General features: G+C 57.9%; 109 protein-coding genes and 7 tRNA genes (1 of these 116 running past the window's edge). 52 read left to right on the plus strand and 64 right to left on the minus strand.

Annotated elements, in window-relative coordinates:
- Positions 1-248 precede the first annotated feature (248 nt).
- The 4 genes from GQF02_RS11260 to GQF02_RS11275 form a co-directional block, all read right to left on the minus strand.
- Positions 249-1259, minus strand: coding sequence for an ornithine carbamoyltransferase (locus tag GQF02_RS11260; protein WP_124735148.1), 1011 nt, complete (start codon positions 1257-1259; stop codon positions 249-251).
- Between the two features lie 126 nt (positions 1260-1385).
- Positions 1386-2618 carry an arginine deiminase gene (locus GQF02_RS11265; protein WP_124735149.1) on the minus strand — a complete coding sequence of 411 codons (1233 nt, stop codon included), beginning with the start codon at positions 2616-2618 and terminating at the stop codon, positions 1386-1388.
- A 116-nt stretch (positions 2619-2734) separates the two neighbouring features.
- Entirely contained in the window at positions 2735-4165 is a 1431-nt protein-coding gene (gene arcD / locus GQF02_RS11270) for an arginine-ornithine antiporter (protein WP_124735150.1), read from the minus strand.
- Positions 4166-4883: 718 nt separating this feature from the next.
- Positions 4884-5909, minus strand: coding sequence for a CDP-6-deoxy-delta-3,4-glucoseen reductase (locus tag GQF02_RS11275; protein ID WP_160797238.1), 1026 nt, complete (start codon positions 5907-5909; stop codon positions 4884-4886).
- A gap of 37 nt (positions 5910-5946) precedes the next feature.
- Here GQF02_RS11275 and GQF02_RS11280 point away from each other — a divergent pair, with 37 nt between their 5' ends.
- Together GQF02_RS11280 and trmB are read left to right on the plus strand one after the other, a co-directional pair.
- Positions 5947-6873 carry an SDR family oxidoreductase gene (locus tag GQF02_RS11280; RefSeq protein ID WP_160797240.1) on the plus strand — a complete coding sequence of 309 codons (927 nt, stop codon included), beginning with the start codon at positions 5947-5949 and terminating at the stop codon, positions 6871-6873.
- Positions 6874-6909: 36 nt separating this feature from the next.
- On the plus strand, positions 6910-7599 hold the full coding sequence (gene trmB, locus GQF02_RS11285) for a tRNA (guanosine(46)-N7)-methyltransferase TrmB (protein ID WP_124735153.1): 690 nt from the start codon (positions 6910-6912) through the stop codon (positions 7597-7599).
- A 71-nt stretch (positions 7600-7670) separates the two neighbouring features.
- On the opposite strand, the gene GQF02_RS11290 is transcribed toward trmB, so the two are convergent.
- A complete protein-coding gene (locus GQF02_RS11290) occupies positions 7671-8168 on the minus strand; it encodes a glutathione peroxidase (protein WP_124735154.1) in 498 nt (165 codons plus the stop codon).
- A 51-nt stretch (positions 8169-8219) separates the two neighbouring features.
- Here GQF02_RS11290 and GQF02_RS11295 point away from each other — a divergent pair, with 51 nt between their 5' ends.
- Complete coding sequence (locus GQF02_RS11295; RefSeq protein WP_124735155.1) at positions 8220-8696, plus strand: DUF1841 family protein; 477 nt, start codon at positions 8220-8222, stop codon at positions 8694-8696.
- Positions 8697-8743: 47 nt separating this feature from the next.
- Here GQF02_RS11295 and GQF02_RS11300 read toward each other — a convergent pair whose 3' ends face one another.
- Positions 8744-9694 (minus strand): D-2-hydroxyacid dehydrogenase, encoded by a 951-nt coding sequence (locus GQF02_RS11300; protein ID WP_160797242.1) that lies wholly within the window; start codon positions 9692-9694, stop codon positions 8744-8746.
- Positions 9695-10471: a DUF2189 domain-containing protein gene (locus GQF02_RS11305; RefSeq protein WP_160797405.1), complete on the minus strand. Its 777-nt coding sequence runs from the start codon at positions 10469-10471 to the stop codon at positions 9695-9697.
- A gap of 155 nt (positions 10472-10626) precedes the next feature.
- Between GQF02_RS11305 and GQF02_RS11310 the strand changes: the two genes are divergently transcribed.
- Positions 10627-10956, plus strand: a complete 330-nt coding sequence (locus GQF02_RS11310; protein ID WP_124735157.1) for an FKBP-type peptidyl-prolyl cis-trans isomerase — start codon at positions 10627-10629, stop codon at positions 10954-10956.
- Positions 10957-11025: 69 nt separating this feature from the next.
- Here GQF02_RS11310 and GQF02_RS11315 read toward each other — a convergent pair whose 3' ends face one another.
- Entirely contained in the window at positions 11026-11631 is a 606-nt protein-coding gene (locus tag GQF02_RS11315; protein ID WP_124735158.1) for a DedA family protein, read from the minus strand.
- A 116-nt stretch (positions 11632-11747) separates the two neighbouring features.
- Here GQF02_RS11315 and alr point away from each other — a divergent pair, with 116 nt between their 5' ends.
- On the plus strand, positions 11748-12824 hold the full coding sequence (alr, locus tag GQF02_RS11320) for an alanine racemase (RefSeq protein ID WP_160797244.1): 1077 nt from the start codon (positions 11748-11750) through the stop codon (positions 12822-12824).
- A 69-nt stretch (positions 12825-12893) separates the two neighbouring features.
- Here the strand turns inward: alr and glmM are convergent, their stop codons facing one another.
- The 4 genes from glmM to GQF02_RS11340 form a co-directional block, all read right to left on the minus strand.
- Positions 12894-14228, minus strand: a complete 1335-nt coding sequence (gene glmM / locus GQF02_RS11325; protein ID WP_160797246.1) for a phosphoglucosamine mutase — start codon at positions 14226-14228, stop codon at positions 12894-12896.
- A gap of 62 nt (positions 14229-14290) precedes the next feature.
- Positions 14291-15145 (minus strand): dihydropteroate synthase, encoded by an 855-nt coding sequence (gene folP, locus GQF02_RS11330; RefSeq protein ID WP_160797248.1) that lies wholly within the window; start codon positions 15143-15145, stop codon positions 14291-14293.
- Between the two features lie 80 nt (positions 15146-15225).
- Positions 15226-17136, minus strand: a complete 1911-nt coding sequence (gene ftsH, locus GQF02_RS11335) for an ATP-dependent zinc metalloprotease FtsH (RefSeq protein WP_124735162.1) — start codon at positions 17134-17136, stop codon at positions 15226-15228.
- Between the two features lie 75 nt (positions 17137-17211).
- Positions 17212-17829 (minus strand): RlmE family RNA methyltransferase, encoded by a 618-nt coding sequence (locus GQF02_RS11340; protein ID WP_124735163.1) that lies wholly within the window; start codon positions 17827-17829, stop codon positions 17212-17214.
- 147 nt (positions 17830-17976) lie between these two features.
- Here GQF02_RS11340 and GQF02_RS11345 point away from each other — a divergent pair, with 147 nt between their 5' ends.
- Positions 17977-18303 (plus strand): YhbY family RNA-binding protein, encoded by a 327-nt coding sequence (locus GQF02_RS11345; RefSeq protein WP_160797250.1) that lies wholly within the window; start codon positions 17977-17979, stop codon positions 18301-18303.
- Positions 18304-18376: 73 nt separating this feature from the next.
- Here the strand turns inward: GQF02_RS11345 and GQF02_RS11350 are convergent, their stop codons facing one another.
- From GQF02_RS11350 to GQF02_RS11430, 17 genes are all read right to left on the minus strand, one after another.
- A complete protein-coding gene (locus tag GQF02_RS11350; RefSeq protein ID WP_235930165.1) occupies positions 18377-18838 on the minus strand; it encodes a DUF4149 domain-containing protein in 462 nt (153 codons plus the stop codon).
- Between the two features lie 29 nt (positions 18839-18867).
- Positions 18868-19344, minus strand: a complete 477-nt coding sequence (greA, locus tag GQF02_RS11355; RefSeq protein WP_124735165.1) for a transcription elongation factor GreA — start codon at positions 19342-19344, stop codon at positions 18868-18870.
- 146 nt (positions 19345-19490) lie between these two features.
- Positions 19491-22697 carry a carbamoyl-phosphate synthase large subunit gene (gene carB, locus GQF02_RS11360; RefSeq protein WP_160797254.1) on the minus strand — a complete coding sequence of 1069 codons (3207 nt, stop codon included), beginning with the start codon at positions 22695-22697 and terminating at the stop codon, positions 19491-19493.
- A 23-nt stretch (positions 22698-22720) separates the two neighbouring features.
- Complete coding sequence (gene leuE / locus GQF02_RS11365; protein WP_124735167.1) at positions 22721-23374, minus strand: leucine efflux protein LeuE; 654 nt, start codon at positions 23372-23374, stop codon at positions 22721-22723.
- A gap of 22 nt (positions 23375-23396) precedes the next feature.
- Positions 23397-24524 carry a glutamine-hydrolyzing carbamoyl-phosphate synthase small subunit gene (carA, locus tag GQF02_RS11370; RefSeq protein ID WP_160797256.1) on the minus strand — a complete coding sequence of 376 codons (1128 nt, stop codon included), beginning with the start codon at positions 24522-24524 and terminating at the stop codon, positions 23397-23399.
- Positions 24525-24653: 129 nt separating this feature from the next.
- Positions 24654-25400, minus strand: a complete 747-nt coding sequence (locus GQF02_RS11375) for a type II secretion system protein N (RefSeq protein ID WP_160797258.1) — start codon at positions 25398-25400, stop codon at positions 24654-24656.
- Positions 25397-25900: a type II secretion system protein GspM gene (gene gspM / locus GQF02_RS11380; protein ID WP_160797260.1), complete on the minus strand. Its 504-nt coding sequence runs from the start codon at positions 25898-25900 to the stop codon at positions 25397-25399. The genes GQF02_RS11375 and gspM overlap by 4 nt, the downstream gene beginning before the upstream one ends.
- A 1-nt stretch (position 25901) precedes the next feature.
- Positions 25902-27059 carry a type II secretion system protein GspL gene (gspL, locus tag GQF02_RS11385; RefSeq protein ID WP_160797262.1) on the minus strand — a complete coding sequence of 386 codons (1158 nt, stop codon included), beginning with the start codon at positions 27057-27059 and terminating at the stop codon, positions 25902-25904.
- The gene (gspK, locus tag GQF02_RS11390) at positions 27056-28033 is read right to left on the minus strand and encodes a type II secretion system minor pseudopilin GspK (RefSeq protein WP_160797264.1); all 978 of its coding nucleotides are present in this window, start codon (positions 28031-28033) and stop codon (positions 27056-27058) included. Before gspK ends, gspL begins: the two co-directional genes overlap by 4 nt.
- Positions 28030-28593 carry a PulJ/GspJ family protein gene (locus GQF02_RS11395; protein ID WP_160797266.1) on the minus strand — a complete coding sequence of 188 codons (564 nt, stop codon included), beginning with the start codon at positions 28591-28593 and terminating at the stop codon, positions 28030-28032. The genes gspK and GQF02_RS11395 overlap by 4 nt, the downstream gene beginning before the upstream one ends.
- Positions 28593-28967, minus strand: coding sequence for a type II secretion system minor pseudopilin GspI (gene gspI / locus GQF02_RS11400; protein ID WP_160797268.1), 375 nt, complete (start codon positions 28965-28967; stop codon positions 28593-28595). Before gspI ends, GQF02_RS11395 begins: the two co-directional genes overlap by 1 nt.
- On the minus strand, positions 28964-29446 hold the full coding sequence (locus GQF02_RS16165) for a prepilin-type N-terminal cleavage/methylation domain-containing protein (RefSeq protein ID WP_328698613.1): 483 nt from the start codon (positions 29444-29446) through the stop codon (positions 28964-28966). The genes gspI and GQF02_RS16165 overlap by 4 nt, the downstream gene beginning before the upstream one ends.
- A gap of 9 nt (positions 29447-29455) precedes the next feature.
- Positions 29456-29884, minus strand: a complete 429-nt coding sequence (gene gspG / locus GQF02_RS11410) for a type II secretion system major pseudopilin GspG (protein ID WP_160797272.1) — start codon at positions 29882-29884, stop codon at positions 29456-29458.
- Between the two features lie 43 nt (positions 29885-29927).
- Complete coding sequence (gene gspF, locus GQF02_RS11415) at positions 29928-31124, minus strand: type II secretion system inner membrane protein GspF (RefSeq protein ID WP_160797274.1); 1197 nt, start codon at positions 31122-31124, stop codon at positions 29928-29930.
- A gap of 10 nt (positions 31125-31134) precedes the next feature.
- Complete coding sequence (gene gspE / locus GQF02_RS11420) at positions 31135-32589, minus strand: type II secretion system ATPase GspE (protein ID WP_160797276.1); 1455 nt, start codon at positions 32587-32589, stop codon at positions 31135-31137.
- Positions 32586-34688 (minus strand): type II secretion system secretin GspD, encoded by a 2103-nt coding sequence (gene gspD / locus GQF02_RS11425; RefSeq protein ID WP_160797278.1) that lies wholly within the window; start codon positions 34686-34688, stop codon positions 32586-32588. Before gspD ends, gspE begins: the two co-directional genes overlap by 4 nt.
- Before the next feature lie 9 nt (positions 34689-34697).
- The gene (locus GQF02_RS11430; RefSeq protein WP_160797280.1) at positions 34698-35357 is read right to left on the minus strand and encodes a type II secretion system protein N; all 660 of its coding nucleotides are present in this window, start codon (positions 35355-35357) and stop codon (positions 34698-34700) included.
- Positions 35358-35880: 523 nt separating this feature from the next.
- Here GQF02_RS11430 and GQF02_RS11435 point away from each other — a divergent pair.
- Positions 35881-37878, plus strand: a complete 1998-nt coding sequence (locus GQF02_RS11435; RefSeq protein WP_160797282.1) for a PhoX family protein — start codon at positions 35881-35883, stop codon at positions 37876-37878.
- A 67-nt stretch (positions 37879-37945) separates the two neighbouring features.
- On the opposite strand, the gene GQF02_RS11440 is transcribed toward GQF02_RS11435, so the two are convergent.
- The 3 genes from GQF02_RS11440 to GQF02_RS11450 form a co-directional block, all read right to left on the minus strand.
- Complete coding sequence (locus GQF02_RS11440) at positions 37946-39727, minus strand: acyl-CoA dehydrogenase C-terminal domain-containing protein (RefSeq protein ID WP_160797284.1); 1782 nt, start codon at positions 39725-39727, stop codon at positions 37946-37948.
- Positions 39728-39894: 167 nt separating this feature from the next.
- Positions 39895-40830: an electron transfer flavoprotein subunit alpha/FixB family protein gene (locus GQF02_RS11445; protein WP_160797286.1), complete on the minus strand. Its 936-nt coding sequence runs from the start codon at positions 40828-40830 to the stop codon at positions 39895-39897.
- A gap of 3 nt (positions 40831-40833) precedes the next feature.
- Complete coding sequence (locus tag GQF02_RS11450; RefSeq protein ID WP_124735185.1) at positions 40834-41583, minus strand: electron transfer flavoprotein subunit beta/FixA family protein; 750 nt, start codon at positions 41581-41583, stop codon at positions 40834-40836.
- A gap of 236 nt (positions 41584-41819) precedes the next feature.
- Between GQF02_RS11450 and GQF02_RS11455 the strand changes: the two genes are divergently transcribed.
- Both GQF02_RS11455 and GQF02_RS11460 read left to right on the plus strand, forming a co-directional pair.
- On the plus strand, positions 41820-42239 hold the full coding sequence (locus tag GQF02_RS11455; protein ID WP_160797288.1) for a MaoC family dehydratase: 420 nt from the start codon (positions 41820-41822) through the stop codon (positions 42237-42239).
- Entirely contained in the window at positions 42239-42703 is a 465-nt protein-coding gene (locus GQF02_RS11460) for a GNAT family N-acetyltransferase (RefSeq protein WP_160797290.1), read from the plus strand. The genes GQF02_RS11455 and GQF02_RS11460 overlap by 1 nt, the downstream gene beginning before the upstream one ends.
- 57 nt (positions 42704-42760) lie before the next feature.
- Here GQF02_RS11460 and queG read toward each other — a convergent pair whose 3' ends face one another.
- The gene (gene queG / locus GQF02_RS11465; RefSeq protein WP_235930167.1) at positions 42761-43840 is read right to left on the minus strand and encodes a tRNA epoxyqueuosine(34) reductase QueG; all 1080 of its coding nucleotides are present in this window, start codon (positions 43838-43840) and stop codon (positions 42761-42763) included.
- 19 nt (positions 43841-43859) lie between these two features.
- Between queG and tsaE the strand changes: the two genes are divergently transcribed.
- Both tsaE and GQF02_RS11475 read left to right on the plus strand, forming a co-directional pair.
- On the plus strand, positions 43860-44330 hold the full coding sequence (gene tsaE / locus GQF02_RS11470) for a tRNA (adenosine(37)-N6)-threonylcarbamoyltransferase complex ATPase subunit type 1 TsaE (RefSeq protein WP_220789447.1): 471 nt from the start codon (positions 43860-43862) through the stop codon (positions 44328-44330).
- A complete protein-coding gene (locus GQF02_RS11475; RefSeq protein ID WP_160797296.1) occupies positions 44306-45544 on the plus strand; it encodes an N-acetylmuramoyl-L-alanine amidase in 1239 nt (412 codons plus the stop codon). The genes tsaE and GQF02_RS11475 overlap by 25 nt, the downstream gene beginning before the upstream one ends.
- Before the next feature lie 96 nt (positions 45545-45640).
- Here the strand turns inward: GQF02_RS11475 and yacG are convergent, their stop codons facing one another.
- From yacG to GQF02_RS11515, 8 genes are all read right to left on the minus strand, one after another.
- On the minus strand, positions 45641-45829 hold the full coding sequence (yacG, locus tag GQF02_RS11480; protein ID WP_124735190.1) for a DNA gyrase inhibitor YacG: 189 nt from the start codon (positions 45827-45829) through the stop codon (positions 45641-45643).
- A gap of 2 nt (positions 45830-45831) precedes the next feature.
- On the minus strand, positions 45832-46590 hold the full coding sequence (gene zapD / locus GQF02_RS11485) for a cell division protein ZapD (RefSeq protein ID WP_160797298.1): 759 nt from the start codon (positions 46588-46590) through the stop codon (positions 45832-45834).
- Entirely contained in the window at positions 46583-47242 is a 660-nt protein-coding gene (coaE, locus tag GQF02_RS11490) for a dephospho-CoA kinase (protein WP_160797407.1), read from the minus strand. Before coaE ends, zapD begins: the two co-directional genes overlap by 8 nt.
- Positions 47232-48095 (minus strand): prepilin peptidase, encoded by an 864-nt coding sequence (locus GQF02_RS11495; protein WP_160797300.1) that lies wholly within the window; start codon positions 48093-48095, stop codon positions 47232-47234. Before GQF02_RS11495 ends, coaE begins: the two co-directional genes overlap by 11 nt.
- Positions 48095-49318 carry a type II secretion system F family protein gene (locus GQF02_RS11500; RefSeq protein WP_160797302.1) on the minus strand — a complete coding sequence of 408 codons (1224 nt, stop codon included), beginning with the start codon at positions 49316-49318 and terminating at the stop codon, positions 48095-48097. Before GQF02_RS11500 ends, GQF02_RS11495 begins: the two co-directional genes overlap by 1 nt.
- Positions 49319-49373: 55 nt before the next feature.
- Positions 49374-51080, minus strand: coding sequence for a type IV-A pilus assembly ATPase PilB (pilB, locus tag GQF02_RS11505; protein ID WP_160797304.1), 1707 nt, complete (start codon positions 51078-51080; stop codon positions 49374-49376).
- Between the two features lie 60 nt (positions 51081-51140).
- On the minus strand, positions 51141-52394 hold the full coding sequence (locus tag GQF02_RS11510) for an HlyC/CorC family transporter (protein ID WP_160797306.1): 1254 nt from the start codon (positions 52392-52394) through the stop codon (positions 51141-51143).
- 146 nt (positions 52395-52540) lie between these two features.
- Positions 52541-53563 carry a porin gene (locus GQF02_RS11515; RefSeq protein WP_160797308.1) on the minus strand — a complete coding sequence of 341 codons (1023 nt, stop codon included), beginning with the start codon at positions 53561-53563 and terminating at the stop codon, positions 52541-52543.
- A gap of 278 nt (positions 53564-53841) precedes the next feature.
- On the opposite strand from GQF02_RS11515, the gene GQF02_RS11520 reads away from it, so the two are divergent.
- Positions 53842-55257, plus strand: a complete 1416-nt coding sequence (locus tag GQF02_RS11520) for a cryptochrome/photolyase family protein (protein ID WP_160797310.1) — start codon at positions 53842-53844, stop codon at positions 55255-55257.
- Positions 55258-55273: 16 nt separating this feature from the next.
- On the opposite strand, the gene GQF02_RS11525 is transcribed toward GQF02_RS11520, so the two are convergent.
- A complete protein-coding gene (locus GQF02_RS11525; protein WP_235930169.1) occupies positions 55274-56119 on the minus strand; it encodes a cytochrome C assembly family protein in 846 nt (281 codons plus the stop codon).
- An 83-nt stretch (positions 56120-56202) separates the two neighbouring features.
- Between GQF02_RS11525 and ffh the strand changes: the two genes are divergently transcribed.
- The 4 genes from ffh to GQF02_RS11545 all read left to right on the plus strand — a co-directional run bounded on the left by ffh (position 56203) and on the right by GQF02_RS11545 (position 61482).
- The gene (gene ffh, locus GQF02_RS11530) at positions 56203-57555 is read left to right on the plus strand and encodes a signal recognition particle protein (RefSeq protein WP_124735198.1); all 1353 of its coding nucleotides are present in this window, start codon (positions 56203-56205) and stop codon (positions 57553-57555) included.
- Between the two features lie 203 nt (positions 57556-57758).
- Entirely contained in the window at positions 57759-59129 is a 1371-nt protein-coding gene (gene purB / locus GQF02_RS11535) for an adenylosuccinate lyase (protein WP_160797312.1), read from the plus strand.
- A 267-nt stretch (positions 59130-59396) separates the two neighbouring features.
- Positions 59397-60548: an aromatic ring-hydroxylating oxygenase subunit alpha gene (locus GQF02_RS11540; RefSeq protein WP_160797314.1), complete on the plus strand. Its 1152-nt coding sequence runs from the start codon at positions 59397-59399 to the stop codon at positions 60546-60548.
- Positions 60535-61482: a PDR/VanB family oxidoreductase gene (locus GQF02_RS11545; RefSeq protein WP_160797316.1), complete on the plus strand. Its 948-nt coding sequence runs from the start codon at positions 60535-60537 to the stop codon at positions 61480-61482. The genes GQF02_RS11540 and GQF02_RS11545 overlap by 14 nt, the downstream gene beginning before the upstream one ends.
- A 6-nt stretch (positions 61483-61488) precedes the next feature.
- On the opposite strand, the gene GQF02_RS11550 is transcribed toward GQF02_RS11545, so the two are convergent.
- Positions 61489-62925 (minus strand): sigma-54 interaction domain-containing protein, encoded by a 1437-nt coding sequence (locus GQF02_RS11550; RefSeq protein WP_160797318.1) that lies wholly within the window; start codon positions 62923-62925, stop codon positions 61489-61491.
- 287 nt (positions 62926-63212) lie between these two features.
- On the opposite strand from GQF02_RS11550, the gene GQF02_RS11555 reads away from it, so the two are divergent.
- The 6 genes from GQF02_RS11555 (at position 63213) to GQF02_RS11580 (ending at position 69176) form a co-directional block, all read left to right on the plus strand.
- Positions 63213-64010, plus strand: a complete 798-nt coding sequence (locus GQF02_RS11555; protein WP_220789449.1) for an ABC transporter ATP-binding protein — start codon at positions 63213-63215, stop codon at positions 64008-64010.
- Between the two features lie 75 nt (positions 64011-64085).
- Entirely contained in the window at positions 64086-64862 is a 777-nt protein-coding gene (locus GQF02_RS11560; RefSeq protein ID WP_160797322.1) for a transporter substrate-binding domain-containing protein, read from the plus strand.
- Positions 64863-64925: 63 nt separating this feature from the next.
- On the plus strand, positions 64926-65636 hold the full coding sequence (locus tag GQF02_RS11565) for an ABC transporter permease (protein WP_160797324.1): 711 nt from the start codon (positions 64926-64928) through the stop codon (positions 65634-65636).
- Between the two features lie 19 nt (positions 65637-65655).
- Complete coding sequence (locus tag GQF02_RS11570) at positions 65656-66351, plus strand: ABC transporter permease (RefSeq protein ID WP_160797326.1); 696 nt, start codon at positions 65656-65658, stop codon at positions 66349-66351.
- Between the two features lie 24 nt (positions 66352-66375).
- Positions 66376-67584, plus strand: coding sequence for a pyridoxal phosphate-dependent aminotransferase (locus GQF02_RS11575; protein WP_160797329.1), 1209 nt, complete (start codon positions 66376-66378; stop codon positions 67582-67584).
- On the plus strand, positions 67581-69176 hold the full coding sequence (locus GQF02_RS11580; RefSeq protein WP_160797331.1) for a 5-guanidino-2-oxopentanoate decarboxylase: 1596 nt from the start codon (positions 67581-67583) through the stop codon (positions 69174-69176). The genes GQF02_RS11575 and GQF02_RS11580 overlap by 4 nt, the downstream gene beginning before the upstream one ends.
- A 63-nt stretch (positions 69177-69239) precedes the next feature.
- Here GQF02_RS11580 and GQF02_RS11585 read toward each other — a convergent pair.
- The 12 genes from GQF02_RS11585 to GQF02_RS11640 form a co-directional block, all read right to left on the minus strand.
- Positions 69240-69316, minus strand: a tRNA-Met gene (locus tag GQF02_RS11585).
- A gap of 47 nt (positions 69317-69363) precedes the next feature.
- Positions 69364-69440, minus strand: a tRNA-Met gene (locus GQF02_RS11590).
- A 45-nt stretch (positions 69441-69485) separates the two neighbouring features.
- Positions 69486-69562, minus strand: a tRNA-Met gene (locus GQF02_RS11595).
- Positions 69563-69607: 45 nt separating this feature from the next.
- Positions 69608-69684: transfer RNA gene (locus GQF02_RS11600), tRNA-Met, on the minus strand.
- A gap of 42 nt (positions 69685-69726) precedes the next feature.
- Positions 69727-69803: transfer RNA gene (locus tag GQF02_RS11605), tRNA-Met, on the minus strand.
- 45 nt (positions 69804-69848) lie between these two features.
- A tRNA-Met gene (locus GQF02_RS11610) sits at positions 69849-69922 on the minus strand.
- Positions 69923-69964: 42 nt separating this feature from the next.
- A tRNA-Met gene (locus tag GQF02_RS11615) sits at positions 69965-70041 on the minus strand.
- An 80-nt stretch (positions 70042-70121) separates the two neighbouring features.
- Positions 70122-70952: an undecaprenyl-diphosphate phosphatase gene (locus GQF02_RS11620; protein WP_124735200.1), complete on the minus strand. Its 831-nt coding sequence runs from the start codon at positions 70950-70952 to the stop codon at positions 70122-70124.
- A gap of 84 nt (positions 70953-71036) precedes the next feature.
- On the minus strand, positions 71037-71645 hold the full coding sequence (locus GQF02_RS11625) for a thiol:disulfide interchange protein DsbA/DsbL (RefSeq protein WP_160797333.1): 609 nt from the start codon (positions 71643-71645) through the stop codon (positions 71037-71039).
- A 31-nt stretch (positions 71646-71676) separates the two neighbouring features.
- Complete coding sequence (locus tag GQF02_RS11630) at positions 71677-72369, minus strand: SPOR domain-containing protein (RefSeq protein WP_160797335.1); 693 nt, start codon at positions 72367-72369, stop codon at positions 71677-71679.
- Positions 72370-72405: 36 nt separating this feature from the next.
- Positions 72406-73911: a YifB family Mg chelatase-like AAA ATPase gene (locus tag GQF02_RS11635; protein WP_160797337.1), complete on the minus strand. Its 1506-nt coding sequence runs from the start codon at positions 73909-73911 to the stop codon at positions 72406-72408.
- A gap of 4 nt (positions 73912-73915) precedes the next feature.
- Positions 73916-74197, minus strand: a complete 282-nt coding sequence (locus GQF02_RS11640; protein ID WP_124735204.1) for an accessory factor UbiK family protein — start codon at positions 74195-74197, stop codon at positions 73916-73918.
- Positions 74198-74476: 279 nt separating this feature from the next.
- Between GQF02_RS11640 and glnK the strand changes: the two genes are divergently transcribed.
- Together glnK and GQF02_RS11650 are read left to right on the plus strand one after the other, a co-directional pair.
- Positions 74477-74815, plus strand: a complete 339-nt coding sequence (glnK, locus tag GQF02_RS11645) for a P-II family nitrogen regulator (RefSeq protein ID WP_124735205.1) — start codon at positions 74477-74479, stop codon at positions 74813-74815.
- Positions 74816-74846: 31 nt separating this feature from the next.
- The gene (locus GQF02_RS11650; protein WP_124735206.1) at positions 74847-76148 is read left to right on the plus strand and encodes an ammonium transporter; all 1302 of its coding nucleotides are present in this window, start codon (positions 74847-74849) and stop codon (positions 76146-76148) included.
- 132 nt (positions 76149-76280) lie between these two features.
- On the opposite strand, the gene GQF02_RS11655 is transcribed toward GQF02_RS11650, so the two are convergent.
- The 8 genes from GQF02_RS11655 to groES form a co-directional block, all read right to left on the minus strand.
- Positions 76281-76712 (minus strand): ClpXP protease specificity-enhancing factor, encoded by a 432-nt coding sequence (locus GQF02_RS11655; protein ID WP_160797339.1) that lies wholly within the window; start codon positions 76710-76712, stop codon positions 76281-76283.
- Positions 76713-76722: 10 nt separating this feature from the next.
- Positions 76723-77325, minus strand: coding sequence for a glutathione S-transferase N-terminal domain-containing protein (locus GQF02_RS11660; protein WP_124735208.1), 603 nt, complete (start codon positions 77323-77325; stop codon positions 76723-76725).
- Positions 77326-77478: 153 nt separating this feature from the next.
- Positions 77479-78237 carry a cytochrome c1 gene (locus GQF02_RS11665; RefSeq protein ID WP_160797341.1) on the minus strand — a complete coding sequence of 253 codons (759 nt, stop codon included), beginning with the start codon at positions 78235-78237 and terminating at the stop codon, positions 77479-77481.
- Between the two features lie 14 nt (positions 78238-78251).
- On the minus strand, positions 78252-79571 hold the full coding sequence (locus GQF02_RS11670; protein WP_124735210.1) for a cytochrome b: 1320 nt from the start codon (positions 79569-79571) through the stop codon (positions 78252-78254).
- Positions 79572-79588: 17 nt separating this feature from the next.
- On the minus strand, positions 79589-80173 hold the full coding sequence (petA, locus tag GQF02_RS11675) for a ubiquinol-cytochrome c reductase iron-sulfur subunit (RefSeq protein ID WP_124735211.1): 585 nt from the start codon (positions 80171-80173) through the stop codon (positions 79589-79591).
- Positions 80174-80290: 117 nt separating this feature from the next.
- Complete coding sequence (locus GQF02_RS11680; RefSeq protein WP_160797343.1) at positions 80291-81037, minus strand: Nif3-like dinuclear metal center hexameric protein; 747 nt, start codon at positions 81035-81037, stop codon at positions 80291-80293.
- Positions 81038-81225: 188 nt separating this feature from the next.
- A complete protein-coding gene (groL, locus tag GQF02_RS11685; RefSeq protein ID WP_124735213.1) occupies positions 81226-82869 on the minus strand; it encodes a chaperonin GroEL in 1644 nt (547 codons plus the stop codon).
- Positions 82870-82929: 60 nt separating this feature from the next.
- Positions 82930-83217 carry a co-chaperone GroES gene (groES, locus tag GQF02_RS11690; RefSeq protein ID WP_160797346.1) on the minus strand — a complete coding sequence of 96 codons (288 nt, stop codon included), beginning with the start codon at positions 83215-83217 and terminating at the stop codon, positions 82930-82932.
- A gap of 460 nt (positions 83218-83677) precedes the next feature.
- On the opposite strand from groES, the gene GQF02_RS11695 reads away from it, so the two are divergent.
- The 27 genes from GQF02_RS11695 to galU all read left to right on the plus strand — a co-directional run bounded on the left by GQF02_RS11695 (position 83678) and on the right by galU (position 113602).
- Positions 83678-83944, plus strand: a complete 267-nt coding sequence (locus GQF02_RS11695) for a hypothetical protein (RefSeq protein WP_160797348.1) — start codon at positions 83678-83680, stop codon at positions 83942-83944.
- A 78-nt stretch (positions 83945-84022) separates the two neighbouring features.
- Positions 84023-86848, plus strand: coding sequence for a YjbH domain-containing protein (locus tag GQF02_RS11700; RefSeq protein WP_328698614.1), 2826 nt, complete (start codon positions 84023-84025; stop codon positions 86846-86848).
- An 85-nt stretch (positions 86849-86933) separates the two neighbouring features.
- Positions 86934-89420 (plus strand): SLBB domain-containing protein, encoded by a 2487-nt coding sequence (locus GQF02_RS11705; protein WP_160797350.1) that lies wholly within the window; start codon positions 86934-86936, stop codon positions 89418-89420.
- On the plus strand, positions 89417-90418 hold the full coding sequence (locus tag GQF02_RS11710; RefSeq protein WP_220789450.1) for a Wzz/FepE/Etk N-terminal domain-containing protein: 1002 nt from the start codon (positions 89417-89419) through the stop codon (positions 90416-90418). Before GQF02_RS11705 ends, GQF02_RS11710 begins: the two co-directional genes overlap by 4 nt.
- A gap of 116 nt (positions 90419-90534) precedes the next feature.
- Entirely contained in the window at positions 90535-91647 is a 1113-nt protein-coding gene (locus tag GQF02_RS11715; protein WP_160797352.1) for an LPS O-antigen chain length determinant protein WzzB, read from the plus strand.
- A 62-nt stretch (positions 91648-91709) separates the two neighbouring features.
- Entirely contained in the window at positions 91710-92714 is a 1005-nt protein-coding gene (galE, locus tag GQF02_RS11720) for a UDP-glucose 4-epimerase GalE (RefSeq protein WP_160797354.1), read from the plus strand.
- Positions 92715-93126: 412 nt separating this feature from the next.
- A complete protein-coding gene (gene rfbB, locus GQF02_RS11725; RefSeq protein ID WP_160797356.1) occupies positions 93127-94254 on the plus strand; it encodes a dTDP-glucose 4,6-dehydratase in 1128 nt (375 codons plus the stop codon).
- Between the two features lie 76 nt (positions 94255-94330).
- The gene (gene rfaH / locus GQF02_RS11730; protein ID WP_160797358.1) at positions 94331-94846 is read left to right on the plus strand and encodes a transcription/translation regulatory transformer protein RfaH; all 516 of its coding nucleotides are present in this window, start codon (positions 94331-94333) and stop codon (positions 94844-94846) included.
- A gap of 221 nt (positions 94847-95067) precedes the next feature.
- Positions 95068-95427 (plus strand): MarR family EPS-associated transcriptional regulator, encoded by a 360-nt coding sequence (locus GQF02_RS11735; RefSeq protein WP_160797360.1) that lies wholly within the window; start codon positions 95068-95070, stop codon positions 95425-95427.
- A gap of 184 nt (positions 95428-95611) precedes the next feature.
- The gene (gene rfbA / locus GQF02_RS11740; RefSeq protein ID WP_160797362.1) at positions 95612-96493 is read left to right on the plus strand and encodes a glucose-1-phosphate thymidylyltransferase RfbA; all 882 of its coding nucleotides are present in this window, start codon (positions 95612-95614) and stop codon (positions 96491-96493) included.
- A 22-nt stretch (positions 96494-96515) separates the two neighbouring features.
- Positions 96516-97451: a dTDP-4-dehydrorhamnose reductase gene (gene rfbD, locus GQF02_RS11745; RefSeq protein WP_160797364.1), complete on the plus strand. Its 936-nt coding sequence runs from the start codon at positions 96516-96518 to the stop codon at positions 97449-97451.
- 150 nt (positions 97452-97601) lie between these two features.
- Positions 97602-98144 (plus strand): dTDP-4-dehydrorhamnose 3,5-epimerase, encoded by a 543-nt coding sequence (gene rfbC, locus GQF02_RS11750; RefSeq protein ID WP_160797365.1) that lies wholly within the window; start codon positions 97602-97604, stop codon positions 98142-98144.
- 110 nt (positions 98145-98254) lie between these two features.
- Positions 98255-99250, plus strand: coding sequence for an FAD-binding oxidoreductase (locus GQF02_RS11755; protein WP_160797366.1), 996 nt, complete (start codon positions 98255-98257; stop codon positions 99248-99250).
- A gap of 19 nt (positions 99251-99269) precedes the next feature.
- Entirely contained in the window at positions 99270-100043 is a 774-nt protein-coding gene (gene rfbF, locus GQF02_RS11760) for a glucose-1-phosphate cytidylyltransferase (RefSeq protein ID WP_160797367.1), read from the plus strand.
- Between the two features lie 2 nt (positions 100044-100045).
- Positions 100046-101122: a CDP-glucose 4,6-dehydratase gene (gene rfbG, locus GQF02_RS11765; RefSeq protein WP_220789451.1), complete on the plus strand. Its 1077-nt coding sequence runs from the start codon at positions 100046-100048 to the stop codon at positions 101120-101122.
- Positions 101119-102447, plus strand: a complete 1329-nt coding sequence (rfbH, locus tag GQF02_RS11770) for a lipopolysaccharide biosynthesis protein RfbH (protein ID WP_160797369.1) — start codon at positions 101119-101121, stop codon at positions 102445-102447. Before rfbG ends, rfbH begins: the two co-directional genes overlap by 4 nt.
- Positions 102447-103295 (plus strand): transketolase, encoded by an 849-nt coding sequence (locus tag GQF02_RS11775; RefSeq protein ID WP_160797370.1) that lies wholly within the window; start codon positions 102447-102449, stop codon positions 103293-103295. Before rfbH ends, GQF02_RS11775 begins: the two co-directional genes overlap by 1 nt.
- Positions 103292-104200: a transketolase family protein gene (locus GQF02_RS11780; RefSeq protein WP_160797371.1), complete on the plus strand. Its 909-nt coding sequence runs from the start codon at positions 103292-103294 to the stop codon at positions 104198-104200. Before GQF02_RS11775 ends, GQF02_RS11780 begins: the two co-directional genes overlap by 4 nt.
- Positions 104184-105290 (plus strand): NAD-dependent epimerase/dehydratase family protein, encoded by a 1107-nt coding sequence (locus GQF02_RS11785; RefSeq protein WP_160797372.1) that lies wholly within the window; start codon positions 104184-104186, stop codon positions 105288-105290. The genes GQF02_RS11780 and GQF02_RS11785 overlap by 17 nt, the downstream gene beginning before the upstream one ends.
- On the plus strand, positions 105287-106672 hold the full coding sequence (locus GQF02_RS11790; RefSeq protein WP_160797373.1) for a polysaccharide biosynthesis protein: 1386 nt from the start codon (positions 105287-105289) through the stop codon (positions 106670-106672). Before GQF02_RS11785 ends, GQF02_RS11790 begins: the two co-directional genes overlap by 4 nt.
- Complete coding sequence (locus GQF02_RS11795) at positions 106669-107646, plus strand: glycosyltransferase family 2 protein (protein ID WP_160797374.1); 978 nt, start codon at positions 106669-106671, stop codon at positions 107644-107646. Before GQF02_RS11790 ends, GQF02_RS11795 begins: the two co-directional genes overlap by 4 nt.
- A 2-nt stretch (positions 107647-107648) precedes the next feature.
- Positions 107649-108782, plus strand: a complete 1134-nt coding sequence (wecB, locus tag GQF02_RS11800) for a non-hydrolyzing UDP-N-acetylglucosamine 2-epimerase (RefSeq protein WP_160797375.1) — start codon at positions 107649-107651, stop codon at positions 108780-108782.
- A 424-nt stretch (positions 108783-109206) separates the two neighbouring features.
- On the plus strand, positions 109207-109917 hold the full coding sequence (locus tag GQF02_RS11805; protein ID WP_160797376.1) for a glycosyltransferase family protein: 711 nt from the start codon (positions 109207-109209) through the stop codon (positions 109915-109917).
- Complete coding sequence (locus GQF02_RS11810) at positions 109914-110936, plus strand: hypothetical protein (RefSeq protein ID WP_160797377.1); 1023 nt, start codon at positions 109914-109916, stop codon at positions 110934-110936. Before GQF02_RS11805 ends, GQF02_RS11810 begins: the two co-directional genes overlap by 4 nt.
- 14 nt (positions 110937-110950) lie before the next feature.
- A complete protein-coding gene (locus GQF02_RS11815) occupies positions 110951-111886 on the plus strand; it encodes a glycosyltransferase family 2 protein (RefSeq protein WP_160797378.1) in 936 nt (311 codons plus the stop codon).
- Positions 111887-111915: 29 nt separating this feature from the next.
- A complete protein-coding gene (locus GQF02_RS11820; RefSeq protein ID WP_160797379.1) occupies positions 111916-112740 on the plus strand; it encodes a glycosyltransferase in 825 nt (274 codons plus the stop codon).
- The gene (galU, locus tag GQF02_RS11825; RefSeq protein WP_160797380.1) at positions 112718-113602 is read left to right on the plus strand and encodes a UTP--glucose-1-phosphate uridylyltransferase GalU; all 885 of its coding nucleotides are present in this window, start codon (positions 112718-112720) and stop codon (positions 113600-113602) included. The genes GQF02_RS11820 and galU overlap by 23 nt, the downstream gene beginning before the upstream one ends.
- Before the next feature lie 190 nt (positions 113603-113792).
- Here galU and GQF02_RS11830 read toward each other — a convergent pair whose 3' ends face one another.
- Positions 113793-114947 (minus strand): MraY family glycosyltransferase, encoded by a 1155-nt coding sequence (locus GQF02_RS11830; protein WP_160797381.1) that lies wholly within the window; start codon positions 114945-114947, stop codon positions 113793-113795.
- Positions 114948-115075: 128 nt separating this feature from the next.
- Between GQF02_RS11830 and GQF02_RS11835 the strand changes: the two genes are divergently transcribed.
- Positions 115076-115343: the start of a polysaccharide biosynthesis protein gene (locus GQF02_RS11835; RefSeq protein ID WP_235930170.1), read on the plus strand. 1649 nt of this gene lie beyond the right edge of the window; 268 of the gene's 1917 nt are visible here — the first part of the coding sequence; the start codon lies at positions 115076-115078; its stop codon lies beyond the right edge, outside the window.

Here is a 115343-nt window from a genome sequence, read left to right on the forward strand (position 1 = left end):
TCGGCGGTCATGGCTTCGCCACGCTTTTGCAGGGCGTTACCGCCCAGAGCTACTACTACGCGCATTTTCTATCCTTTAGCCACACAGCCCGACGGGCAATGCAGCGGAATTATCAGCAAGAGCGGCGTTAACCGCTTCACAAGGAACAATGGCCGACCACACCTGCAAGGTGCTGCCGGCCATTTCACGGCGCGACCATGTCGCGCCGGCTCAAGTATCCGGCACAAGCCGGATATCAGGCTTCAAGCTTACTGGTTGCCCAGGGTCGAAACCATGATGGCCTTGATGGTGTGCATGCGGTTTTCCGCCTGCTCGAAGGCTACGTTAGCGTGGCTTTCGAACACATCTTCGGTCACTTCGATACCGTTGGCGAACTGTGGGTACACAGCAGCCACTTCAGCGCCTACAACAGTTTCGCTGTTGTGGAAAGCTGGCAGGCAATGCAGGAACTTAACAGCCGGGTTCTTGGCAGCAGCCATCAGTTCGGCGTTCACCTGGAATGGGGACAGCAGGGCAATACGCTCGGCCCAAACTTCTTTTGGCTCGCCCATGGAAACCCAAACGTCGGTGTGGATGAAGTCAACGCCTTCAACCGCAGCCTTAGGATCATCGGTCAGCACCAGACGCGCGCCGGTTTGAGCGGCAATTTTCTTGCACTCTTCAACCAGGGACTCTTCTGGCCACAGATCCTTAGGACCACCGATGCGAACTTCCATACCCAGTTTGCAACCAACAACCATCAGGGAGTTACCCATGTTGTTGCGTGCATCACCAACGTAAGCGTAAGAGATCTGGGACAGCGGCTTTTCGCTGTTTTCGATCATGGTCAGCACGTCAGCCAGCATCTGGGTTGGGTGCCATTCGTCGGTCAGACCGTTGTAAACCGGTACACCGGCGTTGTCGGCCAGTTCCTGAACCACGTCCTGCTTGAAACCACGGTATTCAATCGCATCGTACATGCGACCCAGTACACGGGCGGTGTCTTTCATCGACTCTTTGTAGCCGATCTGCGAGCCGGACGGCCCGAGGTAGGTCACGTGTGCGCCCTGGTCGTAAGCAGCCACTTCAAACGCGCAACGGGTACGGGTCGATGCTTTTTCAAAAATCAGCGCGATGTTTTTGCCAACCAGACGCTGCTCTTCGTTACCGGCGTACTTGGCACGCTTCAGGTCACGGGACAGGTCCAGCAGGTAACGGATTTCGCGTGGAGTAAAGTCCAGCAGACGCAGGTAATTACGGTTCTTCAGGTTGAAAGCCATGATGATTCCCTTATCAATTATTTAGCAGATAACCGTTTTATTATATTTAACGGCTAAACTGAAATACTTACTCGGCAGGCCGATCGAAAACCGATCAGCCTGCTACTTGCTTAAGCGATCAGCCGATTAGATTTTAACTTCGTCACGGATGATTGGGCAGGTCATGCAGTGACCACCACCACGGCCACGGCCGAGTTCGGATGCTGGGATCTCGATCACTTCCACGCCAGCGTCACGCATCAGCTTGTTGGTGTAGGTGTTACGGTCGTAAGCAACAACGACACGGCGATCCAGGGCAACGACGTTATTACCATCATCCCACTGCTCACGTTCACGCTGGAATGCATCACCACCGGTGGTGATAACCTGGATGTCTTTCAGACCCAGCGCTTCTTTAACCACGTCAACCAGATGTACGCCATCGTGACGTTCGAAGCGGACTTCACCTTCTTTGTCGCCAGCGTAGATGCTGGTGCAAATGATTTCGTCCACAACGTCCGGGAAGGACGACAGCAGGTCGATATCGAGGAAGGAGAATACGGTATCCAGGTGCATCGCAGCGCGCGACTTAGGCATCTGGCAAGCGATAACGCGTGTAGCGCCACCTTCTTTGCCCAGCACAGCCTTGGCAGTCTGAACAACAGCTTGCGGGCTGGTGCGCTCGCCCATACCGATCAGGACAACGCCGTTACCGATTGGCATTACGTCGCCACCTTCCAGCGTAGCTGGGCCGTGGTCTTTGTCGCTGTCACCCCACCATACATTTACCTTGCCGGCGAAGTATGGGTGGAACTGATAGATCGATTGCAGAATCAGGGTTTCCTGACGACGTGCTGGCCAGTACATTGGGTTCAGCGTCACGCCTTCATAGATCCAGCAAGATGGGTCGCGCTGGAACAGGCTGTTCGGGATCGGAGGCAGGACGAAATCGGAGCTGTCCAGGTAGCCGCCAAACAGGCCTTTAGGATCGAATGGCAGATCCAGCTTGGCGATACCGCCAATCAGGTGGTCAGCCAGTTGAGCCGATGGCATTTCATCCAGCCAGCTGCGCAGATCGCCCAGCATGCCGATACCGACGTTGTCAGCCTTAACCTTGCGGTCCAGAATCCAGCTACGGGCAGCCTTGTCATCCAGCACGGTACCCAGCGCTTCGTGCGCTTCGAGTACGTGGATGTTGCGGGCGCGCATTTGCTCAACCATGTAGTCGTGGTCTTTTTGAGCACGCTCAACCCAGATTACATCATCAAACAGCAAGCCGTGGCAGTTGTCCGGCGTCAGGCGCTTGTGCGCGAGACCTGGACGGCAAACCATAACACTGTGCAGCTTACCGCACTCGGAATGAACACCAAACTTCGACATCTTGAACTCCTTAAGAGCAATCAGTAGGTTTGTTGCAACCCCCACCCGAGGGTCACATAGGTAAAACGGTTTACTAGCGGTGACTGCTGCAAAGCAGCCACCTCAGAAAAATCTTGTTACAGCGACAGGGTGCCGACAGACAGACCGTAAGCGGCGTAGATGCCCAGTACCACGATCAGTGCAGCCAAGATGGTTTCGCCACCATTGAAAGGCTTCTGTCCCTGCTCTTTGCGAGCCCATACATAGAACAGCAGACCCGGTGCATACAGAACCATGGACAGCAGCAGGTACTGCAGGCCAGCTGCGTACAGCAGCCATACGCCGTAGACCGAAGCGATCACTGCAACAACCAGATCCTTGGCGGCAGATTCGCCAGCCTTGTAGCCTTCACCGCGCTGGGCAACCATCAGCGAGTAGATGGCGCAGAACAGGTAAGGCAGCAGGATCATGGACGTGGCCAGGTAAACCAGGCTCAGGTACACGGAACCGTTGAAGTAGGTGATGATCAGGAACAGCTGGATCATGCTATTGGTCAGCCACAGCGATGCAGCAGGCGAACCGTTGGCATTGGTCTTGCCGAATACCTTAGGCATCATGCCGTCCTGGGCAGCCAGGTACGGGGTTTCACCGGACAGCAGGGTCCAGGCCAGCAACGCACCACCTACCGAGATCACCAGACCGGCGTTCATGATGTTGGCGCCCATGGTACCGATAGCGGCTTCCAGCACATAAGCGGTAGACGGGTTCTTCAGTGCAGCCAGTTCAGGCTGAGTCAGCACGCCCAGCGACAGTACCGATACGGCGATCAAGAGTGCGATGGTCAGCAGGAAGCCGATCACGGTTGCCTTGCCCACATCGGACATATTCTGTGCACGGCCGGAGAACATCGATGCGCCTTCGATACCGATGAACACCCAGACGGTTACCAGCATGGTGCTCTTGACCTGGTCAACGATGGAACCCAGATCGGCAGAACCCCAGAAGTCCAGATTGAAAGTGTCAATCTTGAACGAGAACAGCACGATAGCGATAAACAGTGCCAGCGGAACCAGCTTGGCGATGGTGGTGATGGTGTTGATCATCGCCGCACCATGCACGCCACGCAGCACCAGGAAGTGCAGAGCCCACAGCAAAGCGGAAGCGCAAACAATTGCCAGGCCGGTATTGCCTTCACCGAAAGCAGGGAACCAGAAAGACAGCGCGGAGAACATCACCACGAAGTAGGCAACGTTACCGATCCAGGCCGAGATCCAGTAGCCCCAGGCCGAGTTGAAGCCTACATAGTCACCAAAAGCGGCGCGGGCATAGCCGTACACACCACCGGTCACTTCAGGCTTGCGGTTAGCCAGTTGCTGGAATGCAAAAGCCAGCGCCAGCATGCCGACAAAAGTAATTGCCCAACCAATAATGATGGCACCGGCACCCGCGCCGGAAGCCATATTCTGTGGCAGCGAGAAAATACCGCCACCAATCATGGAACCTACAACCAGGGCAGTCAGAGCACCAAGCTTGAGCTTGGGTGTGCTGCTTTCAGTTTCCGCAGACATGTTTGTTCTCCGTGATTTTGTTAAATAGTAAAGAAACTAAAACTGTTGTTATATTATTAAATTCTGATGCCTCACATCATAACGCCGTCCTGATCGAAGCGTCCAGACCGGACAAACCGTTTGTTTGACCTAGATCATTCCCCGCCAAAATCACATTTTTTTCCGTGTAGACGACTAAATTTTAATCACCGCATTCATTTAAAAAAACAAACTAGCTCCACATACAAATGCCACAACAAAAGATAAATTCCCATTAATAATCAGCCATCTACACAACCCAAAACCATTACCTCAAGCGCATCTATATGCGTACGGAAAACATGGCTACCAGGCACACATGCATACAAGACAAGCACGATAGTGATAAAAAAATTGACGTCACAACATAAAATTCAACAAAAAAACACAAAATAACGTCGCATAAATGTAATAAAAATATCGAAAATTCAATCCATACACTCGCAAAAAATAGGAATTTATTAGCCCCACTCACTGCCGATCGTGACAGCATGCCATGCTACGCAGCCAAACCGCACAGCACCCACACATGCCGAGGCAATGAATTCATAAAACAAGCATCAGCTTGCTTAAACAGAACCATGCAATCACCTGCACCCCATATCGCCAACATCACGGCTTAGTTGGCACATAAAAAATGCCATGTCCCGTCATTAGGGCACATGGCATCATAAATAGGTAAATACAGCTGACGTAATTACTAAGACTTGGCACTATCCTTGGACAGGAAAAACGCATCGGAGAAAAATGCGTCCTCTGGCAAGCTGCGCATATGGGTAAAGCCGGTATGCGCAGCCTCGACCATCACCGGTGCACCACAGGCGTAGACCTGGTAGCCCGAGAGATTGGCAAAATCGTCCAGCACGGCCTGATGCACCAGGCCCGTCCTCCCCTGCCAGTTATCGCTGGCCAAAGCCTCGGATAAAACCGGTATAAAGGTGAAGTTGGGGTGGCGGGTCTGCCAGGAACCGGCAAGCTCGGCCATATACAGATCGGCCAACGTACGCGCCCCCCAGTAAAACACCATCGGGCGCAGACTGCCGTGATGCAAGGCATGCTCGACCATACCCTTGATCGGGGCAAAGCCGGTACCGCTGGCAAGTAAGATGATAGGTTTGTCCGAGTCTTCGCGCAGAAAGAAAGAACCCAGCGGCCCCTTGAAGCGCATGATTTCACGCTCCTTCATCTGATTGAATACATAGTCGGAAAAACTGCCGCCAACCTGATGGCGCACATGCAGTTCGATAAAGGCGTCGTCGTGCGGCGCATTGGCAATAGAGAAGCTGCGCTTCTTGCCGTCCTTCATCAGGATATCGATATACTGGCCGGCCTTGAACTGCAGGCGCTCGGCGGCTGGCAGCTTCAACTTCAACACGGCCACATCGTGGATTTTTTCTATGCTGTCCACGCGACAAGGCAGCGTCTTGATCTGGACATCCCCTGCCCCGACCACCTCGCGCACCTCGATACTGATATCGCCCTTAGGGCGGGCACAACAAAACAGCGCCATCCCCTGCTCGCGTTCGCTCGCAGGCAAAGCCTTATCCTGATAGCCGCCCTGCTCTACTTCGCCAGAGACGACCTTACCCTTGCAGGCACCACAAGCACCATCGCGGCAGCCGTAAGGCAGAGCCACGCCCTCGCGCAAAGCGCCTTCGAGTATGGTTTCATGTGCTTCAACATTAAAGGTATGTCCGGACGACATCACCTTGACCCGATTTGTCATTTCTTTCCTCGACTTCAATCCAGCTACAATATGCGCTATGCAAACCCTGCTTATCATCGGCTTTGGCGACATCGCCCGCCGCGCAAGCCTTACCCTCCCCAAACACTGGCGCATACTGGCCATGGTCAGAAGCCAGGAGGGTGTCGATGCGGCACACAACTTGGGGATCACGCCAGTGATGGCGGATCTGGATGACCGCGACTCGCTGACACGGCTTGCCGCGCTGGCGGACAAGGTACTTTATTGCGCACCACCAGCCAGCGAGGGGCATACCGATCAGCGCATGCGCCGCTTTTTATCCGTACTAAATCAGACCAAAAGCATAACACAGCACCTGGTCTATATCAGCACCAGCGGCGTTTACGGAGATGCAGGTGGCGATTGGCTGGACGAAACCCGCCCCCCGGCACCAGGCTCTGATCGCAGCCGGCGGCGGCTGGATGCCGAGCAACAGTTACGCTGCTTTGCTACCAGCCAAGGTGCCAGCCTTACCATCTTGCGCGCACCGGGTATTTACGCGGCAGAGCGCCTGCCGCTGGCGCGCATTATCAATGCTACGCCCGCCATCACCCGCGAACAGGATAGCTGGAGCAACCACATTCATGCAGATGATCTGGCCATGCTGTGTGTAGCCGCATTAAAGCGCCCGCACGGGATACGCGTCTACAATGCCTGTGATAAGCAGCCGACACGCATGGGGGACTGGTTTGACCTGGTAGCCGATGCGCATGGCTTGGCCCGCGTGCCGCGTTTGCCACGCACCGAAGTCAGGCAGCACGTTTCGCCTGTAATGTGGTCTTTTCTGGCCGAGTCACGCCGTCTGCACAACCAGCGCATCCTGCGTGAACTGGGGGTTACCTTACAGTGGCCGGATGTCCAGCACTGGATCGCACACTACCGCGTGGCGCAGGATCAGGCCAGCAACAGGCAAGCCGGCCTCGCCATCCCCGGCCGCTTTCGGTAACATCGCGTTTTTTCGCAGTTTTTGGCTCTGAGAATCATGGAAAATCCGGCTTACCAGCGACACATCCGCAGCTTTGTCCTGCGTCAGGGGCATTTGACCCAAGCGCAACAACGCGCCATGGACGAAGGCATGCCCAAGTGGGGCATCGACTACCAGAACGCCATTCTCGATCTGGACCAAGCATTCGGCCGCAGCGCCCCGAAAATTCTCGAAATCGGTTTCGGCATGGGCACTGCCACGGCAGAGATCGCTGCCGGCAACCCTGACAAAGACTACCTGGCGGTGGAAGTACACTCGCCCGGCGTGGGCAATCTGCTCAAGCTGATCGATGAGCAGAATCTCACCAACCTGCGCATCATCCGCCACGATGCAGTCGAAGTGATAGACCATATGCTGGCCGATGCCAGTCTTGACGGCATCCACATTTTCTTCCCCGATCCATGGCACAAAAAGCGCCATAACAAGCGCCGCCTGATTCAGAGCCCGCTGATTGCCAAGCTGGTTAAAAAGCTCAAGCCGGGCGGCTATCTGCACGCGGCCACCGACTGGGAAGACTACGCACTCCAGATCATGGAAGTATTCAGCGCGGAGCACGAACTGGAAAACACGGCGGAAGCCTACGCACCGCGCCCCGACTACCGCCCGCTGACCAAGTTCGAAGCGCGCGGCATCCGTCTGGGGCATGGCGTGTGGGATGTAATCTTCCGACGTAAAGCCACAAGCTAAACACGCAGACGATCAGGCATGGAATAAAAGGCTGCTCCGGATAAGGTGCAGCCTTTTTTTCGCAAACCGGATCAGCTAGCCGATAAAGGGCGCGCCGCCAGCAAAGCCTCGATATCCGGCAACAACTCGTGCGGCGCCACCGCCGGCTCGAAACGCATCACCACCCTGCCCTGCCTGTCCAACAGGAACTTGGTGAAATTCCATTTCACCGGATGCGGGTGCGAAGTATCGGCCTGGGTGAGCCAGCGCCACAAAGGATGGGCATCCGGCCCGTTGACATCGATCTTGGCAAACAGCGGAAAGCTGACGCCATAGCGGCTCTGGCAAAATGCCGCGATCACCGCCTCGGCATCCGGCTCCTGAGCACCGAACTGATTGCAGGGAAAGCCCAGCACCACCAAGCCCTGTTCAGCAAAATGGCGATAGAGCTCTTCCAGCCCTTCATATTGGCGGGTATAGCCGCACTCGCTGGCGGTATTGACCACCAATACTACCTTGCCGGCCAGATCGGACAGACAAAGCTCACGCCCATCAATCAGTCGCGCAGAGAAGTCTTTCAAGCTATGCATGGCGCTTACTCCTTCACGTATAATTTTCTGTCTACCACTGTGGACCACATCATGTTCAACCCTAGCCGTCAGGACGCCCGCCGCTTTTTTTTCGAGACCTGGGCCAAGCATAAAACCGCCCTTGCGCTCTCCGATCTGGAGAAAATCGCCCTCGCCACCTTGCTGGCCCATCCCGAATACCATCACATCGTAGACAATCCGCAAGACTATCTGGAGCAGGAATGGACCCCCGAAATGGGGGAAAGCAATCCTTTCATGCATCTGGGCCTGCATATGGCGATAGAAGAACAGCGTACGATAGACCAGCCCTTCGGCATCCGCGCACTCTATGCCCAGCTTGCCCTGCGCCATGGCGACGAACACCGTGCCCAGCATGACATGATGGAATGCCTGGGCGAAATGGTCTGGCATGCCCAGCGCTATGGCGGCGGCCCCGATGTCAACCGCTACATCAGCTGCGTGCGCGGCAAGCTGGGCATGGGCGAAGAAGAAGCGCCACGGCTAAACCCCAACGAGATCAAGCCCTAGCGCCCAAATCAGACATGCGGCCCTTTCTCAGGGCTGCGGCAAATCAATCAAACCACCCGGTTCTGCCTCTCCCCTGCCACAAACGAAGCCATATTGGCAACCAGCTGGCTAGCCAGACGGCTCATCGCCTCGTGACTGGCCCAGCCTATATGCGGCGTCACAATCAGGTTGGGCAAGCGTGCACGCAGCAGCGGATTATCGCTGCGTCCGGGTTCCTCGCTTAACACATCAAAACCCGCCCCGCCCAATTGGCCATACTTGAGTGCAGCCACCACCGAGGCCTCATCCACCAGGCCGCCACGCGCGGTATTGATCAAAATGGCGCCCGGTTTGACCCGCATCAGCTCGGCCTCGCCCAGCATGCCGCGCGTGTCATCCGTCAAAGGGCAATGCAGCGACAAGACATCCGATGTCGTCAGCACCGTATCGAAATCGGTATAGCCTTCACGCACGGTAGCCGCACCACGACGCTCGGCGAAGACCACCTCCATGCCGAAAGCACGGGCGCGCATGGCCATTGCCTGCCCGATACCGCCATGGCCGAACAATCCCAGCCGTGCGCCGGCCACATCGCGGACAGGCGAGCCGAACAGGCAAAAACTGGCAGACTTTTCCCACAAGCCGGCCGCCACATCACGCTGATAGGCCGGCAGATTGCGCCGCAGAGCCAGCATCAGCATAAAGGCGTGCTCGGCCACCGCGTCATCACCATAGTGGCGGATATTGGCGACCGCCACCCCTTGCGCCTGGCAGGCCGCAAGATCGATATGGTTGACCCCGGTCGCCGCCACGGCAATCATCTTGAGCCGGGGCAAAGACAGCAGTGTCGCCGCATCAAAGGGAACCTTGTTACTGATCACGATATCGGCGCCAGAGGCGGCAGACTGCAACTCGGAAGGAGAACAGGAAGGAAATTCTTGCCAGGTATGCGGGAAATCGGGCTTAGGCACCGGGACAGGCAGGCTGTCCCGGTCAAGAAAAACAATGTGAGGAATCATTCAGCGCTCATAGGTAATGATAGAGCGATAGGCATGCCAGGTAGACAGGCCGATCAGCGGAATCAATACCATCAGGCCGACGAAGTAGGTGGCAAAGCCTATCGCAGTCAGAAGCACGATAATAGCGGCCCAGCACACCATCGTCATCAGGTTCTTATGCACGGCTTGTACACTGATCGCCATGGCGGAGATGGTGTCGATTTCCTTGTCCAGCATCATCGGGATGGCAATGACGCTGACGGAAAACACGACAACGGCGAAGATCAGCCCTGCACCAAAATAGGCAATCAGGAAGGCCAGATGTTCGGGAGACCACGCCTCCGAAACCAGTAGCGCCAGCGTAGGTGCCGAGGTATCGTAAAACAACGCGAACATCAATAGCGACACGCGAAACCAGCCAAACACCAGTACCGCCAGCAAGGCGGCATACAGGGTAAAGCTGGGAATATTGGCACGCCAGGCCAGCATGCTGTGCACCAGATTGACACGCGTTCCCTTGAAGATCTCCAATTGGCGGGCAATATCATAAAGGCCGATCGCCAGAAACGGCCCGGCCAGCAAAAACAGCGCCGCCAGCGTAATCACGACTTCGGGGGCATCCTTGAAATAGAACACCAGCAGATAGCCCATGATGACAAAAACGGCACCGTAAAATACGGCATCGGCCGGCGCTTTTTTCAGATCGCGCCAGCCGAGTTTGAGCCAGTTGAAAGTATCGGCAGGCGATACATGGTGCACGACCGGATGATCGCGCGACGGCAGGTGGGTGATGTCCATCATGAGTCCCCTTTTTCAAGGCGTGGGTGAAGCGTCTAGCTTCGTTATATGCAAGGAAACTCAGACTGTCGGCATTTTTCTTTCCCCCTTCCCACAAGCGCTCAAGCTTGTGTGTAAAATCCGGTTTTTGAGCGATGCAAGAGGAAGGAAAGATCATGAGCCAGGAACTGATCATTGAAGACGTGGTACTGGGTGAAGGTGCGGAAGCCGTTGCCGGCCAGGATGTGACCGTGCACTACAGCGGCTACCTGACCGATGGCAGCAAATTCGACTCCAGCCGCGACCGCTACCAGCCTTTCTCCTTCCCGCTGGGCGCAGGCCACGTGATCAAGGGCTGGGATCTGGGCGTACAGGGCATGAAGGTTGGCGGCCAGCGCAAGCTGACCATCCCTGCCGAACTTGGCTATGGCGCACGCGGTGCCGGTGGTGTCATTCCGCCCAATGCGACCTTGGTGTTTGACGTAGAACTGCTATCTGTAGGCTGATACGCCTGGCCGGACAAACAAAAAGCCATCACGCAATCGTGATGGCTTTTTTACATTTTAAAAAACGGCTCAGGCTTTACGCTTGCGCCAATACCAGAGACCACCAAGCACCAGGCCAAGCACCGCCAGAACAGCCAGAATGCCGTATTGGCCACGATGCACCCATACCATCAGCTGATCGATATTGGAAGCGCCAAAGTGCCCCAGATAAACCCACACCGGCACCGAAATCAACGCGGCAAAACCATCCAGCAGCAGGAAGCGCCAATACGGAATACGCCGGGTCATGCCGGCAGTCAGAAAGATGGGAGAGCGCAAGCCCGGCAAAAAGCGCGCGACAAACAGCACCCAGTTGCCGTATTTGGAAAACTTCTCCTGCACTGCCTCAAAGCGTTCCTTGGTCAGGATACGGGCAATAGGCCGGAATTGCAGCACGCGGTCGCCGAACACCCGCCCTATGGTGAACATGATGCCATCTCCGATCAGCACCCCGGCCATACCGACGGCAAACATAGTATGCACATCGGTGTAACCAAGACCGGAAATGATGCCGCCTGCGACCAGCGTCACATCCTCGGGGATAGGCAGGCCGAAACCGCACAATAGCAGCACCAGAAAAACGGCCAGATAGCCGTACGATGCAAATAGATCGAGTAAGACCTGAAGGATGTCCATGTCAGTAAAGTGCGCTCATGCCGTTAGCCGGAAGCATAAATGGGGTGCACAGCCACCTTGCCCCCATCCATAAACAGCGGCTTATAATATCACACCTCCTCCGATGAAAAACCGACATGACACGCCCGATCCGGCTAGAGATCGATCTCGCAGCGATCCGCCACAACTATCAGCACTCCAGACAACAAGCACCTGGCGCACGCGCCTACGCCGTCATCAAGGCTGACGCCTATGGCCATGGTGCACTCGAGGTCGCGCAAGCTCTCGCCGACATCGCTGACGGCTTTGCCCTGTTAAACCTTGAGGACGCATTGCGCCTGCGCCGCGCCGGCATCCAGCAGCCAATGACGCTGCTGGAGGGCGCTTTCGATCTGGAAGACACGGTACGCATGGCGGAAAACCGCATAGCCGGCGCCGTACATAGCCCGCACCAGATCGCCTGGCTGGAACAACTGCAGTCCGATCTGCCATTCGAGGCCTGGCTAAAAGTGAATAGCGGCATGAACCGTCTGGGTTTCCAGCCGGAGGCCGCACCAGCCGCCATGGACAGGCTGCGTGCCCATCCTGCAGTCAAACTCAGCACCATCATGACCCACTTCGCCACAGCAGACGATGCACGTGGCGTGGCCGGGCAATGGGAAAAGTTTGAGCCGCTCGCCCGTGCGTCAGGCCTGGCCATCAGCGCAGCCAACTCGGCCGCAACCTTCCGCCATGCGCACACGCACGGCGATGCCGTCCGTCCTGGCATCACGCTTTATGGCTGCTCGCCGTTTGACGACGTCAACGGGCCAGAACTGGGACTCAAGCCCGGCATGACGCTCTCGGCCGACATCATTGCCGTGCAGCACATTCAGCCCGGCGAAATCGTTGGCTATGGCGCGACATTCCAGGCCGAACGCCCCATGCGCATCGGTATCGTGGCCTGCGGCTATGCCGACGGCTATCCGCGCGTAGTGCCCAGCGGCACGCCGGTACTGGTCGACGGCAAGCTCTCCGGCACGGTCGGCCGCGTGTCCATGGATATGCTGGTCGTCGATTTGAGCGCCCTGCCCGAGGCGGGCATAGGCAGCCACGTGACATTGTGGGGCCAGGGCCTGCCGATAGAAACCATCGCCCGTGCGGCAGGCACGCTGGGGTATGAGCTGATGTGCGCGATCTCGACCCGCGTACCGCGCCACTATCTGCCAGCCTGAACCCTCAGGTAGCAGCCATAAAAAATCCCGCGATAATGTCGCGGGATTTTTTATGTGAAGCCGTCGCTCTCAAGCCGCCGCTTCTATCGCCTCGGCAATCCGTTTGGCGCAACGTTCTGCCAGACCCAGCTCATCCGCCTCAACCATCACCCTGACTACAGGCTCGGTACCGGACGGGCGCAAGACCACACGCCCACGACCGGACAGTTCGGTCTCGGCTTCGGCCAGTGCTACGGCCGAAGCCTGCTGCCAGTCCTGACCTTGCAAGCGCACATTGATCATTTTTTGCGGGAAAGGCTGCCAGTCGCGGCAAATATCCAACAGATCCTTATCCAGCTGCGTCAGGCTGGCAAACACTTGCAGACAGGAAATAATGCCGTCGCCGGTTGTATGTTTGTCCAGACACAGAACATGGCCGGAAGCCTCGCCGCCCAGCTGCCAGCCATTGGCGTGCAGCAGCTCCAGCACATAGCGGTCACCGACCTTGGCACGGGCAAACTCGATACCGCGCTCTTTTAGTGCCAGCTCCATGCCCATATTGGTCATCACGGTGCCGACGACGCCACCCTTCAGTTCACCACGTGCGGCACGCGCCCGGGCAATCACATAGATCAGCTGGTCGCCGTCATACACCTGGCCATGGCGGTCAACCATGATCAGGCGGTCGCCGTCGCCATCCAGCGCCACGCCATAATCGGCCTCATGCTGCAGCACCGCAGCCTGCAAGGTTTTGGGATAAGTGGCACCGACCTTGTCATTGATGTTCATCCCGTCCGGATCACAGCCCAGCGTGATGACTTCGGCCCCCAGCTCATGGAAGACATTCGGTGCAATGTGATAGGTCGCGCCATGGGCGCAATCTACGACCAGCTTCATTCCCTTGAGGTCCAGCTCGTTGGGAAAGCTGCTCTTGCAAAACTCGATATAACGCTCGGCGGCACCATCGATACGGCGTGCACGCCCCAATTCGCGCGAAGGCTTGGTCTCCAGCGGCTGATCCAGCATGGCCTCGATTTCCAGCTCAAGCGCATCATCCAGCTTATTGCCGCCCTCGGCAAAGAACTTGATCCCGTTATCCTGGAAGGGATTATGCGAAGCCGAAATCACCACCCCGGCTTCCAGACGCAGAGCGCGGGTGAGATAGGCGATACCCGGTGTCGGCAAAGGGCCAGTCAACAGCACATTGACGCCTGCGGCGGTAAAGCCGGCCTGCAGCGCAGCTTCCAGCATATAGCCCGAGATGCGCGTGTCCTTGCCTATCAGCACCGAAGGACGATGACTACCATCATGGTTCACCAAAACACGACCGGCAGCATAGCCCAGCTTCATCACAAATTCGGGCGTAATCGGCGCCTTGCCGACTTCCCCGCGTACGCCATCCGTCCCAAAATATTTGCGGCTCATTCTCTTGCCCTTCGCTTGCTAAGCCGGCATCAGCCCGGCTGGATAAATGATGGTTTATTTTCTCACGACACGGCTGATGACGTCATGCTCTCCAGCACCGCCCATAACTGCAAAGCCTGATGTGTGGCCTTCACATCGTGTACGCGGATGATTTTGGCGCCACGCCGCGCAGCCTCCATCGCGGCCGCCACACTAGCCCCCAGGCGCAGGGCAGGCTCTGCTTCGCCGGTGATGGCGCCTAACATGGATTTGCGCGACAGGCCGACCAATAAAGGCACACCGGCACGCCGCTCGATTTCCGCCAGATTAGCCAGCAAGGACAGGTTGTGCGCCAGCGTCTTGCCAAAACCGAAACCCGGATCGACCAGAATGCGCCCGCGTGCCACGCCTGCCTGCAAACACAGTGCCACACGCCCGGCCAGGTACGATCCCACTTCGGCTACCACATCTTCGTATTCGGGCTTTTGCTGCATGGTGCCGGGATTGCCCTGCTTGTGCATCAGGCAAATGCCCACCTGTGCCTTGGCGACCAGGGGCAGCGCACCTTCGTCTTCCAGCGCAGAGACATCGTTGATCAGGTCAACCAGACCCGCATTCAGCGCCGCCCGCATCACAGCGGCGCGCCGGGTGTCGAGCGAGATGGGCACGCCCAGTTCGCGCACGGCCTCCAGCACAGGGGCTACCCTCGCCCACTCGTCTTCGGGCGACACATAAGGTGCGCCGGGTCGGGTCGATTCGCCACCAATATCGAGAATGCCGGCACCTTCGGCCACCAGTTGCCGGGCATGCAGCAAGGCGGCATCGCACCTATCAAAGCGGCCGCCATCGGAAAACGAGTCCGGCGTGACATTCAGGATGCCCATGATCAAGGGATGGGAAAGATCCAGGGCAAAACGCCCGCACTGGAAAGTAGTCATAAAATGCTCAAGCGGAAGACTCAAATAAGAAAAGGCGGCAGTTTTCACTGCCGCCTTGACCAGAACGGGACAAGCGTACCTTACAGCCCCTGTGCCGGCATCACGCTAGGTGCAGGTGTCGGATCACTGGGCTTGTCATCCGGCTTAGGCGTAAAGCTGGAGCCGGGCTTGGGTGGACGCGGCGTCTTGCCATCCATGATGTCGTTGATCTGGTTGGCATCGATAGTTTCCCACTCCAAGAGCGCAGCCGTCATCGCCTCGACCTTGTCGCGGTTGTCTTCCAGCAGCTTGCGCGCCAACGCGTACTGCTCGTCAATGATACGGCGAATCTCGGCATCCACCTGGCGCATGGTCTCTTCCGACATATTCTTGTGCGTGGTCACCGAACGGCCGAGGAAGACTTCACCCTCGTTTTCGCCGTAGACCATAGGACCCAGGCGATCCGACATACCGTAGCGCGTCACCATATCACGCGCCATTTGCGTGGCACGCTCGAAGTCGTTGGAAGCACCGGTCGTCATCTGGTTCATGAACAGTTCTTCCGCGATGCGGCCGCCAAACAGGATGGCGATCCTGTCCATCAGATAACCGCGATCATAGGAGAAGCGATCCTGTTCCGGCAGCTGCATGGTCACGCCCAGCGCACGACCGCGCGGGATGATGGTGACCTTGTGCACCGGATCGGACTTGGGCAGCAACTTGGCCACCACCGCATGACCCGACTCGTGGTAAGCAGTGTTCTTCTTCTCTTCCTCGGTCATCACCATGGAGCGGCGCTCTGCACCCATCATGATTTTGTCCTTGGCCGACTCGAGGTCTTCCATATCCACCAGACGCTTGTTGCGGCGTGCGGCAAACAGAGCGGCTTCATTGATCAGGTTGGCAAGGTCGGCACCGGAGAAACCCGGTGTACCACGTGCAATCACTTCAGCATTCACATCGGCAGCGATCGGCACTTTGCGCATATGCACGCTCAGGATCTGCTCGCGGCCACGAATATCCGGCAAAGGCACCACCACCTGACGGTCGAAACGGCCCGGACGCAATAGCGCAGGGTCAAGCACGTCCGGACGGTTGGTCGCGGCGACCACAATCACGGTGGAGTTGGTTTCAAAGCCGTCCATCTCGACCAGCAACTGGTTCAGCGTCTGTTCGCGTTCGTCATTGCCGCCACCGACACCCGCGCCACGCTGGCGACCGACGGCATCGATTTCATCGATAAAAATGATGCATGGCGAGTTTTTCTTGGCCTGCTCGAACATGTCGCGCACACGCGCCGCACCCACGCCGACAAACATCTCGACAAAGTCGGAGCCGGAAATGCTGAAAAACGGCACTTTGGCTTCACCGGCAATGGCCTTGGCCAGCAGGGTCTTACCGGTACCCGGCGAGCCCGCCAGCAGGATGCCGCGAGGAATGCGGCCACCCAGGCTCTGATAGCGAGTCGGATCCTTCAGGTAATCGACAACCTCTTTCACTTCTTCCTTGGCTTCGTCGCAACCGGCCACGTCCACAAAAGTGATGGTATTGGTTTCCTGATCCAGCATGCGCGCCTTGCTCTTGCCGAACGAAAAGGCTCCACCCTTGCCGCCGCCGCCCTGCATCTGGCGCATAAAGAAGATCCACACACCGATCAGCAACAACATAGGGAACCAGCTGACAAAGATGCTCATCAGCATCGATGGCTGCTCTTCCGGCTTGGCACCGAAGCGCACATTGTTTTTGACCAGATCATCGACCAGGCGATAGTCAAACGGCGCAAACGTGCTGAAGGCGGTACCGTCGGTACGCTTGCCCTTGAGCCATTGTCCGCGCAGCGGATCGCCTTCTATCGTCAGTGACTGCACCTTGCCCGACTCGACATCGCTGACGAACTGCGAATACTCGATCTGGTTCTGGGTTTCCTGACGCTTATTGAACTGGTTGAACACAGTCATCAGCACCAAACCGATGATGACCCAGATGGCGATATTCTTGCCTATGTTGTTCACGCGAGCCGACTCCTTTGTGCCCTGACGGTTATGCCTGAATAGCTGTTTTGATTGTAATCTGACCAGACGCCGATGTCAGCGCCGGCCTTTACCTAAAAGGTAAATTTCGGTAGATCTGTCACGCGATGCCTTGGGCTTGCGCGATACCACTTCACTGAAAACTTCCCGCATCGCCTTGAGATAGGGCTGGAATTCGCTGCCCTGAAACACTTTGACCAGAAAATTACCGCCAGGCCGCAATTGTTCGCGGGCAAACTCCAAGGCCAGCTCACACAGATGGAAGCTTCTGGCCTGATCCATGACGCTCATGCCGGAGATATTGGGGGCCATATCCGAAATTACAAGATCCAATGCACGCCCATCCAGCAAGTCAATGAATTGATCCAGAACCTCGTCTTCCCGAAAATCACCCTGAATGAATGATACGTCGGCAATGGCATCCATAGGCAGGATATCCAGCGCGAACACCTTGCCCTTGTCGCCGACGATACGGGAGGCCACCTGCGACCAGCTACCCGGTGCTGAACCCAGATCGGCCAGTACCGTGCCGGGGCGGATCAGTTTGTCCTTGTCGTTTATCTCGATCAGCTTGTAGGCTGCACGGGCGCGATAGCCATCCTGCTTGGCCTGGTGTACCCAGTGATCATTGACATGTTCGGACAGCCATTGGTTACTACTCGTACTTCTCTTCATTTTTCAAACCTGTCATTACAAGCGGCGGTCACGGTAAAAAGCGATCTGAAACGGCCAAGTGACTGTTTATCTGCCATTTTCAGCGTATTGTTCGGGCAAAAAGTGGAAGTTTTTAGTAGAATCCCGTTTTGCTTCGGAAGCACTACCATGAAAATCGAACTTTCCACCTTCGAGCGCACCTACCTTAAGGGTCTGGCGCACCAAATTTCTCCTGTTGTCATGATAGGCAACAGCGGGCTGACCGAGTCGGTCATGCGCGAAATCGCTATCAGTCTGGACGCCCACGAACTGATCAAGATCCGGGTACAGGGCGATGACCGCAATGCGCGCGTTGCACTGTACGAACAGATCTGCAATGACCTGGATGCTGCACCGGTACAACATATCGGCAAGTTGCTGGTTCTGTGGCGCCCGTCGGATAAACAGCGCATTGTCTTGCCCAAGAGCAAAAAAGCGCTCAAGGCCATGCCTTGATTATTGCTCTGGCTCAAGGCTAAAGAAAAAAGCGGTGACTTGCCACCGCTTTTTCTATGGCCGGTACATCGGCCTAGCTATCGCGCCTGAGCACATAGACCAGTGCCAGCAGGCTTTGTACCAGATAGATCAGGCTTGAAATGGCATGCCAAGTAGCAAAACCGCCACCAAACAACCCTTCGGCTGCCTGATTCACCGAAAGTTTCAAGTCGGCAATAATTGGCGACACAGCAAAATGGTTGATCACGGTGCACAAGAGCATGCCGAACAGCAGCCAGAACGTGCCCGCTTTCACGCCACGCGCACCGATACGCCACACATAGTCGGCCAGCAAAAAAACGCCGCACACCAAGCCCACCCAGGCGAGATGACTAAACAGTTTGCCGGCCACCATGCCGGCCGTCACCTTGTCCAGAACGGAAAACAGCACTGGCGTGACCAGCAGGCCCAGTATCCATATCCCGCCGACCCAGAACGTCTTTGTTACCGCGCGCAAGCCATCCATGCCCACCCCTTTATCCAGAATCGACAGCAAAACGCGCCCCAAAGGGCGCGCCGGTTTTTTTAGATATATTTGACGTCGAGTATCTCGTACTCGCGTATGCCGCCAGGCGCCATCACCTCGGCCACATCACCGGCTTCCTTGCCGATCAGCGCGCGGGCGATAGGCGAATTGACCGAGACCTTGCCGACCTTGATATCCGCTTCATCGTCACCCACGATCTGGTAGGTCACTTCGTCTTCGCTCTCCAGATCCATCAGCTCGACGGTCGCGGCAAACACCACACGGCCTTCGGCATCCAGTTCCTGCGGATTGATAATCTGGGCATTGGAGAGTTTACCCTCCAGCTCGGCAATACGGCCTTCGACAAAAGCCTGGCGCTCCTTGGCGGCATCGTATTCGGCGTTTTCCGACAGGTCACCGTGCGAACGTGCTTCGGCGATGGCCGCAATCACATCCGGACGCTCCACGCTTTTCAGGCGCTGCAGCTCTTCTTTCAGCAGCTCCGCACCGTACACAGTCAACGGGACTTTGATCATTCTTTTCTCCACTGGCGGCCCTGCCGCCCTCAACAAAAACACAAGCCGCCGTCCTGAGGACGGCGGCTTTGCGGATAGATTTTTCCGGATTGTACCGGCAAAACGCATACACAACCAAGCATTGCACGCGTTTTGCCGGCGGAAAATCAGCGTTTGATGCGAGCGTGCAATTCCTGCAGGCTGTAAATACCGAAATCATCCAGCTGCAGGCCGACACACAAGGCTTGGGCACCAGCCAGCGTGGTCGATTGCGGGATACGCGCCTGCAAGGCCGAACGGCGGATGGAGTGGCTATCCTGAATCGCCTGACGCTTTTCATCCACGGTATTGATCACCAATGCGATTTCACCATTCTTGATCAAGTCGACGATATGCGGGCGCCCTTCGGCCACCTTGTTCACCACCTGCACGATCAGGCCTGCATCCGACAAGACCTTGGCCGTACCGCGTGTGGCGCAAACACCAAAACCCAGTCTTTGCAGCTCGCGCGCCACCTCGACACAGCCGTTCTTGTCACCGGCACGCACCGACATAAACACCTTGCCGGTACGCGGCAGCTTGTCGCCGGCAGCCAGCTGGCTCTTGACGAAGGCTTCGGCAAAGCTGTTACCCACCCCCATCACTTCGCCGGTCGACTTCATTTCCGGCCCGAGAATGGTGTCCACGCCCGGGAACTTGATGAATGGGAATACGGCTTCTTTAACCGCGTAATAAGGCGGAATCACCTCGGCGGTAAAGCCCTGCTCCACCAGCGAGATGCCGGCCATGGCGCGCGCGGCGATCTTGGCCAGCGGCGCGCTGGTCACTTTGGACACGAAAGGCACGGTACGGCTGGCGCGCGGGTTCACTTCCAGCACATAAATGGTATCGCCCTGAATGGCGAACTGCACATTCATCAGACCGACCACATTCAAGGCACGCGCCATGGCTATGGTCTGGCGACGGATCTCGTCCTGTACCGCTGGGAACAGGCTGTAAGGCGGCAAGGAGCACGCCGAGTCGCCAGAGTGAACCCCCGCCTGCTCGATATGCTGCATGATGCCGCCGATGACCACATTCACGCCGTCGGACACACAGTCCACATCGACTTCGATGGCATCGTTCAGGAAGCGGTCGAGCAAGACCGGGCTGTCATTGGAAACCTTGACCGCCTCGCGCATATAGCGCTCAAGATCTGCCGGCTCGTGCACGATTTCCATCGCACGCCCCCCCAGCACATAAGACGGGCGTACCACCAGCGGATAGCCGATCTCTTCGGCCAGACGCATGGCGTCGGCCGGCGTGCGCGCGGTACGGTTAGGCGGCTGCTTAAGTGCCAGTTCCTGCAACAGCTTCTGGAAACGTTCGCGGTCTTCGGCCGCATCAATCATGTCGGGGCTGGTGCCGATAATCGGCACACCGGCCGCTTCCAGCGCGCGCGCCAGTTTCAGCGGCGTCTGGCCGCCATATTGCACAATCACGCCGAACGGCTTTTCGACATGGCAGACTTCCAGCACGTCTTCCAGCGTCAAGGGCTCGAAATACAGACGATCCGAGGTGTCGTAATCGGTAGACACGGTTTCCGGGTTGCAGTTGACCATGATGGTCTCAAAACCGGACTCGCGCAGAGCCAGCGCCGCATGCACGCAGCAGTAGTCGAACTCGATACCCTGACCGATGCGGTTAGGTCCGCCGCCCAGCACCATAATCTTTTTATTATTGGTCGGACGCGACTCGCACTCTTCCTCATAGGTCGAGTACATATAAGCGGTATTGGTCGCGAACTCGGCCGCGCAGGTATCCACGCGCTTGTATACCGGACGGATATCCAGCGCCCAGCGCTTGGCACGCACCCCCGCCTGATCGGTATCCAGCAGCAGCGCCAGACGCCGGTCGGAGAAACCCTTGCGCTTGAGACGGAACATCTCGCCATGCGCCAGATCCTCGATACGGCGGCCACGCAGTGCCTGCTCTTCGCCTACCAGATCTTCGATCTGGGCCAGGAACCACGGATCGATCTTGCTGATGGCAAACACATCGTCGCGGCTCAGACCGATACGGAAGGCATCGGCCACATAGAGAATGCGGTCCGGGCCTGGCGTACCCAGCTCGTGACGTATGGTTTCTTCGCTGGTCGTTTGTTCGTCAAAACCCGACAGACCGGTCTCCAGACCGCGCAGCGCCTTTTGCAGCGATTCCTGCAAGGAACGGCCCATGGCCATCACCTCGCCCACCGACTTCATCTGCGTCGTCAGTCTGTCGTCGGCCAGCGGAAACTTCTCGAAGGTAAAGCGCGGGATCTTGGTCACGACGTAATCGATAGACGGCTCGAACGATGCCGGGGTCGCACCGCCGGTAATGTCGTTTTTCAGCTCGTCCAGCGTGTAGCCGACCGCCAGCTTAGCGGCGATCTTGGCGATCGGGAAGCCGGTCGCCTTGGACGCCAGCGCCGACGAACGCGACACACGCGGGTTCATCTCGATCACGATCATTTCGCCGTTGTCCGGATTGATCGCGAACTGCACATTGGAGCCGCCGGTATCCACCCCGATCTCGCGCAATACCGCGATCGAGGCGTTACGCATGATCTGGTATTCCTTGTCGGTCAGCGTCTGCGCCGGCGCGACGGTGATGGAGTCGCCGGTATGCACGCCCATCGGGTCGAAGTTCTCGATCGAGCAGATAATGATGCAGTTGTCGGCACGGTCGCGCACCACCTCCATCTCGTACTCTTTCCAGCCCAGCACCGATTGTTCGATCAGCAATTCATTGGTCGGGGACGCCTCGAAACCGCGCTCGCAGATGGCGAGGAATTCTTCACGGTTGTAGGCAATGCCCCCGCCCGAACCGCCCATAGTAAAGGATGGACGGATCAGCGTCGGATAGCCGACCTTGGCTTGCGCCTCCAGCGACTCTTCCAGCGTGTGGCAGATAAAGGACAGCGGGCAGGACAGGCCGATCTTGGCCATGGCTTCTTTAAAGCGGCCGCGGTCTTCGGCCTTGTCGATCGCATCTTCCGATGCACCGATCAGCTCGACCTGGTATTTCTCCAGCACGCCGTGACGCGACAGATCCAGTGCGCAATTCAGCGCAGTCTGCCCGCCCATGGTCGGCAAAATGGCATCGGGGCGCTCGCGCGCAATAATTTTCTCCACCACCTGCCACGAGATCGGCTCGATATAGGTGACGTCGGCCATCTCCGGATCGGTCATGATGGTGGCCGGGTTGGAGTTGACCAGAATGACTTTGTAGCCCTCTTCGCGCAGCGCCTTGCAGGCCTGTGCGCCGGAATAGTCGAATTCGCACGCCTGCCCGATGACGATGGGGCCGGCGCCTATGATAAGAATGCTTTTAATGTCGTTACGCTTGGGCATGATGTTCTCTAATTTTCAGGTATTCAGTTGAGTCCCGCGCTAGCCAGCTTGGCGCCAAAACCCAGAAACATGAGCCCTACGCCACCGCTGGCGGCACTGGCCAGCCGGCGCCGGGCTCGAAATGCCGCCGCCAGATGGTTGCCGGCCATAATCAGTACGGCCAGATAGCTCATGCTGCACACTTGCAGGATCGCGCCCAGTGCGGCAAAGGTCAGCACCGGATAGGCATAACCCGGGTCGACGAACTGCACGAAAAACGACAGGAAAAACAGGATGGCCTTAGGGTTCATCAGACTGATGCTCAGTGCGCGTTTGAACGGATTTTTCGCGTCCGCCAGCACCACGGCCGGCGCAGCCTCAGGCGCAAGCGCGGGTTTGCGCCAGCCTTGCCACGCCCCCTTGAGCATATTGAGCCCTATCCACGCCAAATAGGCGCCGCCGCTGTACTTGAGCAGCACAAACAGCATGGGGTTGGCCTTAAGCAAGCTGGCAGCCCCGGTTGCTGCCGCCAGCATCAGGATCGCATCACCGACAAAGACCCCCAATGCGCCCTGAAAGCCGGCACGCACCCCGCGCTGACCTGCCACCGACAACACATACAGCGAGTTGGGCCCCGGCAACAGGATGATGAAAATCGTCCCGATAAGGTAGGTCAGCGGATCGGTAATGCCCAGCATCTCGGCCTCCTGTCTCTGTCGCTTAGTCTTGTGCGTCCATCGCCGCGGTAAAGCGGTCGAACAGATAGGCCACGTCGTTCGGCCCCGGGCTCGCTTCCGGGTGTCCCTGGAACGAGAAGGCCGGACGGTCGGTCAAGGCAATGCCCTGTACCGTGCCATCGAACAGCGAACGGTGGGTCACGCGCACATTGGCCGGCAAGCTGGTTTCATCCACCTGGAAGCCGTGGTTCTGACTGGTAATCATGACGCGGCCGGAGTCGAGATCCTGTACCGGATGGTTGGCACCATGGTGACCGAACTTCATCTTGCTGGTCTTGCCGCCGGCGGCCAGACCCAGGAGCTGATGCCCAAGGCAAATGCCGAACACCGGCGTGCGCGTGGCCAGAATGTCGCGGATGGCAGTAATCGCGTAATCACAAGGCTCCGGATCGCCCGGACCATTCGAGAGGAACACGCCATGCGGGTTCAGTGCCAGCACTTCGGCTGCCGGGGTTTTGGCCGGCACCACGGTCAGGCGGCAGCCGCGCTCGGCCAGCATCCTCAGGATGTTGTGCTTGACGCCGAAATCGTAAGCCACCACGTGATAGCGCGCTTCGCCCTGCTCGGTATAGCCCTCGCCCAGACGCCATTCGCGCGTCGTCCATTTATAAGGTGCATCACAGCTGACCACTTGCGCCAGATCCTGCCCGGCCATGGAGCCGAAACCGCGCGCCAGTTCAATGGCGCGTGCTTCATCGATTTCGCCAGCCATGATGCAGCCGGCCTGTGCCCCGCCTTCACGCAGGATACGGGTCAGGCGGCGGGTGTCGATGTCGGCGATGGCGACGGTATGGTTGGCCTTGAGGTAATCCGACAGGGAGGCCTCGGCGCGGAAATTGCTGTGCAGCAAGGGCAGATCGCGAATGATCAGGCCGGATGCAAAAACGGCGCCGGATTCGGTATCTTCCGAATTGGCGCCGACATTGCCGATATGCGGGTAAGTCAGGGTGACGATTTGTTTGGTGTAGGACGGGTCGGTCAGAATTTCCTGATAACCGGTCATGGCGGTATTGAATACCACTTCGCCGACGGTATGACCGACAGCACCGATAGCTGTACCCTTGAAGACGGTGCCGTCAGCGAGGGCAAGAATGGCGGGTACGGTAGACACAGGCTAGCTCCTGAATGATTGTTGCAGATTCTTTATCGTTTTTATGTAGTGAACGGGACGCAGCCTTAAGCTTGTCCCGTTTGGTTAAACCCGCCCATCATACCTATATTGCATTGCAATATGCAAGTATCAAACGCCTGTTTGAACTTTCCAGCTGACGCGATCCGGCCCGGAAGGCTGGCCCAGCATCAGCATCAGCGGACGCAAAGCCAGGTAGGCATCGGGACTGCTACTGGCCGACCCGCCAAAATCAGGCAGCTTGCCCGACTGCCATTGCCCCTGCCCCTCAATCTGCAAGGGGCCGGATAAAGTCTGCAGCGCCAGCCCCAAAGCCGGTCCTTGCCCGCTCACCTGCAACTGGTAACTACCAAAGGGACGGATACGCGTCAAAGGCGATGCTGCGCCCAGCCAGCTGATGCGCGCACCGCCGCTAAAACCATCGCGCCCATGACCCAGACTCTGCAACTCCAGCTTAAGCAAGCCCCCCAGACGCGCAGCACGCCAAGTGTCCGACAAACCGGCAACAGCGGCCACCGGTAGCGAGAAGCTGATATTGTCCAGCTGCCAGCTGTTTGGCGTCAGGCGTAGCGCCCCCGTGCCGGCATCCGTTTGCAAGCGCCAGCCCAATGCCCCTTTGAATAAGGCGCCCGGCTCGAGCTGCCAGACAAGCCGGCTCATCGCCAGCACAGAGCCATCCTCGGCGATAAATACCGGCCGCCCCTGCCCCGACCATAGCGTGCCTTGCACCTCGCTCAGTTGCCAGCGCGACTGGGTAAGATCGCTTAGCGGCACGGACAGCCAGGTAGCCGGCAGTGCAGCAAGCGCGCCAAACAGCAAGACCGGCACCGTCAGCAGCCACAACCAGCGCCGCTTCATGCGCGTCCACCGCCATGCACCAGCACCGCATCCAGCTTAACCATGCCGGGCGCCGTCGATGCCGCCGTTTTCATGCGCAGCACGCGCACCTGCTGCAAAGCCAGTTGACCGGCAAAACCCAGCCAGGCATCAAAGGGCAACTCCCCGCTCATGCGCACGCCCTGATCACCCTCGGCCGCCAGCGCCCAGGTACCGGGCAAAGACTGCGCTTTGGCACTGCGTTCGATCAGCGTCTGCAAATCGGCCGCATTCAGCGTAGCAACCAGAGGCTGGCGTTTTAACGCATTGGCTTCGGCAATCAGCTTGCGGTCAAATACCAGCTCGGCCTCCATGCGCACAACCTGGGTACGGGTTTTCGCCACATAACGGCTGGCCGGCTCCCATAACAGCAGATAAGCCATGGCCAGCAGCACCACCGCACTCATTACGCCCAGCATGCGCTGCTCGCGCAATGTCAGCTGGCGCCAACGGGCAAGCAGCGTTTTTTTCCACCCACTCATTTTATGGCTCCCTCGTCAAAATCCACTCGCGCACACCACCTTCGCTGCGTCGGACATTCAACAGCACGCCGCTGCCGGCTAACTGCTGGCGATAGCGCTCGAACGCCTCGTCCGGCAAGGCTGGAGCGCGTAGCTGTACACGCCCGCCCTCCGTTTCCAGCGCACTCAGATTGAGCGTATTTCCGGCGACTTCACCCAGCCTGGCCATCAGATAAAGCGCATCATCGCGCACCGCCTGACCTCGCTCGGCGCGCAGATTATCCACTACGCGCATCAGCGGCAAAGCCGTCGCACCAGGTAAAGCCTGCGCCCCAAGCAAAGGCTGGGTCAGGCTGCGAATCTCGCTTGTCAGGCTGTGCTTGCGCCAGGCCAGCCAGCCAGCCTCCCCCAGGAGCAGAGCCAGTTGGCCGGCAAACAGCACAGCCAGAATGATGCCGCTTGTTTTCAATGCCGGCGCCCACGCCCGCCACAGGCGATTGGAGGCCAGCTCTCCCATGGCAAAATCATAGGGCGAAGCCATACGCCCCTGCTGCCAGCCGGCGGCCGCTTCGCGCACTAACGCCACCCCGGGCAAGGCTTCCACATCACCGCACAGATGCTGCACTTCGGGTGCGCCCTCGCCAAGCAGACGTGCCGCCAGCGCATCACCCACGACGCCCTGCGGCAATACGCAAGCCTGGGTATGCGAGCGGCGCACGATACGCCCGCTGGCACAGTTCGCCAGCAGCCACTGCCCCGGCAACGGCTCGGGCAGACACATTTCCTCGGGAATGATGCGGTCAGGCGCACGCCCCAGCTGCTTGAGCATGGCCACCGCCCGGCGCAGGACAAACGCCTCGACGACCGCCACCGCACTCAGCCCTTCTTCCATGCCACCCAAGGCATAGAGATTGGCTGCCGGATCGCTGGCTAACTGCTCTTCCAGCGCAAAACCTGCGGCGGCAAGCTGGCGCTCGCGACTCGCCTGCGGCAGCTTGACCCGGGTAAACAGGGTCAGGCTGGCCGGCAGGATCAATTCGGTACTATTGCTTGCAGGCCAGTGCGCGGGCGAGTCATCCCCCGTACCAAGGCATTCACCACTGGCTGCAATCAGCGCCCAGGCAAGGCCGGGCTCGCTATCCGGCCAGCTCGGGCGCAACATCAGTCTAAGAACAGTCATCGGGTTTCTGTCTGTGAAGGGGGTCTGCCGTCCAGAGTGCGCGAGCCGGCAAGCAGCCGGCCATCCTCGCGCCACACCAGCCGGGTGGTAAATTCGTCACGCAAAATCAGCGCTGCCACGCTTAAACGCACGGCAGCCTGACGCACCTCGCTTTGCAGCAGGAAATAACGACTGCGCGTCGCCAGTGCAATACCTTCCGGCAACTGGGCCCGCGCCGGCAAACGGGCGCGAAAATCCGCCTCGTCGATAAAATGGTTGTCTATGCGCTGGTTGATCAGGCCCTGCAGCTCGCCGGCGTTCACACCCTGTACCAGCGCACGCATCAGCTCGGGGCTGGCGGTGTTGACATTGATGGCCGTCGCCATGTTTTCCGGCAGTGCCACCACATGCGGGCTCAAGCGTGCCAGCACCTCGGGGCGATAGCCTTGCACCCAGGCCAGCTGCCCCGCACGTGCAAGCGGCGCATTCAGCGAGCGATAAGGCGGGCGCAGCGCCAGATAGTCACCCGACTCGGCACCGCCCGCGCGCTTGTCGTCGTCCGCATCCACATAATCGGCCAGACTGTCGGCAAGCTCAGGGGGTAGCCTGAGTTCGGCGAGCAGACGCCGGTATAGCGCCAGCTGCGGCGCTGAAACCACGCCGCCCTGCACCAGATTATTCAGATTGAAGCGACCCTGCGCATCAGCCAGCGTGCCGCGTACATCGACCCCTTGCGCATCGGTCTTGGGCAGAGGCTGGGCCCATAGTTCGGACAAGCTATCCACCGACGAGGTTTCCCCGTCGTAATGCAGGATTTCCATCGCCCAGCCCAGGCCGCCATCGGCCACCAGCCGGGTTTGCGCGCGTGCGCGGTCATTATCGACCTGGCGCAGCCACAAGCCCTGCTGCCACAACACCAGTGCCGAAACGGTGGTTGCCAGCGCCACAATCAATAACGCCATCACCACCGCCATACCAGCCTCGCGCTGCCTCATGGCAAACTCCAGACGCGGCGCACGCGCTGGCCACCGGCCAGTGTCACCGACATCACCAGCGCCCGCGCATCCAAGCCGCCACCATCCGCCAGCGGCCAGCTTTCGCTCTCGTTCCCATCCGCCAGCATCACGCTAAAGCGGGTGCGGCTGGTCGCATCCAGCAGGCGCTGCGGCAGGATTTCCCTATCCAGCCCGGCAAGAGCGGCGCTCCACTGCAAGCCGCTATCATCGGCCAGATAATGGCGCAGCTCGCGCCCCTCGGGGCTTTTGCTGCTGTAACCGGCCAGTTGCAAATGCTGCTTGCCGTTTTCGCTCTGCAGTTGCAAGGCAGGACCTGCCGAATCCTTGCCCGTATTTTCACGCGTCAGGCGACCGACATCGGACTCTACCCTGCGCATCACCCGCGCAAGTCCGACCCATTCATCCGACAAGCTGACCAGACGCTCGCGTGCGATCAGCAGTGACGAGAAGGCCTTGTAACCCAGCACCGACAAAATGGCCATCAGGCTCATCGCCACCAGAATCTCGATCAGGGTCATGCCGCGCTCGCGTATCGCCATCAGCGCGGCCTTTGCACAAAGCCGGTCAGCTCGGCTAGGGTATAGTTCGCCCCGTCAGACGGCAGAATGCGGATCACGACGCGGCGGAAATTGGGGTTGGGGGTGCCGCTGACATCGCGCTGCCAGCGCAGTGCCGCTTGTCCGCCATCCGGCTTGATCTCGCCGGAACTACTGCCCACCTCCGGCCATTCGCGCAAGGCCTTGATGGTTTCCAGCCGGTTTTGCGCTTCCCAGGTAGCCAGCATGCGCGCGCGTAGCGCCTCGCTATTGTCGGCGGCCAAGCCCGCCGAGCGCAGCAAGGCAGTCAGCGCAATAGCCAGTATCGCCAGCGCCACCAGCACTTCAAACAGGGTAAAGCCGCGCACCGGCTTCATGGCTGCTCCCCGGCGCGGGCGTCTTCCACCCGGGCAAAGCCCAGTGGCGACAACCACACTTCCAGACGCTGGCCGTCCGAGAGCAGCGGCAGCACCAGTTCACTGGCGCGCCCGTCCTGCCACAGGGGCAGCACCTCGCCGGGGCTGGCATCCTGCCCCTCGATACGCGCCCGACCCGAGCCTATGCCCTGCGGCCAGCGCCGCTCGGCAAAGAAGTCCTCTCCGGTGTCGACAAAACGCCCGTCGCCGGCCTGACGGCGAAAGCCGTAGCCCTCGCGCGTCCACACCAGCACCAGCGGGTCACCCATTTCGGCCGCATCCGCCGCCTGCTCGATCACCCGCGACAGCCGCAGCGCCTCATCCCCCATCACCCGGTGCGTATCCGGCGTCAGCGACAAGGTCACCATGGTCGCCAGTATGCCGACGATGACCAGCACCACCATTACTTCGATCAGGGTGAAGCCGCGCACACGCCGCATGCCCAAGGTTTACTGCTGCCAGTTGCCGATATCGCCGTCCACACCTTCACCGCCGGGCTCGCCATCGGCGCCCAGACTCCAGATGTCGACCTCGCCATGCGTACCGGGGCTGGCGTACTGATAAGGGTTACCCCACGGGTCCATAGGCAGGCGTTCCAGATAGCCGCCGGGCTTCCAGTTTTTCGGCAAAGGCGCGACGGTCGGCTTTTCGCTTAACGCCTTCAGGCCCTGCTCACTACTCGGATAGCGGGTGTTATCCAGTCGGTACAGCTTGAGCGCCTGGCTCATGGCATTGATATCCTGCTTGGCCGCCACCGCACGCGCTTCGTCCGGCCGGCTCATCACCTTGGGTACGACCAATGCGGCCAAAATGCCGAGAATCACGATCACCACCATGATTTCGATCAGGGTGAAACCGCCTTGTTTACGTCTTTGCATCATGTTTCCTTAGGTATTGAATTCGTCGGCGCCATGGCGCACCTCAGCGCACCATCTGGTTCATATCGATAATCGGCAGCATGATGGCCAGCACGATAATCAGCACCATGCCCCCCATCAGCAGAATCAGCAACGGCTCCATCAGCGTGGTGAAGGTCGCCACGCGGCGCTCGACTTCGTGCTGCTGCTGCTCGGCCGCACGCTCCAGCATGGCGGCCAGTGTACCGCTGGCTTCGCCGCTGGCGATCAGATGGATCAGCACCGGTGGAAACTGGCGGCTGGCCGCCAGCGCCCGCGACAAGGGCACACCCTCGCGCACCCGCGCCGTCGCCTCGCTTAAGGCTTCCTGCATCGGCATCAGCCCGACCAAGCCGCGCGCGGTTTCCAGCGCGGTCAGTAAGGGCACGCCGCTACCGGCCAGAATCGCCAGCGTACTAGCCATACGCGCCGTATTAATGGCGCGCAACATGCGTCCGATCAATGGCAGCGTCAGCAGACGCTGATGCACCATGCGCCGGAACGCATCCTGCCTGAGTGCCTGCCACCAGCCATAGCCAGCCAGTGCCACACCCAGCCCCAGAGCCCAGCCCCAGCTACGCAAAAAATCGCTGCTGGCCACCAGCATGCGGGTCAGCAGCGGCAGGGTCTGTTTGGTCTGAATAAAAACCGTCACCACCTGCGGCACCACATAAGTCATCAGCCCGGCCACCACAAGTATCGCCACCACGGTGACCACGGCCGGGTAAGCCAGCGCCAGCGTGACTTTTTGCTGCAAGGCCTGACGCTTGACCAGATAATCGGCCAGACGCGCCATCACCGTGTCCAGATGGCCGCTTTGCTCGCCAGCCTTGACCAGGCTGATATAGAGCGGGCCGAACACTGCCGGCAAACGCGCAAGCGCCTGCCCCAGGCTCTGGCCCTCCATGATATCGCCGCGCAAAGCCGAGACCACGGCACGGGTGCGGGCGTGTTCGCTTTGCTCGGCCGCCGCCATCAGCGCCTTTTCCAACGGTAGCCCGGCCATCAGCAAGGTTGAGAGCTGCTGGGTAAACAGCGCAAGTTCGGCATTGGGCAGGCGCTTGTGTACCGTCCCCGGCTTGCCGCTCTCGGCTTCGACCTGCAACAGGGTCAGCCCGCGTTCGCGCAAGAGAACACGCGCCGAACGCGCCGACTCGGCCTCGATCACGCCCTTTTCTTCGCCGCCCTTATCCGACAAGGCCAGATAGCGAAATGCTGCCATTGTCTAAGCCCTAGCCATTTTTGGTAATGCGCACGACTTCTTCCAGCGCGGTTTCGCCGGCGCGCACCCAACGCATGCCATCCTCGCGCAAGGAGCGCATGCCAGCCTGCAAGGCATGCTCGCGGATATCCTGCTCGGATGCGCCCTGATGCACCATGCGCTGCAACTGCTCGTCTACCGTCAGCAATTCGTAAATCCCCAGACGCCCGCGATAACCGCTCATCGCACAGGCCGGGCAACCGACCGGGCGATAATGCACCACGTCCGTCTCGCCCTCCAGCGGCAAGGCATGCACCACCTTGCACGTCGGACACAGGCGGCGCACCAGACGCTGTGCCATCACCCCCAACAGCGACGAGGCCAGCAAAAACGGCTCGGTGCCCATGTCCACCAGACGCGTGACCGCACTGGCGGCATCGTTGGTGTGCAGGGTGGCCAGCACCAGATGGCCGGTCAGCGAAGCCTGCACCGCGATCTGCGCCGTTTCCAGATCACGGATCTCGCCTATCATCACCACGTCCGGGTCCTGACGCAAAATGGCACGCAGCGCCTTGGCAAAGCTCATGTCGATCTTGGGGTTGACCTGGGTCTGGCCGACACCGTCCAGCTGGTATTCGACCGGGTCTTCCACAGTCATGATATTGCTGTGGCGCGCATCCAGTCTTGAGAGCGCCGCATACAAGCTGGTGGTCTTGCCCGAGCCGGTGGGGCCCGTCACCAGCACGATGCCGTGCGGCTGGCGAATCAGCCGGTCCACTTCCGCCAACGTATCCGGCGCCATGCCCAGGGTTTCCAGATCGAGGCGGGTCGCATCCTTGTCCAGCAAACGCATTACCACGCGCTCGCCGTAACTGGTGGGCAGGGTCGACACCCGCACATCCACCGGCCGCCCGGCCAGGCGCAAGGAGATACGGCCATCCTGCGGAATGCGTTTTTCGGCGATATCCATCTGCGCCATGATCTTGATGCGCGACACCAGCGCTGCATGCAGCGCACGATGCGGGCTGGCCACATCGCGCAAGCTGCCATCCATGCGAAAACGCACCAGCGAGCGCTCTTCGAATGCTTCGATATGGATGTCCGACGCCTGCTCGCGCAAGGCCTGAGTCAAGAGCGCATTAATCATGCGGATAATCGGCGCATCGTCCTCCGCCTCCAGCAGGTCTTCCACTGCCGGCAGCGAATCTATCATCTGCGACAAATCGATATCCTGGCCGATGTCATCCACCGCATCCACGCTGCGCCCATCGGCATACAGCGCGGCCAGAAGCCGGTCGAATTCGGCGCGTGCCAGCGTTTCCAGCGCATCGACTTCGCCATACTGGCGCAACACCTCGGCCCAGGCCGCATCCCTCGCCTCGGGTGCCAGCAGCAGGCGCCGTCCGCCCTCCCCTTCAATCAGCAGCACGCCGTTGGCGCGGGCAAAGGCATAGGGCAGTAGCGGAGTCTCGTGCGACGTGCTCATGGTTTAAGCTGCGGGGATTGTTGCTGCAACTCGACCCAGCGGTCCAGTTCGCTTTTCAGGCTACCGGCAGGCACCGCCTGCAAGGCGGTCTGCGGATCCAGCGACAGTTTTTCCGTTGCCGTCCTGCGGCTCTCCACCTGCAGGAAATCGTAACGGTCACCCGCCACCGCGCGCGCGCGCGCATCGTCACGGATAATGGTCGGCTTGAGGAACACCATCAGATTGCTCTTCTTGCGGCTCTGGGTCTTGTACTTGAACAAATTGCCGATAAACGGAATGTCGCCCAATAGCGGCACCTGGTTATTGCCGTCGGACACCGTTTCCTGGATCAGCCCGCCCAGTGCGATGATATTGCCGTCCTGCACCGACACCATAGTCTCGATCGAACGGGTGTTGGTAATCAGGCCCGAGGTGCTGGTCACCGAGTTGGGATCTATCGATGACGCTTCCTGATAGATCTTCATGCGTACCATGCCGCCTTCGGACACCTGCGGCGTGAGCTTCAGCGTCAACCCCACATCCTTGCGCTCGAAAGTCTGGAACGGGTTGGCCGCACCGTTGCTGGCGCCGGTGCTGGAGTATTGCCCGGTCAGGAATGGTACGTTCTGGCCGATCACGATCTTGGCTTCTTCGTTATCCATGGTCATCAGGTTGGGCGTAGACAGCACATTGCCCTTGGCCTGGGTTTCCAGCGCGCGCGCCAGCACCCCCAGGTTAAGGATTTCGCCAATACCCGGAATATTCACCGTGCCATCTATCAGGCCGATATTCAAACCACTCGAAGCGGCCAGCTGCCCCAGCACCGTGTCCTTGCTAGTGTCGCCCAGCGAAGGCGACAGCGACGTGCCGAGAATACTGGTACCGGAACCGGGGAAGTTGGTGCCGACAAAACCGTTCTTGCCTGCTGCCTGCCACTGCACCCCCACTTCCAGCGTGCGGTCGGCCGCCACCTCGACAATCAGCGCCTCGACAAAGACCTGCGCCCGACGCTTGTCCAGCAGATCGATCACGCCGCGCAGATTCTGGTACATGGTATCCGGCACATTCAGGATCAGTGCATTATTGGCCGGGTCAGCTTGCACCATGGCACCGGTGCCGGACACAGTATCGTCCTGCACCGTGCTGCGTTCACCAGAAGCCGAGGATGGGGCAGCAGAACCGGACGCTGCATAGCTGCTATTGCCGTTGCTACTGCCCGACAGCGCGCTTGGCGTATTGGCACCGCCCGAGCTGCCCGCCGACAGCCCCCCCCCCTCGCCGGTCAGCAAGGTACGCAGCACCTTGGCCACCTGCACCGCTTCGGCATTTTTCAGATAGACCACGCGTACATTGCCGCCGGCTTGCGACGGCTTATCCAGCAACTTAAGCAGGCTCTTGACTTTACCCATGGCACCGGGCGTATCGGCGCGCACCATAATCACATTGGCGCGCGCATCCGGAATCAGTGTCACCTTGCCGGCCCCCTCACCCTGCGCCTGCAACAGCTTTTGCAACATGCCGGACAGCTCTATGGCCGAACCGAACGCCACCGGCAACACCGCCACATCGCCCGAAGCAGCACTTTCCACCGACTCGATAATCGACTCGATGCGGCGGATATTGTCGGCGTAATCGGTCACCACCACCGCATTGCTTTGCGGCATGGCCGTGACGGTATTGTTGGGGGAAATAATCGGGCGCAGCACCGGCACCAGCTGATTGACGTTGGCGTTCTTCAGCACAAACACCTTGGTGATCAGCCTGTCCACATCGGTACGGCGCGGCTGGCCTGCGCGTGCATGCAGCTTGGCATCGGCCTCGGGCACAATCTTCACCACCCCGCCCGCCCCTTCTACCGCAGCGAAGCCCTGCATACGCAAGCTGGACAACAAAATCTGGTAGGACAGCTCGCGTGGCACCGGCTTGGCCGACACGATATTGATCGTGCCCTTGACCCGCGGATCAAGCACAAAAGTCTTGCCGGTGATCTCGCCTATGGCCTGCACCACCACCGGGATCTCGGCTCCGACAAAATTGAGCATGACCGGATCGGACGGCGCGGCCTGAGCCGAACAATGAAAAGCCAACGCCACAATGGCGGCAAAACGGGCAAGTCGCATGGGAAAACTCTAGTTGGGGTTGGCGTCGATTAAAGCAGCACGGCGGCGGCCAGACGGAACACCCGGCTCGGCCTCGCCCGGCACCGCCTCCGGCACAACGGACATACTGTTCACCCCCGCAGCCGTCGCATCAGGCAAGGGCACAGGAGCAGAGAAATCGGGGCTAGCCGGCGGCGGCATTGGGGCAGGCGCCGTCGTTAACGCACCGGTAGCGGCCGTCGGACGGGCCAGCTCGACCCGGCGCTCGTTGCCGTTTTGGCCGATGCGAATAGCGCTTGGCAAAACCTCCAGCAAGGTCCAGCCGCCGGTTTGCTGACCGACACGCACCGGCGACACCTTGTCACCCTCGCCCACCAGCGCAAAATCGGTATGCGCATTGCCCGACGCATATACCCCGACCAGCGTCAGCGGCGCAGCACCTTGTGCGGCGGCCAGCTCAGGGCTGACCATCTCGCCAAACCAGTGCAAAGCGGCCACCCGCCCGGCGTCCGCCGTCGGCTCGGGCAAGGACAAGGCACGCACCTGCTGCGATGCCGGCGCCAGCCAGACAGACAGCACCGTCCCCAACCAGAACAAGGCCAGAGCAAGGGCAAGATAAGGCAGCAGACGCGGCGCCCCCGCCAAGACTTGGGAAAGATCACCTAAACGCCAGATTTTACGCGCACGCATCAGGCTCTATTTATTCCAAATAAATTGCAAGATTAGACAACTCATGCCAAAGGCACAAGCTGCGCACCTATTACAGCTTTACACCGCATGGCGAACCAGCACCAGATGCAGCGCGGCAGGCTACCACCAACACACCATATATGCACAAGCACTTCTGCGAGGAGCAATATAATGCCATAGCCATGCACACAACAATGCCACGGCAAGCCGTGGCATTGTTCATGGCAGAACCGACCAGAATCAGAACAGGTTTTCCGACATTTCCGGCACACCCATCAAACTGATGAAAGGACTGCTTGATTTGTATTTTCCAGGCTACGCCTAAAGCGTGGACATCCATTCCCCCTAAGTCACAACCCAGCATCATCGCTACGCCTAGTACCTCTCCCCCTTGTTTTAGGCCTCTATTCTTATTGCCCGACATTACAAAATTAATTTGTCATTTAACGTTCATTTACCTGACATCACCAACGGGAATAATCCGCAAAATCCGCTTAACGACAGTCCAACGGAGTCTTCCCTTATGCAAACCTTTCACCCGGATCGCCGCCGCCTGCTGCAACTGCTCGCCAGCGGCCCCCTGCTTCCCCTGTCCGTCGGCGCCGGCAGCAGCGCGCTGCTGGCCGGTTGTCTGGGCGGTGGCGGTAGTAGTAGTAGTAGTAGCAATACGCTGCCACCAGCAACGCCAGCACCTACGCTGTCCAGAGTTCGTTTCACATCGATGGCAGCCCCTACTCTGGCCGAACCAGCCCGCATGGCTTCCACCGACGTGGCAAGCGCAATGACTGTCCAGTTCAGCGACGGTAGCCAACTGGTCAACAAGCTCGCCTACCAGCCCTTCTTCGTCACCGGCGACCAGGTACCGGATGGCAAGGGCGGCAAGGTGCTGGCTGGCGGCTATTACGACATCAACAACCAGCCCATCCTCGACACCTCGGTGCTAGGCCAGACCCGCCTGTTCTTCTCCGACTCGCCGGACGGCACCTCGCTGCTGGCGGTAGCAGGTGCCAAGGTACCAGGGGTAAACGGCAACCCGGTGTTCGCCGTGGTGCAGTTCGAGTACACCACATGGGCGCAGGATGGCAAAACCGATATGTACGGCAAGCTGCCGTCGCCGATCGCCGTACTGACGCTGGACCAGGACCCGAAGACCGGCAAACTCACACTGGTGAAGTACCACAATGTCGACACCAGCCCCGCGCAAGGCTTATGGATCACCTGCGGCGCCAGCCTGTCGCCGTGGGGCACCCATCTGTCGAGCGAGGAGTACGAACCGGACGCGTTCGGCGCTGCGTCCAGCAGCCAGTTCAAGGCCTTCTCCAAGAACCTGTTCGGCGACGAGACCCGGGCCAAGCCCTACCACTATGGCCACCTGCCGGAAGTCACGGTCAATCCGGACGGCACTGGCAGCATCAAGAAGCACTACTGCATGGGCCGCATCTCGCATGAACTGGTGCAGGTGATGCCAGACCAGCGCACCGCGCTGATGGGCGACGACGCGACCAATGGCGGGCTGTTCTGCTTTGTCGCAGACAAGGAAAAAGACCTGTCCGCCGGCACCCTGTACGTCGCCAAGATCGAAGGAACCGGTCTGAGCGCGCTGGACCCGCAAGCGCCGGCCTTCAAGCTCGCCTGGATCCGGCTTGGCCGGGCCAACAGCGCCGAGATCAAGGCGCTGGCCGACACGGTACAGGCAACCGATATCTTCGAACGCGTCACCACCGACCCGAACGACGCAACCTTCCGCAAGGTATTCGTCGGCGGCAAGGCCGAATGGCTGAAACTGAAACCGGGCATGGAGAAGGCGGCGGCCTTCCTGGAGACTCACCGCTACGCGGCCTATGTCGGCGGCAGCCTGGGCTTCACCAAGATGGAAGGCACCACCGTCAATGCCAAGGACAAGCTGGCGTACTCGGCGCTGCAGAACTGCCAGGATTCGATGGTTGTCGGCAGCAGCAAGGGTTATCAGGCCGGTATCGGCATCAACCTGCCGGCCCAGCTCAAGGCAGGTGCGATCCTGCAACACCAACTCGCCGGCGGACTGAAAGACAGCGACGGCGTGGCTATCAACAGTGAGTGGATGCCGGCAAACAGCAAGGTACTACTCAGCGGCGAAGATCTGGCTGCTCCCGACGCGCTGGGCAACACCGCCAACCCGGACAAGATCGCCAACCCGGATAACCTCAAGTTTTCGGAGAAAATGCGCACCCTGTTTATCGGCGAAGACAGCGGCCAGCATGTGAACAACTTCCTGTGGGCATACAACATCGACAGCAAGGAACTGTCACGGCTGATGTCGATTCCCGCCGGCGGCGAATCGACTGGCCTGCATGCCGTTGACGAGCTTAACGGCTGGACTTACATCATGAGCAACTTCCAGCACGCCGGCGATTGGGGCTCTATCCACAACACGGTAAAGGGCACGCTCGACCCGCTGATCAACGCCAACTACAAGAACAAGTTTGGCGCGGCGGTAGGCTACCTCACAGGAGAGGTAACACAAATCAAACTGGCCAAATAAGGCATAGGCCAGAAGATAAAAACGCCACGGCAAGCCGTGGCGTTTTTCATGGCAGAACCTGTCAGGATCAGAACAGATTTTCCGGCATCTCCAGCACGCTGTCGGCACCCTCAAGGATAGCGGCGGCCAGACCGGAGACCTGTGGCAGCAGATGGTCGCCGTAGAAGCGCGCGCTGATGATTTTGGCCGACAGGAAATCGGTATCGGCACCGTCTTCAGCAAGCTTGTCCTGCGCGATCAGCGCGGCGCGACCCATTTGCCAGCCGCCCAGCACGATACCCATCAGTTTGAGGAAAGGTACCGAACCGGCAGCCGCCAGTTGTGGCTGCGCCTTGAAGGTTTCCAGAATGAAGGCAACGCAACGCTCGGCTTCGCGGGCAGCGGCGGTCAGATTGGCCGACAGCTTGGGCTGGCTTGGCGCGAGTTTGGCAGCAACCAGACGGGTTTCTTCCAGCAGTGCCAGCGCGGTCGCGCCGCCTTCGCTGAACGTTTTGCGCCCGATCAGATCCAGGCCGTGAATACCGGTGGTGCCTTCATAAATCGAGGTAATGCGCGCATCGCGGTAGTACTGGGCAACGCCGGTTTCTTCGATAAAGCCCATACCGCCATGCACCTGCACCGCCAGGCTGGTGATTTCGTTGGCCTGCTCGGTATTCCAGCCCTTGACGATAGGGATCAGGAAGTTCACCAGTGACTGGTTTTTTGCCGCTTCGGCTGCAACCGGATGCTGAGCCGCGCGATCCATTGCCGCTGCAGCCACGCAAGCCAGTGCGCGCTGCGCCTCGATCTGAACGCGCATGGTCATCAGCATGCGGCGTACATCCGGGTGCTGGATGATGGCGACGCCGGCCGGATCGGACGAACCGATTGCACGGCTTTGTACGCGGTCGCGCGCGTATTCGACCGCCTTCTGGTAGGCGCGTTCGGACACTGCCATGCCTTCGACGCCGACGCCCAGACGCGCGTGGTTCATCATGGTGAACATATAGCCTAGGCCCTTATTGGCCTCGCCCACCAGATAGCCGATGGCACCGCCTTCGTCACCGAAGCTCATCACCGCAGTCGGGCTGCCGTGGATACCCAGCTTGTGCTCGAGCGAGACGCAACGCACATCATTGCGCGCCCCCAGGCTGCCGTCGGCATTCACCAGATACTTGGGCACGACAAACAGCGAGATGCCCTTCACCCCGGCCGGTGCGTCCGGCAGACGTGCCAGCACCAGGTGGATGATGTTATCCGCCATGTCGTGCTCGCCCCAGGTGATGAAGATCTTCTGGCCGCTGATCAGATAGCTGCCGTCCGCTGCCGGCACAGCTTTGCTGCGCACCTGGGCGAGGTCGGAGCCGGCACCCGGTTCGGTCAGGTTCATGGTACCGGTCCACTCGCCGGTTGCCATCTTGGGCAGATAGACGGCCTTGAGTTCGTCGCCAGCGTGGTGATGCAACGCTTCAACCGCGCCAAGCGTCAGCAATGGTGCCAGCGAGAAGGCCAGGTTGGCCGAGCACCACATTTCTTCGGTTGCCAGCGCAACCAGTGCCGGCATGCCCTGACCGCCAAATTCGGTCGGGGTGCGCAGGCCGGCCCAGCCGGATTCGACATATTGCAGCCAGGCGTCCTTGAAGCCGGGAGCGGAGGTCACGCTGTAGTCGGCGTTCCATTTGGCGCCCTGGTCGCCAGCCTTGTTGATCGGAGCCAGCACGCCTTCGGCGAACTTGGCGGCTTCTTCCAGAATGGCGTCGACCAGATCAACCGAGCAATCCTCGTAGCCGGGCAGGCTGCAGATGGATGGCAGTTCGGCCAGTTCGTTCAGGGCAAAGCGGATTTCCTTGACCGGTGCGTTGTAGATCATCGATCTCTCCTTTGATGTGGGTGCAATGTTGTAAGTACAAAAAAACCGGCCGCGCATTCACCTGAAGCCTGTCCTGACGACAGGGTGGTCTCCGGGGTGAACCGTCGGGCCGGTTCTGTTTTTTTATTGCGGGCAGGCATCAAGGCCTGCCTCGTTCCGGCTGTCGCTTACTTGGACAGCTCGGCCATCAGTTCCGGTACGACGGTAAACAAGTCACCGACGATGCCGTAATCAGCCACCTGGAAGATTGGCGCTTCTTCATCCTTGTTGATCGCAACGATCACTTTGGAATCCTTCATGCCAGCCAGGTGCTGGATGGCACCGGAAATGCCGACGGCGAAGTAAAGCTGCGGAGCCACCACCTTGCCGGTCTGGCCGACCTGGTAGTCGTTTGGTGCATAGCCTGCATCCACGGCAGCGCGCGAAGCGCCTACCGCTGCGCCCAGCTTGTCGGCCAGCGGCTCGATCACAGCCTTGAACTGCGCATCCGAACCCAGTGCACGGCCACCGGAAACGATTACTTTGGCAGCGCCCAGTTCCGGACGATCGGACTTGGTCAGCTCGGCGCCGACAAAAGTCGACAGTTGTGCGTCTGCACCTGCGGCAATGCTTTCCAGTGCCGCTGCACCACCATTGCCCGCCGCTTCAAATGCGGTGGTACGCACGGTGATCACCTTGATCGCATCGGACGACTGCACCGTCGCCAGCACGTTACCGGCGTAAACCGGGCGCACGAAGGTGTCGGCCGACTCGATTGCCGAGATTTCGGAAATCTGCGCCACATCCAGCAAGGCAGCCACGCGCGGCAGCAGGTTCTTGCCAAAAGAGGAGGCCGGCGCCAGCACATGGCTGTAGCCCTTGGCCAGATCGATCACCAGCGGAGCCAGATTCTCGGCCAGGCCGTGCGCGTATTGCGCGGCATCGGCGACCAGCACCTTGGCAACGCCTGCCACCGATTTGGCAGCATCGGCGGCGGCGGCGCAAGCGGCGCCAGCAACCAGCACATGCACGTCGCCACCGAGCTTGGCCGCAGCGGTAATGGTGTTCAGAGTGCCTGCTTTCAGGCTCTGGTTGTCGTGTTCAGCGATAACGAGAATAGCCATGGCTTACAGCACCTTTGCTTCGTTTTTCAGTTTGGCCACCAGCTCGGCAGCAGATGCCACCTTGATGCCGGCGGAACGCTTGGCAGGCTCGGCCACTTTGAGCGTGGTCAGGCGCGGGGTCACATCGACGCCCAGATCTGCCGGAGAAACTTTTTCCAGCGGCTTTTTCTTGGCGGCCATAATGTTAGGCAGCTTGACGTAGCGCGGCTCGTTCAGGCGCAAGTCGGTGGTCACGACGGCCGGCAATGCCAGCTTGACGGTTTCGAGGCCGCCATCGATTTCGCGGGTGACATTGACGGTTTCAGCCGCCAGATCAACCTTGGACGCGAACGTGCCCTGACCCCAGCCCAGCAGCGCGGCAACCATCTGGCCGGTCTGGTTGGCATCATCGTCAATCGCCTGCTTGCCCAGAATCATCAGTTGCGGCGCTTCCTTGGCGGCGATTTCCTTGAGCAGCTTGGCCACGGCCAAAGGCTGCAATTCGGTCTCGGTTTCCACCAGAATGGCACGGTCAGCACCCATGGCCAGCGCCGTACGCAGTGTTTCTTCACACTGCTTGACACCCATGGACACCACGATGATTTCGCTGGCCTTGCCGGCCTCTTTCAGGCGCACAGCCTCTTCTACGGCGATCTCGTCAAACGGGTTCATCGACATCTTGACGTTGGCGATGTCCACACCGCTACCGTCAGCCTTGACCCTAACTTTCACGTTGTAATCAACAACGCGTTTCACAGCGACTAGAACTTTCATATTCCTCCAGCGTATGCTTCGGACTGGTTGATAGATCATTGACGCATGCAGCCGTAGCCTGTCGTGATGCTCTGCCGCGCCCTAGCATTCAAACAATCGTTTGAAGAAAGCGCAAGCCCCACATGCACAAAATCCGGCCCCTCCGCTTTTTGCGCCCTTAACACGCAATTTGCCTGTCACGACTTGCGTGTACAATGCACTGCAACATTTCATCATCATAATACGGGAGTACCGTCATGACCGTCTACTTCGAAGACCTTAAAATCGGTGATTTCGCCGAGTACGCCAAAACCATTACCGAGGCCGACATCCTGATGTTTGCTGCGGTCTCGGGCGACGATAACCCGGTTCACATCAATCAGGAATACGCCGAACAGACCATGTTCGGTGGCCGCATTGCCCACGGCATGCTCACCGCCAGCCTGATCTCTACCGTGGTCGGCACCCGCCTGCCCGGCCCCGGCACCATCTATCTGTCGCAGTCCACCCGCTTCAAGGCCCCGGTCAAGATCGGCCAGACTGTGACCGCGCGCGCAACAGTTGCCGAGCTTGATCCCAACAAAAAGCGCGTTAAATTTACCACCCAGTGTTTTGTCGCCGGCAATGTAATTCTGGAAGGCGAATCACTGGTTATCGCCCCATCGCGCCTAGCCTGATGTCCACGCAGCGACTGCTCCGTGTCACCGCGGATGATGGCAGCCTGGCACGGCCTGATCTGCTGGCATCCGCACTGGCCGTCCACCGCCAGTTACGCCCCATGTTGCCGCACGAAACAACCGCCTATAGCGCCAAGATGGAAAGGGTGTTTGCGGGTGGCGCACGCATGACTGTGGCGGTGGATACGGCAGGCCGGGTGACAGGACTTGCGCTGTACCGGATCTACGAAAACACCTACGAGGATCTGCGCCTGTACCTCGATGACCTGGTGACCGACGAGGCCTGCCGCTCCCAAGGGATAGGCAAGCAGTTGCTGCACTGGTGCGAGGCCGAGGCCAGACATGCGGGCTGCCAGTTCTTTGCACTGGACTCGGGTACCTGGCGTCCTCAGGCGCACAAGCTCTACTTTCGTGAAGACTTCACCATCACCTCGTTTCACTTCGTGAAGAGCGTGCAGTCCTGAGCAATACCCCATGGCCAAAACGGATGCACCTGTATTGGCAACCGGTTCTGGCCATGGCTATCCCTCCTGCCGACTGGCCCTGCCCCCATGCTGCGCCAGCGCCCAGGCCACATGCTCGCGCACCAGCGCCGAGTCATGGCTGCTTCTGGCTTGCAACGCGGCCATGACCTCGGGCGTGCCCGGTGCATTGCCTAAGCCGACCGCCAGATTGCGCAGCCAGCGCTCGTAACCGATGCGGTAGATCGGGCTGCCGGCCATGCGCTGATTGAATTCGTCTTCGCTCCAGCCAAACAATTCGACCAGGGACACATCGTCCAGACCATGACGCACCGCAAAATCCGCCTCATGGCTCGCCACGGCAAAGCGGTTCCACGGGCATACCAGCTGGCAATCGTCGCAGCCATAAACCCGGTTTCCGATCAGGGGGCGCAGCGCCTCGGGAATGGCACCAGAGAGTTCGATGGTGAGGTAAGAGATGCAGCGCCGTGCATCCAGCTGGTAAGGCGCAATAATGGCCTGCGTCGGGCACGCTGTGATGCAGCGCGTACAACTGCCACAGTGCGCCGGCTCTTCATAGTCTTCGGGCAGCGGCAGATCGGTAACGATCTCGCCCAGAAAAAACAGCGAGCCCTGCTCGCGATTGAGCAGCAAGGTATGCTTGCCGCGCCAGCCGAGCCCCCCTTGTGCCGCCAGCGCCACCTCGGCAATAGGGGCGCTGTCGGTAAACACCCGCGCCCCCTGCGCATCGGCCACCGCACGCACGCGCTCGCTTAACGCTTGCAGGCGTTTACGCAAGACCTTGTGATAATCGCGCCCCAGCGCATAACGCGACAGATACGCCACCCCAGGCTCGGCCAGTACCGACTCGGCAGCCCTAGCCTCGCCCGGCCAGTAATTCATGCGCACAGAGATCACACTCAGGGCCCCGGGTACCAGCTCGGCCGGGCGCACCCGCATCAGGCCATGGCGCGCCATATAATCCATTTCACCGTGGTGCCCGGCATCCAGCCAGGCCTGCAGGCGTTCGCCGGCCTCGGGCGGCAGTTCTGCACGGGTGATGCGCACGCCGTCAAAGCCCAGTTCTTGCGCCCATGCTTTGATTTGTGCCGCCAATTCGGGATAATCCACGTTTTGCATTTTACTCTCGGTCATGGTTATGGATGATACCAGCACCCGCAGCGGCTACCTGCCGGATGAAGCGGCTACATTAGGCTTGGGCGCAAGCCTGGCACAGGCCATCATCCCGGGCATGGTGATTTTTCTGGAAGGCGACCTGGGCGCAGGCAAAACCACGCTGACCCGCGGCCTGCTACAGGGGCTGGGCCATCAGGGGCGGGTCAAGAGTCCGACCTATACGCTGGTTGAGACCTACCCGCTGGCGAGTCTGACCGCGCACCATTTCGACCTGTACCGCTTCAATGATCCGGAAGAATGGGAAGATGCCGGCTTTCGCGAACTATTCGGCCACGATACCCTGTGTCTGGTCGAATGGCCGGAAAAGGCGCAAGGCCTGTTGCCACAGCCTGATCTCACTCTAGCGCTAGCGGTGGCCGATGATGGCCGCACCTACCGCATCCACGCCCATGACGCACAAGGGATTCAATGTCTGAGCCGACTTTCGATCTAAGCCGCCGCCATCTGGTCGGTGCCGCTGCGGCAACCTGGCTGCTGTCCGTCAGCCGCATCGGTTTTGCCGCCGTACCGCAAATCGTCGCGCTGCGTATCTGGCCGTCGACCACCTATACCCGCATCACGCTGGAGTCCAGCGAAACGCTGCGCTACAAGCAGTTCAGCCTGAGCAATCCGGCGCGGCTGGTGGTGGATCTGGAAGGAGTGACGCTCAACGCGTTGCTGACCGGCATCAATAGCCAGATCACCGATGCCGACCCTTATATCAAGAGCGCCCGCGCCGGGCAGTTCACCCCGGATACGGTACGTCTGGTACTGGAACTCAAGACCGATGTCGCCCCGCAAGTGTTTACCCTGAGCCCGGTCGCCGGCTTTCGCGACCGGCTGGTGGTCGACTTGTATCCGGCCAAGGCGCAGGAAGACCCGCTACTGGCGCTCTTGCAGGACTACAACAAGGGCAAGCTGGACGAGCAGCCACAACTGAAGCCGCAACCGGGCAAGGCCGGCATCGACCGGCCGGTGACCATCGTGCTGGACCCCGGTCACGGCGGTGAAGACCCGGGCGCAGTCGGGCCTTCCGGTGTGCGGGAAAAGGATGTGGTGCTGAAGATTGCACGCGAGCTGCAGAAAATGATCAACAGCCAGCGCAATATGCGCGCGCATCTGACGCGCGACGAAGACGTTTTCATTCCGCTGGGCGTGCGCGTGGCCAAGGCGCGCAAGCTGGGGGCAGATCTCTTTATCTCCATCCATGCCGACGCTTTTACCACGCCGACGGCGCGCGGCTCTTCGGTATTTGCCCTGTCGGAAAAAGGCGCCACCTCGACTGCGGCACGCTTTCTGGCCAAAACCCAGAACGATGCCGACTTGATAGGCGGGGTAAAGATAGGCGGCAAGGACAAGTATCTGGCGCATACCCTGCTCGACCTGACCCAGACCGCCACCATCAATGACAGCCTGAAGCTGGGCAAGGCGGTGCTGGGGCGCATGGGCAACCTCAATACCCTGCACAAATCGCAGGTCGAACAGGCGGGCTTTGCCGTACTCAAGGCACCGGACATTCCGTCGATTCTGGTGGAAACGGCGTTTATCAGTAATCCGGAAGAAGAAAGAAAGCTGGTCGATCCGGCCTTTCAGCGCCAGATGGCCGAGGCGCTGCTGGCCGGTGTGAAAGGCTACTTCTCGCAAAGCACCTTGTTTGCGAGAACTTAGGAACGGGGAACTGGGAACTGGGAACTGATTTCAACGTGGCGAAAAAATGATGCCAAATCAACACCGATACGGATCACCAGTCCCCGATCCCGAAAACTATTCTCCCAGCTCGTCCGGTGGGGAGGTCGGGACGCGATAGCTTTCATCCGCCCACTGCCCCAGATCGATCAGCTTGCAGCGCTCGCTGCAAAACGGACGGTAGCGGCTTTCCGGCGTCCACGACACGGGCGTACCGCAAGTCGGGCAGGAAACGGTTTTGATAGGGGTATTGCTCTGGCTGGTCATGGTTAAAACTTGCAATAGGTCATGGAAAAGTCGATATCCTGCTCGCTCTGGCGCGCACGCGCTTCACCGGTGCCCGTCTGGACAAAGCGCAGATTGATCGCGTACTTATTGGCCGACAATTCCGGCAGAACATTCAGCCCCTCGGGGTAATCGACACGGATCAGCTGCACCACGCGGCCGCCCGACATCTGCTGAAAAGCCCCGCGCCGCGCCTGATACGCATGCGTCTTGCCGCTGTCGCGCAGCAGGCGCAGCAAAATATCGGCAGCCTCGGAAGTCGGCATCATGGGTTCGGCCCAGCGCTGGATATCGGAGCGGCGCTCGTCGGCGCTCTTGCTCTGCCACAAGGCATAAGACGGCAAATCAAACGAGCAGGTCCCGCCCGGAATCACCGCACGCTGCTTGATCGACATCAGCCATTCATTCTCGCGCAAATGCTGGCCAAACTTGCTGGTCAACTGCAACAGGCGGCCGGCAACATGATCGATCCTGTCCAGCTCGGTATCCAGCGCGACCGCGTCGATCGCCGGGTTGCTATGCAAACCTTCCAGCACCTGCCTCTGCCGCTCCAGCTCCTGCAGCAAATCGGACTTAAGTTCGGCACGTGACGCCACTTCCAGTATCTCGAACAGAACCAGAAGGGCAGAATGGTGTTCAAACGGGTGTTCCCGCGTAATGAAAAAATTCAGCCGCAGATAGAGCTGCTCCAGGCGGAGCAAGGCACGCGTACGTTCGGTAACAGGGAACTCAAAACTAATCACTACGCGAATCCGTATGGTCTGTGGATGAGGGCGGACAGGCCGCACCGGTAAAACTGGCTAGATAATAACGATGTTTAAGCGCAACTTGAAGATCAAGCGCGGTTAAATCGCCACTATTATCGATTACATCGTCACTTCTGGCCTTGCGTTCGCTACGCGACAGCTGCGCCGCCATAATGGCACGCACCTGTTCTTCTGTCAGTCGGCTTCTTTGCATCACCCGCGACAACTGCATTTCTTCCGGGCAATCGATGGCCAGTGTGCGCGACAGCAGGCCAAGATAAGTGCCGGTTTCAAATAATAAGGGCACCACCAGCATCGCATACGGGCTGTGCCCGAGTGACAGCCGGCGCAGACTCTCTGCATGAATCAGCGGATGCAGAATGCCCTCCAGCTGCGCGCGCCGGGCCGGATCGGCAAACACCAGCGCCCGCATCGCCGCCCTGTCCATACTGCCATCGGCCGCGATCACACCAGGACCAAACCCGGCCGCAATCGCCGGCATGGCCGCACCACCGGAAGCACTCAGCGCATGCGCGACCTCGTCGGTGTCGACCACATCGACCCCCAGCGCGGCAAAACGCTGCGCCACCGCACTCTTGCCCGAGCCTATGCCACCGGTCAGCCCGATAATCGCCCGCTTACAAGCCACCAAGATACCACCCCACGATAGCGGGCCCCCATATCAGCGCGATCAAGCCTGCCGCCGCCAGATAAGGGCCGAACGGCAAGGGCTGGCCGCGTCCCAGGCGCGCGGCGGCCATCATGGCGATGCCCCACAAGGCACCGACCAGACTGGACAGCAGAATAATCAGCGGCAACATCTGCCAGCCCAGCCACGCACCCAGCGCCGCCAGCAGCTTGAAGTCGCCATAACCCATGCCCTCCTTGCCGGTGACCAGCTTGAATGCCCAGTACACCGACCACAAGGACAGATAACCCGCCATCGCCCCCGCCACCACGTCGGACAGAGGCAAGATACCGGTCAGCAAATGGAACAACAGGCCGGCCCATATCAGCGGCAGGGTGATATCGTCCGGCAGCAATTGGGTATCAGCATCGATAAAGGTCAGCGCAATCAGCGCGCCAGCCAGCAGCAAGCTCCCCGCCAGCATGACCGATGGCCCGAAGCGCCAGGCCAGCACGGCAAACAGCACACCCGTGACCAGTTCGACCAGAGGGTAACGCAGCGGAATCGGCGCCTGACAATCGGCACAGCGCCCGCGCAAAGACAGCCAGCCCAGGAGCGGAATATTGTGCCAGGGGCGAATGGCCGCACCGCACTGCGGGCAGCGCGAGCGCGGCACCATCAGATTGAAGGGCGCGCACGGGGCGATCTCTTCGCCACGCAGTTCGGCGCATTCGGCAGCCCAGCGCCGCTCAAGCATCACCGGCAGCCGTGCAATCACCACATTGAGAAAACTGCCGACAAACAGGCCAAACAGCGCGACCAGCAGAATAAAAGCCACAGGCGGCAAAGCCAGCATCAGATCGAATAGCGCCATCAGCCCACCACCTGCCCCATCTTGAAGATAGGCATATACATGGCAATCACCAGGCCACCAATCAACACACCCAGCACCACCATAATCACCGGCTCCATCAAGCTGGACAGCGCAGCCACCGCGTTATCCACTTCTTCTTCGTAAAAGTCGGCCACCTTCTCCAGCATGGAGTCGAGCGAACCAGACTCCTCGCCGATGGCGGTCATCTGCATCACCATATTGGGGAACAGATCGCTTTTCTGCATGGCGTAAGTCAGGCTGGAACCGGTACTGACCTCGGTACGGATCTGCCCGGTGGCATCGGCATACACCTGGTTGCCCGATGCCCCGCCCACCGAATCCAGCGCCTCGACCAGCGGTACACCGGCGGTAAACAGCGTGGCCAGCGTGCGCGTCCAGCGCGCAATAGTCGCCTTTCTCACGATGTCACCGATCACCGGCAGCTTCAGCACAATGCGGTCGGCAATCTTGTGCGCCTTGGGCGAGCGCTTGAAGGCAAACATGCTGCCGAAAATCGCCCCGAACAGGCCACCGAAAATCAGCCACCACCATTCGACAAAGAAGTCGGACAGCCAGATCACGAACATGGTCGGCGCCGGCAAGTCTGCACCGAAGCTGGAGAACAGGTCTTTAAACGCCGGAATCACGTAGATCATGATCACGGCAGTAATGATAAAGGCGGTACCGATAATCGCCGTCGGGTAGATCATGGCCGACTTGATCTTGGCCTTGATCGCCAGTGTTTTTTCCTTATAAGTCGCCAGCTTGTCCAGCAGCGAATCCAGCACACCGCCGGTTTCACCCGCCGCGATCATATTGCAGAACAAGGCATCGAACTGCAGCGGATGCTTGCGAAAAGACTCGGACAGCGAGCTGCCGTTTTCCACTTCGGCGCGGATATCCAGCAGCAGCTTGGTCATGCGCGGATTGCTGTGGCCGCGTGCGGTAATATCGAATGCCTGCAACAGCGGCACACCGGCACGCATCATGGTCGATAGCTGGCGGGTAAACAGCGCCACATCCTTTTCGGTGATGCTGCTGCCCAGCTTTTGCCGTTTGCGCTTGATCTTGAGCACATTGATGCCCTGACGGCGCAGCATCATGCGGGCCACGGCTTCGGTTTCGGCGCGAATCTCGTTGCGCACCACCTTGCCGCCCTTGTCCTTCCCCTCCCATTCCCAGGCATATTGGGCGGGATTTTTCACGCTTGCAGCTTTAGCCATAATGCGATCCGTTATTGTTATTCATGTACTGCCACGTTGCCGCCGGCGGCGTGTATCAATCGTTGGTCAAGGCCAGCACTTCCGTTAGCGAAGTCACGCCCTGCTTCACCTTGAGCAAGCCGGCATGGCGCAGGTCTATCATGCCCTCCTCGCGTGCCAGATCGGCGATATCGCTGGCATTGGCGTCACGCAGGATCAAGCGGATCATCGCGTCGGTCATCGGCATCAGCTCGTACAGGCCGGTCCGGCCCTTGTAACCGCTGCCGCGACAAGTATCACAGCCAACCGGGCCATACGGCTGCCAGCTGCCGTCAAGATCGGCCTCGGTAAACCCGGCCTGCAGCAGCGCCTCGCGCGGCAACTCCACCTGCGCCTTGCATTCCTTGCACAAGCGCCGCGCCAAGCGTTGCGCCATGATCAGCAACACCGAACTGGCCACATTAAACGGTGCCACGCCCATATTGAGCAAACGGGTCAGTGTGGCCGGCGCGTTATTGGTGTGCAGCGTGGAGAACACCATATGGCCTGTCTGCGCCGCCTTGATCGAAATATCCGCCGTTTCGAAGTCGCGAATCTCGCCCACCATGATGATGTCCGGATCTTGGCGCAAGAAGGCGCGCAAGGCGGCAGCAAAGGTCAGCCCGGCCTTTTCATTGACGTTGACCTGGTTGATCCCCGGCAGGTTGATTTCCACCGGGTCTTCCGCAGTGGAAATATTGGTATCGGTCTTGTTCAGGATATTGAGGCAGGAATACAGCGACACCGTCTTGCCCGAGCCGGTCGGGCCGGTCACCAGCACCATGCCGTACGGACGCTCGATGGCATCCAGCAGCAGCTTTTTCTGCGCGGGCTCGAAACCCAGTTGCTCTACATCCAGCGATGCGGCCGACGCGTCCAGAATACGCATCACAATCTTTTCGCCATACAGGGTCGGCAAGGTGCTGACCCGGAAATCGATCGCCTTATGCTTGGACACCACCAGCTTGAGGCGGCCATCCTGTGGCACGCGCTTTTCCGAAATATCCAGCCGCGAAATCACCTTGATGCGCGAAGCCAGCTTGTCCTTGATCGCCAGAGGCGGGCGGGCAATTTCCTTGAGCTCGCCATCCACCCGGTAGCGGATGCGGTAGTATTTTTCATACGGCTCGAAATGGATGTCCGATGCCCCGCCATTCACCGCATCTATCAGCACCTTGTGCAGGAACTTCACCACCGGTGCGTCTTCCACATCCGGCAGCTTGTCGCCCATGGGCGCATCCGGGTCAACCAGCTCCATCTCGCCCAGATCTTCGCCGACCAATGCGTTCAGCGCCTGCCCCGCTTCATTTTCACCGTAACGGCCAATCAGCCTTCCCAGCTTGTCATCCTCGACCACCACCACATCGACCGTCAGCCCGGTCTTGAAGGTAATGGCGTGCAGGGTCTGGGTCATGGTCGGGTCGGATGCGCCAACAAACAGCTTGCTGCCGCGCTTGAACAGCGGCACCAGCCGGCGCTGCAGCACCAAGTCTTCGTCCAGTACACCACGCGGCATATCGTCCGGATCCATGGCCGACAGATCAAACAGGGGGAAACCAAAAGCCTGCGCGGCAAAGCTGGCCAGCTCCAGCGGCGTCATGCGCTTGCTGGCCAGCAACTGTTCGACAAAACTGCAGTTGGCCGTTTTCGCCTGCCGGTCTATTGCATCGGCATCGTGCTGCGATAATTTGCCCCGCTGCACCAGCGCCCGCCCCAAGCCGGAAAAACCCGCCGCATTATCCATAAGCCTGCTGTCCCCTATTTTTTTAACCCCGTACCCGGCATCCCGCCGCGCAAGGAAAGATCATGCCTTGCTCAGGCGCACGCGTCGTATCGCGCGCTCGCCAATCTGTAATATTTCAAATATGCAGCCATAACGCTTGCAACACGTACCGACGTCGGGAATATCCCCGTAATGCTCGATCAGCAAACCGTTCAGCGTCTTGGGGCCGGACAGCGGCAAGGCCAGCGCAAACTGGCGGTTCAAGTCGCGCAGCGCCATGCTGGCATCCACCAGCAGCGAGCCATCGCTGGCGCGCGTGACCAGCGTTGCCTGCTCCGGCGACTGGGTGGTGAACTCGCCGACCACCACCTCGAGGATATCCTCCATCGTCACCAGCCCCATCAGCTCGCCATACTCGTCAACCACCACCCCGATGCGACGGCGGTTTTCCTGAAAGTTCTGCAACTGGGTAAACAGCGGGGTGCTGGCTGGCACGAAGTACGGCTCGCGGGCAACTTCGCGCAAGCCGTCCAGCGTCAGCCCTTCGCGCATCAGATGTAGCACTTTACGCACATGCAAAATGCCAATCAAATTTTCTAGCCCATTTTCGCATACCAGAATACGCGAATGATGGCAGGTCTGCAGCTTGACCAGCGTTTCATCCAGCAGTTCGGCCAGATCCACCGCCTCGATGTGGCGTCTTGGCACCATCACATCCTCGGCGGTGAAGCCTTCCAGCTCGAACAGGTTGACCAGCATCGAGCGGTGCTTGCTCTGGGTAAAGCGCGTCGACTCCAGCGCCAGCAGGCGCAACTCGTCAGCCGAAATCTGTCCGCTATCATGGCTGACATTCACCCGCAGCAACTTGAGTACGCCCTGCACAAACAGATTGACGAACCACACCAGCGGATACAACAGCTTGAGCAACAGAACCAGCGGCCCGCTCACCGCGGCGGCGACCTTGAGCGCATGCGCTGCCGCCAGAATCTTGGGCGTAGCTTCAGAAAACACCAGAATGGCGAATGTCACCGCCAGTGTGGCCAGACCCAGCGCCAGCTCATTCTGGCCGACCAGGCGGAACACAATCACCGTAGACAGCGAAGCGGCGGCCGAATTGACGAAGTTGTTGCCCAGCAGAATCACGCCCAGCAATTTATCGGTCTGCGCCAGCAGGCCCAAAGCACGGCGTGCACCCTTATTGCCAGCGGCGGCCTGCGATTTCAAACGGAAGCGGTTGGCCGCCATCATGCCGGTTTCGGACATGGAAAAAAACGCGGAAATCGCCAGCAGAATGACCAGCGTCAGAAACAGGATGGATAAGGGAATGTCGTTCAAGGGGAATGGGCACTAAATAAGGAACAGGCTCAAATTATATGGGATGGATGGCAGCGGGTACAGCGACCAGCCCCAGGCACGCTCTCTGGCGTAAAAAAACCCGGCAGCGCAGCTGCCGGGTTGATTTCAAGCTTGTAAAGACAAGCTTAGAACTTGTGAACTACGTTGAAGCTAACAGCTTTTTCGTCGCCATTCACGCCGGCATCGCTACCAGCATCAAACTTGATCTGACCATATTGCAGGCCGGCGATAGTGCGCTTGGAGAACTTGTAATCCACACCCACAATCCACTGGTCGTAACCGGAGTCGGATGCCTTATCGCCATCAATCTTCGCATCCCAGCCCTTGGCATAAGAGAACTTAGGTACAAAACGGTCAACGGTGTAGGCAACAGTCAAGCCCGCTTCGTTGGTTTTAACATCCTTATCGGCAATCGCAGCCAAGGCGGCAGCATCGGCAAAGTCACCGGCCCACGAAGCAACACCACCTTGTGACTTGGTGTACTGGTAGGACAGGGCTGCATACAGATTGTTGGCATCAACGCCGCCTTCAATACGGAACTGCTTGCTGTCGGTACCAACTTTGGCATCTTTTTGCAGGTAATCAACACCGACGAACATATTGCTGAACGCGTAGGTGCCGCCGATGTTCCACTTGTTAGCCGAACCAGCAGCTTCGTCAAAACCGTAAGCAGCAGCGAAAGTCAGGCCGCCCAGATCCGGGCTGTCGTAGCGCACGGCATTGTTAAAACGGGTGTCATTACGATAGAAGGTGCTGAAGCCGGCGGCCTTGCTGCCATACTCGTAGGTGTCCAGGCTTTCCAGATCCAGGTTGCCGTAGGTGCTCAGCTTACCGATACGTACCTTACCGAAATCACCAGCGAAGCCAACGAAGGAGTCGCGGGTAGCCCAGGTGTTGTTGCCATTGCTGTCGGTTCCATCGATGCTCAGCTTGGACTCAACCTGCCAGATGGCCTTCAGGCCATTACCCAGATCTTCGCTACCCTTGAAACCGATACGCGAACCGATATCGTCAACATTGGTTACAGCACCGTCATCGCCGGATTTAACACTTTCAACACCAGCCTTGATCGCGCCATAGATGGTCACGTCAGCCATGGCGGCAGCAGGCAGCAAGGCAACAGCCAGTGCAATAATTTTCTTGTTCATGAGTCTTTCCTTTTTCGAGGTCGGTTAACTTGCCTGATCCCGCTAGCGGGTCGGGCATATTGTTTGCCACTGCTGTCTCGCACTGGTCATGCGCATATACTAAGTGCCGCGTTGCTAAAAAACAAAAACACGCCACCGATGCGGCCAAAATAGAGACAATCAAACCGAAGAAAAACAGGCAAAACCAAGCCAATCAAGGCTTTATTCAATGTATCTATTTTGCAACACAGCTAAAACGCTATATAAGAAAAACACCAAAATTTCATGAAAGCCCCACCATGAACCCGTCACCCGTACTGTGCTGGCTACGCCGTGACCTGCGCCTGAGCGACCATGCGACCTTGTCCCGCGCGCAACAATGCGGCCCGGTACTGGCTGTTTTCGTATTTGATCCGGCCTTGCTGACAGGCCTGCCGGCAAACGACAAGCGCGTGGCGTTTATCTGCGCCGCACTCGATGAAATCCGCACCCGCTTGCGGGCGCTGGGTAGCGAACTGGTGGTGAGCTATGGCGACCCGCAGCAACAGCTGCCATGCATCGCCCAAGATTGCGGTGCCCGGCAGCTGTTTTTTGCCCGCGACTACGAGCCGATGGCACTGGCGCGTGACGCGGCGATCACGCAAATACTGGAAACACAAGGCGTGACGGTTGAGGCGGTCAAGGATCAGGTGGTTTTTGAACAGGACGAGCTACTGAGCAAGGCTGGCCAGCCCTACACCGTATTCACCCCCTACGCGCGCGCCTGGCGTGCGCAGTTGACGCCGGCAAGCTATGCCGCGTGGCCCGTAAAATTGGAAAGCCGCTATTTTGCTGCGCGCGACAGCCTGCCGGCGCAGTGGCGAGGCGATGAAAAGCCGATTGCCGTACCGGGGTTTGCAAACGCAAACCTTGCCGCGCTGACCATCCAGACCGGCGAGCGCGGCGCCCGGGCTTTGCTACAGGACTTTGCCACGCGCATCGCCCGCTATGGCGAGCTACGCGATTATCCGGCGCGCAAAGGCGTGTCTTATCTGTCGGCCCATTTACGCTTCGGGACGGTTTCGATCCGGGAACTCGTGCGTCTGGCACTGGAGGATGGCAGCGCAGGCGCGATGGTCTGGCTGAACGAGCTGATCTGGCGCGAGTTTTACCAGCAATGGCTGTGGCACTTCCCTGAGGCTGAACAGACCAGCTTCAAGCCGGCCTACCGCAATTTGGTATGGCCAGGCGAAGACAGCCATTTTGATGCATGGTGCGCAGGGCAAACCGGCTACCCGCTGGTTGATGCGGCCATGCGCCAGTTGAAACTGAGCGGCTATATGCACAACCGGCTACGCATGGTGGCGGCGAGCTTTCTGGTCAAGGATCTGTTGATAGACTGGCAACGCGGCGAGCGCTACTTTGCCAGCCAATTACTGGACTACGATATGGCGGCCAATTGCGGCGGCTGGCAGTGGGCGGCATCGACCGGCTGCGATGCGCAGCCATGGTTCCGCATCTTCAATCCGGTAACGCAATCACAGAAATTCGATGCTGACGGCCACTTTATCCGCCGCTACGTCCCCGAACTGGCGGTGCTGGACAACAAAGCCATCCACGCACCGTGGCTGGCCAAGACGCTGCCAGAAACATTCCTGCTTGGCCGCGACTACCCCGCGCCCATCGTCGAGCATGCCAGCCAGCGCGAAAAAGCGCTGGCCTTGTTCGGACGCTGAGCACACAGGGCGCAAATCAGCGCCCGAGCAGCAACTCCAGCACAATCTTGCTGCCGATATAGCCCACCAGCAGCAAACCAAAGCCGGATAGCGTCCAGCGCACAGCCAGACGGCCACGCCAGCCGTGGCGGACACGCCCCAGCAACAAGCCGCCAAACACCAGCCAGGCGGCGCAGGCGAAGACAATCTTGTGATTGAGGGTGAAGGGCGTCGCGAACATCTGCTCGGAGAACAGGATGCCGGTCAGCAATGACACCGTCAGCAGCGCGAAGCCGACCGCAATCACCTGGAACATCATCGCCTCCAGCGACAGCAAAGGCGGCAACTGACGGGTAAAGGTCGTGGCGCGGCGCGCGTGCAAGGCCCTGTCCAGCACCAGCATCAGCATGGCCAACAGTGCGGCAATGGCAAACAGGCTGTAAGCCAGCATGGACACCAATAAATGCAGCGCAAACAAGGGATTCGCCAGTTCATAGCTTAAATGATGGCCTGGCAGCAACAACTCGACGCCCAGCGCGACCACCGCCAGCGGCAACATCAATAGCTGCAGCCCTTCGACCCGATAGAAGAAACTGCTGGTCCAGTAGATCAGCAGCATCAGCCACACCACGGTCGACAGCGCGCGCCCCAGCCCCAAGTCCAGATGCGCGCCGGATAAAAGCGGCAACAGCACCAGCACGGCATGGGCCAGCAGCACCAGACCCAGCACGCCGTGCTCGATGCGCGGGGCACGCGGCAAGACCGCACGGCCTTTCCAGTGCCCTATGTGGTGCCAGGACAGGGCGAAATAAGCCAGTAAAAGACATAAAGACAAAGCAAACAGGAAACCACTCATCGTCATCAGGCCGTCAATGCCGGGCATGTACCCGGCCTCTTGTGTAAAATAGGCAGTTTGAAAGTCTACACCAAAGCTGCATTGCCGTTGGCAGACATGAAGGATGGCCCATGCTTGACAACCTGACGACACGCCTGACGGGCGTGATCAAGACGCTGCGCGGAAACGCCCGTCTCTCCGAATCCAACATCCAGGACGCGATGCGCGAAGTGCGCATGGCGCTGCTGGAAGCCGACGTGGCACTGCCCGTGGTCAAGTCCTTTATCGCCCAGGTCAAAGAGCGCGCGCTCGGCCAGGACGTAATGGGCAGCCTGACCCCGGGTCAGGCGCTGGTCGGCGTGGTCAACGACGAGTTGACCCGCCTGATGGGCGAGAAAAACGACGCCCTGAATCTGGCGGCCCAGCCGCCGGCGGTGGTACTGATGGCCGGCCTGCAAGGCGCGGGTAAAACCACCACCGTCGGCAAGCTGGCCAAGCTGCTGAAGGAAACGCAGAAGAAAAAGGTGCTGGTGGTCTCGGCCGACGTGTACCGTCCGGCCGCCATCGAGCAGCTGAAACTGCTGGCCGAACAGGCCGGCGTCGAGTGGTTCCCGTCCGAGGGTTCGCAAAAACCGGTCGATATTGCACTGGCCGCCATTGACTACGCCAAGCGCCATTTCTTCGACGTACTGATGGTCGATACCGCCGGCCGTCTGGCCATCGACGAAGCGATGATGGCCGAGATCAAGGCGCTGCACGCCGCGGTCAAGCCGGTGGAAACGCTGTTTGTGGTGGATGCGATGCAGGGCCAGGATGCGGTCAATACTGCACAGGCCTTTGGCGAAGCGCTGCCACTGACCGGCGTGGTACTGACCAAGATGGATGGCGACTCGCGCGGCGGCGCGGCCTTGTCGGTACGCCACGTTACCGGCAAGCCGATCAAGTTTATCGGTGTCGGCGAAAAGCTCACCGGCCTTGAACCGTTCCACCCTGACCGTATCGCCAACCGTATCCTGGGTATGGGCGATGTACTGAGCCTGATCGAGGATGTGCAAAAAGGCATCGATCAGGACGAAGCGGCCAAGATCGCCAAGAAGCTCAAGTCAGGCAAGGGCTTCGATCTGGAAGACTTCCTCGGCCAGATGCAACAGATGAAAAAGATGGGCGGCGTCACCAGCATGCTGGAAAAGATGCCGGGCCAGATGGGCCAGATGGCCAAGGGAATCAAGGGTGATGAAGCCGAGAAATCGATGCGCCGCATCGAGGGCATTATCTACTCGATGACGCCGCTGGAACGGCGCAAGCCCGAACTATTGAAAGCCAGCCGCAAGCGCCGCATCGCCACCGGCGCCGGTGTCTCGGTACAGGAAGTCAACAAGCTGCTCAAGCAGTTCGAGGAGATGCAGAAGATGATGAAGCAGTTCTCCAAGGGCGGCCTGTCCAAGATGATGCGCGGCATGAAGGGCATGTTGCCCGGCATGTAAAAGCGCAAAACAAGGGTCCCCAGAGACCCGGCGCGAACAACAAGGGAAGCCCATGTCGCCGGAGGCCGTATTTCCGCAGCAACGGCGCGCTGCGCTGCCCGCATCGCAACACCCCAAGCATTTTGCCGCCGGCTTGCGCCGCTGGCACTGATTGACCATGAAACGCCGGCACAGCAGCCGGCACCAGCCTGGAAATACGCGTTATGACTTTGAATGCACTCACCGCCCTGTCCCCGCTTGATGGCCGCTACGCAGGTCAAGTCGAGCCTTTGCGCAACCTGTTCTCCGAATACGGCCTGATGAAGTTCCGCATCAAGGTGGAGCTGGAATGGCTGAAAATGCTGGCCGCAGAGCCGGGCATCGGCGAAGTGAAGCCGTTCTCCGCCGCCACCTTGCACGAGATCGATGATGTCATCGCCCACTTCAGCGTGGCGCACGCCGAAGAAGTCAAAGCCATCGAAGCGCGCACCAACCACGATGTCAAAGCCATCGAGTACTGGCTGAAAGAACGCCTGTCCGGCAACCCGGAAGTGATGGCGGCCAGCGAGTTCATCCACTTCGCCTGCACCAGCGAAGACATCAACAACCTCAGCCATGCGCTGATGCTGAAGACCGCACGCAATACCGTGATTCTGCCGGCGCTGAACGAAGTCATCGCCCGCCTGAGCGCACTGGCACACGAACTGGCCGCAGTCCCGATGATGAGCCGCACCCACGGCCAGCCAGCCACACCGTCCACTCTAGGCAAGGAGCTGGCCAATGTGGTATACCGCCTCAAGCGTCAGCATGAACAACTGGTCAAGCAGGAAATCCTCGGCAAGATCAATGGCGCAGTCGGCAACTACAACGCCCATCTGGCTGCCTACCCCGATGTGGACTGGGAAAGCCTGTGCGGCCGCTTTGTATCGGGCCTGGGCATTACCTTCAACCCGTACACCATCCAGATCGAGCCGCACGACTATATGGCCGAGCTGTACCAGAACCTGTCGCGCGTGAACACCATTCTGATCGACCTGAACCGCGACGTCTGGGGCTATATCTCGCTGGGCTACTTCAAGCAGAAGGTCAAGGCCGGCGAAGTGGGCAGCTCGACCATGCCGCACAAGGTCAACCCGATCGATTTTGAAAACTCGGAAGGCAATCTCGGTCTGGCCAATGCCGTCATGGGCCATCTGGCCGACAAGCTGCCGCTCAGCCGCTGGCAGCGCGACCTGACCGACTCCACCGTGCTGCGCAATATGGGCGTCGGCATGGGCTACTCCCTCTTGGGCTTCAAATCCTGCCTCAAGGGCCTGAACAAACTGGAAGTCAATCCGGCCATGCTCGCTGCCGATCTGGATGCCACTTGGGAGCTGCTGGCCGAACCCATTCAGACCGTGATGCGCCGTTACGCCATCGAGAACCCGTACGAGCAGCTGAAAGATCTGACCCGCGGCAAGGGCGGCGTGACCAAGGCAACACTGGCTGCCTTTATCAACACGCTGGCCATTCCCGAGCACGAAAAGACCCGTCTGCTGGAAATGTCGCCGGCCAGCTATGTCGGCAAAGCCGAAGAACTGGCACGCCGTATCTAAAACGGCATTCATCCGGCTCCAACACACGCCATCCTGCTCAGGGTGGCGTTTTTTCTGCCTCCAATGGCCCGACTGCTCCCGGCAATCGGCTGCCGAAAATCCGGCACACCGCCGGATTTACAGCACAAGCACTGAAATCCGCTCCTAGCCCAAGACAGTACAAACCATAAAAATCAATAACTTACAAACAAGAACACAATGGCACGCCGCATGCTAGGTAGAGCGCATAGAACACATTTTTGCCCTTTTCCTCCACAGGAGACAGCCATGCAGCAACACCAGAGCCTGCAACTACCGGATGATTTCTGCCGCGATCTAGACCATGCCTATACCTTGCCGGCCAACTATTACACCTCCGAGTCGGTATTCCAGCACGAAAAGGAGCATATTTTCGCCCATGCCTGGCTTTGCCTATGCCACGCTAGCGAACTGGCTGAAATCAACGCTTATGTCACGCGCAAAATCGTCGGAGAGAATCTGGTCGCGGTGCGTGGCCGCGACGGTGTGCTGCGCGCCTTCTACAACGTCTGCCCGCACCGCGGCCACGAGCTATTCAAAGACAGCGGCATTTCTCGCAATATGGTGAGCTGCCCCTACCACGCATGGACTTTCAAGCTGGACGGCGAACTGGCGGTGGCGCGCAACTGCGAGAACGTCGCCCACTTCGACAAGGCCGACTACAGCCTGACCCCGCTCAGGGTGGCAGAGTACGCCGGCTTCGTCTTCGTCAACATGGATATGGACGCCGCGCCTATCGAACAGACACTCTCCGGACTGGACGCCCATCTCAAATCAGTCTGCCCCAACATTGCCGAACTGCAGGTGGCATCGCGCACCATTACCGACACCCCCGCCAACTGGAAGGTGATTGTCGACAATTATATGGAGTGCTACCACTGCGCGCCGGCGCATCCCGGATTTTCCAGTTCGGTCGATAGCGCCAGCTACACCCATACCTTTCACGGCAACTGGACATTGCAGCACGGACTCAGCAGATCGTCGGATCAGGGCTACGCCTTCGGTCAGGAGGTCAGCAACCAGGCATTCAGCGGCTACTGGGCCTGGCCCTGCGTCATGTTCAACGTGGTGCCGGGTGATGACACCATGACCGTCATCTACGAGTACCCGGTGTCTGCCGGGCTGACCGTGCAGTACTACGAGGTGCTGATGAAGAGCAAGGATGTCACGCCACAGCAGCGCGACTTTATCACCTGGGCCACGCAGACCTTCCGTCCTGAAGATCTGAGGCTGGTCGAAAGCGTGCAGCAAGGCCTGCAGTCGCGCGGCTACCGCGGCCAGGGCCGGATCATGGTCGACGCTAACCGCAGCGGCATCAGCGAGCACGGTATCGCCCACTTCCATCGCAAGGTCGCCGCCTGCTATGCCGCCCAGAATGGACAGAACGATGCCTGCGACTGAATGGCTGCACGCCACGCTCGGCGAGACGCAGCCCCTCGCCGATGGCATCTGCCAGCTAAGCTTGCTGCCGGACACACCCTATCCGCCATACGCGTCCGGCAGCCACCTGCTGGTGCGTGTCGGCGGGCAGGCCGACGGCCCGACAAATGCCTATTCGCTACTGGGCGGCAGCGCTAGGAACGATGTGCGCATTGCCGTGCAGCGTGCCGAAGCATCGCGCGGCGGCTCGCACTGGCTGCACACACTCAGACCGGGCGACCGGCTTTGTATCAGCACACCGGCCAACCTGTTCCCACTGGAACCTAACGCCAGCGGGCACATGTTCATTGCGGGCGGGATCGGCATCACTCCGTTTATCGCACATCTGGCCGCGCTGGATGCCACTGGCCAGCGCGCCCGCTTGCACTATGCCTACCGCAGCGCCAGCAAAGCGGCCTTCGTGGCAGAGCTGTCCGGCTACGCCGATACGCAATGCTATGATGCCGGCCGTGGCCAGCGCATGGACATCAGGGCGCTACTGCAAGGTGTCGACGCGCACACCCATGTCTACGCCTGCGGCCCACAGCGACTGCTGGACGACGTCGAGCTTCACGGCGCCGACCTGCGTGCCGCTGGGCGCCTGCATATCGAACAGTTCAGTCCGCCTGCGCATCTGGCTACGGACGACAGCTTCACCATACAGCTAGCCCGCAGCGGTCAGCGACTGACCGTGGCGGCAGGAGAAAGCATCCTCGACGCCGTCCGGCGGCAAAGCACGGCCAAAGTAGAAAGCCTGTGCCGGGAAGGCTACTGCGGCACCTGTGAAACCCGCCTCCTGTCCGGACAAGCGGCGCACCGCGACCAGTACCTGAGCGATCAGGAAAAGCAGGCGCAAGACCGCATCATGCTGTGCGTGTCGCGCGCAGCATGCTCGCAACTGGTACTGGACCTGTAACCAGGCTCAGTCATCCATGACCTGCTGCGCCAGCCGGATGCCGTATTTCTTCATTTTGTACTGCAAGGTGGCACGCGGCAGCCCGCAGCGGCGTGCCGCTTCGGACAAGTTGGGATAGCGGCGCAGATAATGCAGCAGTAACTGGCGCTCGAAGCCGGCCAGCTGCTCGTCCAGCGTACCTGATGCCTCGTCGACTTCGGGCTGCGTGCCCGACTGTGCAGCGGGTGGCATCGACGCCGCTACCGGCCGTGGCGCAGCCGTTTGCTCATCATCCTCCAGTAGTACAAAGTCGAGTTCCTCGCCGTTTTCACAGAAAATCAGGCTGCGCAGCATGATGTTTTCCAGCATGCGTACATTGCCCGGCCAGCTGTGCCGTTGCAGCCGTTCGAGTACCGCCGGGCTGATGCGCTGCACCCGATTGCCGGTCAGCTTGCCGTGGCGGGCAAGAAAAGCGTGTGCCAGCAAGGGAATATCATGCCGACGCTCACGTAGCGGCGGGATGGTGAGATAGCCGACGTTCAGCCGGTACAAAAGATCAGGACGGATATGCTGCCGGCGCAGCATGTCCTGCGGCGACTCGTTGGTCGCTGCAATAATGCGCACGTCGACGCGAATCTCCCGACTGGCCCCCACACGACGGAAAGTCATCTCCTGCAAGGCACGCAACAGCTTGGCCTGCACCGCCAGCGGCATCGAGTTGAGCTCGTCAAGAAACAATGTGCCGCCATGCGCCCCCTCAAGCAGGCCGGCGCGGTCTTCGGCACCGGTAAACGCCCCCTTCACTGTGCCAAACAGCGCGCTTTCAAACAATTGCTCGGGCGTAGCAGCGCAGTTAAGCACCAGATATGGCTTACCGGCACGCGCACTCTGGCTATGCAGCAGGCGGGCAAACAACTCCTTGCCGGTTCCTGTCTCACCGTAGATCAGTACCTGCACATCGGTGCGTGCCAGACGCTGCGCCTGCTGCACCAGTTTTTGCATCGCAGGATCGCAAGTAACAATTCCATAATCATTAAGCGGCAACCGTTCGTGCAGACGCTGCTGCAGGTCGACAAAACGCTCGTGCAGTTGATTGACCTCGGTCAGGTCGCGCGCGACTTCGATCGCCCCTATCACAGCGCCGTCGGCATTACTCAGCGGCAAGGTGGTATGCACCTGATGCACCGGCTTGCCGCTGGCGTTGTAGTAAAGCTGGTACTGGTTGTGATAACGCTTGCCGCTATCCAGAGCCTGCAACAGCGTACTGCTGTGCTGATTCATACCTGGGTAGACCTGCAGCAGCGACCGGCCGAGCGCACGCTCGGCCAGACAGTCGTCCAGACGCGCACTCTCCGCGTTGTAATACACATAGTGACCGTCAGCGTCGACGATGGCGACCGCCAGCGGCAGGCTGTCAAGAAACTCGGCCAGCATGGAAATGCTGGCTGCAAGTTGCGTGTCCATGGTGTGTCTCTCCCGAGGATACTTCCTTTTTATGAATTACACATACCATGTTTCACACACTGGTGGACAGCAAACTGTCAGCAAGCTCGCCCTGGCTGCCGAATATCCGGCATAAATGCAACTTTCCGCGTCAACGGCAGAAAACCGCCGCATCCCACACCATCTCAAGCCCTTGTTTTTACCTGCTTTTACCAGCAGAAGGCAGATGGCACGTATCCTGCTTGGCAATAGACATCGTGTCGCCGCGCCAGCCTATCGTGCGCACTTAAATGGGAAAAATCTTGCCGATGCTACCTGACCCACATGCAACCAAGCAGGCAGTCATCGAAATCGCTGACCTTCACAAACGCTTTGGCGCACACCCCGTGCTGCAAGGCGTCTCTTTTACTGCGCATCAGGGCGAGGTGGTGTCGTTAATTGGTGCCAGCGGCTCGGGCAAAAGCACCTTGCTGCGCTGCATGAACCTGCTGGAAGTCCCGGACAGTGGCCGGATCGTGATCGCCGGCGAGCAGGTGGCGTTCCGTAACGACCGCAAGGGGCAGACCATGGTGGCCGACCCGCGGCAGGTCGAGCGTATCCGCACCCGCCTCGCCATGGTGTTCCAGCAGTTCAATCTCTGGCCGCATATGACAGTGCTGGAAAACCTGATCGAGGTTCCGGTACGCGTTCTGGGACAAGCGCGCCCACAAGCAATTGAACTGGCCGAAACCCTGCTGGCCAAGGTCGGTATCGCCGACAAGCGCCACCATTATCCCGCCTTTCTTTCTGGCGGACAGCAGCAGCGTGTCGCCATCGCCCGCGCGCTGGCAACCCGCCCAAGCGTCATGCTGTTCGATGAACCGACCTCGGCACTGGATCCCGAGCTAGCAGGTGAAGTCCTGAAAGTGATAAGGAATCTGGCGCAGGAAGGCTGCACCATGGTGCTCGTCACGCACGAGATGGCGTTTGCGCGCGAAGTTTCCAGCAAGGTGCTGTTCCTGCATCAGGGGCGCATCGAAGAAGTGGGTACTGCGCAACAGGTATTCGAGTCGCCAAGCAGTGAACGCTGCCGGCAGTTTGTCAACGCCCAGTTCTGCCGTGCCTGATTGCGGCCAGTGGCAACTTTTTCCCTGCAAGACACACGGGCAGCAACGCTGCCCTCATCAGGAGGTAACGAGAAGATGAAGTCCAGAATGCTTACCCTGTGCTGTTCGCTTTCCCTCGGCCTGCTCGTCCATGGCAACGCCATGGCAGGTACACCACTCAAGATCGGCCTGGCGGCCGAGCCCTACCCGCCGTTCTCGACCAAGAACAGTAGCGGACAGTGGAGCGGCTTCGAAGTCGACGTGCTCAACCAGCTATGCCGGGAAATGAAGACACAATGCCAGATTACCGAGGTGGCATGGGACGGCCTCATCCCCTCCTTGCAAAGCAAGAAAATTGACGTGATTTTCAACTCGATGTCGATCACGCCGGAACGGCAGAAAGTCATCAGCTTCAGCAAGCCTTACTATTACACCGACTCGATGTTCGTCGGCCGCAAGGGCAGCAAGCTCGACCCGAGCCCGGCCGGCATGCGCGGCAAAACGCTAGGCGTACAGTCCTCCACCGTCAACGCCAACTACGCGATGAAGCGCTACGCTCAGAGTGCCAGCATCAAGTACTACAACACCCAGGACGAACTGAACGCCGATATGGCCGCCGGACGTATAGATGCGATGCTGCTTGATGCGCTGGCTGCCAGCGACTTTCTCGCCAGCAAGGATGGTAGCGCGCTCGAGTCCAAAGGGCTGGCCACACGCGACCCGATGTTCGGCCCCGGCGTCGGTGCGGGTCTGCGCAAGCAGGACACCGCACTCAAGCAGCAGTTCGATGCCGCCATCGATAAACTGATCAAGAGCGGCAACTACGATGTCATTCAGAAGAAGTACTTCAAGATCAGCATCTTACCCAAATAAGCCCTGTGCGCGCGACTCAGGTCGCGCCCCCATCCCGGCATCACCACACTTGGGGAATCTGTCATGCAGTGGCTGAACCATGCTTTTGAAGTCGTCGTGCTCGAATGGGGGCTGCAGCTGCTGCAAGGCGCGCTGGTTACCCTGCAAATCGCGGCCGGCGCGTTTGCCATCGGTATGGCGATTGGTGTGCTCGTGGCCATGGTCAAGCTGTCCGGACCGCGCCCGCTCATCCGGCTGGCCGATCTCTACACCACGCTGTGCCGCGCCATTCCAGAGCTACTGCTGATTCTGCTGCTCTATTACGCAGGTAGCGACCTGATCAACTTCGTGCTGGCACGCTTCGGGCAGGAACCGGCCGAAATCAACGGTTTTTTCGCTGCAGTGGTCGTGCTTGGCATCGTGCAGGGTGCGTACGCTGGGGAGATTATCCGTGGTGCGATTCAGGCGATTCCATCCGGGCATATCGAAGCAGCGCGCGCATTCGGTTGTCGTCGCACGCTGATCCTGCGCCGCATCATCCTGCCGGAAATGCTGCCGTACGCGATTGGCGGGCTGTCCAACCTGTGGCTGGTTCTGATCAAGGATAGTGCACTGATCAGCATCGTCGGCTACAGCGAACTGCTGTTCACGACCAAGCAGGCCGCCGGCAGCACACGCGAGTATCTGCTGTTCTACCTGTCCGTCAGCGCACTTTACCTGCTGATCACCCTGCTCTCTAACCTGCTGTTCAGCCGGATCGACCACCACATTGCCCGCTGGATGCCGGCACACTGAACGCCGATAAGGAAAGCATATGGATTTTTCCTGGTTCTCCGAGTACCACCCGCAACTATGGCTCGCGGCACTGACCACCGTGCAATTGCTGCTGGTTTCGGGAAGTGCAGGTTTTGTGCTGGCGATACTGGTCGGCTTCGGCCGTCTCTCGAAACAGCCCTTTATCGCCTGGTTCAGCCTGTCCTACACCAATCTGATACGCGGTACGCCGCTTCTGGTGCAGATTTACGTATTGTATTACGGCCTTGGCAGCCTGTTTCAGGATATGCCGACCCTGCGCGACTCCATACTGTGGCCTTATCTGCGCGAAGGCTTCTGGTATGTCGCACTGGCGCTAACGCTCAGCGTTGGCGGCTATCTAGGCGAAGTCCTCAAAAGCGGGCTGCGCGCGGTGCCGAAGGGCGGACTGGAAGCGGCACGCGCACTGGGCATGCCGCGCTTGCTGGTCATACGCCGCATCTGGCTGCCACAAACGCTGTACATGCTGTTACCGACCCTTGCCGGCGAATCGGTCATGCTACTGAAATCGACCGCACTAGCGTCAACCGTTGCCGTCATGGACGCACTGGGGGTCGCCAATCTGATCCGTAACCAGACCTTCCTGACCTATGAGCCGCTGCTGATCATCGCCGGGCTCTACCTGTTGCTGGCAATTGCCATCGAGCAGCTTTTCAAACGGCTCGAGTCTCGCCTGCCTTTTCGCAACGCGCTTTAACTTCCACGCACAAGGATTCTTCGCATGCATTTCTCGAGTCTGGTCGACCGCCTAGCGGGCAAACGCACCGATGCCTGGCAAATCCACTATCGCGCGCTGGAAGCGCAGGCTGCTGGACGGGAAGTCTTTATTCTCAGCGTCGGCGACCCCGACTTTGCCACGCCATCCCGGATCACTGAACGCGCGGTCAGCGCCCTGCGAGCCGGTGATACCCACTACAGCGAAGTCAATGGCCGACTAGGCTTGCGCCGCGCCATTGCACAGATGCATAGCGCACAGACAGGACAAGCCGTCAGTGCAGATCAGGTCACCGTGGTCGCCGGCGCGCAAAACGGGCTGTTTGCCACCGCGCAGTGTCTGTGCGAGGCCGGAGACGAAGTACTGGTGCCAGAGCCGATGTACCTCACCTACGAAGCAAGCATCCGCGCCAGCGGTGCGACACTGGTGCCGGTCGCGGTGCATGCCAGTGATGGCTTTCATCTGCGGGCGGCAGCTTTTGTCCGTGCGATCACCCCCCGCACCCGTGCCATCTTTCTGGCGACGCCGAACAATCCGACCGGTGCGGTCATGCATCATGACGAACTGGCAGCCATTGCTGAATTGGCACAAGCCCACGACCTGTGGGTGGTGGCGGACGAAGTCTATGCCGGGCTCACTTTCGAGCAGCCTCATCTGAGCATGGCCAGCCTGCCGGGCATGGCTGCACGCACGGTAACCATCGGCAGTCTTTCCAAATCTCATGCCATGGCCGGCTGGCGCGTGGGCTGGGTGGTTTCCCCCCCCACGCTGGCCGCGCACCTCGAACGGCTCGCACTGTGCATGTTGTACGGTCTGCCGGGCTTTATCCAGGAGGCGGCGCAGCTGGCAATCGAAGAGCGCGAGCTTATCGTGAAAACGATGCGCGAGACCTACCGTCACCGCCGCGATGTCTGCTATGCGCTGCTATCCGGTGTGGAAGGACTGGCCTGCAGCCTGCCGGAAGCGGGCATGTTCATGCTGCTAGACGTGCGTGGCAGCGGGCTATCTGCACACGACTTTGCCTGGCAACTGTTTGAAGAGACCGGCGTGGCGGTGCTCGACGCCAGCGCCTTCGGCGACAGTGCCAGCGGCTTTGTGCGACTGGGCTTTGTACTGGAAGAAGAGCGGCTCGCCGAAGCATGCCGCCACATTGCCGCCTTTTCCCGCCAGTTGCAACGACAGCAACTGGGCATCGCCAGCGGGAGCGCAGCATGAAAACGCTAGGCATCTACTTGTGCGAGCTGTTGGCCGCCTACGGTGTAGATACCGTGTTCGGCATCCCGGGCGTACATACCGTTGAGCTCTACCGCGGACTGGCTGACAGCCCGATCCGCCACATCGGCGCACGCCATGAGCAAAGTCTGGGCTTCATGGCCGACGGCTACGCGCGGGTAAGCGGAAAACCCGGCGTCTGCCTTGTCATTTCCGGCCCCGGCCTTACCAACCTGCTCACGGCTATGGGACAGGCATACGCCGACTCGGTGCCGCTACTGGTTATTTCCGGCGTCAATGCGCTCGGCAAAGCGGGCTCGGGCAATGGTTATCTGCACGAACTGCCCGACCAGCAGGCGCTAGCCAGCCAAATCAGCGCCTTCAGCCATAGCATCCGCTGCGCCGACGAGCTGCCACAGGTGCTGGCGCGCGCGTTTGCCGTCTTCGATGGAGCACGCCCGCGACCGGTTCATATTGAAATTCCGCTCGACTTGATGACAGCACCCGCCGGCCACCTGCCGGTTCCACAAGCACCTCCACGTCTCAAGCGCGGTACCGCCGCGCATGAAGCACTGCAAGACGCCGCACAGCGCCTGCGTAGGGCGCAACGTCCGCTGCTACTGGTCGGGGGCGGCGCCTGCCATGCGGCAGATGAAATTACTCGTCTGGCTGAGCAACTGGACGCACCTGTATTGATGACCATCAACGCACGTGGTCTGCTGCCTGCCGGTCACCCGCTGGCACTATCCTGCTCGCCGTCACTGCCGGCCACCCGCGCACTGATCGAAGACAGCGACGTCGTGCTAGCGATCGGCACCGAGCTTGGGCCGACTGATTACGATATGTACGCAGACGGTGGTTTTTGCGTGCCCGGACAACTGATCCGTATCGACATCGACCCGCAGCAGCTCTTTCGCAACCGGGCAGCCGACCTGCCGCTCGCCGGCGACTCGGCGGCTTGCGCCAGCACGCTGAGCGCCTTGCTGGCAGGCCATCAGGGCAGCACGCATGGCGCTCAGCGTGCGGCACAGACTCGCGCGGCCTTCTGGCAGACGCTGGACGCGCAAAGCCACGCCGACCTGCACCTGCTGCTGCGCATACGTGACGCCTTGCCCGAGGCACGCTGGGTAGGCGATTCGACCCGCCTTGTCTACGCCGGCAACCTCGGCTTCGACGCGCCAGCCCCGCACCACTGGTTCAACGCCTCGGCCGGCTTCGGCGCACTGGGCTACGGCTTACCGGCGGCAATCGGTGCGGCGCTGGCCGAGCCTGCGCAGACCGTGATCTGTCTGGTCGGTGATGGCGGCCTGCAGTTCACACTGGCGGAGCTGGGTAGCGCGATCCAGAGTGACGTACGACTGGTACTGCTGCTACTGAACAACGCCTGCTATGGCGAAATCAAGAGCGCCATGCAGGCAGCCGAGATCACACCGCTCGGCGTCGACCTGCCCAGCCCTGATTTTGTGGCGCTGGCGCACGCCTACGGCTGGCAGGCTGAACGCAGCGATGACGAAGAAGTGATCGTTCATGCAGTGCTGGCTGCAGCCAAGCGCAGCCAGCCGACACTGATCGAGCTGACAAGCCGCATGGCTTGAGTGCTAATTAAAACAGCAAGGAAAGACAAAAAACCCGATGCCTAGGCATCGGGTTTTTGTTTTTGGTTGCGGGGGCAGGATTCGAACCTACGACCTTCGGGTTATGAGCCCGACGAGCTACCAGACTGCTCCACCCCGCGACAGAGGTGTTTGGCGCAAGCGCCCCGGATTATCTTCCGGTTGAAACTGGTTGCGGGGGCAGGATTCGAACCTACGACCTTCCGGTTATGAGCCCGACGAGCTACCAGCCTGCTCCACCCCGCGACAGGAATTCTGGCACTAGACCCCGGCTTGTCTACCGGTTAAACCTGGTTGCGGGAGCAGGATTCGAACCTACGACCTTCCGGTTATGAGCCCGACGAGCTACCAGACTGCTCCACCCCGCGACAGGAATTTTGGCACTAGACCCCGGCTTGTCTACCGGTTAAAACTGGTTGCGGGAGCAGGATTCGAACCTACGACCTTCGGGTTATGAGCCCGACGAGCGACCAGACTGCTCCACCCCGCGGCTGAACTGCTTGCTTACCGGTAAAACCGATCCTGCGAAAACTGGTTGCGGGGGCAGGATTCGCACCTACGACCTTCGGGTTATGCGCCCGACGAGCTACCAGACTGCTCCATCCCGCGACTGAACTGCGTGCTTACCGGTAAAACCGATACTGCGAAAACGGGTTGCGGGGGCAGGATTCGAACCTCCGACCTTCGGGTTATGAGCCCGACGAGCTACCAGACTGCTCCATCCCGCGACTGAACTGCTTGCTTACCGGTAAAACCGATACTGCGAAAACTGGTTGCGGGGGCAGGATTCGAACCTACGACCTTCGGGTTATGAGCCCGACGAGCTACCAGACTGCTCCACCCCGCGACTGAGAAATGCATAATACTCATCGGGCTGCCGGTTGTCAATTTAAATTAACAATTACCCACCGGCAGCCCGACCCTTGCTTACACCGTCCAGGCCACCCAACCCCAGTACCAGGAAGCCAGAATGATCAGGCCAAAGGCGATGCGGTACCAGGCAAATACATTGAAAGTATGACCGGAAACAAAACGGATCAGCCAGCGCACCACAATAAAGGCGCTGATAAACGACGACACCATGCCGACCGCAAACACAGGGATATCGGCTGCGGTAAACAGATCACGATGCTTGAACACATCGTAAATAGTGGCGGCAAACATCGTCGGCACGGCAAGGAAGAAGGAAAACTCGGTCGCCACCTTGCGATCCAGCCCGAACAGCATGCCACCAATAATGGTGGCACCGGAGCGGGAAGTGCCCGGCACCATGGCGAACACCTGCGCCACACCGACCTTGAGCGCATCTTTCCAGTCCATCGCATCCACGTCATGCACCCGCGGCGGGATATCAATCTGACGACGCTCGGCCCACAAAATGATAAAGCCACCAACCACCAGTGCCAGCGCGACGCAAACCGGGTTGAACAGATAATACTTGATCGCTCCGACGGCCAGAAAACCGATCACTGCCGAAGGCAAAAAGGCGACGATCAGATTGGAAACAAACTTGATGGATGCCGGCTCGCGCGCCAGCATGCCACAGGCGACATGGCTAAAGCGGGCACGATATTCCCACACCACCGCCAGAATGGCACCTAACTGGATCACCACCTCGAATACCTTGCCGGTATTGTTGTTAAAGCCGATCAGATCGCCGACCACAATCAGGTGGCCGGTACTGGATACCGGCAAGAACTCCGTCAGACCTTCAACGATACCAAGCAATAAAGCCTTGGCCAGGATAAGCCATTCCACAATCACTTCACTTTCATCGAGTACGGAGCATAAAAACACATGTCCGGCCAGCGGCCGGACATGAGAGCACAGAAACAGCGGCGCTTACTTCTTCTCGGCGCGCACCTTGGCAACCAGTTCGTCCACCACCTGCACGATGCGCTGCGGCTCGGCCGGCGCGACGGCATACTTGCCGGCTACAACCACCAGCGGCGTGCCTTCGACCTGATAGTCACGCGTCAGTTTGGCGGCGCGATTGACCGCGGCTTGCATACCGAAAGACTTGAAGGTATCCATGAAGCGCTTGGCATCCACACCCGGCTGTTTGGCAATCCAGCCGGCCAGTACAGCTTCGTCCCCCAGATTGATGCGCTGCTTCATCACGGCCTCGAAGGCCGGACGGTGCAGCTTCTCCTCGGTGCCGGTCGCCTTCATCGTGGCCTGCAGCTTGACGAAACCTTCCATATTCTTGCCCCACATCACCTGCTCGCGGCTCACCGCAACATCGGCAGGCTGGGATTTTTTCCAGCTGGCCATGGCGGGCTCAAGGTTGTAGCAATGGATGCAGCTATAGGAGAAAAACTCCACCACCCCGATTTTACCTGGGGCCGTAGGCTGCGCCTTGGGCAGCACGTTGTAATCCTTGCCCGCCACAATCGCAGCCTGGGTGAAACCGCTCAATACCATCGCACCAAGTACCAGCCATTTTTTCATTACGTTTTCCTTATCAGTCACGCGTTCTAGTTCAGGGTTTCAATAAATTGGTGTCCACACCGCCGGCTTTAAGCTGGGAGCGCACGCGCTCGGCATCTGCCTGACTGGCAAAGGGGCCGATACGCACACGGTGTAAAATGCCTTTTTCGGTGTCTGCGGTATGAATGCTGGCTTCGACCCCCATCAATGCCAGCTTGGCCTTCATATTGTCCGCCTCGCCCTCGTTGGCAAAAGCACCGGCCTGCAGGTTGTAACGCTTGGGCTGCGCCACCGTACCTTGCGCTTCATCCTGCTTGCCCGGCAAAGCATCGATCTTGCCCGGCAAAATCTTGTAAAAATCGAAACGCTCGCCATCCTGGCTAACCGCCGCCTTGGGCGTCTCCGGCAATGAAGCCGGTGGCAACGACGGAGCAGGAACAGACAAAGGCGGAAGATTATCTGATGGCGCACTCGCCGGTGGTGTCGCCTCCTGCAAGCCTGCGCCGGGTGCAAGCACCGTCACATCGGGCGCAGCTTCGCTGGCCGCCTGCTGGCGCTCCATCTGTTTTTCCATATTGCTAAACGGCGTGGGTGCACGATTGAGATACATCATGGTACCGACCACCGCTCCTACGCCGACAATCAGACCAATCAGAAGTCCGGTCAGCAAGCTCCCGCCTTTTTTAGGACCGGGCGCAGCACTGCGCGAGGCGCGGGCACTGCTTTTATAATCGCGATTGCTCATTAAAATCCAAAACTTGATAAAAAATCATAGACGAAATCAAATCGCCCCATTGCCCAGCGCACGACGCATCTGCAAAGCCAGCAACACATGAGCGCGCCCGATACCGACGGCGTCATCACGATCGGCCAGCGTACGCGCCACGCGCAAAATACGGTGGTAAGCACGCGCCGATAACGCCATACGGCTACTTGCCGTAGCCAGCACGGCAAGCGCCGCCGCATCCGGCAAGCAAAAGCCATCCACTTCTGCGGCGCTCAGCGCGGCATTCACCTTGCCTTGACGCGCCATTTGCCGCTGCCGGGCCAACAGCACTCGTGCGCTCACCTGCTCGCTCCCCTCTTCCCGGACACCGCTTTGCAACTCGGCAACCGCTAAAGGCGGCACCTCCAACAGCAAATCGATACGATCAAGCAGCGGGCCGGAGATTTTACCCCGATAGCGGGCAATTTGCTCGGGTGTACAACGACAAGCGCGCTGCGGGTGGCCAAGATAGCCACAGGGACAGGGATTCATTGCCGCAATTAACTGAAAAGCGGCAGGGAACGTGACCTGACGTGCCGCACGCGAGATACGGATCTCGCCCGAGTCCAGCGGTTCGCGCAAGGCTTCCAGTACGCGCCGGTCAAATTCGGGCAACTCATCCAGAAACAGCACACCGCGATGGGCCAGGCTGATTTCGCCCGGGCGCGGGTCTGAGCCGCCCCCCACCATTGCCACCGAAGAGGCCGAGTGGTGCGGGGCTCGAAACGGATGCAGACCCCAGCTTGCCGCCACAAACCCCTGACTGGACAAAGATTGCAGCGCAGCGACTTCCAGCGCTTCGCCCTCTGTCAAAGCGGGCAACAAGCCAGGCAGGCGCTGTGCCAGCATAGACTTGCCCGTACCTGGCGGGCCGACCATCAGCAGGCTATGCCCGCCGGCTGCCGCCACCTCCAGCGCAAGACGCGCCCCTGCCTGCCCCTTGACATCTGCCAGATCGGGGTAGCCGGTACAAACAGAACAAGGCACAGCGGAAACAGGCTGCAATTGCGCCAGACCTGCCAGATGGGCACAGACTTCCCCCAGTGAACTCGCACCCAGCACGAGCGCGCCGTCGACACGGGCCGCTTCGGCCGCATTTTGTTGCGGCAGGATAAAACTGCGCCCGGCCGCACGCGCCCCCAGCGCCATAGGCAGGGCACCACGCACCGGGCGCAAGGCGCCGGTCAATGCCAGCTCGCCGGCAAACTCGTAAGCGGCCAGGGATGATAAAGGAATCTGGCCGGATGCCCCCAACAACGCCAGCGCAATCGGCAAATCAAAACGGCCGGACTCCTTGGGCAGGTCGGCCGGTGCCAGATTGACGGTAATGCGCCGCGCCGGAAAATCAAAGCCCGCCATCAGCAAAGCCGCGCGCACCCGCTCGCGGCTCTCTTTGACCTCGGTGTCAGGCAGGCCAACCAGCGTAAACGACGGCAAGCCGTTGGACAGATGCGCCTCGACCACCACCTCGGGCGCATCCACCCCGTTCAGCGCACGGCTGATGGCGACCGCAAACGACATCAGCTCAAGACAGGCCGAGGTTAGCCTGCTCCTCGTCCGAACCTGCTGCCGGGCCATTGGCGGACTCAAGCGCCGACAGGCGGGCCTCCAGCCCGACCAGTTGCTCGCGGGTACGCGCCAACACCTCCTGCTGCACATCAAATTCTTCGCGCGTCACCAGATCCATTTTGCTGAACGTCGCCGCCATCATGGCCTTGATGTTCTTCTCGATATCCTTGGCCGGGCTTGCGGCGATGGTCTCGTTAATTTTGGCGCTGATTTCATCGAACAGTTTTTGGCTCAACATCGCAACACTCCTTGATTTCGTCATGACTCAGCTCCCAAGTGTAGCAAAACCGGCCCTGTCGCGGACAACTGGCAAGAATGCTACATAACTTCAGCACCGCTCTCGCACCAAACAGGTGCAACCAGCCTCTCGAAACCCCGCACTGCACCGACCTGATGCCATGCCATCGCCTGCGAACTACGTAAAGCCTTGCTTCACAAGCTGGCACGCTTTCTGCATAGAGAACCGGGAATGCATGTCGTACCCGCCAAACACCTTACTGAACCGCAGGAGACGAAAATGAAACTGATTACCGCGATTATCAAGCCATTCAAGCTGGATGAAGTCCGCGAAGCCCTGTCGACTATCGGCGTGCAGGGCATCACCGTCACCGAAGTCAAGGGCTTTGGCCGTCAAAAGGGGCATACCGAGCTCTATCGTGGCGCCGAATATGTGGTCGACTTTCTACCCAAGGTCAAGCTGGAGATTGCCATCGAAGACGACATCCTGGATCAGGTCGTCGAGGCCATCGAAAACACTGCCCGTACCGGCAAGATTGGCGACGGCAAGATTTTTGTCATGAATCTGGAACAGGTCGTGCGCATCCGTACCGGAGAAACCGGATCCGACGCAGTCTGAAGCCTTCATTTGCTTAAGGGGAGAACAAAACATGAAAAAACATTTCACATTGGCAGCCCTGCTTGCTGCCAGCGCAGTACCGGCCTTCGCCGGTGCGGCGCCAGAGCTGGTTGAAGCCAGCAAGATCAGCGCCGGCGACACCGCGTGGATGATGACCTCGACCGCGCTGGTGCTGTTTATGACCATTCCGGGCCTGGCGCTGTTTTACGCCGGCATGGTGCGCAAGAAGAACGTGCTGTCCACCCTGATGCAGAGCTTTGCCATCACTGCACTCATGACCGTCATCTGGGTCGTGATCGGCTATAGCCTGGCCTTCACACCGGGCAACAGCCTGATCGGTGGTTTTGACCGCATCATGCTGGACGGCATTACCTTCCTCAAGGACGAAGGCAAGCTGACAGTACACCCGCTGGCCGGCACGATTCCCGAAGCGCTGTTCATGATGTTCCAGATGACCTTCGCCATCATTACGCCCGCGCTGATCACCGGTGCCTTCGCCGAACGCATGAAATTCTCGGCCATGCTGGTCTTTATGACTCTGTGGTCCCTGCTGGTCTACGTGCCGGTTGCACACTGGGTATGGGCACCAGGCGGCTGGATGTTTGACCATGGCGTACTCGACTTTGCCGGCGGCACCGTGGTGCATATCAATGCTGGTATTGCCGGCCTGGTCTGCTGCCTGGTACTGGGCAAGCGCGTAGGCTACGGCAAAGAACCGATGGCACCACACAATCTGGTGCTGACCCTGATCGGCGCCTCCATGCTGTGGGTGGGCTGGTTCGGCTTTAACGCAGGCTCCGCTGTCGCTGCAGACGGACGCGCAGCCATGGCGATGATGACGACCCAGATCGCCACCGGCGTAGCGGCACTGGCCTGGATGTTTGCCGAATGGGCGCTCAAGGGCAAGCCGTCGGTACTGGGCATCGCCTCCGGCGCGGTGGCCGGACTGGTCGCCATCACCCCGGCAGCCGGCTTTGTCGACGCCAAGGGTGCACTGATTATCGGCTTTGTCGCCGGCCTCGTCTGCTACTGGGGCGCCACCGGTCTCAAACACATGCTGAAATACGATGACTCGCTTGACGCCTTCGGCGTGCACGGCATCGGCGGTATCGTCGGCGCCCTGCTGACCGGCGTGTTGGCGGTCAAGGAAATCGGCGGTGTAGAAGGCAGCCTCGCCACTCAGGCATTGGGTGCCGGCGTCACCATCGTCTACTGCGCAATCGTGTCCTTCATCCTGCTCAAAGGCATTGATCTGGTGATGGGCTTGCGTGTGACGGAAGAAGAGGAACGCGAAGGTCTGGACGTACGCCTGCATGGTGAACGTGTGGAATAAGACAGATTTGCTTGGAGTAAGGGACTTGGGGCGCTTCGGCGCCCATTTTTTTGGCCATGAGCTTCGCGCTCACCATGCAAAAGCCCCACGTCCGCCTTGCTAGGCGAACGTGGGGCTTTTTGCAAACAAGGCTTACTTGACGATGCGCAGGTTTGGCCGGCCAGTCGGGCGTGGCGGTTCGTCATCCGGCCCCTCTGCTGCCGCGTCCGGCAAGCCGGTCTGCGCTTCATCAGGCACGGCATGAAGGCCGCCTGCGGGTTCGACTTCAAACCCCATGCCCTCCCCGCTCTCGCGGGCAAAGATCGATATCACATTACCAACTGGAATCCACAACTCGCGCGCCACGCCGCCGAAGCGGGCGGTAAACGAAATCCAGTCATTGTCTATCCTCAGCCCCTTGCAGGCCGATGCACTGATATTGAGCACGATTTCGTTGTTCTTGACGAACTCGAGCGGCACGCTGGTCTTCTCGTCCACCCATACGACAATATGCGGCGTATAGCTGTTGTCATTGCACCATTCGTAAATGGCACGAACCATATAGGGTTTGGTGCTCGTACTCATCAGGCTTCCCTTACTTGCGCATCGCTTTTTCGGATGGAGTCAGCGAGTCGATAAAGGACTGGCGCTGGAAAATACGCTCGGCGTACTTGAGAATCGGCGAAGCATTGCGGCCCAGGTCGATATTGTAATGTTCCAGACGCCACAGTAGCGGCGCAATGGCCACGTCAATCATGGAGAACTCTTCACCCAGCACGAATTTCTGCTTGCTGAAGATAGGCGCAATCATGCTCAGACCTTCGCGGATCGCTTCACGCGCCTTGGCCGCTTCTTTCGGCGTCGCGCCGGCTTCCAGCGTTTTCACATGGCGGAACAGTTCCTGCTCGAAGCTGAACAGGAACAGGCGGGCACGGGCGCGCATGACCGGATCGGCCGGCATCAGTTGCGGATGCGGGAAACGCTCGTCGATGTATTCGTTGATGATATTGGATTCATGCAGAATCAGATCGCGCTCGACCAGTACCGGCACTTCGTTATACGGGTTCATCACCGCCAGATCTTCCGGCTTGTTGTGCAGGTCCACGTCGATGATTTCGAAATCCATGCCCTTTTCGAACAGAACGATGCGGCAGCGCTGGCTGAATGGGCAGGTGGTGCCGGAATACAGAGTCATCATGGCGCGTGATCCTTGTCTTGGTCTAACTGAAACCAGACATTCTACCACCTGTCAACTACAAATAGCGAATCAAATAAGACAAACCATTGATACAAAAGAAAAAAGACGAGGGCAGCGCCCCCGTCTTTTCCGTTTTCAAAGCCTGAAAAGCGCTTAGTGCACGTCTTTCCAGTATTCCTTCTTCAGCAAGTAAGCCAGCGGCAACATCACCACAATCAGGAACAGCAAGACGATATAGCCCAGCTGGTGGCGCTTGACCTGGGTAGGCTCACCCATAAACACCAGATAGTTGGTCAGATCGGCCATGCGGTGATCATACTCGGCGGTATTGGCCTTGCCGTTTTCCAGCTTGGTCAGGGTACCTGCCTTCACCAGTTCCAGCTTGGGCACATCATGCCCTTCGTGCTTCTCGTGCTTCAACACCTGCTCGCCCTGCCACTGGGCAAATACATGCGGCATGGCAGCCTTGTCGAATACCAGGTTGTTCCAGCCGGTTTCGCGGCTAGGGTCCTTATAGAAGCTGCGCATATAGCTGTACAGATAGTCAGCACCACGCGAGCGGGCAATCACCGACAGATCCGGCGGCGCAGCACCAAACCATGCAGCGGCATCGGCCTTGGTCATGGAGATTTTCATCGTGTCGCCGATCTTGGCACCCGGCGGCAGGATGTTGGCCTTGATTTGCTCTTCGCTCAGACCGATGTCCAGCAGACGGTTGTAACGCATGGCGTTGGCCGAGTGACAGGACAGGCAGTAGTTGGTGAACATCTGGGCACCGCGCTGCAAGCTTTCGGTGTCTTTCAGATTGATCGGCGCTTTGTCCAGAGGTACACCGCCACCAGCCGCTACAGCAGTAGCAACCGGCAACGCGAGGACGGCGGCGGCGATCAGTTGTCGTATCGTCTTTTTCATATCAGCCTCTCCCCTTACACGTACATCACAAACAACACCGAACCTGCCAGCGTCAGTGCCCACAGCAGCACGAAACGCACCTGGCGTGCAGGCGTCGACTCGGTCACACGATCCGGCACCGGAATGCTGCCCACATCGTTCTTGGTGTAGAACGGCATTGCCAGGAAGAACGCGAAGTAAATAAAGGACAGAACCTGAGCCACGATGGTACGTACGTCGGTAGACGGCAAAGCGCCCAGAATACCCAGACCGATAAAGGAGATCACGAACAACACCAGCGCAATCTTGAACTTCGGACCACGATAACGTACCGACTTGACCGGACTCTTATCCAGCCACGGCAGGAAGGCGATCAACACCACGGCGGCACCCATGCCCAGCACGCCCCAAACCTGGGTACCCAGGAAGGACGGAATCGCACGCAAAATGGCGTAGAACGGAGTGAAGTACCATACCGGCGCGATATGTGCAGGGGTCTTCAGCGGGTCAGCCGGATCGAAGTTAGGCGCTTCCAGGAAGTAGCCACCACCTTCAGGGGCAAAGAACAGGATAGCCGAGAACACGATCAGGAATACCACCACACCCAGCACATCCTTGACGGTGTAGTAAGGATGGAATGGGATGCCGTCCAGCGGGATGTGGGTGATCGGATCCTTGTTCTTCTTGATCTCGACGCCGTCCGGGTTGTTGGAACCCACTTCGTGCAGGGCGATCAGGTGGGCTACCACCAGCGCCAGCAGGATCAGCGGTACGGCAATCACGTGCAAGGCAAAGAAACGGTTGAGCGTGGCATCGGACACCACATAGTCACCACGAATCCACACCGACAGATCAGGACCGATCACTGGGATGGAGCCGAACAGGTTCACGATCACCTGTGCGCCCCAGAACGACATCTGGCCCCATGGCAACAGATAGCCCATAAACGCTTCGGCCATCAGGCACAGGAAGATCAGCGTGCCAAACACCCATACCAGCTCGCGCGGCTGCTTGTACGAGCCGTAGATCAGCCCGCGGAACATATGCAGATAGACCACCACAAAGAACATGGAGGCGCCGGTCGAGTGCATGTAGCGGATGATCCAGCCACCGCCCACATCGCGCATGATGTATTCAACAGACATGAACGCCGAAGCCGCATCCGGCTTGTAGTTCATGGTCAGGAAAATACCGGTGACAATCTGGATCACCAGTACCAGCATTGCCAGCGAACCGAAGAAGTACCAGAAGTTGAAGTTCTTCGGCGCGTAATATTCGGTAACGTGCTCTTTCATCATCGACGACAGCGGGAAGCGCTCGTCGACCCAATTAAGGAGGGCTTTTCCTTTGCTCATTTTCTTGTCTTCCCCTGTTATTTGTCGTCGCCGACCAAGAGCCGGGTGTCGGTGAGGTATTTGTGCGGCGGAATTTCCAGATTGATTGGCGCCGGCACCCCCTTGTACACACGGGCAGCCAGGTCAAACTTCGAGCCATGGCACGGGCAGTAGAAACCGCCCACCCACTGTGGCCCCAAATCTGCCGGCGCGAGGTCGGGACGGTAGGTTGGCGAACAACCCAGATGGGTACAAATACCGACAGCAACCAGAATTTCCGGCTTGATCGAGCGGAACTCGTTCTTGCAGTAGGCCGGTTGCTGGTTGGTGTCGGAATTCGGGTCGACCATCTGACCATTCAGGCCAGGCAGGGCTTTTAGCTGCTCCGGCGTACGCGACAACACCCAAACCGGCTTGCCGCGCCATTCGACGTTAATCTTCTGGCCAGGCTCTAACTTGCTGATATCGACCTCTACCGGTGCGCCAGCCGCTTTTGCCCGTTCAGACGGAAAAAAACTCATCAGAAATGGCGTAGCGACCCCTACTGCGGCCACGCCCCCAACAGCGCTGGTGGCGACCGTCAGGAAACGACGGCGCCCCGTATCGACTTGCTGCTCACTCATTACGTCGTCCTCAAACAATGGAAACCGAGCTTATTAACCTCGTGAGTTTACCTTATTCCTTGCAGGGACTTGAAGTGATTATGCAAATAAATTGTGCGCTGCTTTTAAAAATTTCATTCATATAGGATTGCTGATTTCGACATACTCCACCTCGAGCCCCGTCATCGCAGACAGATGTACACCCAGCGCCTGTATGCCGTAGCGCTCCGAAGCATGATGACCCGCCGCAATAAACACCACCCCGCTTTCCCTTGCCTGATGGGTGTTTTGCTCGGAAACCTCACCAGTCACGAAGGCATCGACGCCCAGCGCAATCGCGTCACCGAACATGCCTTGCGCGCCGCCACTACACCACGCCACCCGCTTGATCATCGCGCCCTCATCGCCCAGCAACACCGCCTCGCGCCCAAGCCCGGCAGAAATGCTTTTTGCAAAATTAGCCGCACTCTGTGCCTCAGGCAGATGACCATGCCACAACAAATTTTGCTCACCGCCCTGCCCGTCGGCGACACAGCCCAGCCGCGCGCCCAGTTGCGCGTTATTGCCCAGTTCGGCATGTCCGTCCAACGGCAAATGATAGGCAATCAGGCTGATATCGTGCGCCAGCAAGCTGGCGATGCGCGCACGCTTGATGCCGGTAATACGACTATCCTCGTTTTTCCAGAAATAACCGTGATGCACCAAAATGACATCCGCCTTGCGCTCGATGGCAGCATCGATCAGCGCCTGCGACGCAGTCACCCCGCACACCACGCGCCTCACCTCGGCCCGGCCTTCAATCTGCAAGCCGTTGGGTGCATAGTCCTTGAAGCGCCACGGCTCAAGCCAGGCGTCTAGCGTGCGTATCAGTTCGGTCAGTTGCATACAGGTCTCCTCTGGAAAAACAGATTGTACTCGGGGAGCGGGGAACCGGGATCCGTGAGTTGCCACGGTCTGGCTTAAGCAGCACACCGAGTCCCAGATCCCTAATCCCGTGTCCCGAATCTAAAAAGCCCCCGCCGGTTTCCCGACGGGGGCTTTGATCTTTCAGGCTGGATTGCCCGAACGGCTGATTACATCATGCCGCCCATGCCGCCCATACCGCCCATGCCACCCATATCAGGTGCCGCAGGCTTGTCTTCCGGCAGCTCGGCTACCATGCAATCGGTCGTCAGCATCAGGCCGGCGATGGATGCAGCGTGCTGCAGTGCCGAACGGGTCACCTTGGCTGGATCCAGCACGCCCATTTCGATCATGTCGCCGTATTCACCGGAAGCGGCGTTGTAACCGAAGTTACCCTTGCCTTCCAGCACCTTGCTTACCACAACCGATGGCTCGTCGCCTGCGTTCTCGACGATCTGGCGCAGCGGCGCTTCGATGGCCTTCAGAACGATCTTCACGCCGGCTTCCTGATCGGCGTTGCTGGCAACGACATTGTCCAGCGAAGAACGGGCACGCAGCAGCGCAACGCCACCACCAGGCACCACGCCTTCTTCAACGGCAGCACGGGTCGCATGCAGCGCGTCTTCAACGCGGGCCTTCTTCTCTTTCATTTCCACTTCGGTCGCAGCGCCAACCTTGATCACAGCCACACCGCCGGCCAGCTTGGCCACGCGTTCCTGCAGCTTCTCGCGATCGTAGTCGGAGGAGGCTTCTTCGATCTGCTTGCGTACTTCGCCTACACGCGCCTGGATCACGGCAGCTTCGCCCACACCGTCGATAATGATGGTGTTTTCCTTGCCCACTTCGATACGCTTGGCCTGGCCCAGCATTTCCAGCGTGGTTTTTTCCAGCGTCAGGCCGATTTCTTCGGCAATCACGGTGCCGCCGGTCAGTACGGCGATGTCCTGCAGCATGGCCTTGCGACGGTCGCCAAAACCTGGCGCCTTCACTGCAACCACTTTCAGGATGCCGCGAATGGTGTTCACCACCAGCGTAGCCAGCGCTTCGCCTTCTACGTCTTCAGCGATGATCAACAGCGGACGGCCCGACTTGGCCACCTGCTCCAGCACCGGCAGCAGATCGCGGATGTTGGAGATTTTTTTGTCGAACAGCAGCACGTACGGCATTTCCAGAATCGCAGCCTGCTTTTCCGGGGTGTTGATGAAGTACGGGGACAGGTAGCCGCGGTCAAACTGCATGCCTTCAACCACGTCCAGCTCGTTGTTCAGGCTCTTGCCGTCTTCAACGGTGATCACGCCTTCCTTGCCTACTTTTTCCATCGCATTGGCGATGATTTCGCCGATGTCGCTATCGGAGTTGGCGGAAATCGAGCCAACCTGGGCGATTTCCTTGGTGGTGGCGCAAGGCTTGGAGATGTTGGCGATTTCATTCACCAGAGCAATCACCGCCTTGTCGATGCCGCGCTTCAGATCCATCGGGTTCATGCCGGCGGTCACAAACTTCATGCCTTCCTTGACAATCGCCTGTGCCAGTACGGTCGCGGTGGTGGTGCCGTCACCGGCCACATCGGAAGTCTTGGAAGCGACTTCTTTCACCATTTGCGCGCCCATGTTTTCGAACTTGTCTTTCAGTTCGATTTCCTTGGCAACCGATACACCATCCTTGGTGATGGTCGGTGCGCCGAAGGAGCGGTCCAGTACTACATTGCGGCCTTTAGGGCCCAGCGTGACTTTAACGGCGTCGGCCAGCACATTGACACCAACAACCATTTTAGCGCGGGCGGAGTCGCCGAAGCGTACGTCTTTAGCAGCCATTCTCAATCTCCAGAATTCTTGAATACAGGTTTACGTAACGGGGTCGGGGCGCGAAGCGTCTTACTCGACAATACCCATCACGTCTTCTTCGCGCATCACGATGACTTCTTCGCCATCCAGCTTCACGGTCTGGCCGGCATACTTGCCGAACAACACCTTGTCGCCAACTTTCAGCTCCAGACCACGACGCTCGCCGTTGTCCAGAACTTTGCCGTTACCGACAGCGAGAACTTCGCCCATGTCCGGTTTTTCAACAGCGGAACTGGCCAGAACAATACCGGATGCCGTTTTTTCTTCGGCTTCGAGACGCTTGATAACAACACGATCATGCAGAGGGCGGATTGCCATTGTTCACTCCTGAAATTTGCAGTGGCGGAAGTGGGTTTGAAACCATGTAAAGCAGTACCTAGAGACACCGGCATTAGCACTCGGCGCCTACGAGTGCTAATGGTAAGGACGGGGAGGAGGGTTTTCAAGGGGGCAAGATGAGATTTAGCAAGATCAGACTGCCGACAAAGAGCAAGACGTACTCTCAAATCATTGATATTGCGTAGTGCCATGCCCTAAAAAATGTTTCTCAGTATAAATACGGATACCTCAAATCAGTAAAATGCTGTTAGAATAATTTTAAACTTAATGTATTGACATGCGCATAAGCTAGTCTACTTTGCAGGTACTCACTTGATAGCCAAAGCAGAATTGCAATCTAGAACATTCCCCCTTAGCGTCTCGAGCAAAAAAATTCCAAATGAATTATTCTGCAATGGCTGCCACGCAGCTTACTCCCATTTTTGATAGGTATATTCATATGAAAAAGACCCTGACCTTGGCCCTGGTGGCCAGCCTGTTCTCCATTTCCGCCCTGGCGGCACCAGTGGCGCCTGCTGCGGCCGCAGGAACAACAACAGCAGGCGCCACTGGTGCCGCGGCCACCACTACCGCCGCAACTACGGCTGTTGCCAGCACCGCAGCAGTTGCCGGCCTGAGCACCACCGCTCTGGTTGCTGTTGGCGCTACTGTTGCTGCCATTGGCGTTGCGGCATCCGACAACAACTCGTCTACCAGCCACCACTAAACCATCGCAGTATTCAGTCAGGCTGGGCCGCAATAAATGTGACTCAGCCTTTTGCATGCCCGAAATACGAAGTGCCCCGTGTCCAAACATTACGTCCTTAGCAGCGCCACCCTCCTGTTTTCCAGTCTAGCCATGGCTGCGCCCAATATGGGCGGGCAGGATGGCTATATCAATATGCCCAGCGCCTATACCGGGCAGGATGGCACATGGAGCATAGGCTACAGCCAGGACAAGCCTTACAGCACGCTATGGACCTCGGTGACGCTGTTCCCGGCACTGCAGATGACCGGGCGTTACGTCAGTATCGCCGGCATCAGCGGTTTTGAAGAAGATCATGCCGGGCATAACACCTATGGCGACTACAAGGACAAGGTGTTCGATGCCAAGCTGCAACTCTGGCCCGAAGGCGAATTCAGCCCAGCCATTGCGCTCGGACGCACCGACCTGTTCGGCACAGGTCTGTTTCGCAGCAACTACCTCGCCCTGAGCAAGCGCTTCGACACACTGGAAACCAGTATCGGCTACGGAGATGGCCGTATTGACGGTGCTTTTGCCGGACTGCGCTGGACACCGCGCGACTACGCCAACTGGGCACTGGTCGCCGAATACGATGCCCGAGACTATCAGGGTGACCACCGCGCCAGCGAAACCTTCGCCAGCGAGCGCAGCAAGGGCGTCAAGGCCGGCGTCGAGTACCGCTGGGGCTGGTTGTCGCTACAGGCGGCACATCAAGCCAGCCACGCCGCGATCAACGCCATGGTCAATATTCCGCTGAACGAGCGTGAATTTGTCCCCCATATTTACGAGCCGCCCATTTTCGCGCCCAAAGCGTTGCCGCAACGCCCCAGCGCCGAACAGTGGCGCAGCGACCCGGCTTATGCTCAGGCTCTGCAACGCGTACTGCACCAACAGGACTACACCCTGGTCAGCCTGTCCTACCGCAATGGCACGCTGCACATGAATTTGTCCAATAGCCGCATTTCGGACATGGGCCGTGCCGTCGGGCGGGCCGTCCGCACCGCGCTGTATTACATGCCGCAGCAAACCCGCCGCATCAAGGTCACCTACACCGAACTCGATCTGCCGCTTGGCCATTACGAATTTTTCGATATCGGCGCATTAAATGACTATCTGGCCGGACGCATAGACCGCCAGCGCTTTCGCGATTTTGTTCTGGCACGCCCGGGCAACCCCCAGGACAAAATCGAGCACACTGATGATGGCGGCTCTTTGCAAGCCGGCCTGGCCGATGATAACGGGCTGGCGGTGCTGATGTCGGAAGATGGCGATATGGTGCAACTGCGTAAACAGGACAGCCTGCTTAACCGCTTCAAGGTCGCCCCCCGTCTGGGCTTTTACTTCAATGACCCCAGCGGGGCGCTCAAGTATGACCTTTCAGCCGCCGCCAACTTCGATCGGCGCCTGGCACAGGGCATGTATTTCAACAGTACCTTGTCGGCTACTTTGCTCGAAGATGTCAGCGATGTGACACAAGCTTCCAATAGCACACTACCCCATGTGCGCAGCGATATTGCCGAGTACAAAAAGGGCGGGCGCATCAAGCTGCAAAAGGCAGTCGTTAACCAGTATTTCAAGCCGGCAGGAGAATGGTACGGCCGCGTCTCGGGCGGCCTGTACGAGGAAATGTTTGCCGGCGCGGGTGGCCAGTTGCTGTACGCCCCGTTCGACAAACGCTGGGCCGCCGATATCGCGGTCGATGCCTTGCGCCAGCGCGACTATCAGGGCTGGATAGGGATGCGCGACTACGACACGGTCACCGCCATCGGCTCGCTGCATTACCGCCTCCCCTACGAAACGACCGCCACCTTGCGCGCCGGGCGTTTTCTGGCCAAAGACCTAGGTGCGCGTTTCGAGATCAAGCGCCGTTTCCGCTCCGGCTTTGAAGTGGGCGCCTGGTATACCCGCACCGACGGCGAAGACATCACCAGCCCCGGCACGCCCAGTTCGCCCTACTTCGACAAGGGCATCTTCTTCCGCATGCCGCTGCATGCACTGCTGCCGCAAGACAACCGCTCGCGTGCCAACTTCGCCATCTCGCCATGGACACGCGATGTCGGCCAAATGGTAAGCAGCACGGGCGATCTTTACCCCATGGTCGAGTCCGGCGAGCTGACACTACATAGCGCCGACGGGCTGGGCAATTTTTCCGAGCGAGTCGACGAACTGGACCACCCTGCCGTTGCCCGGCCGATAGAACGCATCACGCCATGGCCAAACGTGAAGCTGCGACTGGACGACTCGGGCAGTGCCTTCCCGCGCCTGTCCGAATTAGGCAACACCGTATTCTGGTCTGGCGTCACCATCGGACTGGCTTCACTGGCCGACGAAAAATGGCGGGACAAGCTGGCCGGCCATGAAGACAACCGCGGCATCAAGGCATGGGACAAGCTGGGCAAGGCCGCTCCCTTGCTGGCAGTAGGTGGTGCCGGCATGGCACTGGCACTTGGCGACAGCAAACTGCAGAACACCGGGTTTATTGCCTTGCAATCGGCCGCTGTGGCAGGCGGAGGCAGCATGTTGCTCAAACAGGCATTCAACCGTGCACGCCCGGATGAAGGTCAAGGCCACTGGAGCCGGCAAGATGCAAGCCAGTCGCGTAGCGACAGCAGCTTTCCATCCAACCATGCCTCAGTGACGTTCGGCGCAATCACGCCGTTTGCCGCCGAATACCGTGCACCCTGGCTATATGGTGTTGCTGGTATTACCTCGCTCGGACGCACAGCCAAAAGCAAACACTGGGTCTCGGATATCGCCGCCGGCGGCCTGCTCGGCTATGCGACGGGCAAATGGTTATGGAGCGCACAGCGCGAGCGCGGCCGTTACCAGCCCATCTTCGATTTAGGCCCCGGCTACGCCGGTGTCAAAGTTGATGCCCGCTATTAACACCAAGGTTTCAAGCATAAAACAATACGATTTTCATCTTTGATTCGCGGCCTAGTAGGTCGCTCGCTTTAAAAGGGTTTTTTAGATGCAAAAAAAGCGACTCGCCATTCTGGCTGTCACGCTATCCATGGCATCTGCCCATGCGTTGACGCCGGAGCAAATCGCACTGGCACGCCAGTATGGCGCCAGCGAAGCACAAATTCAGGCGGCTTCCGCCAGTGCTGCACAATCTGCGACCTCACCTTCCGAAGCCGCACCAGCACTCGCCCCCACCATACAGCCGCGCACAACAGCTGCTACCGCCAGCAAGGCAGGCGAACCTTTCGGTTACAGCCTGTTTGCCGGCATGCCGACCAGCAACACCCCGCTTTCCGACTTGCCGGTTCCGGATGACTATCTGATCGGCCCCGGTGACGAACTGAAAATCCAGTTGTACGGTAAGGAAAATGCTCTGCATACGCTGCGCGTCGGCCGGCAGGGCAATATCGACTTCCCTGGTTTGGGCCCGATTTATGTAGCCGGTAATAGCTACCAGCAAGTCGCTGTCGACCTGATCAGCCGCATCAAGTCGCAAATGCTGGGGGTAGACGTATTCGTATCCATGGGTGCCCTGCGCATGATGCAGATCACCGTGACCGGCGAAGCCTTCAAACCCGGTGCCTACAACGTCAATGCCCTCACCACCATTACTCAGGCCCTGCAGGCTGCGGGTGGTTTGAATACAGGCGGCAGCCTGCGCAAGATCCAGGTCAAACGCAATGGCCGCGTCGTACAGGAAATGGATCTGTACCAACTGCTACTGAGGGGAGACAACAAGGCCGACATCCGCCTGCGTGCCGGCGATGTGGTGTTTATTCCTGCCAAAGGCCCCAGCGTATCCATCGATGGTTTGGTACGCCGTCCGGCTATTTACGAGCTTCGCGGCAGAACCTCGCTCAACGAGATGATCGCTTTGGGTGGAGGACTCAAGCCGGAGGCACAGAACGAAGTGCGCATCACGCGCCAAAGCGAAACCGGCCCGCAACTGTTCAATATCAACACCGGCAGCCGGCAGGCCGCCTCCTTCACTATCCGCGATGGCGATGCAGTGTCGGCGCTACGCGTATCCGACACCTTCAATAATGCAGTGGTGCTTAAGGGCGCGGTTCTGCACGCCGGACCAGCCAGCTTCAAGCCGGGCATGCGCATCAACCAGTTGATCAGCAGCCCGGAAAAAGACCTGCTAACCAGCATCGATCTGGAATACGGTGTCGTGGTACGGGAAGTCGATGCATCCCGCCGCATCCAGGTGTTGCAGTTCAAGCCGGGCGAGGCCATGCGCAACCCGGGCAGCCGCCATAACCTGACCCTGCAAAAACGCGACCAGATCATCCTGTTTGCCAGCGATACCCATGATAATTTTGCCAAAAATCTGGCAGGCAGTGGAGCTAGTCAGGATTCAAGTATTACGCTGGGACAGCTAGCTCAGAAGACACAAATCGAAGCAGCTCTGGATAACAGTCGCGAAAGCCTGCTGGCCGATGTAATCAGCCAGCTCAAACTGCAAGCCGGCCCCGAGCAGGCGGTACAGATCGTCGAAATCCGTGGCGAAGTGCGCTTTCCCGGTATCTATCCGCTGCCGCGCAATGGTGTTTTTTCCGATCTGATCACGGCGGCAGGGGGGCGCACCGAGGCGGCCGACCGCATAGAGCTCAGCCGTTATCTTGCCAATGGCCGCGAACTCAAGCTGACACATAACAGCTTCGATATTCCACTAAATGATACGGAGGCCGAGCGCCTGCTGACCCAGCCGCTGCAATCCAAAGACCGGCTGAACGTACTGGCCCAGCCCGAATGGCGTGAAGAAATTACCGTCAAACTGGAAGGCGAAGTGCGCTATCCGGGCAGCTATGTGGTCAAACGCGGCGAGATGCTCAGCCAGCTGATCCGCCGCGCTGGTGGCCTCACCAGCTTCAGCAACCCGCAAGGTGCCATCTTTACCCGTGAAAGCCTGCGCGAGCAGGAGCAGGAAAACCTACGTCGCCTGAATGAAGAACTGCGTGCCGAGATGTCCTACGCCCAGTTGCGCAGCCAAGGCAACCCGCTGGCACAAAAAACCGACCCAAGTAGTGGCATCAAGCTGGCCGAGCAACTGGAAAACACCAAGGCTCTGGGCCGTCTGGTCATCAATGGCCCGGCCGTACTGGCAGGCGACAAGTCTTTCGACATCCTGCTGGAAAACCAGGACCGCCTGTTTATTCCGCAACAGCGCAATAGCGTCAGCATCATTGGCGAAGTGCAGTTCCCGTCCAACCACACCTATCAGCGCGATCTGGACATGCAGGACTACCTAGAGCGTGCCGGCGGCGCCAAAAAGCGCGCCGACACCAGCCGCGTGTATATCGTCAAGGCCGACGGCTCGGTACGCATGCCGAGCGGGAACTGGATCTACACAAGCACGCCGCGTGTCGAAGCCGGCGACACCATCGTAGTGCCAGCTGATATCGAGAGCCGCGACTCGCTAGCCACCTGGACCGCCGTCACCCAGATCATGTATCAGCTAGGTGTCGCATGGGCGGCGATCAAACCATGACCAATATGCAAAACGAAATGACTCAGCCAATTACGCATGAACAGGACGACGAGATTGATCTGCTCGAACTATTCAAGACCCTGCGGCAGGGCAAATGGCTGATTATCGCCAGTACCCTTGTGTCCACCGCCATCTCCGTGATGGTGGCGCTGAATATGCCCAATATCTACCAGTCCAGAGTGCTGCTGGCACCGGCAGAAAGCGAATCCGGCGGCGGCCTGGCCGCGCTGGCCGGGCAAATGGGTGGCTTGGCCAGTTTAGCCGGGGTCAGCTTGGGCGAGGGCAAGGCAGGCAAGAGCGACATTGCCGTCGAAATCGGCAAGTCGCGCCAGTTCGTCACCCACTTTATCCGCAGCCATCAGCTAGAAGTGCCGTTGATGGCCGCTACCAAGTGGGACCAACAAAGCGGGCAACTGGTGATAAACAGCGAGCTGTACGATGCGCAACAGAAGAAATGGGTGCGCGAAGTCAAGGAGGGCACCTCGCTCGAGCCTACGGATTGGGAGTTATATAAGGCATTCAGCGAGCTGATGGCACTGGAAAAGGACAAAAAATCGGGACTGGCCACGCTGAGCATAGACTTCTATTCGCCGCTGCTGACCAAGCAATGGGCCGACTGGTTCGTCCATGACCTGAATCAGGCGGTACGCGAGCGCGATCAGGTGGAAGCACGCAAGAACATCGACTATCTGCACAAGCAGCAGGCACAGACTGCGTTGGCCTCTATGCAGACCGTGTTCTCGCAGTTGATCGAGCAGCAGACCAAGACGCTGATGCTGGCCGAGGTGCAGCAAGAATATGCCTTCAAAACCATAGACCCTGCCGTCGTACCGGAAGAAAAGCTCAAACCCAAGCGCGCGCTGATCGTTGCACTGGGTACGCTGACCGGCGGTTCTATCGGCATACTGCTGGTACTGGTACGTAGCCTGTTGCGTTCGCGTAAGGCGTCCGAGACCAAAGCCAGCGACCATGAATACGTACTAAGTAAAGTTGGCTGAAGCACGGGGAAGCAGGATGACACGCCTCATCCTGCCACTTTCGGCGGTAGAGCGATCCTTGAATATACCAAAGGTATAAACAATACTGTTTCTATCGATCCCCTGCGAGATTCAGCATGCCCAATCGCCCTGTCGCACCAATAGAACAACAAGACGACGAAATCGACCTGGCCGAACTCGTCGCCAAACTATGGCAAGGCAGGCTAATCATTGCCGGTGTCACCACGCTGTCCATCGCCGTTGCCGGTACTTACGCTCTGATGGTCAAAGAGGAGTGGACATCACGGGCCACCATAGAACAACCTCGCGCAGAAGACCTAGGTGATTACTATCAGGCACAACAGCAATTGTGGCGGATAGCCAATAATGACTCAGCTAACGACGACAAGGGCTCTGCCGTTGAGAAAAAGAAACGCCTGGAGATTACAGAAGTCAGCAAACAGGTATTCGATAGTACGATTACCCAGTTAAGCTCTCCCGATGCCCGCCGGGCATTCTGGCAAGGCAGTGACTACTACCGGCAGCAAGCAACAAAATTAGGCTCGGAGCGTGCGCAAAAAGCGCTGTTGGAAAAGTTGTCACTAGAAGATATCAAGCTGACGTCGCCCGATCAGAAAAAACAGCTCTACCACCAGATCGAAATCACCGCAGAAACACCAGAAGTGGCCCAGCAATTACTGAACACCTATATGGCGCAAATCAACCGCAGCGTCTGGGCAGCCAAGGCACGCGAATATCAGGTCACCAGCAACACCCTGAAGCTGGACTTGCAGGATGAAAAACAAAACCTTGCCCTACAGCAGCAAGCCCAAGACCGCAGTCTGCTGGAAGCAACACAAAGAGCTCGCGATACGGCAGCGCGTGGCGGCGTCGGCACATTCAAGGGCAGCAGTTACCAGACTATAGAAAAACCGGAAATGCTGTTTTTGCTGGGTACCCGTTCTCTGCAAGCCCGTATCGATTCGCTCAAGCAAACCGACAAAACCCCTTATCCAGCCCGCTATTACCAGTTGGATAATCACCTCAAACAGATAGATTTACTACCAGCGCTGAAGGGCAGCAAGCAGAGCTTCCATTACCTAGAGGCACCGACCCTGCCCATCACCCGCGACAAACCCAAGCGCGCGCTCATCATGGCGTTGGGCGCGATTGCCGGCCTGATGCTGGGCAGCCTGATTGTACTGGGTCGCGGCGCGTTTTCATCATTACGCGGTAAACTGGGCAAATAAGAATGCGATGGGTGCCCGCGCAGCCGCGCCCATCCTCCCACCCCCAAAAAAAGGAGCCCACCATGATCCTCGTCACCGGCGGTGCCGGTTATATCGGCAGCCATACCTGCGTCCAGCTATTGCAAGCCGGACAGCAACTGGTGGTGCTCGACAATCTAAGCAATAGCAAGCCCGAGGCGCTGCGACGGGTGGAAAAGATCACCGGCAAACAAGTGCTGTTTGTCGAGGGCGATATTCTCGACCGAGAAAAGCTGGATCTGGTGTTCCGCTACCCGATCAAGGCGGTGATCCACTTTGCCGGTCTCAAGGCGGTGGGCGAGTCGGTGGCGCAACCGCTGGCGTATTACAACAACAATGTCTGCGGCACCCTCAAACTATTGCAGGCGATGCAGCACCATGGCGTGAAAAACCTAGTGTTTTCCTCCAGCGCCACCGTCTATGGCGACCCGGCCTCCACCCCGATCCGCGAAGATTTTCCGCTATCGGCCACCAACCCGTACGGGCGCAGCAAGCTGATGGTGGAAGACATGTTACGCGACCTGGTCAAGGCCGAACCGGAGTGGAATATCGCCATCCTGCGCTACTTCAACCCGGTGGGTGCCCACGCCAGCGGCCTGATCGGAGAAGACCCGAACGGCATTCCCAACAACCTGATGCCCTTCGTGTCGCAAGTGGCCATCGGCCAACGCGAACAACTGTCTGTTTTCGGCAACGACTACCCCACCCCGGATGGCACCGGCGTACGCGACTACATCCACGTTGAAGACCTGGCCCGCGGCCATCTGGCCGCCCTTGCTGCCTTACAAACCCGGGGCGGACTGCTCACCGTCAACCTCGGTACCGGTCAGGGCTATTCGGTGCTGGACATGGTCAAGGCCTTCGAAATCGCCAGCGGCCGCAACGTGCCGTATCAGATCGTACCGCGCCGCGCCGGAGATATCGCCGAATGCTGGGCCGACCCGAGCACCGCCCGCGAGCTATTGGGCTGGCAAGCCGAAAAGACCCTGCAGGATATGTGCAACGACAGTTGGCGCTGGCAAAGCCTGAATCTGAAGGGTTATGCCTGAGGCTCGGGACTCGGGACTCGGGACTCGGGACTCGGGACTCGGGANCTCGGGACTCGGGACTCGGGACTCGGGTTTCAGCGTAAGAGCTGAGCAAATCACGTCAAGGCCGCAAATCCCGGGTTCTAGCTCCCACAACAAAGCAGTAAGCATCCCCAGCAACTTTCTGCCCCACTCAGTATTTCTACGGATAGGCAGCTACAGCTTGCAGCCTTAAAATAGCCGCACATTTTGGAGGCAAGACCCCGCAGCGCTTGCGCTGCACACCTTTTGGGCAGTCCGGTCAAAGGCGGCATCGGCTTGGCAACAGGCTGCTGTCGCCTTTGCCTTTTCAGCGACCACCGGCCCCAAGCCCCGGTTTTCCCCGTAAAATAGCGCATACGCTTCCCCCATTATTTAAAGAAACGGATTTGACATGATCCTGGTCACCGGCGGCGCCGGCTTTATCGGCGGCAATTTTGTACTCGACTGGCTGGCACAATGCGACGAGCCGGTCATCAATCTTGACGCACTCACCTACGCCGGCAACCTTGATACGCTCAAATCGCTGGCCAACGACCCGCGTCACACCTTCGTGCGCGGCGATATCTGTGACCGCGAACTGGTGGGCAAGCTACTGGCCCAGCATCAGCCGCGCGCGGTGATCAACTTCGCTGCCGAAAGCCATGTCGACCGCTCCATCCACGGCCCAGGCGATTTTATCCAGACCAATATCGTTGGCACCTTCAATCTGCTGGAAAATGTACGCACCTACTGGAGCGGGCTTGAGCACGAAGCCAAGCAGGCTTTCCGCTTTTTGCACGTTTCCACCGACGAGGTGTACGGCACGCTGGGCCCCAACGATGCGCCGTTTAGCGAGACCCACCGCGTCGAGCCCAACAGCCCCTACTCAGCCTCCAAGGCCGCATCAGATCATCTGGTACGCGCCTGGCATCACACTTATGGCCTGCCGGTGATCACCACCAATTGCAGCAACAACTACGGTCCCTATCACTTCCCCGAGAAGCTGATCCCGCTGGTCATCCTCAATGCCCTGGCCGGCAAGCCGCTGCCCATCTACGGCGATGGCCAGCAGATCCGCGACTGGCTATATGTCAAAGACCACTGCAGCGCCATCCGCCGCGTACTGGCAGCCGGTCGCCTGGGCGAAACCTATAACGTCGGCGGCTGGAACGAAAAGGCCAACCTCGACGTGGTGCACACCATCTGCGCGATACTGGATGAGCTGAAGCCGAAACAGGGAACAGGGAACCGGGAACCGGGAGCCGTTCACGCCGAATCCCGAGTCCCGGATTCCGATTCCCAGACGAGCTACGCGGCACAGATCACCTACGTCACCGACCGTCCCGGCCACGACCGACGCTATGCCATTGATGCACGCAAGCTGGAACAGGAGTTGGGCTGGAAACCGGCCGAAACCTTCGAAACTGGCATCCGCAAGACGGTTGAATGGTATTTGAACAACAGTGACTGGGTGGACAATGTCACCAGCGGCAGCTACCGCGAGTGGGTGGCCAAGCAGTACCACAACACAAACAGCTAACGGCCATCCGGTATGCCCCGACAGCAAAGGCGGGGCATACGACAACAGCCTTGCCGCACGCCAGCAGAAACCCTTTATGCCGCAAACCATTGTTTCACCGCTCGCCTGGTATCTGGTTCACACCAAACCGCGTCAGGAAGCCAAAGCGCTGTTCAACCTTGAGCAGCAAGGCTACCCCTGTTACCTGCCACTGATCAGCGTCGAGAAGGTTCGCCGTGGCAAGGCGCAGGTAGTGAGCGAGCCGCTATTCCCGCGCTATCTGTTTATCCGTCTCGATAGCAGCCAGAGCGGTAAAAGCTGGGCACCGATCCGCTCGACCCTGGGCGTGAGTACACTGGTGCAGTTCGGTGGGCAGGCGGCCAAGGTTGAGGATGAGCTCATCCATATGCTGAAACAGCACGAGCAAGCCAGCCCCTGCGCCCCCCTGTTCAACCCGGGCGAGGTGGTGCACATTGCCGACGGCCCGTTTGCCGGGCTGGAGGCGATCTACCAATGCAGCGAAGCCGGACACAGATCAATCGTCCTGCTCGAACTGCTGCACAAACGAGTGCGCATGCAGATCGAAACTGCCCGACTGGGCAAGATCGGCTAACACGATGTGCCAGCTACAGCAATACAACACATTCGCGGCCGCTATTTTGCCTCGTGCATCCATTCACTTGGACTAGACCGCCTTACCCCTGTAAACTTGTTCAAGTTTGAACAGTGGCCGCTCTCGGCCACTTGACTTATCAACGCCCCGCGCGCTTGCCGAACGTGACACGGCAGGGCGGTAGCGTGTCCGAAACACCACGAACCATCGTAAATCGCCCCATGGCCAGCCGCCAAAGCAAGCTACAAGAAGACACCTATTATCGCGTGATGCGCCTACTGCAGGACAACCCGGATATCACTCAGCGCGAGTTGGCCACTCAACTAGGCATCAGCGTTGGCGGGCTCAACTATTGCCTGAAAGCGTTAATGGAAAAGGGCTGGGTCAAGATGCAGAACTTCGCCCGCTCCAAGAACAAATTCGGCTATATCTATGTGCTCACCCCCAGCGGCATCGCAGAGAAAGCCGCGCTGACTAAACACTTCTTGCAGCGCAAGCAGGAAGAATACGACGCACTCAGCCAGGAAATAGAAGCGCTACGCGCAGAAATGAAGGCCCAGGCACAAAATCCCGCAGACTAATGGATTGGACGCCCCCTCACCCCGGTCATCTCCCACCAGCAAGAGAGGCTGGGTCGCCATTTACCGCCACCTTACACCGCCAGACTGAGGTACATCGCCCTTTCCTTCTCCCCTTAGGGAGAGCGCCGGATGAGGGCGGCCAACGCCAACACGCAAGCAACACCCAAATATTGGAATGCAAAATATGACCCAAGCCAGAAAAGGCATCATCCTCGCCGGCGGCTCCGGCACCCGCCTCTACCCCGCTACGCTAGCCGTCAGCAAGCAACTGCTGCCGATCTACGACAAGCCGATGATCTACTACCCGCTCTGCACCCTGCTGCTGGCCGGCATCCGCGAGATCCTGATCATCTCCACCCCGCAGGACACCCCACGCTTCGAACAGCTGCTGGGCGATGGCAGCCAATGGGGTATCAAGCTGCAATACGCGGCACAGCCCAGCCCGGATGGGCTGGCACAAGCCTTTATCATCGGCGAAGACTTCCTCGCCGGCGCACCCTCTGCCCTGGTACTGGGCGACAATATCTACTACGGCCACGACTTCACCAAACTGCTGCAAGACGCCAACACTAAAACCAGAGGCGCCAGCGTGTTTGCCTACCATGTGCAAGATCCGGAGCGCTATGGCGTAGTGGAATTCGACGCCTGCGGCAAGGCACTTTCCATCGAAGAAAAGCCGCAGCAGCCCAAAAGCAATTACGCCGTGACCGGCCTGTATTTCTACGATGCACAAGTGGTCGACATCGCCAAGGCCATCAAGCCCTCGCATCGTGGCGAACTGGAAATCACCGACGTCAACAATGTCTACCTGCAACAAGGCCAGCTCGATGTGCAGACCATGGGCCGCGGCTATGCATGGCTGGACACTGGCACCCACGAATCCATGCTCGAAGCCAGCCAGTTCATCGCCACCGTCGAAACCCGCCAGGGCCTGAAAGTAGCCTGCCCGGAAGAAATCGCCTACAACGCCGGCTGGATCGATGCTGCACAAGTAGAAAAACTGGCCGCCCCGCTAAAGAAAAACGCCTACGGCCAGTATCTGCTGCAACTGATCGCGCAGCACTAAGCCCTCCAGACGGAAACCTACAATGAGCCGCATCCTGATTACTGGTGCCAATGGCCAGCTCGGCTTCGAGTTGCGCCGCGCGCTCGCAGCGCTAGGCGAAGTATTCGCCCTGACCCGCGAACAGTTTGACCTTGCCGACGAAGCGGCAATGCTGGAGACACTGGACGCCCTGCGCCCACAGATTGTCGTCAACCCAGCCGCCTATACCGCCGTCGACCGCGCCGAAAGCGAAAGCGCACTGGCCCACGCCATCAACGCGCATGCCCCGGGCGTGCTGGCACGCTGGTGCGCCGCCAACGATGCCCTGCTGATCCACTACAGTACCGACTACATCTTTGGGGGCGCAGGTGACCAAGCCTGGAGCGAAGAGGACGCCCCGGAGCCGCAGTCGGTCTACGCCCACAGCAAATGGCTGGGCGAACAAGCGGTGCGAGCACATACTGGCCATCACCTGATCCTGCGTACCAGCTGGGTCTACGGTGCGCACGGCAACAACTTCCTCAAGACCATGCTGCGCCTCGCTGCCGAGCGCGACAGTCTGAACGTGGTGGCCGACCAGATTGGTGCCCCCACCAGCGCCGCACTCATCGCCGACGTCACCGCCCAGATCATCAGCCGCTACCGCCTGCCCACGCAAAAATTCGACTACGGCACCTATCATCTGGCTGCGCAAGGTGAAACCAGCTGGCACGGCTACGCCTGCCACGCCATTTCCCACGCACATAGCTTGGGCTACTCGCTGCAACTGGGTCCGGCCGCCATCCACGCCATTGGCACCGCAGACTACCCGCTGCCAGCCCGCCGCCCGACCAACTCGCGACTTAACTGCAACAAACTGCAACGCGCCTTCAGTCTCACCCTGCCGTCATGGCAAACAGGGGTAGAACATGTGATCGAGCGGCTGTTTCATAGCCTGCAAACTGCCAGCGCAAGCAACACCCAACCCTGCCCAGGGTAAAACAAGCCAACATACTTCTCCCTCTGGTGGAAGGTGGCGCTCCAATAGCGTTTTCTCCACATCCCTTCTCCTCTTGGGAGAAGGTGGCGCGCAGCGCCGGATGAGGGATTCGCCGGATGAGAGCCCACCCAAGAATAAAGAAAACCAACCATGCAAGTCATCGACACTGCCATCCCCGACGTCAAGATCATCGAACCCCGCGTTTTCAAGGACGAGCGCGGCTTCTTCTTCGAAAGCTTTAACCAGCAACGCTTCAACGAAGCCATCGGCCGCAAAGTCACCTTCGTACAGGACAACCACAGCAGATCAAGCAAGGGCGTGTTGCGCGGCCTGCACTACCAGCGCCCGCCGCACGCACAAGGCAAACTGGTACGCTGCACAGTAGGCGAAGTATTCGACGTCGCCGTCGACATCCGCGAAGGCTCTCCGACTTTCGGACAGTGGGTCGGCATCAACCTGTCTGCCGACAACAAACGCCAATTGTGGATCCCAGAGGGGTTCGCCCACGGCTTTGTCACCCTCAGTGAAACAGCAGAACTGCTGTACAAGGCGACCGATTATTACGCACCACAGGCAGACGCATGCATCCGCTGGGATGACCCCGTGATCGGAGTAGAGTGGCCACTGCCATGCACGCCCATTTTGTCGGTGAAGGATGAGCAGGGAACCGCTCTACTGGCCGTCTCGTTTTGAACGACGACCGATCTTCATCACCCGATACCCCTTCAATATTCATTTTCTAGCTTTGGCTTTTAGTGCTCCATGCAGCAACAAGCCTCACACAAACAGCAGCGTACAGATCGATGCCCGACATCAGCCTAAGCAACGGCAAAAAATTCATGGCCGCATCAGGGTCTTCCATCCTAGATGCAGCCACCCAGGCACAGGTGGCCTTGCCCTACAGTTGTAAGAGCGGTCGCTGCAGCAGCTGCAAATGCAAGGTCGTCAGCGGCGAAACACTCGCGCTGACAGCAGAGCTGGGGCTCACCCAGGAAGAACGGGAGCAAGGCTGGATACTCAGCTGCGTGCGCAGCGCCCAAACAGATCTGGTACTTGAAGTCGACGACCTCGGCAGCGTTGAACTTCCACCTACCAAGACCAGCCCCTGCCGGATCAGCCACATCGAACGTCTGGCACCCGATGTAGTGCGCGTAATACTGCGCCTGCCACCGGCCGCGATGTTTACCTTTCTGCCGGGGCAGTATATCGACGTAATTGGCCCGAATGGCGTGCGCCGCAGTTACTCGCTGGCCAACGCACCCGCAACCGACAAGACGCTTGAACTTCATATCCGCGCAGTGAAAGGCGGGGTCATGAGCGACTACTGGTTCAATCAAGCCAAGGAAAACGACCTGCTCAGATTGAACGGCCCGCTTGGCACGTTCTTCCTGCGCGAAACAAGCGGACAAGACCTCGTATTCCTGGCCACCGGCACCGGTATCGCTCCAGTCAAGGCCATGCTGGAAGCACTGGCTGCGTTGCCGCAGGATCAACAGCCCGCTTCGGTCACCGTACTATGGGGCGGGCGTACGCCAGCAGATATCTACATCGACTTGCCCAGCCTGCCTGGCCATTACCAGTTCGTTCCCGTACTGTCCCGCGCGGATGAAGACTGGGCGGGTGCCAAGGGCTATGTGCACGAGGTTCTGTTGCAACGCGCAGCGGACTTGAGCCACACCACCGTGTACGCCTGCGGCTCCGACGCGATGATTCACAGCGCCCGCAAGGTTTTGGTAGCAGCAGGTTTGCCTGCCCGGCAGTTTTACGCCGACGCATTTGTCAGTTCCGGAAACATTTAATTTCTACAAGGTTATCGACATGAAAGCAGTCATCCTGGCCGGCGGTCTCGGCACCCGTATCAGCGAAGAAACGACGACCCGCCCCAAGCCCATGATCGAAATCGGCGGCAAACCGATTCTCTGGCACATCATGAAGATGTACTCGCAGCACGGCATCAACGACTTTATTATCTGCTGTGGTTACAAGGGCTATGTCATCAAGGAGTACTTCGCCAACTACTTCCTGCATATGTCCGATGTCACCTTCGACATGCGCTCCAATACCATGGAAGTGCACCATAAGCGCGCCGAGCCATGGACTGTGACCCTGGTGGATACCGGTGACGAATCCATGACCGGCGGCCGCCTCAAGCGTGTCAGCAAGTATGTGGAAAACGACGAGGCTTTCTGCTTCACCTACGGCGACGGCGTCAGCGACGTGAACATCGCCGACACCATCGCCTTCCACCGCCAGCACGGCAAGGCAGCTACCCTCACCGCCACTTTCCCCCCTGGCCGCTTTGGCGCACTGGATATTCAGGCCAATCAGGTGATGAGCTTCAAGGAAAAGCCCAAAGGCGATGGAGCCATGATCAATGGCGGTTTCTTCGTGCTCTCGCCCAAGGTCCTCAGCTACCTGAAGGACGACAGCACTACCTGGGAGCAAGAGCCGCTGATGAATCTGGCCAGCGACGGCGAACTGATGGCCTACCCACACGAAGGCTTCTGGCAACCGATGGATACCCTGCGTGACAAGCACTATCTGGAAGCCCTATGGGCATCCGGCAAGGCTCCGTGGAAGAAGTGGGACTGAACATGACTGTCGACGCTCAGTTCTGGCAAGGCAAAAAGGTTTTCCTGACCGGGCACACCGGTTTCAAGGGTAGCTGGCTCAGCCTGTGGCTGCAAAGCCTGGGGGCCGAAGTACATGGCTACGCCCTGCCCGCACCAACCACGCCCAGCCTGTATGCGGTGGCCCGAGTGGAAGACGGCATGGCCAGCACCATTGCCGACATCCGCGACGCCAAAGCGGTACAAGATGCCATGGCCGCGTTCCGTCCGGATATTGTCCTGCATATGGCAGCCCAGCCGCTGGTGCGCCTCTCCTACACCGAGCCGGTGGAAACCTACGCCACCAATGTGATGGGGACGGTCCATGTTTTGGAGGCGGCCCGCCACGTTGACAGCGTCCGCGCCATCGTCAACGTCACCACCGACAAGTGCTATGAAAACCACGAGTGGGTGTGGGGTTATCGCGAAAACGAGCCGATGGGCGGCCACGACCCGTACAGCAACAGCAAGGGCTGTTCCGAGCTGGTCACCAGCGCCTACCGCCGCTCCTTTTTCCAGCAAGGCAACACCGCCCTTGCCTCGGCCCGCGCCGGCAACGTCATCGGCGGTGGCGACTGGGCTCTCGACCGTCTGGTACCTGACATCCTGCGGGCATTCGAAGCTGGCCAGCAAGTCACCATCCGCAACCCGCATGCGACACGGCCATGGCAACATGTACTGGAGCCGCTATCCGGCTATCTGACGCTTGCCCAATGCCTTTACCAGCAAGGTCAGCCCTATGCCGAAGGCTGGAACTTTGGCCCAAACGAAGGCGATGCCCGCCCGGTGCAATGGATCGTCGAGCGCATGTGTGAAAAGTGGAGCGAGGCTACCAGCTGGCAGCTGGATGGCGGCGAGCACCCGCATGAAGCCAATTATCTCAAGCTCGATATTTCCAAGGCCGGCAGCCGTCTGGGCTGGCAACCATGCTGGAACCTGCTCACTGCGCTGGATGCCATTATCGAATGGCACCACGCCTGGCTATCCGGCCACGACATGCAACAACAGTGCCTGCAGCAAATCGCTGCCTACACCCAAGCAATGAAAGCACATCACCCATGAGCACACAGAACAAGACCCCGGACAGCCTGCGCCAGGAAATCTCCGCCCTCGTCCAGCAGTACGCCGATATTGTTTACGCCCCCAAAGACTTCATTCCAGGCGAAAGCCACGTACCGGTTTCCGGCAAAGTGATCGGCGCCACCGAATTGCAATATATGGTAGACGCCAGCCTCGATGGCTGGCTGACCACAGGCCGCTTCAACGATGCATTTGAAAAGCGGCTGGCCGACTATCTGGGCGTCAAGCACCTGATTACCGTCAACTCCGGCTCCTCCGCCAATCTGGTGGCGTTCTCGACGTTGACCAGCCCCAAGCTGGGCGAGCGCGCCATCCAGCCCGGTGACGAAGTCATCGGCGTGGCAGCCGGCTTCCCGACCACCGTCAACCCGATTTTGCAATTCGGTGCAGTGCCGGTGTTTGTCGATGTCGACCTGGCCACCCACAATATCGACGCCAGCAAAATAGAAGCTGCCATCAGCCCGAAGACTAAAGCCATCATGCTGGCACACAGCTTGGGCAACCCGTTCAACCTCGACGTGGTAACAGCCCTGTGCAAGAAGCACAACTTGTGGCTGGTCGAAGACTGCTGCGACGCACTGGGTGCCACTTACAACGGCCAGATGGTCGGTACCTTTGGCGACATCGCCACCCTCAGCTTCTACCCTGCACACCACATCACCATGGGTGAAGGCGGTGCAGTGTTTACTAACAATGCAGAACTAAAACTGATCGCCGAATCGTTCCGCGACTGGGGCCGCGACTGCTATTGCAAACCGGGCAAGGACAACACCTGCGGCAAACGCTTCTGCTGCCAGATGGGCGACCTGCCATTCGGCTACGACCACAAGTACACCTACAGCCATCTGGGTTACAACCTGAAGATCTCAGACATGCAGGCCGCCTGTGCCTTGGCGCAGATGGACCGCGTCGATGAATTCATCGCCAAGCGCCGCGCCAACTTCACCTACCTCAAGCACCGCCTAGCCAGCGTCGAGCAGTTCCTGCACCTGCCTGAAGCAACACCGAACAGCGAGCCGTCCTGGTTCGGCTTCCCGCTGATCGTCAAGGAAGACAGCGGCGTCAAACGTGCCGACCTGATCAACTTCCTGGAAGACAACAAGATCGGCACCCGCCTGCTGTTTGCCGGCAACCTGACAAAGCAGCCCTACATGGCCGGCCGCAACTACCGCGTCAGCGGCGAACTGACCAATACCGATGTGGTGATGAACCAGACCTTCTGGCTGGGTACCTTCCCGGCATTGGGCCAGGAGCAACTGGACTATATCGCGGAGAAACTGGAAGAATTCTTCGGAGTGAATTTCTAATGACGGCCCTCGCGCCCCTGCGCACCGAGACCGACCAGAGATTCGCGCCGGCTCGTATGCGCCGCACTGTGCTTGAGATGGCCTATGCCGGCTCGACAGTTCACATCGGCTGTGCTTTCTCGATAATCGAACTACTGACCGTGCTTTACCGGAACTACCTACGCTATCCAGAGAACAACCCACTTGCAGAAGGTCGCGACTACCTTGTCCTGAGCAAGGGGCACGGCGTGATGGCTCAATACGCCTGCATGCGAGAGCTAGGCTGGCTCAACGACTCACACATCCAGAACTACTTTAAGGACGGCAGTGAGCTAAAAGGCCTGTCGGATTCGCGCGTTGCCGGACTGGAGGTTACCTCTGGCTCACTGGGGCATGGTTTCTCTGTAGGTGTGGGCATCGCCATGGGCCTGCAGCGTAAAGGCACTGATCAGAAAGTGTATGCAATCGTAGGTGATGGTGAGTTGAATGAAGGACCTATCTGGGAGGGCGCACTGGTTGCAGCTCATCACCGGATGGACAATCTGATGCTGATCGTCGACAAGAACGGCTTTCAAGCGATGGGATCTACAGATGATGTACTGGCACTAGGTGATCTTTCGGCGAAATTCGCGAGCTTCGGCTTCGAAACGCTCGAAGTCGATGGCCATGACGAAGCTGCGATCGAGGCGGCCATTCACCAGTTGTGGGCGAATGGCCTAGGCAAACCCAAGGCACTGATCGCACGCACAGTAAAGGGTAAGGGTGTGCCCTTCATGGAATCGGATAACCGCTGGCACTACACACGTCTGAACGCACAAACGTTTGCCAAGGCGATCAACGCACTAGGCCTTACCGGAGCAACAAAGTGAGAGAAGCCTTTTCTAATGCTTTAGTTCGCTTGGCACTCGCGGATCCTAAGGTCCTGCTACTGACTGGCGATCACGGCTACGCGCTGTTTGACGAATTCCGCAAGCGCTGCCCCAGCCAGTACATCAACGCGGGTATCGCCGAGCAGAATATGGTGGGTATGGCAGCAGGCTTGGCGCGAGTTGGCTTCCGACCATTCGTCTATGGCCTTGCCGCATTCGTGCCGATCCGCACCCTTGAGCAGATCAAGCTCGATATCGCCCATGACCACTTGCCCGTAGTGCTATTGGGAGATGGCGCTGGCTTCGTCTACAGCCATCTGGGGACTAGCCACCAATCGACTGAGGACATCGCCTGCACCCGCGCGATTCCGGGTCTGGAGGTATTGTCGCCGGCAGATCGTTTCGAGATGACGGCCTGTATGGACTATGCCTATGCAGCCAATGGTTCGGTTTATCTGCGCATGGGCAAGTCGGATCGCGGCGACGTGCACACAAGCCCGATCGATGCGCTGCAGCCCGGAAGCTTACTGAAGGTCCGCGACGGTCGCGCCGATCGCCCCGGCCTGATCGCGACCGGCTCTATGGTACGAACTGCCGTCGACATCGCACAGGAGCAGAACCTAACAGTTTGGAGCGCGCCCACGATCAAGCCACTACTGATAGACGACGTGTGCGCCGCTGCGCGCGCATCCACCGGTCTAGTGACACTGGAGGAACACTCGCTGCTAGGTGGCCTAGGAGCTGCCATCACCGAGATCACCAGCGAGCACCTGCCAACCCGCGTGCTACGCATCGGCGTGCCGGACCAGTTCTCCAAACATTGCGGAACTTACGACTACCTGCTTAATGAGCATCGTCTTGACAGTACAACCGTCGCCCGGAGGATCTATGAATTTGTCGCATAGATCTGATCCGCTCGATCTGCGTGGACGCCGCATCTTTCTGACAGGAGCGACCGGTTTCCTTGGGCGCTCCCTCCTAGACTATCTCCTAGAGGGAGCGAATCTTCATGGCGACGCTCCCCTAGTCACGGTCCTCAGCCGGTCACCTGAAGTCTTCCTTGAACGGTTTCCAGAATATGCTGGCCTATCTTGGCTGAATTTTGTCCAAGGCGACCTAACACAACTGCCTCACACGCCTCCCGGAACCTACACTGATGCAATCCATGCCGCAGCAGACACCCATTCTCAGCCGAATTCGCTGCTCTGGATAACACAATTAGTCGAGGGTACTCGCAATGTCCTCGAGTTCGCTCGGCAAGGAGGCATCGAACGCTTTTTGTTCATTAGTTCTGGTGCCGTCTACGGTCCGCAACCTGCGGGCATCGATACTCTACGGGAAGAGCACCCCTTTGCGCCTCAGACCACAGATATCCGTGCAGCCTATGGACAAGGCAAGCGCATGGCCGAGCATCTCTGCGCTCAGTATGCAGCCAATGGAGGCCTCGAGTGTGTAATCGCCCGATGCTTCGCGATTGTCAGCCGTCACATTCCGCTCCAGGGACCGTATGCACTGGGCAACTTCATGCGTGACGCCATCAAAGGCCAAGGCATCAGCCTCTCCGGAGATGGTCAAACTATCCGCTCGTACATCGATGGCCGCGACATGGCGCACTGGATGTTCACACTATTGAAGCGAGGTGCAAGCGGCGAAGCCTACAACGTAGGCTCTGATCGACCAATCTCTATGCTCGAACTCGCGACAACAATCCGCGAATTGGTGAACATCGACCAGCCCATCCATGTCCTTAGCCAGCCGGAGCCGAATGGGCGATCCATTTACCTACCCTGTATCAGCAAGGCGGGAATGCTAGGACTATCAATTGAGACGCCATTGAAGGATGCTTTGGCAGATGTCATACACTCGCTTTATCCGGTGCAATCTGGAACTACCCAATCGGATGCACTAAACCCCGAGGACTGTGGCACTGTGAACTCGCAGACGACATTGAATAAACTCGATGGGCTATTCCCTGAATCGGCCGACCTAGCATGACGCAAAATATCTCTCCTGTCATCGCCTCAGAGATGCGCCCAACCCGCATCGACCGGCTGTTACATATGGCTGGGCTGGACTTCCATATTCTGGTCACCCTGCTCTTTCGCAGCTGGTCCATTATGGCTGGCGGTATCACGGTATTGCTGATTCCGATGTTCCTGAGTCCTTCACAACAGGGCTACTACTACACATTCTCTGCAGTATTGGCAACCCAGATCTTCTTCGAACTAGGACTGAACCATGTGTTGATCCAGCTGACAAGCCATGCTGCAGCGCATTTACATCGCGTGTCTGAAACCAGACTCGAGGGAGATGTGCGCTGGCGATATGCCATCGCTTCGTTGATAAGGCTGTCGGCGAAGTGGAACGCAGTGATGGCGAGCCTGTTCTTCATCACGCTGCTAGTTGGCGGTAGTTGGTTCTTCTCAAACAAAGGTTCGCTGTCAACCACGCAATGGCTAACAGTATGGGGCGTATTGGTCGCTGCCACGGCTGTCAATCTTGCTCTCAGTGCGCGATTGGCCATTTGCGAAGGCCTCGGAGAAATAGGCCATGTAGCCCGGCTGCGACTGTACCAGTCCATTGCAGGCTATGCGCTGTTATGGTTTCTGCTCGCACGTGGCGCAGGACTCTGGGCCGTGACCGCTGTTCCACTCGCAAACATGTTAGGCACAATCTGGTGGCTATCACGACGACGACTCACAAAGGGCTTGAATGTGCAGGGGTTAGTCACGGCCACAGATGGGTGCTACACCTATCGCCGGGACGTTTTCCCTCTGCAATGGCGTATAGCGCTCAGCTGGGCCAGCGGTTACTTCATATTTAATTTCCTCACCCCAGTGGTTTTTGCCCTCCAAGGTGCAGTGGCAGCAGGAAAGCTTGGTCTTTCGATGGCCATTTTTTCGGCGATCTCGACGGTCGGAATTAGCTGGATTCATGCAAAGATACCTACATTCTCTGCACACATTGCACGTAATGAGCGTGCCGAGTTAAATACCATTTTCAACAGGCAAGCAATTCGAGCGATCGGCGCAACAACCTTGTGTACTGCAATTTTCCTTGTGGCCGTAGAGGTCGCCGATCAATTCACTCCGAAGGTGCTCGATCGATTACCTCCGCGCACAGCACTACTACTGCTGTCAATAGCGACTGTAGCCAACGCAGCAATCTTCGCTATGGCCGCATACATTCGTGCACACAAGGAAGAGCCACTAATGGCTCAGTCTGTGGCTTCAGCACTACTAATCGGCACAGGGGTATACGCGATGGCACACGTTGGACTGATTGCCACGGTGGCTACGTATGCGGGCATAACTGTGTTTGTAGGGCTGCCATGGTGCGCGCTAATTTTCAACAGATATAGACAGAAAACCTTATGAATAGCCAGCCGCTTTTGTCCATATGCATCCCAACCTACAATCGCGCAGCATACCTGCGCGAGTGTCTAACGTCGCTGCAAATCGACGGTGCATGGGATCAGATCGAAGTGATAGTAAGTGACAACGCCTCTACCGATCAGACACTGAGTGTTTTGGAAGACTTCCGCGATGTACTACCGCTTAGATGGATCGTTCAACCTAGAAACCTGGGCGCCGATCGTAACTTCGATGCCGTCGTTGCAGAAGCTCGTGGCGAGTATTGTTGGTTGCTCGGTGATGATGACGTAGTAATTCAAAAAAGCTTGAACGCAATTAAACAGGAACTCCAGAGCAGTAAGCCATTAGTTTTACAACTTGGTTACATCCAAGGAAGTAGCAAGCTAGATCATTTAAAAACAGTTTTACCTAAAAAATATGGACTAGATAATAGTGGGTTACTGCTTGATATCGCAGCGTATATCCAAGCCCAAGAAAACATAAGTATAATTTTTGCTTTCATATCAAGCTTTGTTTTTAAGCGCTCGTGTTGGAAACACAGTGAATCAGCAAAAAAATGGTTTGATAGTAATTATATACATCTATATCAAGTACATACTGCACTTGCTTCTACGGGATCACCAATTATCAGCCATCTTAAACAGCCAAGTATCGTGGCACGAGGAAATATTGCAAATAATATTACGGCAAACGTTGGTGAAATAATGTGGCTCGATGCACGAACTCTTGCAGATGTCTGTTGTACCATCTATGGCGGCCAACATTCCATTCAGAAAGCATTCGGGGAATTGTTCCGCAGGGTCTATCCAATACGTACCATTACATCTGTTTTGGCGCAAACTCTTAGACCAATCGACAAAAAAACTACCTCTGCATTAATCTATCTAGGATATTCAAAATTTCAGCTTAAACTGGCGAAATGGCTTGGTAAACCATATTTACGCAATCTTGCAATTTATTTTCTAACAAAAAAATAATCATGAAAAAATCAAAGATACTTGTAATTTTCGGAACTCGTCCAGAAGCTATCAAGATGGCACCTGTAGTACTCGCTCTGCGGAAGCATTTGCATATTGAGACTGCAGTTTGCGTTACGGGACAACATCGAGAAATGCTTGATCAAGTGCTATCTGTCTTTAACATAAAGCCAGATTTCGACATTAATGTCATGACAGATAAACAGCAGCTAGCTTCGATATCGGCAAAAATCCTTCTAGGAGTGACAAATATCTTAGAAGAGTACAAGCCATCTGTAGTCCTTGTACATGGTGACACAACCACTTCTTTCATCTCATCGCTAGCAGCATTTTACTTACAAATCCCCGTTACTCATGTAGAAGCAGGACTGCGAACCCACAATATATACTCGCCGTGGCCGGAAGAGTTCAATCGTCGCTCAATAGGCTCTATTGCCACACTTCATTTTGCACCAACGCAAGAGTCAGAAGAAAATTTATTAGCTGAATTTACGCCAAAAAATAACATTGAGGTTACTGGAAATACAGTGATTGATGCCGTTCGTCTAACGAGCGAACGCTTGAGGGTCGATAACAAGTTTTGTCTAGAAGCGTCAAGCCGTTTTAACGGCCTCGATTCTGATCTTCCGATTGTATTGGTCACAGCTCATCGCCGTGAGAATTTAGAGGGGGGTATCCATAAAATTTGCGAAGCAATTGCAGAGATTGCTGATACAGGCCAGGCACAATTCGTCTTCCCAGTACATAAAAATCCTCGTGTACAGACGGTCGTGCACGAGCAACTTTCTAATAAGAAAAACATCATCCTCACCCCCCCTTTAGACTACCCTGAAGTAATAAACTTGATGACTCGCTCTCATATATTACTTACTGATAGCGGCGGTATACAAGAGGAGGCTGCGTATCTTCGAAAACCCTGTCTAGTCATGCGCGATACGACTGAGCGCCCCGAATTGGTTAATGCAGGTGGTGCAAAACTAGTAGGAACTGATCCAAAAAATATTATTAATGCAGTTCTACATCTTTTACAAAACCAAGATGCTCATCGTGCCATGCAGATAAAACACAATCCTTATGGTGATGGATTCGCGGCGGAGCGGATTGCTACTCGACTAACTAAATTTTTGTCAAAGTAACCTTAGCCTTCGACATCTATTAATCTCACAAGGTCCTTTCCACTTGAAAAAACTAGTTATAGTCGGGCGCTATCCATTCCAAGATCGAAAACTGGAAGGAATGGTGCAACGAATTGCAAATATCGACACTCAGATAGCCGATCATCCACGCATATACCTTGATCTATACGCACTTAAAAACTTGCGCGACACACATAGCCAAATCGGTAACACGCAAATTTATACAGCGAGCTTCCTACACTTTTGGAATATCCTCAAAATATTACAGAATGCAGATAAAATCTATGTACATTCCATATATTTCTACGCACTCATACTTATACCTCTAATATTTACAAATAGGCGCATACCCATAATATTAGACGTACATGGAACAGTACCTGAAGAAATTGAGAACACAGGTAACAGGATACTAGCATACCTAATGAAACTAGTAGAAAAAGCTGCCTTCGCAAGAATATCACTTGCAATCTGTGTAACCAAAAAAATGGAATATTTTTATCGTAAAAAATACATAACCACGCGCGCTGAATTTATGTATTTACCTATATTCACAACGCAAGTTTGCCAGCAAGCGAATCAAGATGAAGTCAATGCCATTAGATCCAGCCTCAACATTCCAGAAGACGCTATTGTTTTTATTTATGCAGGCGGTTTGCAAGCTTGGCAACAAGTTGCCAAAATGATACACGCTACTAAACGCCTAATGAACTATGAAAATCATTATTTTATATTTTTAACTGCTGAAACAAAATCACTATCTGAGAAATTTCAAAACACATCTGGAGTAATTCCAAAGAATGTAATCATTACGCACGCAAAACCAGAAAATTTAAGGAATTATTATGCATTAGCAAATTTTGGCTTCATACTACGACATGATCACATATTAAACAAAGTTGCTAATCCAACTAAAATGGTAGAATACCTTTATTTTGGCATATACCCTGTCGTACTGACCGCTGATATTGGCGACTTTTTAGAAATGGGCTACGAATACATAAGCCTAGACAAACTAAACAGGACCAGCACACCACCAAAAAAATCCGAAATAAACCATCGCATCAGCCTAAAATTGCTAGAAGACACAAATAGTCAAAACATCGCAAAACTTTTATCAACAGTAATCTCATGAAAAAAATGACGCCTGCAATAGAATACAAAAAGGATAAACCTACCCTCACCAATACAATAAAATTGCATCTAGCGGTAATTTTTATTTTGCTATTTATAGCAATGCCCCACTTACCTGATTATAAAACATATCAACTCATCTACGAAGAACGAGGCGGATACCTAGCGATTTTTGGCAGAGACCCAGGATTTGTTCTGCTAATAAACACTTTTGAGCCATTTATAAGTTACAATTTATTTCGACAATTCACACTTGCACTACTGGCTTTCATAACTTTATTGTCAATTCAAAACTTACAGAAATCCTTACCATCAAAAATCAGTAATGTCTTTGTACTTGCAATCACTCCTTATATTTTATTAAAGTATGGAATTCAAATACGCGAGGGCATTGCACTCTGCCTATGGTTAGCCATTATAATGAGCGCAGACAATCGACCAAAAATATTGCCATTTATAGCAATTGCATTAATATCCATTTCATTTCACATATCCAGCACACCACTCTGGGCATTATTGGCGATAGCTTTTTATTTTCAGCCACATTTCCCTCGAACTGCCTCAATAATATCAATTTCAATCTTCGCCTCTTATATTTTCTTCGTCGCTGACGTTAGCAGATTAGAACAAGATGCTTTTTCTGGGCTAAACCAGAAAGCAATCACAATAAGCATTATTCAAATACTTTATTGGTGCATCTACATCTGCATTTTTCTAGCAGCAGCACTAAGCAACAATATTAAAACTCACAAACACACCCCCATGCCAAACGGAATACGCTCAATGCAATTTATCACCAAATCGGCGATGATCGGATTTGCAATTGGGGTATTTATTCAGGGAATAAACTACGGATCTGAATTATTGCAGAAGGGGCTTATATCGGATCTAATGCGCATTGCAGCATTACTACTATTTATATATTCAACCTTATTGGCAGCACAAAGAAAAAACATAATGAGTTTGTTTATATCGACATTTCTAATGATTGACACACTCCGAATAATCTTATCAGCGTAAACAAATTCACTACCATGAAAAACCAAAATAACAATTTGAAAAACAAAAAAATAATTGCCATTATCGTCACTTACAATCCATCTCTAGATATTCTGATTCGACTGTTCAACTCCATCGCAACCCAAGCAAATAATTTTATAATTATTGACAACGGAAGCGCAAACGCCGAGCAAGTCAAAACTTCATCCAATAAATATCTCAACTCAATTTTTATAAACCTACCGGAAAACAAAGGTATTGCATTTGCGCAGAATGTCGGTTTCCGCATTGCGGAATCACAAGGTGCATCATATGTGCTTACATTGGATCAGGACTCGTTACCATCATCAAAAATGGTAAGCAATTTAGCATCAATCTTTGATCTACCTCATAAAAATAACGCTCCAATTGCTGCTGTCGGCCCGATTCTAAAAGACGAAAACACCCAGTTACACCTCCCCTTATTTTCATACAAAGGCGGTAAAAAGCAACGGATTATACCTACACATAGCCATAGCATAATTGATCTAGAATTTTTGGTAAGCTCAGGAACTTTGCTATCGATGGAAGCACTTAAAGAAGTTGGATTGATGCGTGAAGAGCTTTTTATCTCTTATGTCGATGTTGAATGGTGTCTCCGTGCTCGATCATATGGCTACCGTATTGTGGCCAACTGTGCGACGACCATGCAACACAGCTTGGGTGACCATAGAATTAAAATTGGCCATTTGATCATACCTCTACACTCTCCGCTGAGGCATTTCTATCTCATGCGATCTGGTATATATATGCAAAAATTATTGCATCTGAGCCAGCCATGGCGTCGAGCTGATCGGCGGCAACTTTTACGCAGTTTTATTTTATTTAGCTTGATTGGTCTGCCAAGTCCAAAAGAGTTTATTTCGATGTGCCGAGGACTGCACGCAGGATTTAAAATGAAGGTAAAGTCAATTCCAACAATAGAAAATTGAAATTACCACCCCACCGAAAAGAGCATACGATGAAGCACGAGCACCCTCCTTTTAGCGTGTTAATGTCTACATATATAAATGACAACCCATTTCACCTCAGGCAAGCATTTGAGAGCATCCTGAATAATTCTATTCGCCCTGTTTCTATTGTTGTCGTTGAAGACGGACCAATTTCAGAAGAGTCACAAAAAATAATTCTCGAATTCAAGAGCATTCTAAACATAGAATCAGTAAATATACCTAACAATGTAGGTCTTGGGCAATCGCTAGCTTTCGGAATAAAATTTTGCAAAACAGAATTAATCGCGAGATTCGATAGTGACGACATTTGCAATAGCAACCGTTTCGAATGTCAACTAAATTACCTAAAAAACAATCCTAAAGTCGACATAATAAGCTGCTGGATTGAAGAGTTTGACACAAACCCTGACTTACCCACCAGTATCAGAAAAGTTCCAGAACTTCACAAGGATATCTTGTCGTTCGCAAAAAGGAGATCTCCATTCAATCACATGGGAGTAATGTACAAAAAGAGTAAAGTCATAGCTTCTGGTAATTATCAACATGATTATCTGTATGAGGACTACGCGCTATGGGTTAGAATGCTACATTCAGGTTGCATTTCCGCCAATGTTCCAGAAGTATTAATTAAAGCAAGGGTTGGGAATGGGATGTTTGAACGCAGAGGTGGATGGAAATATGCCACAAGCGAACTGGTCGCTCAAAACAATTTTAGAAAAATTGGATTCATAAACTGGCTAGAATTTATTAGAAATATTGCAATTAGAATCCCAGCGCGTATCGTGCCCCCCGCAGTAAGAAAATACATCTATGAGCATCAATTGCGTAAATAAAACTATCACCAAAGCCGTCTTCCCGGTCGCCGGGATGGGGACTCGTTTTCTGCCGGCCACCAAGGCCAGCCCCAAGGAGATGCTGCCTGTCGTCGACAAGCCGCTAATCCAGTATGCGGTGGAAGAGGCCGTCGCCGCCGGCATTACCGAGCTGACCTTCGTCACCGGTCGTAATAAGCGGGCGATCAAGGACCACTTCGACAAGGCGTATGAGCTGGAAAACCGCAACAAGAAGGCGCTGCTCGAATCAGTGCAGGGCATCCTGCCACCGAATGTCAACTGCCAGTACATCCGCCAGCCCGAAGCGCTTGGGCTGGGTCATGCGGTGTTGTGCGCGCGCGCAGCCGTTGGCAATCAACCGTTCGCGGTGACTCTGGCCGATGATTTGATGGATAGCGAACCGGGGGCTGTCGCGCAGATGGTTGAGGTCTACAACCGTAGTGGCGCATCGGTGCTGGGGGTAGAGGAAGTGCCGCGCGCGCAGACTGGTGCCTACGGTATTGTCGAGGTGGTGGCAGACAATGGCGATCAGCGGGTGACCAGCATTGTCGAGAAGCCGCATCCGGATGTAGCGCCATCGACGCTGGCGGTGGTTGGCCGCTACATCCTCACCCCACGCATCTTTGACAAACTGGCAACCACCCAGCCCGGTGCCGGTGGCGAGATCCAGCTTACTGACGGCATCGCCGCACTGCTGAAGGAAGAGCCGGTATTAGCACTGCCATTGGCAGGCACGCGGTACGACTGCGGCTCTAAGCTGGGCTATTTGAAGGCGACGGTAGATTTTGCGCTCAAGCACCATGAGGTGGGTTCGGAGTTTTCCGATTATCTGGCGGCACGGGCGGTGACGGCGGAAGCTTGAGCGCCTTCCCCCTAGCAAAGAGGCTTAACCACTGGGTATGGTGTCGGAGCGGCTTTAGCAGCGATATTTTTTCATTGGGCCGACGACATCAGCGAAAAGCTCGCGGCTGAAGCCGCGCCTACAGGCCGCGCTACAAATCACGCTATTTAGGATACGCCGCTTGGCAGCGGCTATCCCACCCTACAGTTGATCAGGCCGCTTTGCGCGGTTTAATTGCCGGGCGCTTCGGGTTGGGGTTGGCTTTACGCAGCACCAGCAGGCGCGGAGCGCGGAAGGTGACCAAGCGGCGGTAGACCCAGACATAAGCGAACACAAACAGCAGTGCACACAACTGCAGCGCCCACTGATGGCGCCAGAACAACAGTGCCGGCATGATGGAAAACAGCGCCACGCCCCACAAATAGGGCGCAGTCAGGCTGTTGCGGCGGGTCAGGTGTTTAGCTTCCTGGCTGCCCACCATCCAGCGCACCAGTCGCTTGTACACCAGCATGTGAAAATGCAGGCCGTCCGGCAAACCGGGCGACATCTGACGCAGATGTTTTTTGCGGTAGATGGAAAACATCGTCTCGAATACCGGATAGATCAGCAACAGCAGCGGGAACCACGGCGATACCACACCGGGGTGGCGCGCCACCAGCAGCACCGCTAGTTCCGCCAGCAAGAAACCCACCAGATAGGCTCCCGCATCGCCGGCGAAGATCATGCCGCGCGGGAAGTTCCATACCAGAAAGCCCAGCATGGCGGCGGCAGCGGCCAGACACAAGGCCAGCAAGGGCATGTCGCCCACCGCCAGCGATACATACGCCAACGCACAGAAGGCCAGTAGCGCCACGCCGCCCATCAGGCCGTTGTAGCCATCGATGATATTGATCGAATGGCACACCCCACCGGCTGCGAAAATGGTCAGCAGCATGGCGGCGACAGGGAAACTGGCCAGCAAGGGGTCGATACCGGGAATACCCAGCGCCGGCAGGATACCGCCCACGCTCCAGATGGCGATGGCCGCCGAGGCAAACGCGGCCAGCAGGCGGATCAGCGGGCTGACTTTCTTGGTCATATCCTCCACCAGGCCGGCAAGAAACACCGGGCCGGCCGACAACAACACGCCCCAATACAACTGATATTCAGGCTTCTGCCCGGCAAACAGCAATAAAGCGCCGCCAGCCAGCAAACCGGCCAGCACCGGCACGCCACCGATGCGCGGCGTCGGTGCGGCGTGAAATTTCTGTACCCCGCCCAGATCATGGTCCATGGACAGGTGGGCATGCAGATGCTGGGTGCGGATCAGCAGCATGCCGGTGAAGAGCGACACCAGCAGCGCGGTAAAAACGATGGCCAATAACATTAAAAATATCCAATAGTTGATCAAAAATAAGCAAAAGCCATCACGACTTGGCAGGCGAGTATTGTAATTGATTAACGTTCGGGATGGGTTGCGCTTTGCTTCACTCATCCTAGCCCGTAAAATGCCGCATGCCTTTTACCTCCCGCCTGACCGAAGCCCTGTTGTCCTTTTCGCGCCACCACAAGATGGCGCTATTAATGCTGCTCGATACCCTGCTGCTGCCGCTGGCCTTGTGGTCGGCGGTACTGCTGCGTCTGGGCGGGGTGTGGGACCCCAAGCTCAATCCATTCTGGTGGATTTTTCTGGTACTGCCACTGTGGGTGATGCCCATCTTCATCAAGCTCGGCCTGTATCGCGCGGTGCTCAAGTATGTGGACGACAAGCTGGTGACCACGG

Source organism: Craterilacuibacter sinensis, assembly GCF_009831765.1.
Taxonomy (GTDB): Bacteria; Pseudomonadota; Gammaproteobacteria; order Burkholderiales; family Chromobacteriaceae; genus Craterilacuibacter; species Craterilacuibacter sinensis.

Excerpts from the sequence above, each read along its gene's own strand:
- GQF02_RS11260 (WP_124735148.1), bottom strand. The coding sequence starts at position 1,259 with ATGGCTTTCAACCTGAAGAACCGTAATTACCTGCGTCTGCTGGACTTT.
- GQF02_RS11265 (WP_124735149.1), bottom strand. The coding sequence starts at position 2,618 with ATGTCGAAGTTTGGTGTTCATTCCGAGTGCGGTAAGCTGCACAGTGTT.
- arcD (WP_124735150.1), bottom strand. The coding sequence starts at position 4,165 with ATGTCTGCGGAAACTGAAAGCAGCACACCCAAGCTCAAGCTTGGTGCT.
- GQF02_RS11275 (WP_160797238.1), bottom strand. The coding sequence starts at position 5,909 with ATGACAAATCGGGTCAAGGTGATGTCGTCCGGACATACCTTTAATGTT.
- GQF02_RS11280 (WP_160797240.1), top strand. The coding sequence starts at position 5,947 with ATGCAAACCCTGCTTATCATCGGCTTTGGCGACATCGCCCGCCGCGCA.
- trmB (WP_124735153.1), top strand. The coding sequence starts at position 6,910 with ATGGAAAATCCGGCTTACCAGCGACACATCCGCAGCTTTGTCCTGCGT.
- GQF02_RS11290 (WP_124735154.1), bottom strand. The coding sequence starts at position 8,168 with ATGCATAGCTTGAAAGACTTCTCTGCGCGACTGATTGATGGGCGTGAG.
- GQF02_RS11295 (WP_124735155.1), top strand. The coding sequence starts at position 8,220 with ATGTTCAACCCTAGCCGTCAGGACGCCCGCCGCTTTTTTTTCGAGACC.
- GQF02_RS11300 (WP_160797242.1), bottom strand. The coding sequence starts at position 9,694 with ATGATTCCTCACATTGTTTTTCTTGACCGGGACAGCCTGCCTGTCCCG.
- GQF02_RS11305 (WP_160797405.1), bottom strand. The coding sequence starts at position 10,471 with ATGGACATCACCCACCTGCCGTCGCGCGATCATCCGGTCGTGCACCAT.
- GQF02_RS11310 (WP_124735157.1), top strand. The coding sequence starts at position 10,627 with ATGAGCCAGGAACTGATCATTGAAGACGTGGTACTGGGTGAAGGTGCG.
- GQF02_RS11315 (WP_124735158.1), bottom strand. The coding sequence starts at position 11,631 with ATGGACATCCTTCAGGTCTTACTCGATCTATTTGCATCGTACGGCTAT.
- alr (WP_160797244.1), top strand. The coding sequence starts at position 11,748 with ATGACACGCCCGATCCGGCTAGAGATCGATCTCGCAGCGATCCGCCAC.
- glmM (WP_160797246.1), bottom strand. The coding sequence starts at position 14,228 with ATGAGCCGCAAATATTTTGGGACGGATGGCGTACGCGGGGAAGTCGGC.
- folP (WP_160797248.1), bottom strand. The coding sequence starts at position 15,145 with ATGACTACTTTCCAGTGCGGGCGTTTTGCCCTGGATCTTTCCCATCCC.
- GQF02_RS11340 (WP_124735163.1), bottom strand. The coding sequence starts at position 17,829 with ATGAAGAGAAGTACGAGTAGTAACCAATGGCTGTCCGAACATGTCAAT.
- GQF02_RS11345 (WP_160797250.1), top strand. The coding sequence starts at position 17,977 with ATGAAAATCGAACTTTCCACCTTCGAGCGCACCTACCTTAAGGGTCTG.
- greA (WP_124735165.1), bottom strand. The coding sequence starts at position 19,344 with ATGATCAAAGTCCCGTTGACTGTGTACGGTGCGGAGCTGCTGAAAGAA.
- carB (WP_160797254.1), bottom strand. The coding sequence starts at position 22,697 with ATGCCCAAGCGTAACGACATTAAAAGCATTCTTATCATAGGCGCCGGC.
- leuE (WP_124735167.1), bottom strand. The coding sequence starts at position 23,374 with ATGCTGGGCATTACCGATCCGCTGACCTACCTTATCGGGACGATTTTC.
- GQF02_RS11375 (WP_160797258.1), bottom strand. The coding sequence starts at position 25,400 with ATGAAGCGGCGCTGGTTGTGGCTGCTGACGGTGCCGGTCTTGCTGTTT.
- gspM (WP_160797260.1), bottom strand. The coding sequence starts at position 25,900 with ATGAGTGGGTGGAAAAAAACGCTGCTTGCCCGTTGGCGCCAGCTGACA.
- gspL (WP_160797262.1), bottom strand. The coding sequence starts at position 27,059 with ATGACTGTTCTTAGACTGATGTTGCGCCCGAGCTGGCCGGATAGCGAG.
- gspK (WP_160797264.1), bottom strand. The coding sequence starts at position 28,033 with ATGAGGCAGCGCGAGGCTGGTATGGCGGTGGTGATGGCGTTATTGATT.
- GQF02_RS11395 (WP_160797266.1), bottom strand. The coding sequence starts at position 28,593 with ATGGCGATACGCGAGCGCGGCATGACCCTGATCGAGATTCTGGTGGCG.
- gspI (WP_160797268.1), bottom strand. The coding sequence starts at position 28,967 with ATGAAGCCGGTGCGCGGCTTTACCCTGTTTGAAGTGCTGGTGGCGCTG.
- GQF02_RS16165 (WP_328698613.1), bottom strand. The coding sequence starts at position 29,446 with ATGCGGCGTGTGCGCGGCTTCACCCTGATCGAAGTAATGGTGGTGCTG.
- gspG (WP_160797272.1), bottom strand. The coding sequence starts at position 29,884 with ATGCAAAGACGTAAACAAGGCGGTTTCACCCTGATCGAAATCATGGTG.
- gspF (WP_160797274.1), bottom strand. The coding sequence starts at position 31,124 with ATGGCAGCATTTCGCTATCTGGCCTTGTCGGATAAGGGCGGCGAAGAA.
- gspE (WP_160797276.1), bottom strand. The coding sequence starts at position 32,589 with ATGAGCACGTCGCACGAGACTCCGCTACTGCCCTATGCCTTTGCCCGC.
- gspD (WP_160797278.1), bottom strand. The coding sequence starts at position 34,688 with ATGCGACTTGCCCGTTTTGCCGCCATTGTGGCGTTGGCTTTTCATTGT.
- GQF02_RS11430 (WP_160797280.1), bottom strand. The coding sequence starts at position 35,357 with ATGCGTGCGCGTAAAATCTGGCGTTTAGGTGATCTTTCCCAAGTCTTG.
- GQF02_RS11435 (WP_160797282.1), top strand. The coding sequence starts at position 35,881 with ATGCAAACCTTTCACCCGGATCGCCGCCGCCTGCTGCAACTGCTCGCC.
- GQF02_RS11440 (WP_160797284.1), bottom strand. The coding sequence starts at position 39,727 with ATGATCTACAACGCACCGGTCAAGGAAATCCGCTTTGCCCTGAACGAA.
- GQF02_RS11445 (WP_160797286.1), bottom strand. The coding sequence starts at position 40,830 with ATGGCTATTCTCGTTATCGCTGAACACGACAACCAGAGCCTGAAAGCA.
- GQF02_RS11450 (WP_124735185.1), bottom strand. The coding sequence starts at position 41,583 with ATGAAAGTTCTAGTCGCTGTGAAACGCGTTGTTGATTACAACGTGAAA.
- GQF02_RS11455 (WP_160797288.1), top strand. The coding sequence starts at position 41,820 with ATGACCGTCTACTTCGAAGACCTTAAAATCGGTGATTTCGCCGAGTAC.
- GQF02_RS11460 (WP_160797290.1), top strand. The coding sequence starts at position 42,239 with ATGTCCACGCAGCGACTGCTCCGTGTCACCGCGGATGATGGCAGCCTG.
- queG (WP_235930167.1), bottom strand. The coding sequence starts at position 43,840 with ATGCAAAACGTGGATTATCCCGAATTGGCGGCACAAATCAAAGCATGG.
- tsaE (WP_220789447.1), top strand. The coding sequence starts at position 43,860 with ATGGATGATACCAGCACCCGCAGCGGCTACCTGCCGGATGAAGCGGCT.
- GQF02_RS11475 (WP_160797296.1), top strand. The coding sequence starts at position 44,306 with ATGTCTGAGCCGACTTTCGATCTAAGCCGCCGCCATCTGGTCGGTGCC.
- yacG (WP_124735190.1), bottom strand. The coding sequence starts at position 45,829 with ATGACCAGCCAGAGCAATACCCCTATCAAAACCGTTTCCTGCCCGACT.
- GQF02_RS11495 (WP_160797300.1), bottom strand. The coding sequence starts at position 48,095 with ATGGCGCTATTCGATCTGATGCTGGCTTTGCCGCCTGTGGCTTTTATT.
- GQF02_RS11500 (WP_160797302.1), bottom strand. The coding sequence starts at position 49,318 with ATGGCTAAAGCTGCAAGCGTGAAAAATCCCGCCCAATATGCCTGGGAA.
- pilB (WP_160797304.1), bottom strand. The coding sequence starts at position 51,080 with ATGGATAATGCGGCGGGTTTTTCCGGCTTGGGGCGGGCGCTGGTGCAG.
- GQF02_RS11515 (WP_160797308.1), bottom strand. The coding sequence starts at position 53,563 with ATGAACAAGAAAATTATTGCACTGGCTGTTGCCTTGCTGCCTGCTGCC.
- GQF02_RS11520 (WP_160797310.1), top strand. The coding sequence starts at position 53,842 with ATGAACCCGTCACCCGTACTGTGCTGGCTACGCCGTGACCTGCGCCTG.
- GQF02_RS11525 (WP_235930169.1), bottom strand. The coding sequence starts at position 56,119 with ATGCCCGGCATTGACGGCCTGATGACGATGAGTGGTTTCCTGTTTGCT.
- ffh (WP_124735198.1), top strand. The coding sequence starts at position 56,203 with ATGCTTGACAACCTGACGACACGCCTGACGGGCGTGATCAAGACGCTG.
- purB (WP_160797312.1), top strand. The coding sequence starts at position 57,759 with ATGACTTTGAATGCACTCACCGCCCTGTCCCCGCTTGATGGCCGCTAC.
- GQF02_RS11540 (WP_160797314.1), top strand. The coding sequence starts at position 59,397 with ATGCAGCAACACCAGAGCCTGCAACTACCGGATGATTTCTGCCGCGAT.
- GQF02_RS11545 (WP_160797316.1), top strand. The coding sequence starts at position 60,535 with ATGCCTGCGACTGAATGGCTGCACGCCACGCTCGGCGAGACGCAGCCC.
- GQF02_RS11550 (WP_160797318.1), bottom strand. The coding sequence starts at position 62,925 with ATGGACACGCAACTTGCAGCCAGCATTTCCATGCTGGCCGAGTTTCTT.
- GQF02_RS11555 (WP_220789449.1), top strand. The coding sequence starts at position 63,213 with ATGCTACCTGACCCACATGCAACCAAGCAGGCAGTCATCGAAATCGCT.
- GQF02_RS11560 (WP_160797322.1), top strand. The coding sequence starts at position 64,086 with ATGAAGTCCAGAATGCTTACCCTGTGCTGTTCGCTTTCCCTCGGCCTG.
- GQF02_RS11565 (WP_160797324.1), top strand. The coding sequence starts at position 64,926 with ATGCAGTGGCTGAACCATGCTTTTGAAGTCGTCGTGCTCGAATGGGGG.
- GQF02_RS11570 (WP_160797326.1), top strand. The coding sequence starts at position 65,656 with ATGGATTTTTCCTGGTTCTCCGAGTACCACCCGCAACTATGGCTCGCG.
- GQF02_RS11575 (WP_160797329.1), top strand. The coding sequence starts at position 66,376 with ATGCATTTCTCGAGTCTGGTCGACCGCCTAGCGGGCAAACGCACCGAT.
- GQF02_RS11580 (WP_160797331.1), top strand. The coding sequence starts at position 67,581 with ATGAAAACGCTAGGCATCTACTTGTGCGAGCTGTTGGCCGCCTACGGT.
- GQF02_RS11625 (WP_160797333.1), bottom strand. The coding sequence starts at position 71,645 with ATGAAAAAATGGCTGGTACTTGGTGCGATGGTATTGAGCGGTTTCACC.
- GQF02_RS11630 (WP_160797335.1), bottom strand. The coding sequence starts at position 72,369 with ATGAGCAATCGCGATTATAAAAGCAGTGCCCGCGCCTCGCGCAGTGCT.
- GQF02_RS11635 (WP_160797337.1), bottom strand. The coding sequence starts at position 73,911 with ATGTCGTTTGCGGTCGCCATCAGCCGTGCGCTGAACGGGGTGGATGCG.
- GQF02_RS11640 (WP_124735204.1), bottom strand. The coding sequence starts at position 74,197 with ATGTTGAGCCAAAAACTGTTCGATGAAATCAGCGCCAAAATTAACGAG.
- glnK (WP_124735205.1), top strand. The coding sequence starts at position 74,477 with ATGAAACTGATTACCGCGATTATCAAGCCATTCAAGCTGGATGAAGTC.
- GQF02_RS11650 (WP_124735206.1), top strand. The coding sequence starts at position 74,847 with ATGAAAAAACATTTCACATTGGCAGCCCTGCTTGCTGCCAGCGCAGTA.
- GQF02_RS11655 (WP_160797339.1), bottom strand. The coding sequence starts at position 76,712 with ATGAGTACGAGCACCAAACCCTATATGGTTCGTGCCATTTACGAATGG.
- GQF02_RS11660 (WP_124735208.1), bottom strand. The coding sequence starts at position 77,325 with ATGATGACTCTGTATTCCGGCACCACCTGCCCATTCAGCCAGCGCTGC.
- GQF02_RS11665 (WP_160797341.1), bottom strand. The coding sequence starts at position 78,237 with ATGAAAAAGACGATACGACAACTGATCGCCGCCGCCGTCCTCGCGTTG.
- GQF02_RS11670 (WP_124735210.1), bottom strand. The coding sequence starts at position 79,571 with ATGAGCAAAGGAAAAGCCCTCCTTAATTGGGTCGACGAGCGCTTCCCG.
- petA (WP_124735211.1), bottom strand. The coding sequence starts at position 80,173 with ATGAGTGAGCAGCAAGTCGATACGGGGCGCCGTCGTTTCCTGACGGTC.
- GQF02_RS11680 (WP_160797343.1), bottom strand. The coding sequence starts at position 81,037 with ATGCAACTGACCGAACTGATACGCACGCTAGACGCCTGGCTTGAGCCG.
- groL (WP_124735213.1), bottom strand. The coding sequence starts at position 82,869 with ATGGCTGCTAAAGACGTACGCTTCGGCGACTCCGCCCGCGCTAAAATG.
- groES (WP_160797346.1), bottom strand. The coding sequence starts at position 83,217 with ATGGCAATCCGCCCTCTGCATGATCGTGTTGTTATCAAGCGTCTCGAA.
- GQF02_RS11695 (WP_160797348.1), top strand. The coding sequence starts at position 83,678 with ATGAAAAAGACCCTGACCTTGGCCCTGGTGGCCAGCCTGTTCTCCATT.
- GQF02_RS11705 (WP_160797350.1), top strand. The coding sequence starts at position 86,934 with ATGCAAAAAAAGCGACTCGCCATTCTGGCTGTCACGCTATCCATGGCA.
- GQF02_RS11710 (WP_220789450.1), top strand. The coding sequence starts at position 89,417 with ATGACCAATATGCAAAACGAAATGACTCAGCCAATTACGCATGAACAG.
- GQF02_RS11715 (WP_160797352.1), top strand. The coding sequence starts at position 90,535 with ATGCCCAATCGCCCTGTCGCACCAATAGAACAACAAGACGACGAAATC.
- galE (WP_160797354.1), top strand. The coding sequence starts at position 91,710 with ATGATCCTCGTCACCGGCGGTGCCGGTTATATCGGCAGCCATACCTGC.
- rfbB (WP_160797356.1), top strand. The coding sequence starts at position 93,127 with ATGATCCTGGTCACCGGCGGCGCCGGCTTTATCGGCGGCAATTTTGTA.
- rfaH (WP_160797358.1), top strand. The coding sequence starts at position 94,331 with ATGCCGCAAACCATTGTTTCACCGCTCGCCTGGTATCTGGTTCACACC.
- GQF02_RS11735 (WP_160797360.1), top strand. The coding sequence starts at position 95,068 with ATGGCCAGCCGCCAAAGCAAGCTACAAGAAGACACCTATTATCGCGTG.
- rfbA (WP_160797362.1), top strand. The coding sequence starts at position 95,612 with ATGACCCAAGCCAGAAAAGGCATCATCCTCGCCGGCGGCTCCGGCACC.
- rfbD (WP_160797364.1), top strand. The coding sequence starts at position 96,516 with ATGAGCCGCATCCTGATTACTGGTGCCAATGGCCAGCTCGGCTTCGAG.
- rfbC (WP_160797365.1), top strand. The coding sequence starts at position 97,602 with ATGCAAGTCATCGACACTGCCATCCCCGACGTCAAGATCATCGAACCC.
- GQF02_RS11755 (WP_160797366.1), top strand. The coding sequence starts at position 98,255 with ATGCCCGACATCAGCCTAAGCAACGGCAAAAAATTCATGGCCGCATCA.
- rfbF (WP_160797367.1), top strand. The coding sequence starts at position 99,270 with ATGAAAGCAGTCATCCTGGCCGGCGGTCTCGGCACCCGTATCAGCGAA.
- rfbG (WP_220789451.1), top strand. The coding sequence starts at position 100,046 with ATGACTGTCGACGCTCAGTTCTGGCAAGGCAAAAAGGTTTTCCTGACC.
- rfbH (WP_160797369.1), top strand. The coding sequence starts at position 101,119 with ATGAGCACACAGAACAAGACCCCGGACAGCCTGCGCCAGGAAATCTCC.
- GQF02_RS11775 (WP_160797370.1), top strand. The coding sequence starts at position 102,447 with ATGACGGCCCTCGCGCCCCTGCGCACCGAGACCGACCAGAGATTCGCG.
- GQF02_RS11785 (WP_160797372.1), top strand. The coding sequence starts at position 104,184 with ATGAATTTGTCGCATAGATCTGATCCGCTCGATCTGCGTGGACGCCGC.
- GQF02_RS11790 (WP_160797373.1), top strand. The coding sequence starts at position 105,287 with ATGACGCAAAATATCTCTCCTGTCATCGCCTCAGAGATGCGCCCAACC.
- GQF02_RS11795 (WP_160797374.1), top strand. The coding sequence starts at position 106,669 with ATGAATAGCCAGCCGCTTTTGTCCATATGCATCCCAACCTACAATCGC.
- wecB (WP_160797375.1), top strand. The coding sequence starts at position 107,649 with ATGAAAAAATCAAAGATACTTGTAATTTTCGGAACTCGTCCAGAAGCT.
- GQF02_RS11805 (WP_160797376.1), top strand. The coding sequence starts at position 109,207 with ATGAAACTAGTAGAAAAAGCTGCCTTCGCAAGAATATCACTTGCAATC.
- GQF02_RS11810 (WP_160797377.1), top strand. The coding sequence starts at position 109,914 with ATGAAAAAAATGACGCCTGCAATAGAATACAAAAAGGATAAACCTACC.
- GQF02_RS11815 (WP_160797378.1), top strand. The coding sequence starts at position 110,951 with ATGAAAAACCAAAATAACAATTTGAAAAACAAAAAAATAATTGCCATT.
- GQF02_RS11820 (WP_160797379.1), top strand. The coding sequence starts at position 111,916 with ATGAAGCACGAGCACCCTCCTTTTAGCGTGTTAATGTCTACATATATA.
- galU (WP_160797380.1), top strand. The coding sequence starts at position 112,718 with ATGAGCATCAATTGCGTAAATAAAACTATCACCAAAGCCGTCTTCCCG.
- GQF02_RS11830 (WP_160797381.1), bottom strand. The coding sequence starts at position 114,947 with ATGTTATTGGCCATCGTTTTTACCGCGCTGCTGGTGTCGCTCTTCACC.